General features: G+C 69.9%; 77 protein-coding genes, 5 pseudogenes and 2 riboswitches. Of the genes and pseudogenes, 38 read left to right on the top strand and 44 right to left on the bottom strand.

Annotation, left to right across the window (positions count from 1 at the left end; translation table 11 throughout):
• Positions 1–54: 54 nt before the first annotated feature.
• Positions 55–684: a cholesterol catabolism transcriptional regulator KstR gene (gene kstR, locus A4R44_RS13245; RefSeq protein WP_067579674.1), complete on the bottom strand. Its 630-nt coding sequence runs from the start codon at positions 682–684 to the stop codon at positions 55–57.
• Positions 685–848: 164 nt separating this feature from the next.
• Here kstR and A4R44_RS13250 point away from each other — a divergent pair, with 164 nt between their 5' ends.
• Positions 849–2,849, top strand: coding sequence for an acyl-CoA dehydrogenase (locus A4R44_RS13250; RefSeq protein ID WP_067579676.1), 2,001 nt, complete (start codon positions 849–851; stop codon positions 2,847–2,849).
• A gap of 59 nt (positions 2,850–2,908) precedes the next feature.
• Here the strand turns inward: A4R44_RS13250 and A4R44_RS13255 are convergent, their stop codons facing one another.
• Positions 2,909–3,745: an LLM class F420-dependent oxidoreductase gene (locus A4R44_RS13255; RefSeq protein ID WP_067579679.1), complete on the bottom strand. Its 837-nt coding sequence runs from the start codon at positions 3,743–3,745 to the stop codon at positions 2,909–2,911.
• A 107-nt stretch (positions 3,746–3,852) separates the two neighbouring features.
• Here A4R44_RS13255 and A4R44_RS13260 point away from each other — a divergent pair, with 107 nt between their 5' ends.
• Positions 3,853–4,557 carry a class I SAM-dependent methyltransferase gene (locus tag A4R44_RS13260; protein WP_067579681.1) on the top strand — a complete coding sequence of 235 codons (705 nt, stop codon included), beginning with the start codon at positions 3,853–3,855 and terminating at the stop codon, positions 4,555–4,557.
• A gap of 4 nt (positions 4,558–4,561) precedes the next feature.
• On the opposite strand, the gene icmF is transcribed toward A4R44_RS13260, so the two are convergent.
• Positions 4,562–7,801: a fused isobutyryl-CoA mutase/GTPase IcmF gene (gene icmF / locus A4R44_RS13265; RefSeq protein ID WP_067579683.1), complete on the bottom strand. Its 3,240-nt coding sequence runs from the start codon at positions 7,799–7,801 to the stop codon at positions 4,562–4,564.
• A gap of 380 nt (positions 7,802–8,181) precedes the next feature.
• Here icmF and A4R44_RS52310 point away from each other — a divergent pair.
• A pseudogene (locus A4R44_RS52310) lies at positions 8,182–8,457 on the top strand (dihydrofolate reductase); the annotation flags it as partial.
• A gap of 164 nt (positions 8,458–8,621) precedes the next feature.
• Here A4R44_RS52310 and A4R44_RS13275 read toward each other — a convergent pair.
• Genes A4R44_RS13275 through A4R44_RS52315 form a run of 4 tightly spaced genes read right to left on the bottom strand, consistent with a single transcriptional unit; the run spans position 8,622 to position 14,799 of the window.
• Entirely contained in the window at positions 8,622–9,236 is a 615-nt protein-coding gene (locus A4R44_RS13275) for an ATP/GTP-binding protein (protein ID WP_093574469.1), read from the bottom strand.
• Complete coding sequence (locus tag A4R44_RS48960) at positions 9,217–9,987, bottom strand: DUF742 domain-containing protein (RefSeq protein WP_198545266.1); 771 nt, start codon at positions 9,985–9,987, stop codon at positions 9,217–9,219. The genes A4R44_RS13275 and A4R44_RS48960 overlap by 20 nt, the downstream gene beginning before the upstream one ends.
• Positions 9,988–9,994: 7 nt before the next feature.
• Positions 9,995–10,447 (bottom strand): roadblock/LC7 domain-containing protein, encoded by a 453-nt coding sequence (locus A4R44_RS13285; RefSeq protein WP_037809909.1) that lies wholly within the window; start codon positions 10,445–10,447, stop codon positions 9,995–9,997.
• Positions 10,444–14,799 carry a nitrate- and nitrite sensing domain-containing protein gene (locus A4R44_RS52315; RefSeq protein ID WP_095213339.1) on the bottom strand — a complete coding sequence of 1,452 codons (4,356 nt, stop codon included), beginning with the start codon at positions 14,797–14,799 and terminating at the stop codon, positions 10,444–10,446. Before A4R44_RS52315 ends, A4R44_RS13285 begins: the two co-directional genes overlap by 4 nt.
• A 136-nt stretch (positions 14,800–14,935) precedes the next feature.
• Between A4R44_RS52315 and A4R44_RS13295 the strand changes: the two genes are divergently transcribed.
• The gene (locus A4R44_RS13295; protein WP_093572650.1) at positions 14,936–15,955 is read left to right on the top strand and encodes an ABC transporter substrate-binding protein; all 1,020 of its coding nucleotides are present in this window, start codon (positions 14,936–14,938) and stop codon (positions 15,953–15,955) included.
• A 42-nt stretch (positions 15,956–15,997) separates the two neighbouring features.
• Here the strand turns inward: A4R44_RS13295 and A4R44_RS13300 are convergent, their stop codons facing one another.
• Complete coding sequence (locus A4R44_RS13300) at positions 15,998–16,615, bottom strand: hypothetical protein (protein ID WP_067579691.1); 618 nt, start codon at positions 16,613–16,615, stop codon at positions 15,998–16,000.
• 78 nt (positions 16,616–16,693) lie between these two features.
• Here A4R44_RS13300 and A4R44_RS13305 point away from each other — a divergent pair, with 78 nt between their 5' ends.
• Positions 16,694–18,340 (top strand): DNA repair helicase XPB, encoded by a 1,647-nt coding sequence (locus A4R44_RS13305; protein ID WP_067579693.1) that lies wholly within the window; start codon positions 16,694–16,696, stop codon positions 18,338–18,340.
• A gap of 1 nt (position 18,341) precedes the next feature.
• Here the strand turns inward: A4R44_RS13305 and A4R44_RS52320 are convergent.
• Both A4R44_RS52320 and A4R44_RS50245 read right to left on the bottom strand, forming a co-directional pair.
• A pseudogene (locus A4R44_RS52320) lies at positions 18,342–18,812 on the bottom strand (response regulator transcription factor).
• A gap of 95 nt (positions 18,813–18,907) precedes the next feature.
• Complete coding sequence (locus A4R44_RS50245) at positions 18,908–19,105, bottom strand: hypothetical protein (protein ID WP_067579695.1); 198 nt, start codon at positions 19,103–19,105, stop codon at positions 18,908–18,910.
• A 1,218-nt stretch (positions 19,106–20,323) separates the two neighbouring features.
• Between A4R44_RS50245 and A4R44_RS52325 the strand changes: the two genes are divergently transcribed.
• The 3 genes from A4R44_RS52325 to A4R44_RS13330 all read left to right on the top strand — a co-directional run bounded on the left by A4R44_RS52325 (position 20,324) and on the right by A4R44_RS13330 (position 23,554).
• Positions 20,324–20,632: a DedA family protein gene (locus A4R44_RS52325; RefSeq protein ID WP_067579697.1), complete on the top strand. Its 309-nt coding sequence runs from the start codon at positions 20,324–20,326 to the stop codon at positions 20,630–20,632.
• Between the two features lie 82 nt (positions 20,633–20,714).
• Positions 20,715–21,476 (top strand): DUF4253 domain-containing protein, encoded by a 762-nt coding sequence (locus A4R44_RS13320; protein ID WP_037807874.1) that lies wholly within the window; start codon positions 20,715–20,717, stop codon positions 21,474–21,476.
• A 1,226-nt stretch (positions 21,477–22,702) separates the two neighbouring features.
• Entirely contained in the window at positions 22,703–23,554 is an 852-nt protein-coding gene (locus A4R44_RS13330) for a DUF72 domain-containing protein (protein WP_067579701.1), read from the top strand.
• 462 nt (positions 23,555–24,016) lie between these two features.
• On the opposite strand, the gene A4R44_RS13335 is transcribed toward A4R44_RS13330, so the two are convergent.
• Positions 24,017–26,803, bottom strand: coding sequence for a BTAD domain-containing putative transcriptional regulator (locus tag A4R44_RS13335; protein WP_067579703.1), 2,787 nt, complete (start codon positions 26,801–26,803; stop codon positions 24,017–24,019).
• Positions 26,804–26,871: 68 nt separating this feature from the next.
• On the opposite strand from A4R44_RS13335, the gene A4R44_RS13340 reads away from it, so the two are divergent.
• Both A4R44_RS13340 and A4R44_RS13345 read left to right on the top strand, forming a co-directional pair.
• Complete coding sequence (locus A4R44_RS13340; RefSeq protein ID WP_067579705.1) at positions 26,872–27,810, top strand: o-succinylbenzoate synthase; 939 nt, start codon at positions 26,872–26,874, stop codon at positions 27,808–27,810.
• Positions 27,811–27,895: 85 nt separating this feature from the next.
• Positions 27,896–28,105, top strand: coding sequence for a PspC domain-containing protein (locus A4R44_RS13345; RefSeq protein ID WP_037807882.1), 210 nt, complete (start codon positions 27,896–27,898; stop codon positions 28,103–28,105).
• A 67-nt stretch (positions 28,106–28,172) separates the two neighbouring features.
• On the opposite strand, the gene groL is transcribed toward A4R44_RS13345, so the two are convergent.
• The 4 genes from groL to A4R44_RS13365 all read right to left on the bottom strand — a co-directional run bounded on the left by groL (position 28,173) and on the right by A4R44_RS13365 (position 32,844).
• On the bottom strand, positions 28,173–29,801 hold the full coding sequence (gene groL / locus A4R44_RS13350; RefSeq protein WP_009083991.1) for a chaperonin GroEL: 1,629 nt from the start codon (positions 29,799–29,801) through the stop codon (positions 28,173–28,175).
• Positions 29,802–30,067: 266 nt separating this feature from the next.
• Positions 30,068–31,852, bottom strand: coding sequence for a serine/threonine-protein kinase (locus A4R44_RS13355; protein ID WP_198545267.1), 1,785 nt, complete (start codon positions 31,850–31,852; stop codon positions 30,068–30,070).
• A gap of 71 nt (positions 31,853–31,923) precedes the next feature.
• Complete coding sequence (locus A4R44_RS13360; RefSeq protein WP_009083993.1) at positions 31,924–32,127, bottom strand: cold-shock protein; 204 nt, start codon at positions 32,125–32,127, stop codon at positions 31,924–31,926.
• 105 nt (positions 32,128–32,232) lie between these two features.
• Positions 32,233–32,844 carry an AIM24 family protein gene (locus A4R44_RS13365; RefSeq protein ID WP_067579708.1) on the bottom strand — a complete coding sequence of 204 codons (612 nt, stop codon included), beginning with the start codon at positions 32,842–32,844 and terminating at the stop codon, positions 32,233–32,235.
• A 134-nt stretch (positions 32,845–32,978) separates the two neighbouring features.
• Here A4R44_RS13365 and glp point away from each other — a divergent pair, with 134 nt between their 5' ends.
• Positions 32,979–34,172, top strand: coding sequence for a gephyrin-like molybdotransferase Glp (gene glp / locus A4R44_RS13370; RefSeq protein WP_095213304.1), 1,194 nt, complete (start codon positions 32,979–32,981; stop codon positions 34,170–34,172).
• Here glp and A4R44_RS13375 read toward each other — a convergent pair.
• Entirely contained in the window at positions 34,169–35,407 is a 1,239-nt protein-coding gene (locus tag A4R44_RS13375; protein WP_067579713.1) for an MFS transporter, read from the bottom strand. The two genes, glp and A4R44_RS13375, sit on opposite strands and share 4 nt — an antisense overlap.
• Positions 35,404–36,021 (bottom strand): ArsR/SmtB family transcription factor, encoded by a 618-nt coding sequence (locus A4R44_RS13380; protein ID WP_369805892.1) that lies wholly within the window; start codon positions 36,019–36,021, stop codon positions 35,404–35,406. Before A4R44_RS13380 ends, A4R44_RS13375 begins: the two co-directional genes overlap by 4 nt.
• Here A4R44_RS13380 and A4R44_RS13385 point away from each other — a divergent pair.
• The 3 genes from A4R44_RS13385 (at position 36,011) to pssA (ending at position 38,427) form a co-directional block, all read left to right on the top strand.
• On the top strand, positions 36,011–36,301 hold the full coding sequence (locus tag A4R44_RS13385; RefSeq protein ID WP_037807900.1) for a GlsB/YeaQ/YmgE family stress response membrane protein: 291 nt from the start codon (positions 36,011–36,013) through the stop codon (positions 36,299–36,301). The genes A4R44_RS13380 and A4R44_RS13385 overlap by 11 nt on opposite strands.
• A 441-nt stretch (positions 36,302–36,742) precedes the next feature.
• Positions 36,743–37,456, top strand: a complete 714-nt coding sequence (locus A4R44_RS13395; protein ID WP_067579719.1) for a phosphatidylserine decarboxylase — start codon at positions 36,743–36,745, stop codon at positions 37,454–37,456.
• Positions 37,457–37,458: 2 nt separating this feature from the next.
• Positions 37,459–38,427: a CDP-diacylglycerol--serine O-phosphatidyltransferase gene (gene pssA, locus A4R44_RS13400; protein WP_067579721.1), complete on the top strand. Its 969-nt coding sequence runs from the start codon at positions 37,459–37,461 to the stop codon at positions 38,425–38,427.
• A gap of 2 nt (positions 38,428–38,429) precedes the next feature.
• Here pssA and A4R44_RS13405 read toward each other — a convergent pair whose 3' ends face one another.
• Positions 38,430–39,071, bottom strand: a complete 642-nt coding sequence (locus A4R44_RS13405) for a TetR/AcrR family transcriptional regulator (RefSeq protein ID WP_067579723.1) — start codon at positions 39,069–39,071, stop codon at positions 38,430–38,432.
• Between the two features lie 86 nt (positions 39,072–39,157).
• Here A4R44_RS13405 and A4R44_RS13410 point away from each other — a divergent pair, with 86 nt between their 5' ends.
• A complete protein-coding gene (locus A4R44_RS13410; RefSeq protein ID WP_067579725.1) occupies positions 39,158–39,769 on the top strand; it encodes a nitroreductase family protein in 612 nt (203 codons plus the stop codon).
• 1 nt (position 39,770) lies between these two features.
• Here A4R44_RS13410 and A4R44_RS13415 read toward each other — a convergent pair whose 3' ends face one another.
• On the bottom strand, positions 39,771–40,397 hold the full coding sequence (locus A4R44_RS13415) for a winged helix-turn-helix transcriptional regulator (RefSeq protein WP_067579727.1): 627 nt from the start codon (positions 40,395–40,397) through the stop codon (positions 39,771–39,773).
• A gap of 65 nt (positions 40,398–40,462) precedes the next feature.
• On the opposite strand from A4R44_RS13415, the gene A4R44_RS50250 reads away from it, so the two are divergent.
• From A4R44_RS50250 to A4R44_RS13425, 3 genes and pseudogenes are all read left to right on the top strand, one after another.
• On the top strand, positions 40,463–41,014 hold the full coding sequence (locus A4R44_RS50250) for an alpha/beta fold hydrolase (protein ID WP_232791587.1): 552 nt from the start codon (positions 40,463–40,465) through the stop codon (positions 41,012–41,014).
• Positions 41,015–41,036: 22 nt separating this feature from the next.
• Positions 41,037–41,327 (top strand): hypothetical protein, encoded by a 291-nt coding sequence (locus A4R44_RS50255; protein ID WP_232791588.1) that lies wholly within the window; start codon positions 41,037–41,039, stop codon positions 41,325–41,327.
• A gap of 54 nt (positions 41,328–41,381) precedes the next feature.
• Positions 41,382–43,734, top strand: a pseudogene (locus A4R44_RS13425) (AAA family ATPase).
• 144 nt (positions 43,735–43,878) lie between these two features.
• Here the strand turns inward: A4R44_RS13425 and A4R44_RS13430 are convergent.
• Together A4R44_RS13430 and A4R44_RS13435 are read right to left on the bottom strand one after the other, a co-directional pair.
• Positions 43,879–44,538: a LytR C-terminal domain-containing protein gene (locus A4R44_RS13430; protein ID WP_095213306.1), complete on the bottom strand. Its 660-nt coding sequence runs from the start codon at positions 44,536–44,538 to the stop codon at positions 43,879–43,881.
• Positions 44,535–44,843: a DUF3263 domain-containing protein gene (locus A4R44_RS13435; RefSeq protein ID WP_067579729.1), complete on the bottom strand. Its 309-nt coding sequence runs from the start codon at positions 44,841–44,843 to the stop codon at positions 44,535–44,537. The genes A4R44_RS13430 and A4R44_RS13435 overlap by 4 nt, the downstream gene beginning before the upstream one ends.
• Positions 44,844–44,982: 139 nt before the next feature.
• Here A4R44_RS13435 and A4R44_RS13440 point away from each other — a divergent pair, with 139 nt between their 5' ends.
• The 4 genes from A4R44_RS13440 to A4R44_RS13455 all read left to right on the top strand — a co-directional run bounded on the left by A4R44_RS13440 (position 44,983) and on the right by A4R44_RS13455 (position 48,547).
• A complete protein-coding gene (locus A4R44_RS13440; RefSeq protein ID WP_067579731.1) occupies positions 44,983–45,549 on the top strand; it encodes a peptide deformylase in 567 nt (188 codons plus the stop codon).
• Positions 45,550–45,736: 187 nt separating this feature from the next.
• Positions 45,737–45,869: riboswitch (TPP riboswitch) on the top strand.
• Positions 45,863–47,506 (top strand): phosphomethylpyrimidine synthase ThiC, encoded by a 1,644-nt coding sequence (gene thiC / locus A4R44_RS13445; protein ID WP_067579733.1) that lies wholly within the window; start codon positions 45,863–45,865, stop codon positions 47,504–47,506. (Overlaps the previous riboswitch by 7 nt.)
• Positions 47,503–48,327, top strand: coding sequence for a bifunctional hydroxymethylpyrimidine kinase/phosphomethylpyrimidine kinase (gene thiD, locus A4R44_RS13450; RefSeq protein ID WP_067579735.1), 825 nt, complete (start codon positions 47,503–47,505; stop codon positions 48,325–48,327). Before thiC ends, thiD (A4R44_RS13450) begins: the two co-directional genes overlap by 4 nt.
• A 16-nt stretch (positions 48,328–48,343) precedes the next feature.
• On the top strand, positions 48,344–48,547 hold the full coding sequence (locus tag A4R44_RS13455; protein ID WP_067579737.1) for a hypothetical protein: 204 nt from the start codon (positions 48,344–48,346) through the stop codon (positions 48,545–48,547).
• Here the strand turns inward: A4R44_RS13455 and A4R44_RS13460 are convergent.
• Positions 48,544–49,551 carry a phosphatidylinositol-specific phospholipase C domain-containing protein gene (locus A4R44_RS13460; RefSeq protein ID WP_095213307.1) on the bottom strand — a complete coding sequence of 336 codons (1,008 nt, stop codon included), beginning with the start codon at positions 49,549–49,551 and terminating at the stop codon, positions 48,544–48,546. The two genes, A4R44_RS13455 and A4R44_RS13460, sit on opposite strands and share 4 nt — an antisense overlap.
• 112 nt (positions 49,552–49,663) lie before the next feature.
• On the opposite strand from A4R44_RS13460, the gene thiD (A4R44_RS13465) reads away from it, so the two are divergent.
• The gene (thiD, locus tag A4R44_RS13465; RefSeq protein ID WP_067579742.1) at positions 49,664–50,497 is read left to right on the top strand and encodes a bifunctional hydroxymethylpyrimidine kinase/phosphomethylpyrimidine kinase; all 834 of its coding nucleotides are present in this window, start codon (positions 49,664–49,666) and stop codon (positions 50,495–50,497) included.
• On the opposite strand, the gene A4R44_RS13470 is transcribed toward thiD (A4R44_RS13465), so the two are convergent.
• Both A4R44_RS13470 and A4R44_RS13475 read right to left on the bottom strand, forming a co-directional pair.
• A complete protein-coding gene (locus A4R44_RS13470; protein ID WP_067580194.1) occupies positions 50,494–50,925 on the bottom strand; it encodes a MarR family winged helix-turn-helix transcriptional regulator in 432 nt (143 codons plus the stop codon). The two genes, thiD (A4R44_RS13465) and A4R44_RS13470, sit on opposite strands and share 4 nt — an antisense overlap.
• Positions 50,926–51,068: 143 nt before the next feature.
• Positions 51,069–51,692, bottom strand: coding sequence for a TetR/AcrR family transcriptional regulator (locus tag A4R44_RS13475; protein ID WP_067579745.1), 624 nt, complete (start codon positions 51,690–51,692; stop codon positions 51,069–51,071).
• A 57-nt stretch (positions 51,693–51,749) separates the two neighbouring features.
• On the opposite strand from A4R44_RS13475, the gene A4R44_RS13480 reads away from it, so the two are divergent.
• A complete protein-coding gene (locus A4R44_RS13480; RefSeq protein WP_067579747.1) occupies positions 51,750–52,730 on the top strand; it encodes an NAD(P)-dependent alcohol dehydrogenase in 981 nt (326 codons plus the stop codon).
• Here A4R44_RS13480 and A4R44_RS13485 read toward each other — a convergent pair.
• From A4R44_RS13485 to thiO, 3 genes are all read right to left on the bottom strand, one after another.
• A complete protein-coding gene (locus A4R44_RS13485; protein ID WP_067579749.1) occupies positions 52,727–53,479 on the bottom strand; it encodes a thiazole synthase in 753 nt (250 codons plus the stop codon). The genes A4R44_RS13480 and A4R44_RS13485 overlap by 4 nt on opposite strands.
• Positions 53,480–53,481: 2 nt before the next feature.
• Positions 53,482–53,682, bottom strand: a complete 201-nt coding sequence (gene thiS, locus A4R44_RS13490; protein ID WP_037361904.1) for a sulfur carrier protein ThiS — start codon at positions 53,680–53,682, stop codon at positions 53,482–53,484.
• Entirely contained in the window at positions 53,682–54,767 is a 1,086-nt protein-coding gene (gene thiO / locus A4R44_RS13495) for a glycine oxidase ThiO (protein ID WP_067579751.1), read from the bottom strand. The genes thiS and thiO overlap by 1 nt, the downstream gene beginning before the upstream one ends.
• Positions 54,764–54,870: riboswitch (TPP riboswitch) on the bottom strand. Its footprint overlaps the gene before it by 4 nt.
• Before the next feature lie 30 nt (positions 54,871–54,900).
• Between thiO and thiE the strand changes: the two genes are divergently transcribed.
• Positions 54,901–55,566: a thiamine phosphate synthase gene (gene thiE / locus A4R44_RS13500; RefSeq protein WP_067579753.1), complete on the top strand. Its 666-nt coding sequence runs from the start codon at positions 54,901–54,903 to the stop codon at positions 55,564–55,566.
• A gap of 64 nt (positions 55,567–55,630) precedes the next feature.
• On the opposite strand, the gene A4R44_RS13505 is transcribed toward thiE, so the two are convergent.
• Positions 55,631–56,413, bottom strand: a complete 783-nt coding sequence (locus A4R44_RS13505) for a hypothetical protein (protein WP_067579755.1) — start codon at positions 56,411–56,413, stop codon at positions 55,631–55,633.
• A 154-nt stretch (positions 56,414–56,567) separates the two neighbouring features.
• Between A4R44_RS13505 and A4R44_RS13510 the strand changes: the two genes are divergently transcribed.
• A complete protein-coding gene (locus tag A4R44_RS13510) occupies positions 56,568–57,512 on the top strand; it encodes a threonine/serine dehydratase (protein WP_067579757.1) in 945 nt (314 codons plus the stop codon).
• A gap of 399 nt (positions 57,513–57,911) precedes the next feature.
• Here the strand turns inward: A4R44_RS13510 and A4R44_RS13515 are convergent, their stop codons facing one another.
• The gene (locus A4R44_RS13515; protein ID WP_067579759.1) at positions 57,912–58,598 is read right to left on the bottom strand and encodes an SDR family NAD(P)-dependent oxidoreductase; all 687 of its coding nucleotides are present in this window, start codon (positions 58,596–58,598) and stop codon (positions 57,912–57,914) included.
• A gap of 88 nt (positions 58,599–58,686) precedes the next feature.
• Between A4R44_RS13515 and A4R44_RS13520 the strand changes: the two genes are divergently transcribed.
• Entirely contained in the window at positions 58,687–59,118 is a 432-nt protein-coding gene (locus A4R44_RS13520) for a MarR family winged helix-turn-helix transcriptional regulator (RefSeq protein WP_067580196.1), read from the top strand.
• Here the strand turns inward: A4R44_RS13520 and A4R44_RS13525 are convergent.
• The 3 genes from A4R44_RS13525 to A4R44_RS13535 are packed head-to-tail and all read right to left on the bottom strand — an operon-like array spanning position 59,086 to position 62,125.
• Positions 59,086–59,853, bottom strand: coding sequence for an NAD(P)-binding domain-containing protein (locus A4R44_RS13525; protein WP_067579761.1), 768 nt, complete (start codon positions 59,851–59,853; stop codon positions 59,086–59,088). The two genes, A4R44_RS13520 and A4R44_RS13525, sit on opposite strands and share 33 nt — an antisense overlap.
• Before the next feature lie 18 nt (positions 59,854–59,871).
• Positions 59,872–61,371: an MFS transporter gene (locus tag A4R44_RS13530; RefSeq protein ID WP_067579763.1), complete on the bottom strand. Its 1,500-nt coding sequence runs from the start codon at positions 61,369–61,371 to the stop codon at positions 59,872–59,874.
• A 4-nt stretch (positions 61,372–61,375) separates the two neighbouring features.
• Positions 61,376–62,125, bottom strand: coding sequence for a GntR family transcriptional regulator (locus A4R44_RS13535; protein ID WP_009084055.1), 750 nt, complete (start codon positions 62,123–62,125; stop codon positions 61,376–61,378).
• Positions 62,126–62,280: 155 nt separating this feature from the next.
• Between A4R44_RS13535 and A4R44_RS13540 the strand changes: the two genes are divergently transcribed.
• Together A4R44_RS13540 and A4R44_RS13545 are read left to right on the top strand one after the other, a co-directional pair.
• Complete coding sequence (locus A4R44_RS13540; protein ID WP_067579765.1) at positions 62,281–63,324, top strand: SIS domain-containing protein; 1,044 nt, start codon at positions 62,281–62,283, stop codon at positions 63,322–63,324.
• A complete protein-coding gene (locus A4R44_RS13545; protein WP_067579767.1) occupies positions 63,321–64,283 on the top strand; it encodes an N-acetylglucosamine kinase in 963 nt (320 codons plus the stop codon). Before A4R44_RS13540 ends, A4R44_RS13545 begins: the two co-directional genes overlap by 4 nt.
• A gap of 90 nt (positions 64,284–64,373) precedes the next feature.
• On the opposite strand, the gene A4R44_RS13550 is transcribed toward A4R44_RS13545, so the two are convergent.
• A complete protein-coding gene (locus tag A4R44_RS13550) occupies positions 64,374–65,057 on the bottom strand; it encodes a DUF3159 domain-containing protein (RefSeq protein WP_067579769.1) in 684 nt (227 codons plus the stop codon).
• A gap of 276 nt (positions 65,058–65,333) precedes the next feature.
• Here A4R44_RS13550 and A4R44_RS13555 point away from each other — a divergent pair, with 276 nt between their 5' ends.
• The 5 genes from A4R44_RS13555 (at position 65,334) to A4R44_RS13575 (ending at position 68,891) form a co-directional block, all read left to right on the top strand.
• The gene (locus A4R44_RS13555; protein ID WP_067579771.1) at positions 65,334–66,158 is read left to right on the top strand and encodes an SGNH/GDSL hydrolase family protein; all 825 of its coding nucleotides are present in this window, start codon (positions 65,334–65,336) and stop codon (positions 66,156–66,158) included.
• Between the two features lie 149 nt (positions 66,159–66,307).
• Positions 66,308–67,009 carry an OmpA family protein gene (locus A4R44_RS13560; RefSeq protein ID WP_232791602.1) on the top strand — a complete coding sequence of 234 codons (702 nt, stop codon included), beginning with the start codon at positions 66,308–66,310 and terminating at the stop codon, positions 67,007–67,009.
• 6 nt (positions 67,010–67,015) lie between these two features.
• Positions 67,016–67,462, top strand: a complete 447-nt coding sequence (locus A4R44_RS13565; protein ID WP_067579774.1) for a LapA family protein — start codon at positions 67,016–67,018, stop codon at positions 67,460–67,462.
• A gap of 71 nt (positions 67,463–67,533) precedes the next feature.
• The gene (locus A4R44_RS13570) at positions 67,534–68,010 is read left to right on the top strand and encodes a hypothetical protein (protein WP_037807980.1); all 477 of its coding nucleotides are present in this window, start codon (positions 67,534–67,536) and stop codon (positions 68,008–68,010) included.
• Positions 68,007–68,891: a hypothetical protein gene (locus A4R44_RS13575; RefSeq protein ID WP_067580198.1), complete on the top strand. Its 885-nt coding sequence runs from the start codon at positions 68,007–68,009 to the stop codon at positions 68,889–68,891. Before A4R44_RS13570 ends, A4R44_RS13575 begins: the two co-directional genes overlap by 4 nt.
• 1,333 nt (positions 68,892–70,224) lie before the next feature.
• On the opposite strand, the gene A4R44_RS13585 is transcribed toward A4R44_RS13575, so the two are convergent.
• The 10 genes and pseudogenes from A4R44_RS13585 to menD form a co-directional block, all read right to left on the bottom strand.
• Positions 70,225–72,978, bottom strand: a complete 2,754-nt coding sequence (locus tag A4R44_RS13585; protein ID WP_067579776.1) for a BTAD domain-containing putative transcriptional regulator — start codon at positions 72,976–72,978, stop codon at positions 70,225–70,227.
• A 361-nt stretch (positions 72,979–73,339) separates the two neighbouring features.
• Positions 73,340–74,242 carry an ectoine hydroxylase gene (gene thpD, locus A4R44_RS13590; RefSeq protein ID WP_067579778.1) on the bottom strand — a complete coding sequence of 301 codons (903 nt, stop codon included), beginning with the start codon at positions 74,240–74,242 and terminating at the stop codon, positions 73,340–73,342.
• Positions 74,243–74,305: 63 nt separating this feature from the next.
• A pseudogene (locus A4R44_RS13595) lies at positions 74,306–74,569 on the bottom strand (ectoine synthase); the annotation flags it as partial.
• Positions 74,475–74,813, bottom strand: coding sequence for an ectoine synthase (locus A4R44_RS13600; RefSeq protein WP_369805893.1), 339 nt, complete (start codon positions 74,811–74,813; stop codon positions 74,475–74,477). The pseudogene A4R44_RS13595 and the gene A4R44_RS13600, both read right to left, overlap by 95 nt.
• 297 nt (positions 74,814–75,110) lie before the next feature.
• Positions 75,111–75,641 carry a diaminobutyrate acetyltransferase gene (ectA, locus tag A4R44_RS13605; RefSeq protein ID WP_067579780.1) on the bottom strand — a complete coding sequence of 177 codons (531 nt, stop codon included), beginning with the start codon at positions 75,639–75,641 and terminating at the stop codon, positions 75,111–75,113.
• A 1-nt stretch (position 75,642) separates the two neighbouring features.
• Positions 75,643–77,058, bottom strand: coding sequence for an aspartate aminotransferase family protein (locus A4R44_RS13610; RefSeq protein WP_095213310.1), 1,416 nt, complete (start codon positions 77,056–77,058; stop codon positions 75,643–75,645).
• A 49-nt stretch (positions 77,059–77,107) separates the two neighbouring features.
• Positions 77,108–78,016 carry an ectoine hydroxylase gene (gene thpD / locus A4R44_RS13615; protein ID WP_067579782.1) on the bottom strand — a complete coding sequence of 303 codons (909 nt, stop codon included), beginning with the start codon at positions 78,014–78,016 and terminating at the stop codon, positions 77,108–77,110.
• Positions 78,013–79,416, bottom strand: a complete 1,404-nt coding sequence (locus A4R44_RS13620) for an MFS transporter (RefSeq protein ID WP_157904860.1) — start codon at positions 79,414–79,416, stop codon at positions 78,013–78,015. The genes thpD (A4R44_RS13615) and A4R44_RS13620 overlap by 4 nt, the downstream gene beginning before the upstream one ends.
• 116 nt (positions 79,417–79,532) lie before the next feature.
• The gene (locus A4R44_RS13625; protein ID WP_198545268.1) at positions 79,533–80,261 is read right to left on the bottom strand and encodes an SDR family oxidoreductase; all 729 of its coding nucleotides are present in this window, start codon (positions 80,259–80,261) and stop codon (positions 79,533–79,535) included.
• A 148-nt stretch (positions 80,262–80,409) separates the two neighbouring features.
• Positions 80,410–82,168, bottom strand: a pseudogene (gene menD / locus A4R44_RS13630) (2-succinyl-5-enolpyruvyl-6-hydroxy-3-cyclohexene-1-carboxylic-acid synthase).
• A gap of 518 nt (positions 82,169–82,686) precedes the next feature.
• Here menD and A4R44_RS13635 point away from each other — a divergent pair.
• Positions 82,687–83,442: an SDR family NAD(P)-dependent oxidoreductase gene (locus A4R44_RS13635; RefSeq protein WP_093575207.1), complete on the top strand. Its 756-nt coding sequence runs from the start codon at positions 82,687–82,689 to the stop codon at positions 83,440–83,442.
• On the opposite strand, the gene A4R44_RS13640 is transcribed toward A4R44_RS13635, so the two are convergent.
• A complete protein-coding gene (locus A4R44_RS13640; protein WP_202507106.1) occupies positions 83,436–84,344 on the bottom strand; it encodes a LysR family transcriptional regulator in 909 nt (302 codons plus the stop codon). The genes A4R44_RS13635 and A4R44_RS13640 overlap by 7 nt on opposite strands.
• Positions 84,345–84,496: 152 nt before the next feature.
• Here A4R44_RS13640 and A4R44_RS13645 point away from each other — a divergent pair, with 152 nt between their 5' ends.
• The 3 genes from A4R44_RS13645 (at position 84,497) to A4R44_RS13655 (ending at position 88,457) form a co-directional block, all read left to right on the top strand.
• Positions 84,497–85,888, top strand: a complete 1,392-nt coding sequence (locus A4R44_RS13645; protein WP_067579786.1) for an MFS transporter — start codon at positions 84,497–84,499, stop codon at positions 85,886–85,888.
• A 273-nt stretch (positions 85,889–86,161) separates the two neighbouring features.
• Positions 86,162–86,884, top strand: a complete 723-nt coding sequence (locus A4R44_RS13650; protein ID WP_143132499.1) for a maleate cis-trans isomerase — start codon at positions 86,162–86,164, stop codon at positions 86,882–86,884.
• Between the two features lie 31 nt (positions 86,885–86,915).
• A complete protein-coding gene (locus tag A4R44_RS13655) occupies positions 86,916–88,457 on the top strand; it encodes an NAD(P)/FAD-dependent oxidoreductase (protein ID WP_067579788.1) in 1,542 nt (513 codons plus the stop codon).
• Positions 88,458–88,616 lie beyond the last annotated feature (159 nt).

An 88,616-nucleotide genomic window follows, 5' to 3' on the forward strand; every position in this document is an offset into this window, starting at 1 on the left:
CGTGAGGGGAACCCTCAGGGAATCAGGGTCTGTGAGGGTGGCCCGCACCGACGGCTATTTGTCCAGGAGCAGGTGGACGGAGAGTTCCAGGCGGCTGGCCACATCGGCGGCGGAGGCGCGGCGGGTCACCCAGGCGACCAGGTTCGCCATCCACACGTCGGCGACCACGTGGAAGATGTCGCGGTCCGCCTCGGTGGGGTCGTCGATGCCCATCGCGCTCGCGAACATGTCCTCCATCAGGCGGCCGACCAGTTCGACCTCGGCGGCCGCGGACGTGTCGGCGAACATGAACGCGCGCACCATCGCCTCGGTGAGGTGCGGATCGCGCTGCATCAGGCGGGTGTTGCGGCCCAGCACGAACATCAGCCGCTCGGCGGGGGTTTCGCCGGGGATCGCGCTGCGCTGGATTTTCTCGTGCGCGGCCTCGAACTGCTGCGCCAGACCCGACACGAGCAGGTGAATCTTCGACGGGAAATACCGGTACAGCGTGCCCAGCGCGACGTCGGCCTTCTCGGCGACCGCGCGCATCTGCACCGCGTCGTAGCCGCCCTTGGAGGCCAGCGAGAGCGTCGCGTCGATGATGCGGCGGCGGCGGTCCCGCTGGGCCGCGGAGCCCAGTTCCTCGCCCATCGCGCCGAGGCCGTTCGCCCGCGTTTTCGCCGGCGTCTTCGCCTTCCCCGGCATCGTCTTCCCCTCTGTCGGCACGCAAGCAGTCTTGCGGAACTCGTTCCAGTTTCCGGCTCAGCGTACCTGCCCTGGAGAAAGGTTCAACTCTCGACCACCTGGCGGAAAAACTGTAACACGTTCTACACTCACCAGTAGCTCTGTACCCCGCGAGGAGGAGACCGATGCCGGTCGCGCTCACCGAGGAACAAACCGCGCTCGCCGCCGCCGTGCGGGATTGGGCTGCGGCGCACGATCCGGTCGCCGCTGTGCGCGCGGCCGAAACCGCTGGGGCCGGCCTGCCGGACGGGTTCGCCGCGCTCGGCCTCACCGGCGTCGCGCTGCCCGCGTCGGTGAACGGCGCGGACGGGACTGTCGCGGATCTCGCGGCCGGGCTCGCCGCCGCGGCGGAAGCGCTGGTGCCGGGGCCGCTGCTGAGCACCGCGCTGGCCGGGCTGCTGCTCGCGGAGCATTCGAAGGAACTCGCCGCCGAAATCGCCGACGGCACCGCGCAGGTCGCGGTGCAGTTGGCAGAATCGGCGACCGTGCCCGGCGCGGACGACGGGACGTGGCTGCTCGTGCCGCGCGGCAATCGGTCCGTCTTGGTTCCGCCCGGAACAGCGGTGGAACCGTTGGCTCCCTTCGACTTTTCCCGGACGCTGGGGCGGGTCGGGGCCGACGTGCCAGGCGAGGTGCTGAACCTGCCGGACGTCCGCGATCTCGCGGCGACGCTCGCGGTCGCGGAAGCGGCGGGCGTGGCGCGCTGGTGCCTGACGACGGCCGTCGAGTACGCCAAGGTCCGGGAGCAATTCGGCCAGGTGATCGGCGCTTTCCAGGCAGTGAAACACCTGTGCGCGGAGATGTTGTGCCGCACCGAAGCGGCCGAGGCGCTGGCCTGGGACGCGGCTTCGTCGGCCGGCGATCCGCTGGCCGTCGCGAGCGCTGCGGCGGTGGCGTTGGACGCCGCCGTCGAGAACGCGAAGGACTGCATTCAGGTGCTCGGCGGAATCGGGTTCACCTGGGAGCACGAGGCACATCTGTACCTGCGGCGCGCGTTGGCGTTGCGGCAGTGGCTCGGCGGTTCCCAGAAGTGGCGTCAGCGGGCCGCGGACCTGGCGTTGGCCGGGAAGCGCCGGACGCTCGGAGTAAACGTCGGCGAAGACGCCGAAGTGACCCGCCTGGTCGCGGAAATCGCTGCCCTGCCGGAAGAAAAGCGCCGCACCGCACTCGCGGACTCGGGACTGCTGGCCCCGCATTGGCCCCAGCCCTACGGCATGGGTGCGGACGCGGCGGCACAGCTGCGGATCGACGCCGCACTGACCGCGGCGGACATTCGGCGGCCGGACATGGTGATCGGCGGCTGGGCAGTGCCGACGATTCTCGCCCACGGCACCGACGACCAGCGCGAACGCTTCGCCAAGCCGACACTCCGCGGGGAAGTGACCTGGTGTCAGCTGTTCAGCGAGCCCGGCGCCGGCTCGGACCTGGCGTCGCTGCGCACCGTGGCGCGCCGGACCGGCGGCGGCTGGCTGCTGACCGGACAGAAGGTGTGGACGTCGCTGGCCCACGAAGCGGATTGGGCGATCTGTCTCGCTCGCACCGACCCGGAGATGCCGAAGCACAAGGGAATCACGTACTTCCTGGTCGACATGCGCGCCGAGGGCATCACCACGCGACCGCTGCGCGAGATCACCGGGCGGAGCGTGTTCAACGAGGTTTTCCTGGACGACGTCTTCGTTCCGGACGCCGATGTCGTCGGCGAACCCGGTGCGGGCTGGAAGCTCGCGCGCACGACGCTGGCGAACGAACGCGTCGCACTGGGCCGCGGTTCGGCGGTCGGCGAGAACGTGGAGGCGCTGCTGGAATCCGCGCCCGAGGACGTGGATCGCGACCGGCTCGGCGGGTTGATCGGACAGGGCAGCGCGTGCTCGGTGCTCGACCTGCGGGCGACGCTGCGACGGCTGGACGGCCTCGGACCGGGTGCGGAATCGTCGGTCGCGAAGCTGCTCGGGGTCCGGCATCGGCAGGAAACGGCCGAGTTCGCCCTCGACCTCGCGCCGGAGCTGGTCGCGGAAACCCCGGCGGCGCAAGAGTTCCTGCTCACCCGCTGCCTGTCCATCGCGGGCGGCACCACGCAGGTCCTGCGGTCCGCCGCCGCCGAACGCGTGCTCGGCCTCCCCCGCTGAACGTCCGTGAAGGACTCCTCGCGGGAATCTGATTCCCGTGAGGAGTCCTTCACGGCACGTCACTCGGCCCGGAAAGCGGCGGCGAGGCGGGCGTATTCGTCCAGCAGCGCCAGCGTTTCCGCCTCCGGCAGCGTCGGCAGCATGAACCCGTAGTGGTCCAGCCCGGCGTCGGCGTACTGCTTGATCGCGTCCGCGTCGGCCGGTCCGCCGAAGAGTTGCGACGGCAGGTCCCCGCGTCCCGCGTCGGCGAGCTGCCGACGCACGCGGCGCACGTCGTCCGGCGACACCGCGGGGTTCGGGATCCAGCCGTCGCCGTGCTCGATCAGCCGCTTCAGCGCCGCGTCGCTCGCGCCGCCGACCAGGATCGGCGGATGCGGCTTCCGCACCGGCTTCGGCCACGCGAAGATCGGGTCGAAGTCGATGTGCTTGCCGTGGAACTCCGCCTGCTCCTGGGTCCAGATCGCCTTCAGCGCGGCGATCTGCTCGTTCAGCAGCGCACCCCGCGTCTTCGGGTCGGTGCCGTGGTTGGCCATTTCCTCGCGGTTCCACCCGGCTCCGACGCCGAAGGCGAACCGGCCGCGCGAGACCAGGTCGAGCGACGCCGCCTCCTTCGCGGTGTGGATGATGTCGCGCTGGATCAGCAGCACGACGCCGGTGCCCAGCACCAGGTCGGAAGTGTTCACCGCGGCCGCGGTCAGCGCCACGAACGGGTCGAGCGTGCGGTAGTAGATGCGCGGCAGCTCGTCCCCGCCGGGGTACGGCGTTTCGCGGCTCGCCGGGATGTGCGAGTGCTCCGCGAGGAAGAGCGAGGCGAACCCGCGCTCCTCCGCTGCCTCGCCCAGCACGTCGGGCCGGATGCCTTCGTCGGTCACGAACGTCGAGATCCCGAAATCCATGCCTCCTTCTACTCCGCGGATCGGGCAGGTATTCCCGCGGGCTGTTGACAGATCACCGGCCCGGTCCGCTAGCGTTAAATCATCAACCGTTGAATAGGAGGCTCCGGATGGACGTGACGGACGTCGACTTCGAGGACATGTACCAGGGCAATACCCCGATCGGGGAGAAGGTCCCGTGGGACATCGCCGGCCCGCAGCCCGCGGTGGTCGCGCTTGAGGCGGACGGCGGATTCCGCGGCGAAGTGCTCGACATAGGCTGCGGCCTAGGCGAAAACGCGATGTACCTCGCGTCTCGCGGACACCGCGTGACCGGTCTCGACGGTGCGCCGACCGCGCTCGCACGGGCCCGCGAAACCGCCGCGAAGCGCGGCCTGGACGTCACCTTCGACCAGGCCGACGCAACCCGGCTCGACGGGCACGAAGGCCGCTTCGACGCGGTTCTCGACAGCGCGCTCTACCACTGTCTCGATGATGAACAGCGCCACGCGTACGTGGCGGCGCTCGTGCGAGCGACCAAGCCCGGCGCGCGGCTGAACATCTTTTGCTTCTCCGACGCAGTACCGGCGAACTTCCCGGTGCCATACCGGATCACCGAGCAGAATCTGCGCGAAACGGTCGGCAACGGCTGGACGATCAGCGTGCTCGAACCAGCCGTCTACACCACCGCGATGAGCCGCGAGGGCCTGATCGCCGCGGTCTCCGCCGTCTCGGAAGACGAAAAACCGGACCCGGCCGCGCTCGACGCGTTGGACGTCGACGAGCAGGGCCGGGTCCTCGTCCCGATGTGGCGGTTGGCCGCCGACCGGGCGTGACAGCTCAGACGTTGCGCCGGTACTGGCCGCCGACCTCGAAGAACGTCTCAGTGATCTGACCGAGCGAGCACACCCGCGCGGCATCCATCAGCACGTCGAACAGGTTGCCGCCGCGGGTGGCCGCGTCGCGCAGCGCCTTGAGCGCCTGCTGGGCCTCCTCGCGGTGCCCCTGTTGGAAATCGGCGAGCCTGCGCAGCTGGGACTGCTTCTCGTCCTCGGTCGCGCGGGCCAGCTCCACCTCGACGTCGTCCTCGCCCGCCTTCGGGTTGCGGAAGGTGTTGACGCCGATGATCGGCAGCGAGCCGTCGTGCTTCTTGCGTTCGTACAGCAGCGATTCGTCCTGGATCCGGCCGCGCTGGTAGCCGGTCTCCATCGCGCCGAGCACGCCGCCGCGTTCGGAGATCCGGTCGAACTCGGTGAGCACGGCCTCCTCGACCAGGTCGGTCAGCTCGTCGATGACGAACGAGCCCTGCAGCGGGTTCTCGTTCTTCGACAGGCCCCACTCCTTGTTGATGATCATCTGGATGGCCATCGCGCGGCGCACCGACGACTCCGAAGGCGTGGTGATCGCCTCGTCGAACGCGTTGGTGTGCAAGGAGTTCGCGTTGTCGTACAGCGCGCACAGCGCCTGCAGCGTGGTGCGGATGTCGTTGAAGCTCATCTCCTGCGCGTGCAGCGACCGGCCGGAGGTCTGCACGTGGTACTTGAGCTTCTGCGACCGGTCGTTCGCGCCGTAGCGCTCGCGCATCGCCACGGCCCAGATCCGCCGCGCGACCCGGCCGAGCACCGAGTACTCCGCGTCCATCCCGTTGGAGAAGAAGAACGACAGGTTCGGCGCGAAATCGTCGATGTCCATGCCGCGCGCCAGGTACGACTCCACGTAGGTGAACCCGTTGGCGAGCGTGAAGGCCAGCTGCGAGATCGGGTTCGCCCCGGCCTCGGCGATGTGATAGCCGGAGATCGACACCGAGTAGAAGTTGCGCACCCCGTGCTGGATGAACCACTCCTGCACGTCGGCCATCATCCGCAGGCTGAACTCGGTGGAGAAGATGCAGGTGTTCTGGCCCTGGTCTTCCTTGAGAATGTCCGCCTGCACGGTGCCGCGGACGTTCCGCAGCGCCCATTCGCGCAGTTCGGCGGCCTCGGTCCCGGACGGCTCGCGCCCGTGCTCCTCGCGGAACGCGGCGAACTTCTGGTCGATCGCGGTGTTGAGGAAGAACGCGAGGATCGTCGGCGCGGGACCGTTGATCGTCATCGACACCGAGGTGTTCGGCGCGGTCAGGTCGAAACCGTCGTAGAGCGCCTTCATGTCCTCCAGCGTCGCGATGGAGACGCCGGAGGTGCCGACCTTGCCGTAGATGTCCGGGCGGGTGTCCGGGTCGTGCCCGTAGAGGGTGACCGAGTCGAACGCCGTCGACAGCCGCTTGGCCTCGGAATCGGCCGACAGCAGCTTGAACCGGCGGTTGGTGCGGAACGCGTCGCCCTCGCCGGCGAACATCCGCGCCGGGTCCTCGCCCTCGCGCTTGAACGGGAACACGCCCGCGGTGTACGGGAAGTAACCGGGCAGGTTTTCCCGGCGCAGGAAGGAAAGCAGCTCGCCGGACTCGGTGTAGCGCGGCAGCGCGACGCGCGGGATCCGGTTGCCGGACAGGGTTTCCCGCCACAGCTGGGTGCGCAGTTCCTTGTCGCGGATCTTCACCACCAGCTCGTCCTGCCGGTATTCGGCGGCGAGCGCCTGGAACCGCTCAAGCAGGTTGGCGGTTTCGCCGGCCACATCCGACTCCGCGGCGGCGAGCAGGCCGTCCAGCGCGTCGGTGCTCGCGTCCACTTCGGACAGCGCGGCCTTGGCCTCGGCGAGGTGCTCGCGTTTGCGGACCGCGGCGACCTGCTTCTCAGTCTGTTCGTGGTATCCGCGCACCGTTTCGGAAATGTCGGCGAGATAGCGCGCCCGGTTGCCCGGGATGATCGTGCTGGCGTCCGTCGAGACCTTGCCCGAAACCTCCGGCAGCGTACCGGCGGACACCGACAGCCCACGCTCGGCGAGCAGGTCGCGCAGGTGCTGGTACAACGCGGTCACGCCGTCGTCGTTGAACTTCGCCGCACTCGTGCCGTACACCGGCATCTCTTCGGGCGCGGAGCCGAACGCCTCGCGGTTGCGCACCAGCTGACGCGCGACATCACGAAGCGCGTCCTCGGCGCCGCGGCGCTCGAACTTGTTGATCGCGACCACGTCGGCGAAGTCGAGCATGTCGATCTTTTCCAGCTGTGACGCGGCGCCGAACTCCGGCGTCATCACGTACAGCGACTCGTCCACGTAGTCGACGATGCCCGCGTCGCCCTGGCCGATGCCCGGCGTCTCCACGATCACCAGGTCGAACCCGGCCGCCTTGCAGGCGAGGATCGACTCGCTCAGCCCGGCCGGAATCTCGCCGCTGGTGGTGCGGGTGGCCAGCGAACGGAAGTACACCGGCGAGCCGTCGAGGCAGTTCATCCGGATCCGGTCGCCGAGCAGCGCGCCGCCGCCCTTGCGCCGCGACGGGTCCACCGCGAGCACGGCGATGCGCAGCTTGTCCTCCTGGTCGAGGCGGAAACGGCGGATCAGCTCGTCGGTCAGCGAGGACTTGCCCGAACCGCCGGTGCCGGTGATGCCCAGGACCGGCACGTGCTTCCGCCCGGCGGCTTCGGTGATCGCCGAGAGCCATTCCGCGGGCAGGTTTTCGCGCTGCAGCTGGGTGATCACCCGCGCGAGCGCCGGCACGTCGCCGGACAGCAGCTTGTCGACCGAGGCGGGCGGCTGCGCGGACAGGTCGCTGTCGCAGGCCTTGATCATCAGGTTGATCATGCCCGGCAGGCCCATCTCGTAGCCGTCTTCGGGCGAGAAGATCCGCGCCACGCCGCGCGAATGCAGCAGGTCGATCTCCTCGCGCACGATGACGCCACCGCCGCCGCCGAACACCTTGATGTGCCCCGCGCCGCGCTCGTTCAGCAGCTCCACGAGGTAGCTGAAGTACTCGACGTGCCCGCCCTGATAGGCGGAGATGGCGATGCCCTGGACGTCCTCGGCGATCGCGGCCGTGGCCACCTCGTCGACCGAGCGGTTGTGGCCGAGGTGCACCACCTCCGCGCCCTGGGACTGCAGGATCCGGCGCATGATGTTGATCGAGGCGTCGTGGCCGTCGAACAAGCTGGACGCCGTGACGAACCGGACCGGGTTCGCGGGACGGTACAGGTCGCTGCCGCTCATCCTCCCAATTTACTAGGACTTCCTACTATTGGAAACCCAAGCCCGAGTGACCCGGCTCTCAAAGGGCCTCGTCCCTGCTCGTGGACACCATGAGCCACCTCGCGCATCTGCACGCCTACGACCCCCGCAGCTGGTGGCATCGCCAAGAGGAGTACTGAGAACCTTCTCGCGCGACGATGTCCAGGCGGCCGCCGCGGCTCCGACCCCTGATGACCGGCACCCGCTAGGGAAGCGAGCCCGCCATGGCCGACCACGGCTGCGTCGAAGGCCCCGCCGGAGAGTTCGACTGGCCCCTCATGGGCCAGGAGCTTTCGGACTACTCGAACGAACTGTCCGAACGCGCCGCGCTGTTCGCCTACGGCCGCCGCGGCTGGGAAATGATGTCGGGCTACCGGCCCGACCCGGAGTCCATTTCGGACCACCCGCACGACCTTGCCTTCGCCCCGCGGTGGCGGAAGAAGCCGAAACCGGTCTCCCGCACCCTGACCTCGGCAGCCGGGAACACCGAGATCGCCAGCGGCGACCTGGCCGAAGAAGTCGCCGAGCACAGAGCGGCCGCGGACAGCGACCTCGTCCTGATGGGCGGGTACGCCCTCGCCGCCGAACTGGGCCGCCGCGGGCTCATCGACGAGTACCTGGTCTGCGTCCGCCCGGTAGTCCTGGGCGGAGACAACCGCCCCGTCGCCGAAGGCGCCGGCCGCGCGGAACTGCACCTGTCGAAACCCGCGCTTTCCACAACACGGGCGTCCTGCTGCGGCACCGCGTCACGCGCCGAAGGCAGGGAAAAACCGGGTCACCCAAGCGTGACCCGGGTTTTCGCTTACTGGTGCGCCTTGGCCGCGCGCAAGGCGATCCACTGCCGCATCGCGTACTCGACCAGCGTGATCAGCGTCTGCTTCGTCGATTCCCGCTCCCGGGCGTCGCACCGGACGATCGGGATGCTCGAATCGATCGACAGCGCCTCGCGCACATCATTGATGTCGTGTTCCAGCACGCCGTCGAACGTGTTCACGCCGACGATGTAGGGCAGGCCGCGGTCCTCGAAGAAGTCGATCGGCGCGAACGAGTCCGCGAGGCGGCGGGTGTCGGCGAGCACGACCGCTCCGATGGCGCCGCGCACCAGGTCGTCCCACATGAACCAGAACCGCTGCTGGCCGGGCGTGCCGAACAGGTAGAGGATCAGGTCCGCGTCGAGCGAGACGCGGCCGAAGTCCATGGCGACCGTGGTGGTCGTCTTGTACGGGGTCTGATCGAGGTTGTCGATGCCGCGGCTGGCGTCGGTCATCATCGCCTCGGTGGTGAGCGGAACGATTTCCGACACCGAGCCCACGAAGGTCGTCTTGCCCGCTCCGAAGCCGCCCGCCACCACGATCTTCGCCGATGTCATGGTCGGGGGCGCGGTTTCCCGCGGTGCCTTAAAGCCGACGGAGTCCACTCAAAACCCTTTCCATCAACATCAAGTGTGCTTCGGCGCCGTCCTGGCCCGAGATCGTCCGGTGCACGGTGACCAGGCCGGCGTCGGCCGCGTCGCTGATCAGCACCCTCGCCACCCCCAGCGGCACCGACAGCACCGCGGCGATCTCCGCCACCGAACGCGGGGTCCGGCACGCTTCCATGATCGAGATGCTCTCGATCTGCTCCGCCGCCGCCTGGGGGAAGCCCCCCGCGGCGACATGGTCCTTGGTGGAGATCAGCGTCTCCAGTTCGAGCGCGTAGTTCGCCCGGGTGCGCCCGCCGGTGAGAGCGTACGGGCGCACGATCGAAGTCTCCTCGGCCGGGTCCACCCGATCGTGGCGCTCGGGCCGGACGATCGCCGACGGCATCGAGAACTCGCCGCTCGGCGGTCCCGGGTCGAAGAGCCCGCCTGGTCTGGGGCCGTCGGAGTCCGTACTGCCCGGTGGAGAGACGAGAGAGGTCACACCATCTCCTTGGTCGGCCTGCGGCACGGGTGCCGCAGGCGGGTCCGCTGCCGCGTGCGCTCCCGCGGCGGGCGGCACTGGGGACTGGGATTCCTTCTTTTCTTTGCCGCTCTTCTTCCGTTTTCTGCGCGAGCGGCCCGAATCCAGGCTGAACCCGTTGAGGACGTCGGCGAACGTGCCGTCGTCCCCGGCGGCGGGCTCCTCCCCGCGCGGGGGTTCGCCGCCGGTACCGGGCTCATCGCCGAACAATCCGGACCCCTGGCTCATCGCGCCATCATCCCACCGGTTCGCCGATCAGCGAGCCCCCGGCACCCTGGAGCTGCGCGCGCAGCTCGGGGGTCAGGATCTGGCCGACGCGGTCGACGAGCATCGTCATCTCGTAGGCGACCTGCCCGATGTCGCAGTTGGGCGCGGCGAGGATCGCCAGGCAGGAGCCGTCGCTGATGGACATCAGCACCATGATGCCGAGTTCCATCTCGACCACGGTCTCGCGCACCGAGCCCGCCTCGAAACAACGGGCGGCGCCCTGGGTGAGGCTGACGAGCCCGGACGCCACGGCGGCGAGCTGGTCGGCGCGGTCGAGCGGCAGCCGGTTGGAGGCCGTCAGCAGGAGACCGTCGGCCGACACGACGACCGCGTGCGCGACGCCCGGGACGCGGTCGGCGAAGTCGTTCACCAGCCAGCCGAACTGGTTCTGCTGCGGCTGGGCCGCATTCGGCGAGGTCATTCACCCTCCAATGTTTCGTGGTTCTTCTCAGCGGCCTGCGCGGTGCGGTGCCTGCCGCGCTGGATCCCCTGCTGGAAACTGCTCAGGCGACCGCGCACGTCGTGCGCATCGCGGGACGGACGGGGGCTCGCCGGCCCGGCGGGCGGCGGTGCGCTGCCGGGAAGAAGCTGTTCTCCCCGGCGGCGCCGGGGCAATCCTGCCGAAGTGAAGGAAGCGGGTGCCGACTGGGACACCGACTGGACCGTCCGCCACCCTTCGTCGGAACCGAAGTTCCACTCAGCGGTAGCTTCGGCAGGATCTGGGGCGGGGCTCGCCGAACCGTCGGAGCCGGCGGGCACCGGCGGGGCCTGCGGGCCGTCCTGCCCGGCGGAGGACTGCCACGACGGAGCCTGTCCCGGCACCAGCGGCTGACCCGGCAACCCGGACTGGCCCGGTGCCGCGGACTGACCCGGCGTTCCGGACTGGCCCGGCAACCCGGACTGGCCCGGTGCCGCGGACTGGCCCGGTGCCGCGGACTGGCCCGGCGTCACGGACTGGCCCGGCACGTTCTGCCCGGGCACCCGGGTCTGGCCCAGTCCCCCGGCCAGCCCCTGCGCCGAAGCCGCCGAAGCCGTCGGAGCCGGAGCCGAGGCCGGGTCCGCCGTCGTGCCGGACTGCTCTGTGTTCTCCGCGGGCTGACCCGGCGCGGCGGCCGGAGCCTGCGCGGCACGCCACGTCGTCAACGGCGCAGCCTGGCCCGGGTTCTCGGCGGGCTTGCCCCACAAGGAGGTCTGCTCCGTGCCCTGGGACTCGGCCGGCGCGGAAGCCGGACCGTTCGCCGGAGCCGGGCTGCCGGTCTTCTCCGGCGCCGCGGTCTGGCCGTTGGCCGAAGCCTGTGCCGCCTGCGACGCGGGAGTCTGCCCGGTGCCGGAGACCGCGGCCTCGAGCCCGGCCACGGCAGCCGGGACCTGGTTCGGGTCGGCGGTCGGCGGAGCGGGCGGAAGGCTGCTCGCACCCTTGCGGCGGGTCGGCAGGCTGTCGGGCTTGTCCGGCCGGACAGTCCGGTTCGGTTGCGGCGCGGGCAGTTCCGTGCGCGCGGCGGGCTCCTGGCGCGGCCAGCCGCCGTCCGGGTCGAACGCCGGGGGCACCGCCGGGACGGGAGCCGTCTCGTCCGTCGAATCCGCGTCCGCGGGCCGTCCGCCGAACCCGGCGGGCGCGTCCGGCGCGCCAGCACCGGGCGGAGTGCTCGACCCCGGGGTGCGCTGCGGCATCCCGCCGGGGCGGTTCTGCTCCGCGGGAACGCCGAACGCACCCGCGACCGTCTGCCGCCGCCGGGTCGCCGCGTCGTGGGCGCGAGCCCGCTCCGGCGACGGCACCGCCGTCGCCGCGGCGCCCGAGGCTTCCGCGGCCGGGGAATCGGCTGTGGTGTCCGGGGTTTCCGGCGTGGTCCCGCGGACTTCCTGACGTCCGCGCGTGACGCCGCGCTGGAAGCTGTTCAGCCGTCCCCGCACGTCCGCGGGGTCGCGGACCGGCAGATCGCTGCTCGGCGTTTCGGCCGCGGGAGCCGCCGGTTCCGGCGCGGCGCTGCCCGGCATGAGCTGTTCGCCGCGACGGCGCCGGGGCAGGCCCGACTTGGTGAACGCGGTCGGCTCCACCTGGGACAGCGCCTGCACCGTCCGCCAGTTTTCGTCGCTCGCGAAATCCCAGTTGCGCTGCTGCTGCTCGGAGTCCGCCGCCGGCTCCGCGGCGGCTGTGCCGGACGCGGGCGGAACCGCCGGGGAGGCGGCCGCGGGCGGCGGCTGCGCGGGCGAACGGAACCAGGCCGACAGCATCTCGTCGAAGATCGGCGTGTTCTCGATCGTCGTCTCGGCCGCGGACGGCGGCGGGACCTCCGGCACCTGCTGCGCGGCCTGGTTCCACCAGTCGCTCAGCGTCGTCGCGTTGGCCGCGGAGAACAGGTCCTTGCCCGAGGGCAGTTCGCCGTCGCGCTCGTCGCGGGTGTCCGCGGCAGGCTCCGGCTCGGGCTCCGGACGCGGCGGCGGGACATCGACGGTCTGCGGCAGCTTCGGCGCGGGCGGCGGCGAGGCGGGCGGGTCGTCGTCGCGCGGGATCGGGCTGAACAGCGCGGTCCCGGACACCTCGAGGTCGGACGGCGGACGCGCGATCTTGTCCCCGGAGAAACCGGCGAGGTCGCCCGCCGAGGGCCACCGCTGCGTTTCCTCGGAGTTGCTGCCCTGCTGCGGAACGAGACCCGGCACGGCCGAACCGTTGGCGGCCGGACGCTGGCGCCGCGGCAGTCCGCCGGGAGCGGCGGGCGGGGCGGCGAGGCTCGCCTGGGGCCCGGGCAGCTGCCCGGGTTCGGCCCGGTCGCCCGGCACGGCGGCCAGTCCGGTCATCACCAGCTCCGGCGGCACCACCACGGTGGCCCGCACGCCGACGATGTCCTTGCCGCCGTGCAGCGAAACGCCGATGCGGTGGCGGCCGGCGAGGCGGCCGACCACGAACAGGCCCATCCGGCGCGAGGTCGCGAGGTCGACCGAGCCCGAGTCGGTGAGCCGGCCGTTGGCCTCCACCACCTCGTACTCGTTCATGCCGATGCCCTTGTCGAGGATGTCGACGTTGAGCGAACCGTCCTCGGCGAGCCGCGTCGCGACCGTCACCTGCGTTTCCGGCGCGGAGAACGCGGTCGCGTTGTCCAGCAGCTCCGCGATGAGCCGCTGGACGTCGCTCGCGGCGAACCCGACGATCTTCACCGCGGGCGGGTGCTGCACCGAAACCCGCTGGTACTGCTCGATTTCCGACACCGCGGCGCGCAGCACGTCGTGCGTGGCGACCGGCTGGCCGGAACGACGGCCGGGCTCGGCGCCGGAGAGGACCATCAGGTTCTCGTTGTTGCGCCGCATCCGGGTGGCGAGGTGGTCGAGTTCGAACAGCCCGCCGAGGGTCTCCGGATCCTGTTCGCCCGCCTCCATCCGGTCGAGCACGGACAGCTGCCGCTCCACCAGGTCCTGGCTGCGCTGCGACAGGTTGACGAACATCGCGTTCACGTTCTCGCGCAGCATCGCCTGCTCGGCGGCCAGCCGGACCGCCTCGCCGTGCACCGCGTCGAATGCCCGCGCGACCTGCCCGACCTCCTCGCGGGTGAAGATCGGCACCGGCGCGACCGCCGCTCGGTGCCGCAGGTTCTCCGGAGCCGGATCTGGCTCGGTGAGCAGCCGCTGCACCGCCTCGGGCAGCCGATGGTCGGCGACCTCCAGCGCGGTGCGGCGCAGGATCCGCAACGGCCGCAGCAGCGAGCGCGCGATCACCACCGACAGGACACCGGCGACCAACAGGACACCGATGACGATTCCGCCGTCCCAGATCGTCGACGCGCGGGCGCTGGCGGCTCGCGCGTCCGTTTTCTCCTGAAGCTGGACGAGCAGCGCCTGCTGCACCTGGTGGGCGAGATTGACCGTGTAGGTCGACGCGGTGTCCCACTGGTCCGCGTCCAGGCCGGAGAGCGGCTGGTTGTTCTCCGTACGCGTGAGCGCCGACTCGACCATGTCGTTGCCGATGTCGACGACGATGCCGATCACCGTGTCCGAGTACATCCGCTGCTCGTCCGGAGTCGCGAAGGTGCGGTAGTCGCTGCGCGCGGCGGCCAGTTCGGCCTCCGCGCCGAGCAACGCGCGCGTCCGGTCCCGGTTGAGCGTGCCCTGCGCGATCGCCGCGGACATGATCGCGCGCTTGACCGACATCTGGTCCTTGATCCGCGCGAGCGCGTTCCCGGCCAGCCGCAGCCGGGCCAGGTCGGGTTCGGTGACGTCGGCCGCGGCGGTGTCGCTGATGTCGAGCAGGCCGGAGATCAGCTCGCTGTAGGAGCGAAGCACCGCGTCAGCCGGATACGCGGAGTGCTCGGCCGAATACCGGAGGCCGCCCAGCACCCGCAGCCGGTCGTCGCTCTGCTGCAGATCGCCCGCCGCGGACTCGTCCAGCCGCGCCTTGCTGTCGGCGAGCGACCGTTCGAACGCGCCGATCGCCAAGTCGACCCGGGTGCGCTGGCCGACGAGCACGTCAGTGGCCCCCTTGCGGTCGCCCGCGACGAACCGCACCGTGACGTCGCGCTCCCGCTGCAACTGGTGCACGACCTCGGCGACCGTCGTGTCGACCCGGCAGCGGGCGGCGAACTCGGCGAGCTGGCGGGCGTCGCGCAGGTCGCTGTTGACCCGGAGCCCGACCAGCACGACCACCGCGAGCGCCGGGATCAGCAGGACGGCGAAGAGCTTGGTGCGCAGCCGCCAGTTCCGCAGCCGCCACCGGCCGCCGACCGGACGCGAGGCAGCCGGATCCGTCGCGTCACCCGAACGGGGACGGTCGTCGCGACGGGTCACCTGTGCTTCCTTTTCCACCGCGGGAACCTCTGCCCACGGACGTCATCGGACTCCGGCCGGAAACTACCGCTTGGTAGTTCCCGGCGAAAAGATCGGGAAGCCACCCTGGCGGGGGCACAGCCCTGCGGGCGATCGTATGGGCAGCGGCCCATACGATCCAGCACGAGGCAGAGATTCTCCCGGCAGGGGATGGCGAGTGAAAGCGACCGGTCTGAGGTTTGCGCTGGTGGCGACGTTGTTCGCACTCAGCGGTTGTTCCGTGTTCGGATCCAGTGACGCCGGACAAGCTCAACCGCCGGAACGCGCGACGCTGCGGGTCGGCGTCGCGAGCCCGATCGAGACCGCCCCACTGCGGATCGCCGTCGCCGCGGGAAAGTTCCGCCAAGCCGGGCTGAACGTCCAGCTGGTGGAACTCGGCGACAGCGACGGCGTGGAAAAACTGAAGTCCGGACAGGTCGATGTGACGTTCGGTAGCGACGTGTCGCTGTTTCGCGCCGCCGGGTCCGGCACCGCACTGCAATTGCAGGGCGAGGCGTACACCTTCGGCCGCACGACTATCGCGCTCGTCACATTGCCCGGTTCCGACTACTCCGAACCGACCGCGAAGAAGTCGCCGAAGATCGCCGTGGACTCGCCCGACGACATCGGCGCGCTCACCGCTCGGGCGGTCCTCGGCACGGCGGGCGTCGACAAATCGAAGATCGAGTTCGTGCCCCGGCCGTTCGGCCAGATGCCCGCCGCGCTGCAGTCCGGCGACGCGGACGCGGCGCTGATGGTCGAGCCGTACATCACCCGCGCGGAGAAAGAACTGGGCGCGCAGGTCCTCGCCGACGGATCGACCGGCGCGACCCTCGACTTCCCGGCCTCGGGCTATGCCGCGACCGGCCAGTTCGCCGCCGCCAACCCGCGCACGCTGGCGGCGTTCCGGGGCGTCCTCACCCAGGCCCAGCTAGCCGCGTCCGACTCGGCGAAGGTGCGCGACGCGCTGCCGTCCTTCTCGGATATCGACCAGACCACGGCCGCGCTGATCTCGCTCGGCAGTTACCCGACCACGTTGTCGGCGACCCGGCTGCAGCGCGTGGCCGATCTGATGCACAGTTCTGGGCAGCTGGCCAACCGGCTGGACGTGGCGGCGATGCTTCCGAATGCCTGGTGAGTGGCAATCACGGTGAGAACCGCGATTGCCACTCACGAGCCCCTAAATGCTCGCCCCCGTCGGCTGCAAGCAAACCGTCCGCACCGGCGGCCCCACGTAAACCAGCGACAAATCCTTCTCCCCGCAGCTAGCCGCCGACCGCTCCCCGTCGTGCACGACCGCCCGCGCCTCCGCCTTGGGGTCGTCGCAGGCGACCTTGCCGACCTTCGACTCGTCCGAAACGTCGCGCACGCACTCGCCGGACGCGACGTTCAACGCGAGGCACAGCGTCTGGGTCGGCCTGGTGGTGCTGCGCGCCGACAAGTACAGCTCGAACGGCACATAGTCCTCGCCGCGGCAGGATGACCGGCCCTTGGCGACGGTGTCGACGCGGTAGGTGGCGGCCTGGTCGGAGCAGTCCGCTCCGGTGTAGGTCTGCGTCTTCGAGCCCAGCGACGTGAGGTAGAGGCAACTGCCCGCGACCGGCGGTCCCGCCGAGCGCACGACCGCGGCGAACCCGAACGCGCCGAGCGTGCCGAGCCCGAGCGCCACGACGACGAGAGCGGCGAAGAACCCCTTCTGCTTGCCCGACACCCGCTTCGGACCGCCCTGGACCGGCTGCCGCGGGAGCGGCTGGTACGGGTTCGCGGCCGCCGGCACGCCGAACGGTGGTGTGGTCACTGGGTCCCCTCCCGAGGCTTCGTCCCGCCATCTTGGCATCCCCGGGCCGCGGGCCGGGAGGGAACGTATAAAGGAGAGGTGACTGATGGCCCCCTGATCGTCCAGTCCGACAAAACCGTGCTGCTCGAGGTCGACAATCCGCGTGCCGACGACGCGCGGATCGCGATCGCGCCGTTCGCCGAACTGGAACGAGCGCCCGAACACGTGCACACCTACCGGATCACGCCGCTCGCGTTGTGGAACGCGCGCGCCGCCGGGCACGACGCGGAACAGGTGGTGGACGCGCTCACCACGTATTCGCGGTTCCCGGTGCCGCAGCCGCTGCTGATCGACGTAGTCGACGTGATGGGCCGGTTCGGGCGGCTGCAGATCGCCAACCACCCGGCGCACGGCCTGGTCATGGCCACGACCGACCGCGCGGTGCTGGAAGAGGTCTCGCGCAACAAGAAGATCAGCCCGATGCTGGGCTCGCGGATCGACGAGGACACGGTGATCGTGCACCCGTCCGAGCGCGGGCGGCTCAAACAGGCGCTGCTGAAGGTCGGCTGGCCCGCCGAGGACCTCGCCGGGTACGTGGACGGCGAGGCGCATCCGATCGATCTCGCCGAGGACGACTGGCGCCTGCGCGACTACCAGCGGAAGGCGGCGGAAGCGTTCTGGGCGGGCGGTTCCGGCGTCGTCGTGCTGCCGTGCGGCGCGGGCAAGACGCTGGTCGGCGCGGCCGCGATGGCGCGCGCCAAGGCGACCACGCTGATCCTGGTCACCAACACCGTCGCCGGGCGGCAGTGGAAGCGCGAACTGGTCGCGCGCACGTCGCTCACCGAGGACGAGATCGGCGAGTACTCCGGGGAGAAGAAGGAGATCCGGCCGGTCACCATCGCGACGTACCAGGTGGTCACGCGCAAGACCAAGGGCGAGTACCGGCACCTGGAGCTGTTCGATTCGCGCGACTGGGGCCTGGTCGTCTACGACGAGGTGCACCTGCTGCCCGCGCCGGTGTTCCGGATGACCGCGGACCTGCAGTCGCGGCGACGGCTCGGCCTGACCGCCACGCTGGTGCGCGAGGACGGCCGAGAGGGCGACGTCTTCTCGCTGATCGGCCCGAAGCGGTACGACGTGCCGTGGCGCGACATCGAGGCGCAGGGCTGGATCGCGCCCGCGGAATGCACCGAAGTGCGGGTGACGCTGACCGAGTCCGAACGCCTCCAGTACGCCACCGCGGACTCCGACGAGCGGTACAAGCTCGCGGCGACGGCGATGACGAAGACCCCGGTGATCCGGTCCATTGTGGACAAGCATGCCGGCGAGCCGACCCTGGTGATCGGCGCGTACCTCGACCAGCTGGAAATGCTGGGCGCGGAACTGGAGGCCCCGGTCATCCAGGGTGCGACGAAGAACAAGGAGCGGGAGGAGCTGTTCGACAAGTTCCGTCGCGGCGAACTGCGCACGCTCGTGGTGTCGAAGGTCGCGAACTTCTCGATCGACCTGCCGGAAGCGTCGGTGGCGATCCAGGTTTCGGGCACGTTCGGTTCGCGGCAGGAGGAAGCACAACGCCTCGGCCGGCTGCTGCGTCCGAAGGGCGACGGACGGCAGGCGCACTTCTACTCGATCGTCTCGCGGGACACAGTGGATACGGAGTATGCCGCGCACCGGCAGCGTTTCCTGGCCGAACAGGGCTACGCGTACCACATTGTCGACGCGGAGGACCTGCGTCGGCCGCTGTGAATCACGAACCGACGCAACGGAGAACGGCCAGCACGCGGCGGCTGCAGCCCTTCGCTTGCCTTGTCGAAGATCGCGTGCTTCTCTATGGCGCTCTGCGAGACGAATAGCAGCGTGGCGATGCTCGCGTTCGTGCGCCCTTTTCTTCAGCACGTCGCGCTCGCGCGAGTTCGGCCGGTCCAGCGCGTCGAGAAAGTCGCCGACCCGAGCCGCCGTCACCGCCGATCAGCTTGGCCGCGTAGCGTTTCCCGACGTACTGGGACAGCACGAGCACCCCGGTGTCCGGCCAGCTTGACGCGCAACCCTCCGCTGGTGCGGGTCGGCGGCATCCGAACGTCGGTGACGACCACGTCGGGCTGGCGTTCTGCGGTCGCTTCTTTCCATCGCCGACCGCGGCGACCACGTCGTGGTCTTCCTCCGCCGGCAGCCGTACGAGACCTTCCCTGAGCAATGTCTCGTCCTCGGCCAGGATCACTCGCCCGGCAACGTCACCCGCACTGTGGTCGGTCCGTTTTCGAGGCTCTGTACGGAGAATTCGCCGCCCATCGCCGCTGCTCGCCCCGACGTACGTCAAGTCGTGACTTTGTTGGCGTTGGCATGCTTGGCCGCATTGGTGACCGACTCGGACGCCACGAAGTAGACCGCCGTAGCCAACTCCGGCGAGGGCTCGTCGATTGCGCAACGGAGGTCGACCGGGATCGCGGCGCGCTCGGATAGAGACTCCAGCGCGGCCTCAAGACCGCTTTTCGGGTAAACGCGCCAGCTCACCCCTCGCAACTCGCGCAACGCTTCCTGCGATTCTTCGTGCGCGGACCAGCTCGGCCAAGCAACGCTCCCGGCGCGAGAAGCCTTTGCCGCACCCCGTCATGCAAATCCCGCTCGATCCGACGATCGAGCGCGGCTACGCCGATCAGGCCCCGTCCACAAAGGAATACCGCGATCGCGCCGAGAACAAGCACCGGGAGCCCGCCCCGGTGACTAGTTGGACGAAGCAAAGCACCCCGCCGCAACACCCGCGCCGATGCACACCCACACTCCCGGCACGAAAAGCCCGGCCAGGCAGCGCGGGACGAGGTATTGCAGGGCGCGGCCGTCGCAATCGTCGCCGTTGCAGGCGTCGAAGAATCGCTGCAGCCGGGCGCATTCCACTTCGGCGAGCCTTCGCGCGCTGCGGAATACCCGTTGCCGCTTGGATGGCGAGGAGAGGTGCGGCGAGTAGCAGGTACGGCACTTCGATGAGCGCCGTCAGCGCGCCTAGGCCGACGCCCGCTGTTCGGCACAGCACTCGCGGTCTGTTCACCTCGACCAGCCCACCGGGCACGACTCCCTGCGGCTTTCCGCATTCCGCCGGTCCTCAGCTTCCGGCTCCCGCTTATCCGGCCACATTCGCCACCTCGACCAGCCCACCGGGCACGACGCGCTGCGGTCTCCCGCATTTCACCGAGCGAGCACACCTCGGCTTTCACCCCCGTGACGCGACACCGCCGATCCGGCCGGGCGCGACGCGCTGCGGTCTCCTCCACGCCAACCCCGCTGCGGCTTCCCGCATTTCTCCGGCTGGCCGACCGCAATGTGTTGCTTCCTAGCTTCGACGACGTTGCCTTCGTCGCGAAAGGACCCCTCGCGAACCTCTTGCTCGCCGCCCGTCGAACCTCTCCCCAGACCGGCCGCGCGGGCCGTCGGACTGATGGACTCGCTAGGCGGCATCGGCACCGCGATCGTCGTCGCTGTTCCCGCCGATCCCGAGCGAACCCGTCCTCCCGCTAGCCGGTTTCTCCGCGAGCCGCGGCACCTTCAGCCTGGCTGGCACCTGCTTCTGGACGACCCTCGGCTCACTCCCCAGCACCGTGATCGTCTACTGGCTAGGCACCCTGCTCGGCCGCGACCGATGCCGCGCACTGCTCAGCCGTCTGCCGCCGATGGACGCCGTCGACTTCGACCGCACCGAGGCGTGGTTCACCCGGTACGGCGGCGCTTCTCGGCTGGATGGTGCCGGTCTCCCGGAGCCTGATCTCGCTGCCCGCAGGCGTCGAACGGATGCCGTTCGGCCGGTTCCTCCTGCTGACGACGGCGGGCAGCTTGCTGCGGAACACCGCGTTCGTCATGGCCAGTTACCTGCTCGGCGAGAGCTGGTCGCTGGTGGACCGGTACGCGTCGGCGTTCCAGTACCTCGCACTCGCCGCGATGGCGATCACCATCGGCCTGTTCGTCGCGGCCCGGGTGCGCCGCGTCCCCCGCCGCTGCCTCTTTTTGCCACTTGACCTGGGATTTCCCGAGGTTCACTCGAACGGATGAGCGAGCGGCGCCCTGGAAATTGTCGGTGGTTCGAACTACTGTTCGATATGCAGGCACCGAACACCAGTTCGAGGGGAAGCTCATGACGATCGCACCGTTCCGCCCCGGCGTCGGGGCACCGCCGGTCCAGACCTTGCCGCCAGGGCGCTGGCACGGGCGGATCTGGGTGTCGGAGGAACCGCTCACGCGGCCGCAGCGGTACCTGAGCTGTGTCGCGGAGTTCGAGCGGTCAGGACTGTGGCCAGTGCTGATCCCGCCCGACCAGCGCTTCACCGCCCGCGGCGAAGACTGGCTGGACGACCGCGGCCGCCTCGCTCCGGCAGGCCACCGCGTCGCCAACGCCGACCCCGCCGAGGTCCTGGCCCGCTGGTGGGACGGCTCTTGCTGCGACGGAGCCTGCCTGCGCCCGTTCGGCACCCGCTTCCCCGGGTTGGCGAAACGCTCGCACCGCCGCTCGGACCCACTGGCCGAAGCAGGCAACACCGGCTCGATCCTCGCCGCCCGCACCCCGCACCGACTGGGTTTGGTCCAAGCCGACCGTCCGGCCGACGTCCCTGCCCTCATCGGCTGGACAGGAATGATCAAGTCGACAGACCAGGTCGCGGAACTCTCGGCAGTCCTGCGCAGCTGGGAAGACCGCTTCGGCGCGACCCTGGTGACGCTGGGCTTCGACTCGCTGGAACTGTCGGTTTCCGCCCCACCCCGCACCCACGCCAGGGCGTTGACGGTCGCGGCCGAGCACCGGGCCTTCAGCCTCCCCACGTACCTCACGCAGCCGGGGAACTTGCGGGAGTACGCGACGTCCCTGGTGCAGTCACGCCGGTGGAGGTTCTCGTGGGCTTGAGGAAGTGAGGGATGCGTCGGCGGCCGGATAGTCCCGACGCACGAGGCTGGCCCGCGGCGAACGGGCCGGCGGGCCTGACCGGTGCGGGGATGCGCGGGCAGCGGGCGAGTTCAGCACGTCCGATGGGGCAGGAAGGCGGCAAGGCTGGCCCACCGGACGAGCTGACTGCCTCTCGCCGGATTCCGGACACCTCGCGCGGCTCGGGCACCACCACCTGCGTCCGTGCCACCACCTCCGCGGTGCCAGTGCCCGCCTCGGTGCCAGTGCCAGTGTCAGCGTCCGTGTCAGTGCCAACGTCGGCGTCGGAGTCGGCGTCGGTACCAGCGCCAGCGCCAGCGTCGGCCTCGGCGTCAGCGTCAGCGTCTGTGCCAGCGCCCGCGCCNCGTCAGCGTCTGTGCCAGCGCCCGCGCCAGCGTCGGCGTCGGCGTCGGCCTCGGCGTCAGCGTCAGCGTCTGTGCCAGCGCCCGCGCCAGCGTCGGCGTCGGCGTCGGCGTCCGCGCCAGCGCCAGCGCCAGCATCGGCGTCGGCTCGGCGTCGGCTGTCCGCGTCCGCGTCAGCATCGGCGTCAGCGCCCGCCTCGGCACCGCCCTCGCCATTGGTGCCAGTGCCCGCGTCAGCACACCGCCCGCTCTGGTGCCACCGTCCCCTCTGTGCGGCTGTCGGTGTTGGTGCCACCGGCCCTCTGTGCGACCGTCGGCGTTGGTGCCGCCTACATCAGCCGCGCACATCCCGGCACCGCTGCCCTTCCTCGGCGCCGTCGGCGTTGGTGTCACCAGCCACTCCACCACCCCCGGCCGCTCCGGCACCGCAGCCCGCATCGGTGCTCCCGGGCTACCCCGGCGCAGCCGGGTCTCCGGTGCCACCGGTGCCACCGGTGCCGTCGGTGCCACCGGTGCCGTCGGTGCCACCGGTGCCGTCGGTGCCACCGGTGCCGTCGGTGCCACCGGTGCCGTCGTCGGCATTGGTGCCGCCATCCGCGTCGGTCTCACGGCCAACCTCGGTGCCGCCGTTCGCCGCCTCACCCCAGTCCGTGTCCCCGCTTTTCCCATTCCCCTCGCCCCCTCCGCGCCCCGGCCCGACGAGCAGGCAACGGAGTCCGCGCCATGAGACCGACGTCCCTTCGTCCAGGACAAATGTCCCAACATTTAGCCCGGCTGTCCCAAAAACAGCCGCGCGGACGCGTTTACCGCAACCGTCCCGGCGGGAATCCTCGGCGGCGAAAGGCGGTGAGCGAGATCGGCCAGATCCGAGTGGGCACGTCCGGCTGGCGATACCCGCCGTGGCGCGGCGCGTTCTATCCCTCTGGCCTGCCGCAACGGCGCGAACTCGAGTATCTCTCCCGCCGGATGAACGCTGTCGAGATCAACGGGTCCTTCTACTCGCTGCAACGCCCGGAGCGATACCTCGGCTGGCACGCCGAAACCCCGGCCGGATTCCTGTTCGCGGTCAAGGGCGGCCGGTTCATCACGCACCTCAAACAGCTGCGCGACGTCGAAACCGCGCTCGCCAACTTCTACGCGTCCGGTGTCCTCGCGCTCGCTGACAAACTGGGCCCGTTCCTCTGGCAACTCCCGCCGCGGCTGGCCTTCGACCCTGATCGGGTCTCGACGTTCCTGGGCCAGCTCCCCCGCACCACCGGCGAGGCAGCCACGCTCGGGAAGAAGCACGACGACAAACTCAAGTCCCCGCCGTTCCTGAACCCGGGACCCGACCGGCCAGTGCGGCACGCGCTCGAAGTGCGCCATCCGAGCTTCACCACGACCGAAGCGCTGGACCTGCTCAAGAAACACCGGGTGGCTCTGGTGACCTCCGACGCCGCCGCGCCGTGGCCGTACCGGGAGGACCAGACCACTGACTTCAGTTACGTCCGGTTGCACGGTTCGGAGGAGCTCTACACCAGCGATTACTCCGATTCAGCCCTGCGCGCCTTGGCCGCGAAGATCACCGAATGGCACGACGGCGGCCGCCGCGACGTGCACGTCTACTTCGACAACGACAGCAAAGTCGCGGCCCCGCACAACGCCGTCACGCTCACCCGGCTGCTCGGCCTTCCCGCCGAAACCGGCCCGGCACAGTGAGCGGACAGTGAGCGCACTTCGGTTGGGTGGTGGTACGGGCCGCCGGTGGTCTACGTGCTGCCGCTGGGGGTCGGCACGCGGACCACCGCGCCCGGCTGCCCTCCGGGCGACCAGCAGGAAGCACTCCGCCCGCCAAACGGCCGGATGGTCCTGCGCCAGCCGGTGACGCTCGCACCCATCCGCACCACGATGCTCCAGCCAGAGCACGCACAGCCAGCGATCTTGGGCTGCGGCGACAGCCCCACGTCACATCAGCCAAGGACGCCTGCGCCTGATCCGCGTCGAAGTGGTCCAACCAATCTCGCACCGCAGCGGGTACGGACGGATCTCATCCCACTGCAAGCCAGCTGACTGCGCTCGTACCCGATCCGCATCCGAGCAGTCCAGCCGTGTCAGCAAACCGAGCCGTGCCGCTGCGGTCCAACGTCGCAACGGTGCGCCGTCGCGGCGAAGCGGCACCGACTACCCCCGCACCAAACCAGCCAACTGCGCCCGCACCCGATCCGCGTCCGGGTGATCCAACCGGGTCAACAACCGGACCGCGCGCAGCCAGCAGTCGCGGGCCGCGGCGGTGCGGCCGTAGCGCAGGTGTGCGGTGCCCAGTTCCGACAGCACATCCGCGGCCTCGTACTCCTCGTCCATCGCGAAGAACATGTCGACCGCCTCGGACAGGCACTCGATTCCTTCCACGTGCCGGCCCAAGCCGAGCAGCGCGCGGGCTCTCGCGGCCAGCGAGAAGCGGCCCTGCGGCAAGTCGTCCGGCGGGACCAGAGCCAGTGCCTCGTCCGCGAGCGACAGGGCCTGCGGGTAGTCGCCCATCATCGCGCACAGGTCGCCCAGAGCACGCAGAACGTTCGCCTCCACCGAGGTGAATCCCAGCTCCCGCGTGATTTCCAGCGACCGCAAGCCATGCCGGTAAGCCTCCGGGAAGTCCTCAATGCCCTGCGCGGTCATCGCCAGGTTGTAGCGCGCCCGCGCTTCCCCCGGCAGCGAGCCCAGTTCCAGCTGCACGGCCAGCGCTTGCTCCAGGTATTCGCGCGCCAGCACGTAATTCCGGGCTACTCCTTCGATCACGCCGAGTCCATTGAGGATCGCCGCTTCGCCGTGCCGCTCGCCGGAATTGCGCGCCGCTCGCAAACCGATCTCGAAGACGTACCGCCATTCGCCAACCCGGGCGCGACCGGCGAAGTAGGTGAACAGCGACCACGCCAAGCGCCAGCATTGCGCGTATCGCCCGATCCGGAACGACCATTGGATCACCGAGAGCAGGTTTCCGTGTTCTTCGATGAACCACGCCAGCGCACGGTGGTAGTCCGCGAACTCGAGCTCGCCAGCAGGCGGGATCGGGCCGATTTCGTCCATCAGCTGGTGCGGACGCATCGCCAAACCCGCGTTCCTCGCCGACGCGATGCACCAGTCGAGCAGGCGCGCGCTGGCCGCGGTGCGCTCGGCGGCGTCGTCCTCCTGCTCCGACAGCTCAGTCGCGTAGGCGCGAATCAGGTCGTGGAACTGGTACCGGCCCGGTTTCGGCTGGGTGAGCAAGTGCGTCGAAACGAGGGTGTCGAGAGCGCCGCGAGTCTCCTTTTCGGACCGTCCGTTGAGCGCTACTGCCATGCCCAGCGAAAAATCCGGGCCGACCGACAGCGCCAGCAACCGCAGCAGGCGCGCCGCCGCCGGACACAAAACCCGGTAGGAATAGGAGAAAACTGTGCGGATATTGGTTTCGTCGCCGTCGCCGAGATCGAAGGTGCTCAACCGGCCGGCGTCCGAGGGCAGTGCCGCCACGAACTCCTCCAGCGGCAGCCGCGGGAACTGGGCGGCGCGTACGGCAAGAATCCGGATCGCCAGCGGGAGTCCGCCGCAATACCGCACAAACCTGCCAGCCGCGATCGGATCCTCGTGCACTCGTTCGACGCCGATGGCCGACGCCAGCAGTTCCACCGCCTCTTCACTGTCCAATTCGGACAGCGCGATCCGCCGGGCGCCATGTGTCGCGACCAGTCCGCGCAGCTGCCAGCGGCTCGTCACCACGACCAGACATCCAGGACCAGGCAGCAAGTAGCGCACTTGTTCGGTGCTGTTCGCGTTGTCCAGCACGATCAATAGCCGCCGACCGGTGGTGTAAGTACGCCAGGTCGCCGCGCGTTCGTCCAAACCGGACGGGATTCGGTCGGCAGGCACGCCCAGCGCGAGGAGCATTGTCTCCAGTGCGGCGATCGGCGACACCGGCGCACCTGGGCCGTAACCACGGAGATCCAGAAACACCTGCCCGCCGGTGAAACGATCGGCGATCTGGTGTGCGAAGTGGACGGACAAGGTGGTTTTCCCCTGCCCGCCCATGCCTTCCACCGAGGCGATCGGCGTGGAGGTGCCGTCGTCGAGAGCCTCCGGCAGCAAGGCCCGCAACGCTTTCAGATCCGCGGTCCGACCGGCGAAAGCACCTAGGTCAGCCGGAAGCTGGTGCGGTATATGGGGTTCCAGCGGGGTGCGGAATCGCGTGCCTTCGTCGCCGCCCAGTACGAGCCGGTGCGCGCGCTGCAGTCCGGCGCCGGGGTCAAGGCCCAGCTCCTCGGCGAGCAATCCGCTGATCCGCCGGTGCACGTCCAGCGCCTCGGCCTGCCGCCCAGAGCGGAGCAGCGCGTACATCAGCTGCTCATGCGGCCGTTCCCGCAGCGGATGTTCGCGCGTCAGCCGTTCCAGTTCGGGCACGACGGTGTCGTATTCGCCGACCGTCAGCAGCGTCTCGGCCCACAGCTCGCGGACCCGCGTGCGCTCCTCGGCCAGCTGCCCGACCTCGTCCCGGTGCAGCGAGTCCGACTCCACGTTCTGCAACGCCGAACCTCGCCACTGTCCGAGCGCGTCCTCGAAATAGCCCGCCGCCCGCCGGTGTTCGCCTCGTTCCGCCGCGCTGCGGCCCCGCGCCGCGAACTGGCGGAACCGACCCAGGTCCACCGCGTTCTCGTCGACTTCCAACAGATAGCCGCCGCGTTCGGTGCGGATCGCCGCACCGTCGCCGAGCGCCCGGCGCAGCCGCAGCACATACGTCTGCAGCGCGCCCTTCGACCGGCGCTGGTCGTCGCCCCACAGCCAGTGGCTGAGCACGTCGACCGAAACGAGCCGGTTGGCCCGCAGCAGCAGCCCGGCGAGCACGATCAGCGGGCGGCTGCCGCCCAGCGGCACCACCTGGTCCCCGGCCAGCACCTCGGCCGGGCCGAGCACCCGGAAGTCGAGGCCGTCCACACGTTCCATTGTGGCGTTGAGACGGCCCCCACGGCACCTCGGTTCCCGTCGCCGCGGCGATGGCATGATCGGCAGTCATGCAGGTTTACGCGCTCCCGCTGCACACCCGGTTCCGGGACATCACCGTCCGTGAAGGACTGTTGCTCCGCGGCACCGCCGGCTGGGGCGAGTTCTGCCCGTTCGCGGATTATTCGGACACCGAGAGCGTGCCGTGGCTCGCCGCCGCGCTCGAAGCGAGCGAAGAAGGCTGGCCCGAGCCGGTCCGCGACCGTATTGAGGTGAACACGACAGTCCCCATCGTGTCGCCCGAACGCGCACACGAACTGGTCCGCGCGTCCGGCTGCCGCACGGCGAAGGTCAAGGTCGCCGACAAACGCGCGACGCTGGCCGAGGACTGCGCGCGCATCGAAGCGGTCCGCGACGCCCTGGGTCCCTCCGGTGCGATCCGGGTCGACGCCAACACGGCGTGGGACGTCGACACCGCCGTACAGGCGCTGGGCGAGCTGGACCGCGCGGCCGGTGGACTGGAGTACGCGGAGCAACCGTGTCCCACAATCGACGGCCTGGCTGCCGTTCGCCGTCGGGTGTCGGTGCGGATCGCGGCCGACGAATCGATCCGCCGCGCGGAAGATCCGCTGAAGGTCGCCGTCGCCGGAGCCGCCGACATCGCCGTGCTCAAGGTCGCCCCGCTCGGCGGAGTGCGGCGTGCGCTGGAGGTCGCGGAGGCGTGCGGGCTGCCGTGCGTGGTCTCGTCAGCCGTGGAGACGAGCGTCGGGCTGGCTGCCGGGCTCGCGCTCGCCGGAGCGTTGCCGGAGCTGGACTTCGCCTGCGGGCTCGGCACGATGTCGTTGCTGCGCGGGGATGTCTGCACCGAAACGCTGTCCCCCGCGGACGGTTACCTGCCGGTGCCGCGCCACGCCCCGGAGCCCGACGCCTATGCCGAGTTCGCCGCGTCGCCCGAGGTAGCCCAAGCGTGGCTGGACCGGTTCGGACGGGTCCGGAAGATCATCGGGTAAGGGATACTTCAGGGTCGCGGCCCCGGGGCTTTATCCGGGGCGATCCCGGATGTGCGGCACGTCCCGGTCGCGGAGTATTGCTGGCATGACGGACAACGTGCAGGCCGCACCGGCCAAGAAGATCTTCCGCAGCCGCTCCGACCGCATGCTCACCGGCGTGTGCGGCGGATGGGCCAACTACCTCAACGTCGACCCCTCGATGGTGCGCATCGCCGCGGTCGCCGGGGCCGTGCTCTCGGCCGGGGTGATCCTCCCGGTCTACGCCGCCGCTGCCGTCCTGACTCCCGAAGACTGAGCCGGGAACGGGCGAAGCCCGGCCCACCGCGAGGGTGAACCGGGCTTCGCCGGAAAAGCAGCCGAACTCAGAAGTCCATGCCACCCATGCCGCCGGACGGGTCGGCCGGAGCGGCAGCAGCCTTCTCCGGCTTGTCCGCGACGACAGCCTCGGTGGTCAGGAACAGCGCCGCGATGGAAGCGGCGTTCTGCAGCGCGGAGCGGGTGACCTTCGTCGGGTCCGGCACGCCGGCCGCGAGCAGGTCCTCGTACTCGCCGGTGGCGGCGTTCAGGCCGTGGCCCTGCGGGAGGGACTTGACCTTCTCCGCCACGACGCCGCCTTCGAGACCGGCGTTGATCGCGATCTGCTTGAGCGGAGCCTCGACGGCGACCTTGACGATGTTCGCGCCAGTGGCCTCGTCACCGGTCAGCTTCAGGCCCGCGAAAGCGGCCTCGGCAGCCTGGATCAGGGCCACGCCACCGCCGGCGACGATGCCCTCTTCCACGGCGGCCTTGGCGTTGCGCACCGCGTCCTCGATGCGGTGCTTGCGCTCCTTCAGCTCGACCTCGGTCGCGGCACCGGCCTTGATGACGGCCACGCCGCCGGCCAGCTTCGCGAGCCGCTCCTGCAGCTTCTCGCGGTCGTAGTCCGAGTCGGAGTTCTCGATCTCCGCGCGGATCTGGTTGACGCGACCCTGGATCTGGTCGGCGTCGCCAGCACCCTCGACGATGGTGGTCTCGTCCCGGGTGATGACGGCCTTGCGGGCGCGGCCCAGCAGCGACAGGTCCGCGTTCTCCAGCTTGAGGCCGACGTCCTCGGAGATGACCTGGCCGCCGGTCAGGATCGCGATGTCCTGCAGGATCGCCTTGCGGCGGTCGCCGAAGCCCGGGGCCTTGACGGCGACGGACTTGAAGGTGCCGCGGATCTTGTTGACGACCAGGGTCGCCAGGGCTTCGCCCTCGACGTCCTCGGCGATGATCAGCAGCGGCTTGCCGGACTGGATGACCTTCTCCAGCAGCGGCAGGACGTCCTTGACGTTGGAGATCTTGGAACCGAAGAGCAGGACGTAGGGGTCCTCCAGCTCGGCTTCCTGGCGCTCCGGGTCGGTCACGAAGTAACCGGACACGTAGCCCTTGTCGAAGCGCATGCCCTCGGTGAGCTCCAGCTCAAGCCCGAAGGTGTTGCTCTCCTCGACGGTGACGACGCCTTCCTTGCCGACCTTGTCCAGCGCCTCGGCGATCAGCTCGCCGATGGTGCGGTCAGCGGCCGAGATCGAGGCGGTAGCAGCGATCTGCTCCTTGGTCTCGATCTGGACGGCGGCCTTGTGCAGCTGCTCGGTGATGGCCTCGACGGCCGCCTCGATGCCCCGCTTGAGCGAGATCGGGTCGGCACCGGCCGCGACGTTGCGCAGGCCCTCGCGCACGAGCGCCTGGGCGAGCACGGTGGCGGTGGTGGTGCCGTCACCCGCGACGTCGTCGGTCTTCTTGGCAACTTCCTTGACGAGCTCGGCCCCGATCTTCTCCCACGGGTCCTCGAGCTCGATCTCCTTGGCGATGGAGACACCGTCGTTGGTGATCGTCGGCGCGCCCCACTTCTTTTCGAGCACGACGTTCCGGCCCCGCGGGCCGAGGGTCACCTTGACGGCTTCGGCGAGGGTGTTCAAGCCGCGCTCAAGACCGCGGCGGGCGTCCTCGTCGAACGCGATCAGTTTGGCCATTGCGGTGTGGTCCTCCGGTATTGGGCGCCACCGCCGCGCTGTCTCCAGCGGCGGCAGCAGGACACGTCCTCGGCCAGGCTCGGTGCCCGCGACGGACGACTGACCGGTGGGTCAGCCTCACCGTCCCGACCTTCAGGCAGGCGGTCGGTGACCGCTCGCCTAGCACTCGACGGCGTCGAGTGCCAATGCCGTGTTTAGCACTCTCCGGGGTCGAGTGCAAGGAGCGCAGGTCAGCGTCGGTGCACTTCCGCGGCAGGTCGGCCGGGTCAGCGGCTCGGCTGGATGTGGATCGACGACGGCGGCGGGCGCAGCGACGACGGGCCGACCGGCTTCGAGCCGCCGGGACCGACCGGGATATTGGGAGCCGAGGACGCCGGAGCGGTCCCGCCGTTGCCGTTGTCGTCCCCGCTGAAAAGGAAGATCGCGCCGACGACGAGTCCGGCCACGACGAGTACGCCCAGCGCGATCCACAGCCACTTCAGGCCGCCGCTCTTGGGTTGTTTTTCGAACGCGCCCGCATTGCCTGCCGGGGACGGCGGCCGCAGCCGCATCGGGTCGCCGAAGGCCTGGTTCGGATGGCCCTGCTGGTGAGGCTGGGCGGGGTAGCCGGGCTGGTTGGGGTAACCGCCGTAGCCGGGCGGGGGGCCTTGCTGTGCTTGCTGGCCCGGGTAGCCGTAGCCGGGCGGGGGGCCTGCCGGGGCCTGGCCGGGATAGCCCTGCTGACCGGGCTGACCGAATTGCGGCTGGGCGAGTTGGCCGGGTTGGCCGGGCTGGCCGGGCTGGCCGGGCTGGCCGGGTTGTGCTGGATAACCGGGCGGCTGCTGGTTGCCGTAACCGGCGGGACCGCTGTAACCGCCCTGGGCGGGGTATCCCGCTTGGCCGGGTTGCTGCGGAGCACCCCAGGCACCGGGGACGCCCGCGCCCTGCCCCGCGGCACCGGGAGCGCCCTGCCCCGCGGCACCGGGACCGCCCGGCGACGCGCCCGGTCCGCCAGGGCCGCCCGGCCCGGCAGGGCCGCTGGCGCCGGGTCCGCCAGTACCACCGGCACCTGGGCCACCAGGACCGCCAGCTCCAGGTCCACCAGGTCCGGCGGGACCACCGGCAGGGCCGCCCGGCCCGCCAGGTCCCGGTCCGCCAGGTCCTTGCTGCATGCCCGCCTCCGGAAGTCCGTTCGGCCGGGCGGGGCCCGGCGGGGTGTCCGAGGTCGCGAGCGGCCCGAGCGCGACCCTGGCCGCGGCGATCATCGCGACGCAGTTCGGGTAGCGGTCGCTGGGGTTTTTCGCCATGCCCTTGCGGATCACGTCGTCCACGGCGGCCGGGAGCGCGACCACGCTCGCCACCGACGGCGGTTCTCCGCCGAGGTGACCCTTGATGACGGTGGGGACGTCGCCGCGGAACGGCGGGTTGCCGGTCAGGCAGGCGAACAGGACGCAGGTGAGGGCGTACTGGTCGGTGCGGCCGTCGAGCGGTTCGCCGCGCAGGTGTTCCGGGGCGGCGTAGGTGGGCGAGCCGAGGAAGTCGCCGCCGCGGGTGCGGTGGCCGGTGGCTCCGCGGCGGGTGAGGCCGAAGTCGGCGACGTAGACGTGCTCGCGGGAGGTCTCGCGGCTGGTGACGAGGACGTTGGCCGGTTTGACGTCGAGGTGCACGAGGCCGTGGTTGTGCAGCGTGTCGAGGGCGTCGGCGACCTGGTCGAGCAGGCTGAGCGCGCGGGCCGGGCTGATCGGGCCCGCGGACATGAGGCCGGCGAGGTCGCCGCCGTCGACCATCCGCATGGCGATGTAGAGCATGCCGTCGAGTTCGCCGAAGTCGTACAGCGGGACGACGTTGGCGTGGTCGATCGCGGAGGTGTTGCGGGCCTCGTCGACGAACCGTTCGCGGAACTCGGCGTCCGCGCCGAGGTGGTCGCCGATGACCTTCAGCGCCACCTTGCGGCCGAGCCGCGTGTCCGTGGCCTGGTAGGTCACGGACATGCCGCCCTTTCCGAGCACCGAGTCGATGCGGTAGTGGCCCAGCTGGCGACCGGTGAGGTCCCCCGACACATCGCCTGTCACGCAGCGCAGCTTAACGCGCCGGTATCCGCTGCCACTGCCGGTTCGCCCAACCGGTCAGCGGACCTGCCTCGCTAGACCTTGCGGACGTCCGCGGCCTGGCTTCGGCCGTCGCGGCCGGACTGGACTTCGAACTCCACGCGGTCGCCCTCGTCGAGGGTGCGGAATCCGTCGGCTTGGATGGCCGAATAGTGGACGAAGACGTCCGGACCTTCGGGGGATTCGATGAACCCGTAGCCCTTTTCCGAGTTGAACCACTTGACGGTGCCGACTGCCACGGCGCCCTCCCTCGGGACAAGAATCCGCTGTCCATCAGCGTGCGAAGTGGAGTTCACGCTACCGGAATCGGCGCTCCCGGCAATGGGGTAATCGGCAGATTCCCCTTACGCCTGCGACACTCGCCGGTTGCGCGATTGGACGAGCACGGTTCCCGGTCCGGCGAAATCGAGGACGAGTCCTTCGCCGGTTCGCAGCGATTGCGGACCGCTTGGATCGAGTGCGCGCAACCGGCATTGCACGGTGTCGGGATAGGCGAGGAGATAGTCCGGGCGCACGGTGACGATCTCGCCGCGGCCGAGGTCGAACGAGTCCACCGGGCCGGGCGCGGTGAGCAGGAGCGGGCCGCGGCCGCTGTAGTGCTCAAGAAACCCGGAATCGGCGCCGAACAACTGCTGCAGCGGGGCCCAGTTCTGGTCGACGCGGACCGTGCTCGGCCGGGCGAGGACGCCCTCGCGGTGCACCGACCAGCCGGTGGATCCGGTCAGTTCGAGCGGGTAGACGTCGCCAGGGCCGAGCGGGGCCAGGTCGACCCAGCCGCCGTCGGCCGGCGCGGTGAACACCGAGCGGCCGCCCTTGCGGCCGCGGTTCTGGCTCGTCTCGGCCACGTTGAAGCTGCTGGCCAGCAACGATTCCGCGGCGGCCTGCACGGCTTCGCCGGGGGCGAGCAGCACGCGGGCGACGCCGAACCCCGGCGTGTGCCTGGTGTGGACGCGCATGTCAGCGGGGCGTCGCGAGCGCGGCGCGCCCGGGCTGGTTGCGGACCCGAAACTGCATCAGAATTCTCCCCGTACTCCCCGGCTTGTGCCGGGAGAGTGTTGCACGACGGGCAGCAAGAGGGAGGATGGTCCGCGTGATCTCCGTCGACGTCTACCGCGAGACCGTGACCGAACTGCTCGGCCACGCGCCCGTTCGTACTGTTCCAGTCGCCGAAGCGGCCGGGCTCGTCCTGGCCCGCGACGTGCGCGCCGGGGTGGCACTGCCGCCGTTCGACAACTCCGCGATGGACGGGTACGCCGTGCGCGCCGCGGACGTCGCCGAGGTGCCGGTGACGCTCCCCGTCGCCGACGACATCCCGGCGGGCCGGGTCGACGTCGAACCGCTCGAACCGGGTACCGCTCAGCGGATCATGACCGGCGCGCCGCTGCCGCCGGGCGCGGACGCGATCGTGATGGTCGAGGACACCGACCGCGGCACCTCGGAAGTCCGGATCTCCCGCGCGGCCTCTGTCGGCAACCACATCCGCCGGAGTGGCGAGGATGTCACCAAGGGGACCATGGCGCTGCACGCGGGCACGGTGCTGAGCCATGCGCACCTCGGCCTCGCCGCGGCGGTCGGCTTGGCGGAGTTGGCGGTGTACCGGCCGCTGTCGGTGCTGGTGGTGTCGACCGGAACGGAGCTGGTGGAAGCCCCGAACCCGTTGCAGCACGGGCAAATCTACGAGTCGAACAGCGTGATGCTGGCGGCGGCGCTGCGGGAGCTCGGCTGCCGGGTCGAGGTCGTGCGCAGCGTGGTCGACGACGTGGCGGAATTCCGCGAGATCATCGAACCGCGGCTGGAGTCGGCGGACCTGCTGATCACGTCGGGCGGGGTGTCGGCGGGCGCGTACGAAGTGGTGAAGGACGCGCTGACCGGGCAAGGCGTGGAATTCCGGAAAGTCGCGATGCAACCGGGAGGGCCGCAGGGATGCGGCCGGTGGAACGGCGTGCCGGTGGTGACGCTGCCGGGGAATCCGGTGAGTGTGCTGGTGTCGTTCGAAGCGTTCCTGCGCCCGGCGGTGCTGTCGGCGATGGGCCATTCGGACGTGGACCGCCGGCGGGTGCGGGCCCGGTTGACCGAGGACATGACTTCCCCGGCTGGGCGGCGGCAGTTTCGGCGGGGGTTCTTCACGCCGGTGCTCGGCGAGGTGACCGGGGTGGTCGGGCCGCGCGGCGGGCCGGGGTCGCATTTGCTGGCGGCGTTTACGCAGGCGAATTGCTTGATCGTGCTGCCGGAGGAGGTTTCGGCCGCTTCGGAGGGGGATGAGGTCGAGGTGCTGCTGCTTTAGTTCTGCGTCAGCGGGTTGTCCACCGCAAGCACGACTTGGGGAAAGTCCCGCTCCCGTCGCAACGGCCCCATCAGCAGCACCCCCAGCGACGCCAGCTGAACGCCCACCATCGCGAACATCGCCACCCGCACCCCGGCCGCTTGCCCGAGTGCTCCGCCCACCAGGGCGCCCAGCGGGATCGTGCCGTAGTTGACCATCGACGAGCTCGCGCTGATCCGGCCGTAGAGATGACGCGGGCAGTACCGCTGCCGAAAGGTCGCGCCCAGCACGTTCGACCCCACCACGCCCGCCGCGATGCCCGCTCCGGCGAGGACGAACAGTGTCAAACCCCACCCGGGCCGGGCCAGCGGGCCGAGCAGCATCGCGGGTGCCACCAGCGCCTCGCACCACAGGAAACCCCAAGCCGTGCCGGTCCGTCGGGCGACCCGGCTCACCAGCGTCGCACCCAGCACCCCGCCTACCTCGGCCAGCGCGAGCACAAGTCCGACGACACCCGGGCCCTGGCCCACATCGTCGACCAGGAAGACCACTGCCACCGCGTAAAAGCCGTTCAGGGCCAGGTTCGCGACCCCGCCGGAGAGGACCAAGACTCGCAGGTAAGGGTCCCGCGCCACGATTCGCATTCCTTCGGCGATTTCGGTGCGCAAACGTGTTCGCGGGCGCGGAGGCGGCTCGTCGGCGCGCAGGAAACCCAGGCACAGTGCGGAAAAACCGAAGCTCAACGCATCCACGACTACACCGCTGACCGGCCCGAACGCCGAAGCCAGCAGTCCGGCCAGACCCGGTCCGCCCACTTGTGCCGCCGATTCCGCGCCTTGGAGCCGGACGTTGGCCCCCAACAAGTCAGCATCGTCCACAACAGACGGAAGGAAAGCCCGATAGGCAAGGGAAAAGAACACCTTGGCGAAGCCGCCGAGCAAAGCCGCGGCCAACAGCATCGCAAAAGAAAGAAAACCCAAAGCCCACGAAAAAGGCACCGCGAGGAAGGCTGCCATCTGGATGACGTCGCAGACCAGCATCACCCGCCGCTTAGGCCACCGGTCGACCCAGGCACCAGCAGGCAAACCCACCGCGAGCCAGGGAATCCAAGCCGCCGCAGTCAGCGAAGCAACCTCGAACGTTGAGGCATGCAGCACCAGCAAAGCCACCAACGGAACCGACGCACTGGCGACCGCGCCGCCGACCGTGCTGACCGTCTGTCCAGTCCACAAGAGACGGAACGCGGCGCCCCTCACGGCTGCGCTCTGAAACCGCGCCCAAACACGAAGACCGGCTCCCGTTCCGGCGCAGGATCCGCTGCCGCCTTAGCACCGAATTCCGCAAACAGCGCGGAGACCCGATCGTTCAGCTCTGCCAGCTCCGCAGGCGTCAACCGCATCCACGCATCGGAAGAGAACCACGCGTCGCGCCATTCCTGCGGAGCCGTCTCCATTTCCGAAAGCCAGCCCCGCGACAACGTCATCTGCCGATCGAGGCTCACCGTCTCCGCGACCTCCGCCACCGGATCTCCGGCAAAGTCCGAAGTGGCCCACGACAACGTGCCCGAAGGACGCCGCCACCACCGTTCCCGCCGGTCCCGTGCCAGCTCCGGCGCTTCGACCACCAAGCCTGCCCCGGAAAGCACCTTGAGGTGGTGGCTCACGTTGCCCACCGCCTGCCCGGTTTTCTCCGCCAGCACCGACGCGGTGGCCGGGCCGTCGAGTTTCAGCATGTCCAGCAGGCGGCGGCGCAGCGGATGCGACATCGCGGCCAGCACCTGGGAATCACGGACCTCCATGATGCACAAGAGTAGTTGTACAAGAACTCTTGTGCAATAGCCCGCAGGTATCCTCGCGGGCATGGGCATCATCCTGTGGATCGTCTTCGGCGCGCTGGTCGGCTGGATCGCGAACCTCGTGGTCGGCGGCCGGGAACGGCAGCGGCAGGGCTGCCTGGTCAGCGTGCTGGTCGGCGTGGTCGGAGCGGCCCTCGGCGGCTTCATCTACCGGCTCGCGACCGGTGAGCAGCAACACTTCGAGTTCGATTTCCCGAGCTTCGGCGTCGCCATCCTCGGCGCGATCGTGCTGCTGCTCGTGTTGCGGCTGGTCAGCGCCGCGACCGCGAGCCGGCGCGATCGTGACCGTTGGTAACAGTTTCCCGACGATCTGTCAGAACACCTGGGCCGCGGGCTAAACTGATCCGTTCCGCGCCCGGGTGCGTGCATCGTCGGGGGACGCATGCACCCGGGTCGCGTCTCGCACGAGCCGAACAGCGTGCACCGGGTCGACGAGCTGGGGAACGGGCACCGAAAGGACATCCCGGCGCCAGTCGCGCAACAGCCGCGCGAGCAGATCGGGTACCGCCATCGTCAGCCTCGCCAGGTCGGCCCGGGCACCGGTCCCGAGCGGCGTCAACTACCCGGTGTTATCGGATTGTTCGACGCGTCGTTACCGCTTTGTGGTCGCGCCCACCTGCGGCGGGGCAACCCTTACGACCAGGGGCCGCCGGGTCCGCCGCAGGCGGGCGGTAGCGTGGGGAAGCCCAAATCGGACCCTTACACCGACCGAGACGAACAGCGGGGAACTCGACCCATGAGCGGCCAGCCCACCGGTAACCCCCTCGCGCACGCTGTCCAGCTGGCCCGCGAGACGTTCCCGCCGATGCACCCGGCAGGACGGCCGTTCCTCCTTGGCGGCCTCGCCGCGACATTCGTGCTGCGCCGGTTCTCCAAGCGCCTCGGCGTGGTCGGCGCGCTCGCCACCGCGGGCATGACGGCGTTCTTCCGCGAGCCCAAGCGCGTGCCCCCAGTCCGGGACAACGTCGCGATCTCGGCCGCCGACGGCACCGTCTCGCTCATCGAGGAAGCGGTCCCGCCCGCCGAGCTCGGCCTTCCCGCCGAACCGCGGATGCGGGTGAGCGTGTTCCTTTCGGTCTACGACGTGCACGTCCAGCGCACGCCGGCGGCGGGCGTGATCTCGAAGGTGACGTACAAGCCGGGCAAGTTCCTTTCCGCGGACCTCGACAAGGCGAGCGAGGTCAACGAGCGCAATTCGCTGGTGCTGCACACTGCCGACGGTCACGAGCTCGTCGTCGTGCAGATCGCCGGGCTGGTCGCGCGCCGCATCCGGTGCGACGTCCGCGAGGGCGAGAAGGTGTCCGCTGGCGAGACCTACGGCATCATCCGCTTCGGCTCGCGCGTCGACACTTACCTGCCGCCGGGCAGCCGGGTCGTGGTGGCCAAGGGCCAGCGGACCGTCGGCGGCGAAACCGTGCTCGCCGAACTTCCCGCGCAGGGAGAAAGCTGACCATGGTCCGCGTGACCACCCCGGGCGTCCGGCTGCTGCCGAACGCGATCACCGTGCTCGCGCTCTGCGCCGGACTCTCTTCGGTGCAGTTCGCCCTCACCGGCAACTACGCCATGGCGATCGGCTCGATCGGCATCGCCGCCGTCCTCGACAGCCTCGACGGCCGCATCGCCCGGCTGCTCGACGCGACGTCCAAAATGGGAGCCGAGCTCGACTCGCTGTCCGACGGCATCTCGTTCGGCGTCGCGCCCGCGCTGGTGCTCTACGTCTGGCAGGCGCACGGCGACCGCATCGGCTGGGTCGCGTCGCTGATCTTCGCGGTCTGCATGATCCTGCGGCTCGCCCGCTTCAACACGCTGCTCGACGACACCGACCAGCCCCCCTACGCCGCCGAGTTCTTCGTCGGCGTGCCCGCGCCGGCCGGCGGGCTGGTCGCGTTGCTGCCGCTGATCGCCACGTTGCAGTGGGGCGAGGGCTGGTGGTCCGAGCAGTACGTGGTCCTCGTCTGGACGATCGCCGTCGCCGCGCTGCTGATCAGCCGCATCCCGACGCTGTCGCTGAAGACGGTCAAGGCCCCGGCGAAGGCGATCGCGCCGCTGCTGGTGGGCGTCGGCCTGCTGGCCGCCGCGATCATCGTGTTCCCGCTGGCGGCGCTGGCGGTCGCGCTGGTGCTGTACCTGCTGCACATCCCGTACTCGGTTTACCGGCACCGCTGGCTCGCCGCGCACCCGGAGGCCTGGGAAGTTCCGCCGCGCGAACGCCGCGCGATCCGCCGGGCTCGCAGCCACCGACGACTGCGGTTGCGTCCCGCCTCGGGCCGAGTCGCCGGTGCGGCGATGCGCGCGGTGCGGCGGACGAACTCGGACCTGGTGCGAAGCCGGAATCTGCGCGAACGGGACCACAGCTCGGCCACGTCCGGGCCTACTCAGCGGCGACGGAGCTGGCGCCGGATCGGCATTCGGCGCCGGTAGCTTCAGCTCTTCCGCGTTCCCAGCGCGGACACCAGCAAGTCCAGCTGCGTCTCGAAATCCTGCCGGCAATCCGCGTCGGTCAGCACCGGCAACAGGCGGTGCAGACTCGGTGTTGTGCTGGGCGTCGCCATGCGGCGGAACCAATCGTCGACCGGCTCAGCACGGTCGAGCGGAGCCCCGGCGAGACCGGTTTCTTCGGTGAGCGCGGCACCGAACGCGAGGCCGGTCAGAGACCGGTACGCGCGCACGGTTTCGACGTCGTCCAGTCCGGCGTCCAGCAGGGCACCGAGCATGCTGTCGATCACCTTCAACGCCCCCGGCGAACGCGGGTTCGCCTGCTGCGCGACCAGGGTCCGCAGCACCGCCGGATGCTGCCGGAACTGCACGTAAAGCCCCTCGACCAGGCCGCGGATCCGGACGTCCCACGGCGCGACCGGCTCGGGAACCGGGACCGCCTCGAACATCCGGGCCACGAGACCGTCCAGCAGATCGCCCTTGTTCCGCACGTGGTTGTAGAGCGACATCGCCTCCACGCCCAGCTCCGCGGCGAGCTTGCGCATCGACAGAGCGGCCATGCCGTGCTGGTCGACGAAAGCGAGCGCCGCGTCGAGCACCTTCGCGCGCGTCAAGGTTTCCCGGACCATCGCGCCAGCTTACGGCGTAAGTCCTCGACAGCTGTGTACTTACACCGTACGCTTACGCTGTAAGCACACAGACTGGGAGGCCCACCGTGGATGCCGTCACCTTGCTCACCACAACCCGCTCCGTCCGGCGAAAGCTCGACTTCGAACGGCCGGTTCCGAAGGCCGTGCTCGAGGACTGCCTGCGGATCGCGCAGCAAGCCCCGGCCGCTGGTTCCCTGCTCACCGCCCAGCGCTGGGTCGTCGTGCTCGATCCGGCGATACGCAAGGAAATCGCGGCAGTCACACGGGAGGCCGCAGAGGAAGCGTGGCGGAAGTACGCGCATCTCGTCGGCAACCGGATGGCGGCCTCGGCTCGGCACCTGGTGGAGCACCTCGACCAGGTACCCGCGCTGGTGCTGCCGTGCATGCCGGGACCGGTGCCGACGGGCGCGGCCGAGCTTTCCGCGTACTACGGCTCGATCTACCCGGCGATCTGGAGCTTCCAGCTAGCCCTGCGCGCGCACGGGCTGGCCAGTTCGCTGTGCAGCTACCACCTCGGGGGACGAGAGGCGGATGTCGCGCGGATCCTCGGCCTGCCGGAGGATGTCGCACAGATCGGCCTGCTCGCGGTGGCCTATTCGGCTCAGCAGGAGTTCTCCCCCGCCGCCCGCCCGGAGGTGGCCGACATCCTTTCTTTCGACGGCTGGGCGAAGCAGTAGCTCAAGCGCCAAACACAGCCCGAACCACCGACTCGGCACCGTCGATTTCGATCATCCCGAGGGTCCGGGCGTCGTTGAGCGTGAGAGCACCCGCAGCAAGCCCGAGGACGCGAGCCGGATCCGCGCGGACGGTGGCGTCGGCATCGCGGCCGTCATTCGGGCCGATCTCGAAGCCGGACCGTGTCGCGCGGAGCTGGAAGGGCGGGCCGCCGACGGCAAGGCAGACGGTCGCCGCGACTCGGACCTTGACCCGGGCGTCGAGCAGCGCGGGAAGGGCGAGCGCGAGCCATTCGGGACGGAAGGAATCGCCCTCCTGGCCGCGGACCATCACTGGCGCGGACCAGCGGATCAGGCTCTCGATCGGCTCGCGCAGCTGAGCGCCCCACGACGTGAGTGCGTACTCGACCGCACTGCCCTTGCCCGCCAGCCGCCGTTCGAGCACGCCCGCCGCTTCAAGATCGCGAAGCCGGTCGGCGAGCAGGTTGGTCGCGATGCCGGGGAGTCCGTCGATCAGGTCCCGGTAGCGCGCGGGGCCGATCAGGAGCTGGCGGACGACGAGCAGATTCCACCGGTCGCCGACGATTTCGAGGGACCGGGCGAGCCCGCAGTACTGGCCGTAGCTGCGCATCTTGTCCTCTGCTTGATAATCTCAAGTACGCTTGTCTTCCTCAAGCATAACGGCAAGGGGCAGACATGGCTGAGTGCGCACTGCCCGCCTGGGCCGACGACGACCTGTTCCCGTTCACGAGCCGCTTCGTCGACATCGACGAGCACACCGTGCATTACGTCGACGAGGGATCCGGTCCGACCCTCCTGCTCCTGCACGGCAATCCGACCTGGTCATTCCTCTGGCGCGACGTGATCCGCGCACTGCGCGACAACTTCCGGTGCGTCGCTCCCGACTACCCGGGCTTCGGGCTGTCGACGGCAAAGCCCGGTTACCGTTACCTGCCCGAGGAGCACGCCGACGTGGTCACCGGGTTCGTGGACGCGCTCGGACTCAGCGAGGTCACCCTGGTCGGGCAAGACTGGGGCGGTCCGATCGGCCTCGCCGCCGCGCAGCGCGCGCGGGCGTCTTCGAGCGGCTGGTTCTCGTCAACGCCTGGGCCTGCTCGGTCAACGGCGACCCGTACTTCGAGGCGTTCGGCCGCATCGCCGTCGGCCCTCCGATCCGCTTCCTGGCCCGGCAGCTCAACCTTGTCGTCAAGGCGTTCCTCCCGATGGGCCACCGAAAACGGAAACTGAGACAGCCCACTACCGCCGCGCGATGGACACGCCCGAGCGACGCCAGGCGTCCGGCGTGCTCCCCGGCCGGATTCTCGCCAGCCGGTCCTTCTTCGCCGAGGTGGAGGCGGGCCTTCCCGACCTCGCCCGACTGCCGGTCCTGATCGTGTGGGGCAACGCGCACATCGGCTTCCGGCCCCGGGAACGCGAACGGCTGGAGGCGTCCTTCCCTAACCACAAGACCGTGGCTCTCGACGACGTAGGGCTTTACGTGGAGTCCGACGCGCCCGAGGCATTCGTCGCCGCGATCCGCGACTGGTCCGCGACGCAGTAACTGCGATCCGCTCGTTCGCGCATAACCGCCCATCGGTTCATTAGGGTGAGCAACGTGAGCGACCCGCAGATCACCCTGACCGTCCGGCACACGCCGTCCGCGCTTGACGCGCGGCGGGGGGTTGTCCGGCTGCACCCGGAAGTGCTCGACGCGCTCGGCCTGCGGGCCTGGGACGCCGTGCACCTCACCGGAGCGCGGCGCAGTGCCGCCTTGGCCGCGCCTGCCGCGGAGGAGGCGACGCCGGGGGTCGTGTTGACCGATGACGTCACCATGTCGAACCTCGGCGTCGCGGAGGGCGGCGAGGTCGTGGTCTCGCCGGCAGAGGTGACCGCTGCCCGGACAGTCACCGTGTCCGGGTCTCGGCTGGCGTCGGTTTCGGTGTCGCCGCAGACATTGCGGCTCCCGCTCACCGGNCGGCTGGCGTCGGTTTCGGTGTCGCCGCAGACATTGCGGCTCGCGCTCACCGGAAAGGTTCTGACCCGTGGGGACGCGGTTTCCCTGTTGCCGCAAGACCTCGCGCCGGTGCCGGGCTCGGACGTCGCCGCTGTGCGCGGGCAGTTGTCCCGGGTGATCGGGGCGACTTGGACTAACGAACTGCTGACCGTCACGGCGACGGAACCGGCTGGCGTGGTCGTGGTTGGACCGTCCACTGTGGTCAGCTGGCGGGACGGCGCCCGCACTGGCACCCCGACCAGCGAACCGCCGGCGCGCTCCGCGACCGCGCTCGTCCGCACCACTGCCGTCACCGCCGCCGAGGATTACCTCGAAGCGGAGATAGTCGAAGAGGTCGTCACCGAGGCCCGTGCGGAAGAGCTGGACGAGCCGGTGCCGGTCGCCGATCTGGTCGGCGCCGGGGGCGCGGCACGGAAGCTGGCCGAGTGGTTCGATCTGGCGTTCCACCGGCCGGAGCTGCTGGCGAAGCTGGGCACTTCCGCGCATCTGGGCGTGCTGCTGTCGGGACCGGAAGGCGTCGGCAAGGCGACNCAAGGCGACGCTGGTGCGGTCGGTCGCCGCTGCGGAGAAGGTGCGCGTGGTGTCGGTGACCGCGCCGAATATCGCGGTGCTGGAACCGAACGCGGCACACCGTTCACTGCGTGCGGCCATCGATCGCGCCGCGGACGGCGACGGTCCCGGCGTGCTGCTGATCAACGACATCGACGCACTGCTCCCGGCCACCCAGCCGCCGCCAGTAGCCACGGTGGTCCTGGAAGAACTGCGCGCCGCGCTGCGCCGGGACGGGCTGGCTGTGGTGGCTACGACCGCGCGGGCCGAGTCGGTGGATCCGCGGCTGCGCGGGGCCGACCTGCTCGACCGAGAGCTGGGCTTGCCGCTTCCGGAGGCCAAAACCCGCGTCGAGCTGCTGCGGATCCTGCTCCGCGACGTACCGGTCGAATCCGGTGCCGACCTGGGCGTGCTCGCCGAACGAACGCCCGGTTTCGCCGCCGCCGACCTGCTCGCCCTGCGCCGGGACGCGGCATTGCGGGCCGCGCTGCGGCAGCGGGACGTGGACGAACCCAAGATCTCCCAGCAGGACCTGCTCGAAGCGCTGGCCACCGTCCGGCCGATCTCGCTGTCCACTTCGGACAACCTCGCCACCGGCGGCCTGACGCTCGACGACGTCGGCAACATGACGTCGGTCAAGGAAGCGCTCACCGAAACCGTGCTGTGGCCGCTGCGCTATCCGGACTCGTTCGCCCGGCTCGGCGTCGAACCGCCGCGCGGCGTGCTGCTCTACGGCCCGCCCGGCGGCGGCAAGACCTTCCTGGTCCGGGCGCTCGCCGGCACCGGCGCGCTCAACGTGTTCGCGATCAAGGGCGCGGAACTGCTGGACAAGTGGGTCGGCGAATCGGAACGCGCGGTCCGCGACCTTTTCCGCCGGGCCGCCGACGCCGCCCCCTCGCTGATCTTCCTCGACGAGATCGACGCGCTCGCCCCGCGCCGCGGCCAGTCGTCCGACTCCGGCGTGGCCGACCGCGTGGTCGCCGCGCTGCTCACCGAACTGGACGGCGTCGAGCCGATGCGCGAGGTCGTCGTACTGGGCGCGACCAACCGGCCCGAACTGGTCGACCCGGCCCTGCTGCGTCCCGGACGGCTGGAGCGGCGGATCTACGTCCCGCCGCCGGACGCCGAATCCCGCGCCGCGATCCTCGCCGCGACGGCCAAGCACACCCCGCTGGCGTCCGATGTGGACCTCGCGGCCACCGCGGAGGCGCTGGAGGGCTACTCGGCCGCCGACTGCGCCGCGCTGATCCGGGAGGCGGCGCTGACCGCGATGCGCGAGTCGCTGGAGGCACGCGAGGTGACCGCGGCGCATCTGGGCAAGGCACGCGAGGCGGTGCGGCCTTCGCTGGACGCCGCGCAGCTGGCGACGCTGGAGGCTTACGCGCAGGCGCAGCAGGAGCGTTGAGGTCGTGCGTGTTGATCGCGGTTAGAACCGTGATCAACACGCACGAGATCTCGCTACCGCCGCGGTGCCCACCCGCCGGACAACGCCCGCCGCGCCCCGCACACGACAAAGCCCGCGCCGTAGCGCGGGCTGTCGCGAACCGGGTCAGCTGCCCTGGTGACCGCCGGGCTGGTAGTCCTTCGTGATGATCACTATCACGCCAGGGCTCGAGTTCTGGATCCCGTCGAACCGGGGCTGGGCCTGGAAGCCGAACTCCTTGGCCAGCTGCTTCGCGGCGGCCTCCTCGTCGGTGCCCGGCCGGAAGTAGGCCGTGGTCGCCGGGATGGTGCCCTGCGCGTAGTTGCCGACCTCGGCGACGTTCCAACCCGAACCGCGGAAATCGGCGGCGGCCTGTTCGGCGAGGTGCTTGACCAGCGAGTTGTTGTAGACCCGCAGGGTGACCCACTTGTTCGAGGCCTGCTGGTCCGGGCCCGCCTGGCCCGGCTGTCCTGGCTGCTGGCCCGGCTGGCCGCCGGGCTGCCCTGGCTGGCTCGACGCCGGGGCCGAGGAAGCGGCGGACGACGAGGGCGGCGCCGACGAAGCGGGCGACGACGGCGCGGAGCTGGGTGCCGAGGAGGAGGACGACGGCGCGGAAGACGAGCTGCCGGGCGCGGCGGGCTCGCCGGACGTGCTCGGCCCGGCGTTCTGGTCCCCGCCCGTGTTGAGCACGGTGACCCCGCCGATGACGGCGGCGACGACCGCGACCCCGATCAGCGCGACGCCCGCGGCCTTCAACGGCCGGGACAGTCCTGAGAAGACGCTCATGACAGCTCGATCCCCAACCGCCGGGCCCCGCGTTTGCGCTGACGGGCGGCGCGCGTTTTGCGCAGCCGCTTGACCAGCATCGGATCGGCCGCGACCGCCTCCGGCTTGGCCAGCAGCGTGTTCAGCAACTGGTAGTAACGGGTGGAGGACAGTCCGAAGCGCTCCCGGATGGCGTTCTCCTTCGCCCCGGCGTGGCGCCACCACTGCCGCTCGAACGCGAGAATGTCCAGTTCGCGTTCGGTCAGGCCACCGACATTCTCCGGCGGCGACGGCTGGTCTCCAGCCATCGACTCCGCGGCGTCCATGCGGTCCTCGCAATCGGTGTCGGCAGTCCTTCCGCGGGCGTCATTGAACCACGGAACCCATGCTCGACATGGGCATCCGACCCGGCGCGTCACGGTCCGATCCAGGTGTAGCAGAAGGGTCCGACTAAACTCGGCGTCCGTGACCGTCCACCCCATCTGCATCGCCGGCGAACCCGTGCTGCACCAGCCCACGCGCGAGATCACCGAGTTCGACGACAAACTCGCCACTCTCGTCGAGGACATGTTCGAGACCATGTACGCGGCCGAGGGCGTGGGCCTCGCGGCCAACCAGATCGGGCTCGACCTGCGGGTGTTCGTATACGACTGCCCGGACGACGAGGGCGTCGAGCACAAGGGCGTGGTGGTCAACCCGAAGCTGGAGACCTCCGCGATCCCGGAGACCATGCCGGACCCGGACGACGACTGGGAGGGCTGCCTGTCCGCCCCCGGCGAGTCGTACCCGACCGGGCGCGCCACGTGGGCGAAGGTGACCGGTTTCGACGTCGAGGGGAATCCGATCGAGGTCGAGGGCACCGGCTACTTCGCGCGGTGCCTTCAGCATGAGACCGATCACCTCGACGGGTTCATTTACCTCGACCGGCTCGTCGGCCGCCACGCGCGCGCGGCGAAGAAGATGCTGAAGAAGAACAAGTGGGGCGTGCCCGGCCTGACCTGGCTGCCGCCGAAGGAACCGGCAGACGCCTGACCCGCTTGACCACAACCCCGAGATCGCGCTGGTTTCTGGACTGAGCGAGGGAAGAAATCAGCTCCCCGGCGATCTCGGGCGCCCCGGCGGAGCCGGGGCAATCAAACACGGCGCCGCACTGGGCAATCAAACACAACCCTTGTGCCCGACCAAGGCGCCATGGCATCGTCGGACGGGCAACCTCAACCGAATGCAACGCGGGAGCTCGCGCCTTGGCGGGCTGAGAGGGTGGCTGGTGTCCATCTCGCGGACACCCGGCGTCACCGACCGCATGAACCTGACCGGGTAATGCCGGCGTAGGGAGTGAACGTCGTTGACGACGCTGGAAAACCAGGGTGCCATCGCCCCGTCCGTCACCACCGGGCCGATCACCGGCTCGCACAAGGTCTATCACCGCACCGAATCCGGACTGCGGGTTCCGGCGCGGCGGATCGACCTGTCGAACGGGGAGCATTTCGACGTGTACGACACGTCCGGGCCCTACACCGATCCGGACGCGAACATCGATGTCCACAATGGACTGCACCCGCTCCGCTCCGGCTGGGCTGACGGGCGGGAGCCGGGCACCCAGCTGGGCTGGGCCAAAGCCGGGGTGGTCACCCGGGAAATGGAGTTCATCGCCGCGCGCGAACGCTGCACGCCGGAGTTCGTGCGGGACGAGGTCGCCCGCGGTCGTGCGGTGATTCCGGTCAACCGCAAGCATCCGGAGACCGAGCCGATGATCATCGGCAAGAACTTCCTGGTGAAGATCAACGCCAACATGGGAAACTCGGCCGTCTGGTCCTCTGTGGAGGAAGAGGTCGACAAGATGGTGTGGGCCACCCGCTGGGGTGCGGACACCATCATGGACCTCTCCACCGGCAAGCGGATTCACGAGACGCGCGAGTGGATCATCCGCAACTCGCCGGTACCGGTCGGCACCGTGCCGATCTACCAGGCGCTGGAAAAGGTCAACGGGGAGCCGGAAAAGCTCACCTGGGAGATCTACCGCGACACCATCGTCGAGCAGTGCGAGCAGGGCGTCGACTACGTGACGGTGCACGCGGGCGTGCTGCTGCGCTACATCCCGCTCACCGCGCGCCGGGTCACCGGCATCGTCAGCCGCGGCGGGTCGATCATGGCCGCCTGGTGCCTCGCGCACCACCAGGAATCCTTCCTGTACACGCATTTCTCCGAGCTGTGCGAGATCCTGCGCGAGTACGACGTCACGTTCTCCCTCGGCGACGGCCTCCGTCCCGGCTCGATCGCGGACGCCAACGACCGCGCCCAGTTCGCCGAACTGGAAACCCTCGGCGAGCTGACGCACATCGCACGCGAGCACGACGTGCAGGTGATGATCGAAGGCCCCGGCCACGTGCCGATGCACAAGATCAAGGAAAACGTGGAGCTGGAGGAAAAGCTCACCGGCGAGGCCCCGTTCTACACGCTCGGCCCGCTCGCCACGGACATCGCCCCGGCGTACGACCACATCACCTCGGCGATCGGTGCGGCGCAGATCGGCTGGTACGGCACGGCGATGCTGTGCTACGTCACGCCGAAGGAGCATCTCGGCCTGCCCAACCGCGACGACGTGAAGACCGGCGTGATCACCTACAAGATCGCCGCACACGCCGCCGACCTCGCCAAGGGCCACCAGTACGCGCAGGACTGGGACGACGAATTGTCCAAGGCCCGCTTCGAATTCCGGTGGAACGACCAGTTCAACCTGTCGCTCGACCCGGACACCGCGCGGTCCTTCCACGACGAGACGCTCCCCGCGGAGCCGGCGAAGACCGCGCACTTCTGCTCGATGTGCGGGCCGAAGTTCTGCTCGATGCGGATCACCCAGGACGTGCGCAAGTACGCCGAGGAGCACGGTCTGTCCTCTGTGGAGGCGATCGAGGCGGGCATGGCCGAGAAGTCCGTGGAGTTTTCCGAGCAAGGCAACAAGGTCTACCTGCCCGTGGTCAACCAGTGACTGTCACCCCGCGTACCGCCCTCACCATCGCCGGCTCCGATTCCGGCGGTGGTGCGGGCGTGCAGGCGGACCTGCGCACGTTCTTCGCCAATGGAGTGCACGGACTGGTCGCACTCACCGCCGTTACCGTGCAGAATTCGCTTGGCGTGCAAGGGTTCTCCGAGATCCCGGTCGACGTCGTCACCGCGCAGATCAAAGCGGTCGCCGAGGACATGGGGGTCGACGCGGCGAAGACCGGCATGCTCGCCACCGCGGAAATCATTCAGTCGGTGGCGAAAACGCTGGATGAAGTCCACATTGGACGCACAACGGACACGCCGTTCGTGGTCGACCCGGTGGCCGCGTCGATGACCGGCCACGCGCTGCTGCGCGAAGAAGCACTGGAAGCGATCCGGACGGAACTGTTCCCGCGCGCCACGCTCATCACGCCGAATCTCGACGAGGTCCGGCTGCTGACCGGCGTCAGCGTTACCGACGCGGCGAGTCAGCGCACGGCCGCGGAAGCGTTGCTGGAGTTCGGTTCCCAGTGGGTTCTGGTCAAGGGCGGACACCTCTGCGACACCGCCGACTGCGTCGACCTGCTCACCGACGGTTCGGCGATAATCGAGCTGAGCGGACCGCGCATCGACACGGAAAACACCCACGGCGGCGGCGACACCATGGCGTCCGCGATCACCTCGTCGCTCGCGAAGGGCGCGGACGTGCCCACCGCGGTCGCGGAGGCGAAGCGGTTCATCGAACGCTGCGTTATGGAGGCGTATCCGCTCGGTGCCGGCGTCGGCCCGGTTTCCCCGTTCTGGCGGCTCGCGAATCCGCGGTGAATGCGACACTGGCCGGATGAGCGAAACACCGGAAGCGTTGTGGGCGAGGCTGCCGCTTGAGGTCCAGCACGCGGTCGACGGCCTGGTCACCGAGCACCGCACCGCTTCGGCGGTCAAAACGATTCGCAAATCGGGCGTCACGCCCCGGCCGGGGATCGCCGAAGCGCAAGCGGTGTACCAATACCGGATGTCGGTGCTGAAACCGCCGCCGCGCTTTTAGCCGCGTGCGTCCACGGTCGGCAACACGGTCGTGAGGCCGGTCCAGTCGGACGTCACCACGGACGCGTGCTGCTTGGCCAATTCGGCGACGCGCTGTGTCGCCTGGTCGACGGTCGGGTTGTGGTCGTCGATGGCCGGCGCGACGTTCTGGGCGTCCGTCAGCACCACGTAGTAGTGGTTTTCGTCGCACCAGGACATTCCGGCCTTCGCGAGCCATTCGCTCGCGTCTCCGTCGAAAACGACAAACCACGGTTTCTGCTCCGCGGCGTATTTGTCGCGCGGATCGCCGCCCGCGGCACCGTGCACAGTCGGGAAGATCTGCACCGAGTTCAGCTTCCCGGCTGCCTTCTGGTCCAGCAGATAACGGGCGTACTCGACATCCGTGTGCAGCGTGTCGGTCGGGTTTCCCTCTTCGACGGTGCCGGGGATGATCTCGGTGAGCACCTTGCCCCGCAACGCGTCCAGCGCCGGCCAATTGTCCGCTTTGGACGCTTCATCCAGCGTGGCGTGACTGCCGAGAAGATCCGCGGGCGTGAACACCGCATCGCCGAGGTGATCGCGGAACGCGGCGTCCAGCTGGGCCGGGCCGAGGCCGGTATTCGCCGAGAAGCCAGTCTTCATTTCGATCTTCAGCGTGAGCGGCCCGCGGCCAGGATGGGCGCCAAGCCAGATCCGGACGTCGTCCAGGCACGATTCGAGGTCCTTGTTGGTCCCGCCGGAGTAAAGGTCGGCGCCCGTGTGCGCGTCGACGCAGTTGTTGCCGTTGCCCAACGGGTTGGAGTGGCTGACCTTCCACTCGTGGGTGAACAAGTCCGGCCAGACGTCGAGTTCGAGCAAGGACGAGCCGTTGTCCAGCGCCTGCGCCAGGTACGGGTACGCGGCCGGATCATAGGTGTTGTGCACGCCGACCGTGGTCACGTGCGAGAGCTTGGGACTGTCCGCGCTGGCGACCCCCGGTACCGCCAACGTGGACAAGAGCAGGAGACCGGCCGCGGCGAGCTTCACTGATGTCTCCTTCGTCACGGGGACCAGTACGAACGCTTACTGTGCCATCGTGGTGGACTGTGCATGAAGCACAGTTGCCTCAATGGACCAGACCAGAAGTCGGAACGCGCACATGACTGAGAACCCGAGCCCGCCCTCCGCGCTCACCATCGCCGGATCGGATTCCGGCGGAGCCGCCGGACTGCAGGCGGACCTGCGGACCTTCCTCACCTGCGGAGTACACGGCCTGGTCGCGGTCACCGCGGTCACCGTCCAGAACACGCTCGGCGTGCACGACCGCGCCGACCTCCCGCCGCACATCGTCGCCGGGCAGATCGAGGCGGTCGCGGCGGACATGGGTGTCGGCGCGGCGAAAACCGGCATGCTCGCGTCCGCGGAGATCATCCACGCGGTCGCGGCGGCCTGTGACAAGGCCGGGATCGGACGCGACGGCGCGATCCCGTTCGTGGTCGACCCGGTGGCCGCGGCGATGACCGGCCAGTCGCTGTTCGACGACAACGGCCTTGCCGCACTGCGCGACGATCTCCTGCCGCGCGCCACCGTGCTCACGCCGAACCTGGACGAGGTGCGGCTGCTCACCGGCATGACCGTGACCGACCGCGAAGGCATGCACGCCGCGGCCGTCGTACTGCACCAACTCGGCCCGAAGTACGTGCTCGTGAAGAGCGGGCACCTGCAGTCCGACCCGGAATGCGTCGACCTGCTCTTCGACGGTTCGACCTTCGTGGAGCTGCCCGGCCCGCGCTGGCGAACGCCGCACACGCACGGGGCTGGCGACACCATGGCATCCGCGCTCACCGCCGGGCTGGCCAAAGGCATGCCAGTGGTCGAAGCGGCGCGCTACGGCAAGTGGTTCGTCTCCCAGGCCGTCGAACACTCCTACCCGATGGGCGCGAAAGTCGGCCCCGTATCGGCGTTCTGGCGACTCGCCCCGGAAGAGCGCTAGCCCTCGTCGGAGATCAGGGCTTCCAGCGCCGGCAGCGCGGCGATGATCGACTCGCGGGCCTCGGACGTGAGCCGGTCGAGACGGCGGTTGAGTTCCTGCACGCGGGTGGACCGCACGCCGGAGACGAGGCGTTCGCCTTCCTCGGTGGCGCGGGCGAGCCAGGCGCGCCGGTCGACCGGGTCGGATTCGCGCGTGACGTAACCGGCCTCCACCAGGGTGGCCACGATCCGCGACATCGTGGCCGCCGCGACGCCTTCCTTCGCCGCGAGGTCGCCGAGGCGCATCTCGCCGAAGTGGACGAGCGTGGCCAGCGCGGAGATCGAGCCGTGCCCAGGTCCGGGCACGCCCGCCTGCCGAAGCGACCGCGAAAGCCGCCCCACCGCTAGGTACAACCGGCCCGATACGTCCTGGACCGAGGAAAGAGTCACGATCGGCTCCTTCTGACGCTGGTGCCCGCCGCTGGGTGCGCCGGAAAGGGTGCCGTCAACCATACGGCGTACCCGTGCTCAATCCGTGTCAAGCGCGGGCGAAATCACCACAACCCGTCTATTTGCACAGCTTGGCCGCCCGATTAGAGCACCGACACGTCGAGCGGAAGCTCCGCGGGCGGCGGCAGCGGCGCGGCGGCCTCCGTCCGGAACGACTGCAGCAGGTAGCCGGCGAGCCGACGCGACGCCGCGGGTGCCGCGGCTCCCGCGCCCGATCGCAGCCCGGCGTTCGCCAGCAAGATCAACGACAGGTCGGAAACCGCGAAGTCGGCCCGCAGCGCGCCCGCTTCCCGCGCCCGGCGGATCAACTCGGTGAACGCCTGCACCGCCTGGTCCCGCAGCTGTCCGAAGGCGGCTTGATCCGGCAGCGCGGTCACGATCGCGGCGGAGAAACCGTGGTTGCGCGCCTGCATCGAGCACATTTCCTCGATCACCCGGCAGAACCCGCGCCACGGATCGGGATCGGCGAGCGCCTCGTCGAGCATGCCCGCGCATTCGGCCATCGGCTCCGCGAAGGCTTCCGCGACCAGGTCGGCCTTGGTCGGGAAATGGCGATACACGGTGGCGACGCCGAGGCCGGCGCGGCGCGCCAGCTCGCTCATCGACACGCCCAGGCCTTCGGCCTCGAACGTGCGCTCGGCGACCTCCAGCAGGTGCGCGCGATTGTGGGCGGCGTCGGTGCGCAACCGAGTCGATCTTTCCGGCACTCTCTCACTTTAGGTGAATCGGAAGACCCTTTCCACTTTCCGTGCTAGAAGTGGAACATGCCTTCCACTTCGATGCGAGCGATCGTCTACGACCGTTACGGACCACCGGAAGTCCTGCGCGAGACCGCTGTTCCGACGCCAGTGCCCGGTCCCGGCGAAGTCCTCGTCCGGGTGCGCGCGCTGACAGTCAACGGCGGCGAACTCGCCATGCGGTCCGGGAAGCTGCTTCCATTCAGCGGCAAGCGTTTTCCCAAGCGGATCGGCGTCGACCTGGTCGGCGAGGTCGTCGAACCCGGGACAAGCCGGTTCGCCGCAGGCGATCTCGTCTGGGGCGGCGGGCGGCGGATGGGCACCGCCGCCGAGTACTACGCGCTGGCCGCCGACCGGCTGGACCACGTGCCCGCCGGGCTCGATCCCGCGCAGGCCGCGACGCTGCTGGCGGGCATCACCGCGATCACCGCGCTGCGCGACAAAGCCCATCTCAAGCCGGGCGAACGCCTGCTGGTCCGCGGCGCGACCGGCGGGGTCGGCTTTGTGGCCACCCAGCTCGGCAAGGCGATGGGCGCGCACGTGACCGGCCTGACCAGCGCCAAGAACCTACAACTGGCAAGAGAACTCGGCGCGGAGGTCGCTCTTGACTACCGGGATCCGGGCGACCTCGGGAAGTTCGACGTCATCCTCGACACGGTCGGCCGGGACCTCGACCCGTTCCGGCGGCTGCTGACCCCGCGCGGGCGAATGGTCGTGATCACGTTCGACCTCGACCATCCCGTTCGCGCACTCGGCTATGTCGTGGCGAACTCCCTGCGCCCCGCCCGCTGGGTGCGCGGGTTCAGCGGAAACCCCAAGGCGGATCTGCTCGCCGACCTGAGCCGGTGGGTCACCGCCGGGCTGGTGCGACCGCTGGTGGACCGGGTGTTTCCGTTCGCGGAGATCGCGGAGGCGCATCGGGCGCTTGAGGGAGGCGGGGTGCGCGGCAAGGTGGTCGTGAGTGTTCATCCCGGTGAGAACCGGGATGAACACTCACGAGGCCGCTAGCGAGGCGGACTGGACGCCTGCGCCCAAAACCGCTGCGGCACCCTCCCCGCGCCCCGTGCCAAGTACCCCGCCTCGACCGCGCTCCGCATCGCCAGCGCCATCCGTTCCGGATCCGCCGCCCGGGTCACCGCGGTCGACAGCAGCACCGCCGAGCAGCCGAGTTCCATCGCCAGCGTGGCGTCCGACGCCGTACCGATCCCCGCGTCCAGCACGATCGGCACCGACGCGCGCGAGACGATCAGCTCGATGTTGTGCGGGTTCCGGATCCCCAGCCCGGTACCGATCGGGGCACCGAGCGGCATCACCGCCGCGCAGCCCGCTTCCTCAAGGCGGAGGGCGAGCACCGGGTCGTCGTTGGTGTAGGCGAATACCGTGAAGCCGTCCGCCACCAGGCGTTCGGCTGCTTCGAGAGTTTCCAGCGGATCGGGCAGCAGGGTGCGGTCGTCGGCGTGCACCTCAAGTTTGACCAGGTTCGTTTCCAGCGCCTCGCGGGCCAGCTGAGCGGTGAGCACGGCCTCGGCCGCCGTCCGGCAGCCCGCGGTGTTGGGCAGCAGCTCGATGTCCAAACGCCGCAACAACTCCAGTACCCCGGAGCCGCCCTCGGCGTCAGCGCGGCGCATCGCCACGGTGGTGAGCTGGGTGCCCGCCGCCACCAGCGCTCGTTCCAGCACTTCGAGATTCGCCGCGCCACCGGTGCCGATGATCAATCGCGACGACAGCTTGTGTTCGCCGATGATCAGGTCGTCCATGCTCAACCTCCTTGAACCGCGGTCAGCACTTCGAGCTGCGCGCCCTTGGGCACGACCGCTTCTTCCCATTCGCCACGCCGCACGACCTCGCCGTTGACCGCGACGGCCACGCCGCGGCGTTCCGCTCCCAGCGCGTCGAGGACCGCGGAAACGGTGCTGTCGTCGGGGAATTCCCGCCATTCGCCGTTGACCTTGATCTCCATCAGACTCGCTCCTTCTCGACCAGACGGGAGGGCGTTGCCGCGGCGACCTCCGGCGGCGGGGCTTCGCCGGCCAGCCACGCGACCACAGCGTCCGCAGTCGCGGGTGCCATCAGCAAACCGTTGCGGTGATGCCCTGTCGCCGCGTACACGCCTTCGCTCACTTCGCCGATGTACGGCAGAGCGTCGCGGCTCGCAGCACGCAGTCCGGCGGCGACTTCCACCAGCGCGTACTCCGTGATGCCGGGCAGAATACGTTCCGCGCCTTCCAGCAGCTCACGTACGCCGCGCGCGGTGACAGCCTGATCGAAACCGGCTTCGTACTGCGTCGCGCCAAGGACCAGTTCGCCGTCTTCTCGCGGTACCAGATAGATCGGCCGTCCCTCGACCATCGCGCGCACTGTGTACGGCGGAGGCGGCAGACAGCCACGACGCGGACGCAGCCGCAGAATCTCGCCCTTCAGCGGGCGTACAGCGTGCTCCAGCAACGGATGCAGCTGACCGGTCCACGCCCCCGCGGCGAGAACCACCGGACCGGACACTTCGGAAAGACTCTGGAGCCGCTCGCGCCGGAACTCGACCCCACGCTTCGCAGCCGCGTCGCTCAGCGCCATGAGCAGTTTCCGGTTGTCCACGGCTAAATCACCCGGCACGTGCAGGCCGCTGCGCACCGCACCGACGCCCGGCGCGAGCCGCTTCGCCTCGCGACCGGTGAGCGTCTCGACGTCGCGACCGAGCGAACGCAGGTACCCGGCGAGAATGTCGAGGTGCCCGGCATCGGCGCTGTCGAACCCGACGACGATCGTGCCGTGCTCGGCCAGCCCGGGATCGGTGCCTTCGCCGGCGAGGTCGCGCGCGAAGCCAGGCCAGCGTCGCAGCGACGCTTCCCCCAGGCTGAGCACGGCTTCCTCACCCGGCCACGCCTCGGTGACCGGCGCGAGCATCCCGCCGGCCAGCCAGGACGCCCCGCCGTGCACGGGATCCGGGTCGACAACGGTGACACGCCATCCGCGAGCGGCCGCGCGCCAGGCAACGGACAGCCCGATGACGCCGCCGCCGACGACAGTGACGGTTGTGGTGGTGTTCACAGTGGAATCACGCTCCCTGCGCCGGCATGACCCGGATCAGGTTCCACGGTCGGAGCGGCAGCTCCCTCTCAGCCCGTTGTCTCGGGCTCCCGTGCGGACTCCCACACCGTAGCGCGCGGGTAACGTCACCGCCATGCCTGCCTTGACCGGAGACCAAATTCGCACCCGGCTAGCCGACGCCCGGCTGTACCTGTGCACCGACGCCCGCGCCGCGCGAGGCGACCTCGCCGAGTTCGCCGACGCCGCGCTGGCCGGCGGCGTGGACATCGTGCAACTAAGGGACAAGACCGGCGGCGCGCCGCTGGAGGCCAAGCAGGAAATCGCGGCGCTGGAGGTCCTGGCGGAGGCCTGCGTCCGGCATGGAGCGCTGCTCTCGGTAAACGACCGGGCGGATGTGGCGTTGGCCGTGGGCGCTGATGTCCTGCACCTGGGCCAGGACGACATCCCGGTCTCGCTCGCGCGGCGAGTCCTGGGCGACGACGTAGTGATCGGCCGATCCACCCATTCGGAGGAGCAAGCCGCGGCAGCCGCCGCCGAGGACGGCGTGAACTACTTCTGCACCGGCCCCTGCTGGCCCACCCCCACCAAGCCCGGCAGGTTCGCGCCCGGCCTGGATCTGGTCCGCTCGACCGCGGCGAGCAGCACCGAACGCCCCTGGTTCGCCATCGGCGGCATCGACGAAACCCGCCTGCCCGAGGTACTGGACGCAGGCGCGACCCGCATCGTCGTCGTCCGAGCGATCACCGAGGCCGAGGACCCCAAAGCCGCCGCGCAGACCCTGCGAGCCCACCTCCGGTAACAGCCCACCCAACCATCGAGGGCGCCCGGCCCCTGTCTCGAACCGTCAGCGCACTCGGGCTTCACTACTCATTCGCGTTGGACGGAACCGCGGGCGCAGTAGGCGTCTGACTCGCACTAGGCTCCCGCGAACCAGTCGACGGCTTCGTCGACGAAGACGGCGGCTGAGTCTGCTGAGTCGCCTGCGAAGACGGCGGAGCACTAGGCTCCGTAGTCGGCGAAGACGTCGGATCGTTCGATCGAGACTCCCCAGTCGGCGGCACCTGCGGCTGGCTGCTCGGCGTGTTGTCCGGATGATCGTCCTGGTGCTGGCTCGTATCCGGCTGCCGGGGAATCAACCCGGTGGAGACATTCCCCTTAGTCGTCCAGTCAAGCCCCAGCAGAACAACCAGCGCCACGACAAACGCGACCGCACTCGACGCGATGATCAACGGCCACCGCATCTTCCGAAGCTTCTCGCCCAGCCCCTCGGCCTTCTCCGGCTCAGTTGGACGCAACCGAACCGTAGGCATGTTCGCCAAGTCAGCAGCGGCCACCTGCATCGTCGCCGCATCCCCGGAAGCGGACTCCCGCACCGCCTCCACCGGCACCATTCCACCCCGGCTGCGCCGAGCGGCCGTCTCCATCGCCTTCCGCGCAGCGTCGCGAGTGCGCTGCAAGGACCGCAGGTACAACTCGCCGCCGACAGTGCTGACCACACTGGCCACCCCGGCGCCGATGACTGTTCCCGCGACCCCCAGCGTCGAACCCAGCAACGCGGCGGTGACCGCCGCGAGCGCCGCGGCGAGCACCGAGGACATGCGGAGTCTCTTCTTGTCCTCCGCGGTTTCCTTCTGCTCCTCGCTCATGATTCCGATCTGATCGTTTCCCAGCCGTCTTCCCTGCTTCTTCAACGGTTAAGTCGCCTGAGGTGCTCCCTTCGTTGCCCCGGCGTGAGGGACGCCACGTTGACTGTCCACAATGGATAGACTAAAGCTCACACTCTCCTGACATACTCATCCCATGCACCTCGTGACGATCTCCGACATCGAAACCGCGGCCGGACGGCTGAAGGGCACCGCGGTGCACACCCCGTTGCTGCGCCAGCTCTGGGTTCCCGGCGAATTCTGGGTGAAACCCGAGAGCCTGCAACCGATCGGCGCGTTCAAGATCCGCGGCGCGTACAACGCGATCGCCGCACTCACCGACGCCGAACGGGAACGCGGCGTGGTCGCGTATTCGAGCGGCAACCACGCGCAAGCGGTCGCTTACGCCGCGCGCGACTTCGGGATCACCGCGGTGATCGTGGTGCCGGACGTCACTCCGCGGCTGAAAGTCGAAGCCACCCTCCGCTGGGGCGCGGAAGTCCGCGAAGTGCCGATCGCGGAACGGGAATCGGCGGCGCTCGCCCTCGCCGAGGAACGCGGCCTCACGCTGATCCCGCCGTTCGACCACCCGGACATCATCGCCGGGCAGGGCACCGTCGGACTGGAGATCGCCCAGGACCTCCCCGACGTCGAGACCGTGCTGGTCCCGGTCAGCGGCGGCGGGTTCGCCTCCGGGGTCGGCGTCGCGATCAAGGCGAGGTGCCCGAACGCGAAGGTCTACGGCGTCGAACCGGAACTGGCCGCCGACACCGCCGCCAGCCTCGCCGCGGGCGAAATCGTGGACTGGCCCATCACCGACCGCGCCCGCACCATCGCCGACGGCCTGCGCGCGCAACCGTCCGAGCTCACGTTCGCACACCTGCGGCAGGTCCTGGACGGCGTGATCACCGTGACCGAGGACGAAATCCGCGACACCGTCCGCGCGCTCGCCCGGCAGGGCCGCCTGGTGACGGAACCCAGCGGGGCCACCGCACCGGCCGCCTACCTGCACCACGCCGACGAACTCCCCGGCGGACGCACCGTCGCGGTCGTTTCCGGCGGCAACATCGATCCGGCGACGCTGGCCGAACTGCTCGCCTGACCGAGCGCCCCGATGCCCAGGTCAAGCACCGCCGCGCGGAACGCCTCCGCGGACGGCGGCGACGGGCAAGGCGGAGCACCCAATGCGGCGTTCGGTGCGTCCCACGCACCCAATGAGGTTTTCCCGGTGGCGCGGTGAGCGGCGGTTTCGCGGCAGCAGTGCTGGTCGGGGCCGCTGCGGCGTACCGCGACGAGACGCGCCGGGCGGCTTTTCTCCCGCTGAGGTCCCCGGAGCCGCGGTGCGCGAAGCTGCCGCTGCCCCTGGTCGAGCTGGCGCGAACGTCTGCGAGACCACGCGACCCGGCCGGACGCCGCGCATCGCCACAGCTACCGAAAAACCCGAATGCGACATTCGGTGCATCCCACGCACCCAAAGCGACGCTGGGGCGCTTGAGGCCGGTCACCAGTTAACGGTCTGCCCCTGCCGGTCGGTGTAGTGCAGCCCGCCCTTGCCCGTCCAAGCCTCGATCGTGTCGGCGACTCCGGGGATGCTCTCGTCGATGGTCAGCCGCGCACCGGGCCCGCCCAGGTCCGTCTTCACCCAGCCTGGCGCCATGAGCAGGAGGGTGCGCGGGTCGGCGGCGTGCCGTGCGGCAAAGCTGCGCATGAGCTGGTTCAGCGCGGATTTGCTCGCCCGGTAGACCTCGAAGCCGCCGTTCGTGTTGTCGGTGACGCTGCCCTGGCCGGACGACATCACACCGATGGTGCCCGTCGCCGGGACCAGGTCTTGCAGGGTTTCGACGACACGCATCGGACTCAGCGCGTTAGTCACCATGACCTGGGCGAAGTCTTCGGTGGACACGTCGGCGAAGGTCGCCGAGGGGTCGGTCGTGTAGTTGGTTCCGGCGTTGACGAACAGCAGGTCGAACGCCGACCCGGCCAGCCGCTCGCGCAGCGCCGCGACCTGCTCGGGCACCGCGATGTCGACGGTCTCCACCACCAGGCCGCGCCCGGTCAGCTCGTGCAGCGCCGACGGCGTGCGCTCGGTCGCGGTGACCTGCCAGCCCCGGCTGAGGAACTCGGCGGCGAGTGCGTAGCCCAGCCCTCGCGACGCCCCGATGATCAACGCGCTCTTGCCTGCGGTCATGACTGCTCCCTTAGCTATCAATTGATAGCTAAGCTACGTCGCCGAGGAGATACCTGTCAAACGATAGGCATTGGGCTACGCTGGCCGGGTGAAAGACGAACGGCTCTTCGAGCTGGCCGACCTGATCCTCGCGGTGGCCCGGCACATCAATGCCGCCAAGGAAGCCAACGCCGAGTCGGGAACGCCGCTGGAAGGCGCGGTGATGCGGTTCGTCGACCGGCACCCCGGAACGACGGTCAACGCCGCGGCCGAGGCCACCCAGATGATCTCCAGCAACGTCAGCCGAGCCGTCCGGGGCCTGGAGCACAAGGGCCTGCTGCGCCGCGAAGCCGATCCCGACGACGCCCGCCGAGTGCGGCTCTACCCCACCGAAAAGGCGGCGGAAAACCTGCAACGGCTGCGCGCCACCTGGTCCAGCCTGCTCGACGGAACCTCACCGGCAGAGACCAGCGCCTTGATCGCCGCCCTGCGAAGCATCGAGACCCGGCTAGTCGCCCGATCCCGCGACGGCACCCCGTAGGCGAGCCAGCACCGCGTCCAACCCCTGCCGCACCGTCTCCGGCATCCCCTCAGCCCGCAGATGAGTCAGCAACTGCTCGTTGATCCCGCCCGGAGTCAGGTGCCGGGAGGTCAGCTCCGCCAGCGGCCCGCCCTCGGCCAGCGACTTCCCGACCTGCGCGAACACGTGCGTCACGTACGCCGAAGCCACCTCGGCCTCAACCCCCTGCGCGACCATCCACCCGACGATGGTCGCCAGATAGTCCAGGTGCGCGGCGAACGTCGACGTGGCCGCGCTGAACGCTTCCAAGCTCGGCTCGTCGCGAGGGACCACCACCCGGCCGACGCGCTCGAACAGCTCCCGCGCGACGGCGTCCTCCGGGTACATCGCGGTCAGGCTCTGCCGCCGCGCCGCCTGCGGCAACGGAATCGACCGCACCACCCGCGAAGCCGGCGCGACCCACTCCCGCAGCTGGTCCACTCGCACCCCGGCCACCGCGCTGAGCACCACGTGCTCCGGCCGGAACGTCAGCTCGTCCACCACTTCGCGCAGCACCGGCGGGCGCACCGCCAGCACCACGGTGCCCGCCTGATCCAGCACTTCCTGGTTGCTCGAACACACCCGCACGTCCGGATACCGCGCGGCCAGTCCCGCGCTGATCTCCCGCGAGCGCGGCGACAACACCACCGGCAGACTCCCGTCGAGCCCGGTCACGATGGCAGCGGTCAGCTCCCCGGCACCGACAAACCCCAGCACACTTCCCCCACCGAAAGATCAGCGATGCCCACCCGGATGGACGTGCGTGGGCGGCCCTTCCACCCCGCAATGCAAACAGTCCCCGGGATGCGGCGAATCGTCCGCTTCCCCGCCGCCGAGCACCCCGTTGTGAATTCCCAACGCGATCAGCCCGCCGACAATCGCCAGCACCGCGCAGATCACCAACGCCGTCTGCCACCCGGCCGTCAGCGCGGTCGGATCGCGATAAGCCGAACCAGTCAAACCCGCCACGGCGGGCAGCACCGCCACCGCCAGAAGTCCACCCGATCGGGCGATCGCGTTGTTGACCCCGGACGCGACCCCGGCGTACCGGTCCGGCGCGGCGGCCAGCACCGTCGCGGTCACCGGAGCGACCACAGTGGCCAGTCCCAGCCCGAACACCACCACCGCGGGCAGCACCGACCCGAGGTACGACGACCCCGGCCCGACCCGCGTCAGCAGCAGCATCCCGACGCCGACCACGATCGGTCCGACCACCAGCTGCGGCCGCGGCCCGATCCGCTGCGCGAGCGCCCCGGACCGGCCGGACAACAACAGCATGAGCACCGTGATCGGCAGTCCGGCCAGCCCGGCCAGCGTCGGCGAATAACCCAGCGACACCTGAAGCTGCAGAACCAGCAACATCATCACGCCGCCGAGCGCCGCGTACACCACGAAGGTCAGCGCGTTCGAGAGCGTGAATGTCCGGTCGCGGAACAGCGAAGGCGGCACCAGCGGTTCGGCAGCCCGGTGCTGGAGCCAAAGAAACAAGCCGAGCCCGGCGACACCGACCGCCAACGCGACCAGCACGACCGGATCGCCGATCCCGCGCACCGGAGCCTCGACCAGCGCACCGGTCACCCCGGCCAGGCCGAGCGCGCCGACCGCGGCGGCGACGTAGTCCGGATGCCCGGTCGCCGCGGTATCGCGCGACTCGGGCACGAACCGCCGCGCCATCAGCACGACGATCACCGCGAGCGGCAGATTGATCAGGAACGCCAGCCGCCACGACCACGCCTGCACCAGCAGCCCGCCGAGCAGCGGCCCGACCGCCGCGGCGATCCCGCCGAGCCCGGACCACGAGCCGATCGCCCTTGCCCGGTCCTCGTGCGAGAACGACGACTGCAAGATCGCCAGCGAACCCGGCGTCAGCAACGCCCCGCCGATTCCCTGCAGCACGCGGAACAGCACGAGCAGTTCGGTCGACGTCGCCGCCGCGCACAGCCCGGACGCGAGCCCGAACCACACGACGCCGATCAGGTACACCCGCCGCCTGCCGTAGCGGTCGCCGAGCGACCCGGCGACCAGGATCAGCGCCGCCAGCGCCAGCAGGTAGCCGTCGAGAATCCACTGCAGACCGGCGACCGACGCGCCCAGCTCCTCGCCGATCCGGGGCAGCGCGACGTTCACGATCGTGCCGTCGAGCATCGCCATCCCCGAACCGAGGATGGTTGTCCAGAGCACGCCGCGAGCAGCGGGCGTGCCCCAGCGGATGCCGGTGTCCCCCGCGGTGGTCACGCGGTCAGGGCAGCAGCGTGGTGACGAACTTGTACCGGTCGCCGCGGTAGACCGCGCGGGCGAACTCGACCGGCTTGCCGTCGGTGGCGAACGAATGCCGGGTCAGCATCATCACCGGCATGCCGACGTCGGCACCGAGGATCTCCGCTTCCTGCGGACCGGCCAGCGACGTCTCGATCGTCTCCTCCGCGCGCTCCAGCTCGACGCCGTAATGCTCGCGCAGCACCGCGTACAGCGAACCGCCCGCGGTGATGTGCTTGCGCAGCCCGCGGAAGCGGCCCAGCGGCAGGTGCGTGGTCTCGAGCGCCATCGGCTGGCCGTCGGCGAGCCGGAGCCGGCGCAGCCGGAGGATCTTCGCGCCGTTACGCAGCTGCAGCAGCTTGGTCATCTCGCCCTCGACCGGAAGCTCTTCGAGTTCCAGCAACTGGGACGACGGCTTCAGGCCCTGCTTGCGCATGTCCTCGGTATAGGAGGACAGCTGCAACCGCTGTGCGAGCTTCGGCTCGGCGGCGAAGGTGCCCTTGCCCTGGACGCGGTGCAGCCTGCCCTCGGCAGTGAGATCCGCCAGCGCCTGGCGCACGGTGGTGCGCGAAACGGTGAATTCTCCCGCCAGCGCCCGCTCGGTCGGGATCGGCGATCCCGGCGGCAGTGCGTCAAGCAGGTCCAGCAGATGCTGCTTCAGCGCCCAGTACTTGGGTTCGCGCTGCCCTCGCGCAGCAGTCCCCGCCTCGCTCGCGGGGGGTGTCTCCAGCATGCCCGGCTCCCTCAGTCTTCCCACATTAAACGCGCCACTGCCCCGTGAGGAAACGTACCCTTCTCCCGACCCGCTCCGCCCGGCTAGCATTGGTCTAGACCTGACCGGACGCCGCTCAGCACACCGGGACACCCGTCCCGGCGGAGAGGAAAGTGATGACCCAACTACGTCCCGGCGAGCACATGGCCGCGGAAATCTCGGCGCAGCCCAGCGTTCTCGCCGGACTGGTCGAGCGGCGGTCCGGCATCGCAGCAGTCGCGGAAAAGATCTCACAGAACCCGCCGCGGTTCGCCCTGCTCGCCGCTCGCGGTTCGAGCGACCACGGCGCGCTGTACGCGAAATACCTGATCGAGGTACTCCTCGGCCTGCCCGCCGGGCTCGTGTCGCCGTCCACCGCGACGCTCTACGGTGCCCGTCCGGACCTGCGCGACGTGCTCTTCATCACCGTCAGCCAGAGCGGCGGATCGCCCGACTTGATCGAGGCCACCGAGGCCGCCCGCCGTCAAGGCGCGCTGACCGTGTCGGTCACCAACACCCCGGAGTCGCCGCTGCGCGCGGCTTCGGAGCTGGGCGTGGACATCGGCGCCGGGGTCGAGAAGGCGGTCGCGGCGACCAAGACGTACTCGGCCACGCTGATGGCGCTGTACCTCTTCATCGACGCGATCCGCGGCGGCAAGGGAGAGGACGCCGCGAAGATCGGCGAACTGGCCCAGCAGACGCTCGACGGTTCCGTCGAAGGCGTGCAGCGTGCGGTGGACCGTTATCGCTTTGTCGACCGCGTACTCACCACCGGCCGCGGCTACTCCTACGCCAGCGCGCTCGAAGCGTCGCTGAAGCTGGCCGAGACGAGCTACCTCGCGGCCCGCGCGTACAGCGGCGCGGACCTGCTGCACGGCCCGGTCGCGGCGGTCGACGGCGAGACCGCCGTGCTCGCTGCCACCAGCCTCGGCCGCGGCGGCGAAGCCATGCGCGAGGTCCTCGAAGCGGTCGGCGAGCGCGGCGCGGACGTGCTCGCGGTCGGCTCGGCGGCGAACGACGTGCCCGCCGCGCTGCGCATCCCGGTCGCCCCGACTGTCGAGGAATTGGCTCCGGTGCTGGAAATCCTGCCGATCCAGCGGATCGCGCTCGGGCTGTCGCTCGCGCGCGGCGGCAACCCGGACAACCCGCGCGGGCTGCTGAAGGTGACCAAGACCCGGTGAGCCTCGTCGTAGGCGTGGACGCCGGCGGCACGTCGACGCGAGCGATCGCGGTCGACGCCGCCGGCGTCGTGCACGGCACCGGAGCCGCGGAAGGCGCGAACCCGAACTCGCATCCGCCCGCGTTGGCGGCGGCCCGGATCGCCGGGGCCATCGAGTCCGCAGTGGACGGACACACCGACGTGCTCGGCGTCGTGGTCGGCATGGCGGGCGAGAGCAAGCTTTCCGACCCGGCGGTCGCCGCGGAGTTCACCGCGGCGTGGGAGCGGATCGGTCTCGGCGGCCTGGTCCGGGTAACCGGCGACGCCGAAGTGGCCTACGCGTCCGCGACGGCCGAACCGGACGGCACCGTGCTCGTCGCGGGCACCGGCTCGATCGCCGGGCGCATCCGCGGCCGCCGGATGGTCGCGACCGCGGGCGGGCACGGCTGGCTGCTCGGCGACGAGGGCTCGGGCTTCTGGCTCGGCCGCGAAGCCGTACGCGCCACGCTCGCCGCGCTCGAAGGCGACGGCCCGCTCGACGGACTGGCCGAGGCGGTCCTCGGCGAAGCGTTCGGACCGTCCGCAGTGGACCTGTCCGATCGCTTCAAGGTCAGGTGGGCGCTGGTGACTCATGCCAACGCGGAACCCCCGGTCCGGCTGGCCCGGTACGCGCCGTTGGTGAGTGCCGCCGCTGCGGCCGGAGAGCCCGGCGCGGAGGAGATCGTCGCGCGGGGTGCCCGGCATCTCGTGCGCGTGGCTCACGCCACGCGCGAACCGGGAGAAAAAACTCCGATCGTGCTCGTGGGCAGCGTACTGGCCGAAACCGGCCCGGTCGGGGCTCGCGTGCGCGCCGAATTCGCCGGTCTTAACGTTCTGACCAGCTCCGATGGGGTGCTCGGCGCGGCATGGCTCGCGGCGGTGGAAGCGTGGGGCGAGGACACCCCGCGACCATCCCGACGGGTGAATGCCACCAAAACTTGAGCGGAAGAGTCGAAACCGTCGACTCAACCCCTCCGGTCCGGGTACCGTAGGAACCGGCCCCCGGACCCTCCCCCCTCGCCGGGGGCCGCCTTAACTTCCGGGTCCGGTTTCGGACCCGCCCGCACCCGGGTCTTTCGCCAGGCGAAGGCCCGGGTGTTCTGCTGGAAGGCTCCGGTAGAGGACCCAGCCGCTCACCGCCACGGTCGCGGCCACCAGCGGCCAGGAGAGCACCGTGCGCGCCACTCCGAGTGCCACTACCTGTCCGGTCCACCACAACAGGCCGTAAACGACCACTCGCAGCAAGTACTGCAGCACCCACACGCCGCTCGCCCACGAATACGCGCGCAGCAGAGCCGGGTCGCGCCGCCAACGGGTCTTCTGCCCCAGGAGCAGTCCCACGATCACGCCGAGCAGCGGCCAGCGGACCGCGATGCTCGCCGCGAACAGCAGCGCGCTCGCCGCGTTCGAGAATAACTGCAGCAGGAAGAAGTCCTCGGCGCGGCCGGTGTGCATCGCGATCAGCGCGGCGATCACCACCGCGGCGAGGCTCACCACCACCGCGCGCGCCTTGTCGCCGCGAACCAGCCGGTACGCGCCGAGCAGCACGGCGACGCCGATCGCGACCCCCGCTCCCCAGGCGATCGACTGGCCGGAAACGAGCCAGCCGACGACGAACGCGGCGGGCGGGATGCTGGCGTCGATCGCGCCGCGCCGCCCGCCGAGGATCTGCGTGAGCGACTCCCGTGCCGGCCCTTTCGCAGTCTCGTCTGTCACATCTTCCAGCCTGCCGCAAGTCGCGGCGGAGCCCCAGGTCGGGAGACCTACCCCACATGGCGCCCGGTACGCGCGCTGTCGCGAGGTTCGTCCCGGTGAAATTGCCGTAATAGGGAGGCGGAAACCCCCGACAAAGTAAGAGACTGTGACATCCCGCTGAACCCGTCGTGTCCGGCGGGAAGGATATGGGGACGTCCGAATGTTAGTTGGGGTGTACAACTAGATCCGGGACTTCACGGGGAACAGGCGCGCACCAGCGGGAAAGGGGAACCCAGCGTGTACGGGATCAACAGCTACGTAGCCATCGGGGACAGCTTCACCGAGGGCCTCAACGACCATCGGGGCGACGGGACGTTCCGGGGCTGGGCCGACCGGCTCGCCGAGATGCTGGCGGGCGACGAGCCCGGCTTCCAGTACGCGAACCTGTCGCTGCGCGGCAAGATGCTCGACGAGATCATGGACGAGCAGCTCCCGCTCGCTCTGGAACTGAAGCCCGACCTGGTCACGCTGTGCGCAGGCGGCAACGACGTGATCGTGCCGGGGGCGGACGTCGACGCCATCGCGGAGCGCTTCGAGGCAGGGGTGGCGAAGCTGCGCGCGGCCGGGATCCCGGTGGTGATCTTCAACGGGCCGGACACCAAGACGCTGTCGGTGATGAGCGTGTTGCGCGGCAAGGTCGCGATCTACAACACCCATCTGTGGGCGATCGCGGCCCGGCACGGCGCGAAGATGGTCGACCTGTGGACGATGGAGCCGCTGCACGACCGGCGCGCCTGGAGCGACGACCGGCTGCACTTCACGCCGGACGCGCACCGCCGGATCGCGCTGCTCACCGCCGAGGTGCTCGGCGTCCCGGTCACCAAGGACTGGCGCGAGCCGTACCCGGCGAGCACCGAGCCCGCCACCTGGATCACGTCGCGGCGGTCGGACCTCGCGTGGACCAAGGTGCACCTGCTGCCGTGGATCCGCCGTCAGCTGCGCGGCGAGTCCATGGGCGACGGGCTGTCGCCGAAGCGCCCCGAACTGGCTCCGCTCGTTCCGCTCGTGCCGGACGACCCGGCGAGCATCAGCATCGACGTGCGGGGCAACGCGACCGCCTGAACGCTGGTGAGCGGCGATCCCGGTGAGAACCGGGATCGGCACGCACGAGGGTCCACCCGAACGGCGGCCGACACCAGGTCGCCATCCGGACGGCCCCGGCATAGGGTCCTGTTATGTCCGGTGCACGAGGGTGGCTTCGCTTGATCCCCGTGGCAGTGGTGGTCACGGCCCTGCTCGCGGGCCTCGTGACTTGGCTGCAGGGCAGCGGAATCCAAGACGACCTCGCCGCGCGATCACGCTCCGCGCTCGACGCGGCGGGCCTGTCCGGCGGCGAGGTGAAGTTCTCCGGACGGCAGGCGACCCTCGAAGGGTTCCCGGCCGAGGAAGCCGGCCGCGCGCTGGGCATCGTGCAGGGGGTCGACGGGGTCGAGTCCGCACAAGCCTCCGGCGGCGCCGGGCCGGCGCCGTCCGCGCCGTCGCCCGAACCGTCGACGACTCCGCCATCCAGTCCGCCGCCTTCGAGCCCGCCGCCGAGTTCGTCCGCGCCGCCGACCGACCGCGACGGAATCCAGGCCGAGCTGGACCGCAAGCTCGCGGCCGCGCCGATCACCTTCGAACCGGACACCGCGAAGCTCACCGACCAGGGCGAGCAGGCCGCGCGCGATCTCGCACCGCTGCTGCGCGACGCCCCGGACAACTTCCGCTACCGCCTTGTCGGCCGGGTCGCCGACGGTCCGGGCGGGCGCAGCGCGGCGCTGAAGCTTTCCCGCAACCGGGCGCTGACTGTGATCCGGTTGCTGATCCGCGAGGACGTGCCGCCCGACCGCTTGCTCGCGGTGGCCAGCGCGAGCGGCGCGGGCAACGGGGGCGACAGCGACCGGCGGGTCGAGATCACAGTGGAACAGAGGTGATGGCGGATGCTCTGGCTCTTCGGGCAGATCTGGCTGTGGCTGCTCGTCTCGTTCCTGCTCGGGGCGGCAGTCATGTGGCTGTTCACACGGGCCGCCCGGCCGAAGGCCGAAGCCGAGCCGTACCGGCCCGCGGCGGCGCCGGCGGAGGAACCGGCCGAGGAGACCCGGCACATCCCGCAGGCGAACCCGTACGAGGACTACGAGGACTACGAGGAACCGGCGTACCCGCACTACGAGGACCAGCCGGAGCGCGTCTACAACGACTACCCGGACGTCGACCCGGACGAGCCGTACCACGGGCAGCACGCGACGCACGATTCCGCCGGGCATCCGCTGCCCGATCCCGAGCCGCGGCTGTCGGGCGAACTGAGCTGGCCCGAGGACGACCAGCGGAGTCCGCACTGGCCGCACGGCGACGAACCCGCGCCCCGGCGACCTGGACGCAGTGGCTGACACCCACCTGGTAGATTCGGCTACACACGGTAAGCGGGCGCCGAGGGCCCCGGACGACGTCAGGAGGTCCGATGGCGCTTCCGCACTGGACGCCACAGAACCTGCTGCCGCCGGGCCGCCACCACGCCGACCTCGCCGACGTCTACGAGCGGCTGGTCTACGACGCGCCGCACCAGAACGAGCGCGAGATCCTCTTCAGCGCGCTCAACAGCTACCTCGGGGTCGCCCAGCGGGTGATCACGTCCGGGCGGGCCTGGCTCGGCGGCGCGTTCGTCACCCGCACGGCGCATCCTCCGCGCGGGCTCGACGTGGTGCTGCTGCCGGACGAATGGGGCGCGCTGAAGCGGCTTGACGACAGCGGCCGCACCGCGCTGTACGGCCTGCTGACCCTGCGCGGCATCATCGTCGGCCAGCCCGCGATGTACCTCGACCAGATCCAGCCGGTCGGCGGCATGCTCGACGGCTTCCTGTGCCGTCCCGGCGACGAGGACGTGTGGGAAGCGGTGTGGGCCGACGGCGGCAGAGGCATTCCGGAGATGGTGTGGTGAGGAACGAGTTCCGGCGGATCGCCGACGAGATCCCCGGCGGCACGTGGCTGGACGACCTCGCGCGTGCCTCGGCGATGGCGGCGAACGCGAAGTTCGAGCGCACCTGCCGCGCGCCCCTGCTGCACGTGTCGGTGATCGGCGAAACGCACATCGACGCGTACACCTTTTCCGACATCAGCCGCGCGCTGCAGGACGCGACGGCGAAAATCGGGCACATCATCCGCAATCCGTCGAACGAGGTCACCTTCGTCCAGCAGGCGGACCGGGACAAGGCCCCGCTGATCCAAAAGGGACAGGCGGGCAACGCGATCTTCTTCGGTTTCCCGGAACCGGCGGTCGACGACGCGCTGATCCACGACGGCATCGAAACGCTGTCCGAGCGAGCGGTGAAGGAACTCTGCGATTTCCTGCCCGCCAACGGTTCCGACGACGGTGCCCTCGACGCGGTGCTGCTGCAGCGCGACACGGTGCGCAACGCGGTCAGCGACGTCGTCAACGCGGTCAGCAAGCACGCTGGCATCGGGATGGCGCTCACGCCCACCGCGGGCGAGCAGGTGACCCGGAGCATGACCACCGAACAGGCGCGGGTGCTGCAGGGCAGCCTGCGCGAGTCCCGCGAAGCGGTCGGCTACGAGACGGTGACCGGGCGCCTCGACGGCGTGCGCACCCGGCGGCGGATTTTCTACCTGGAGCGGGAATCGGGCGGAACCATTCAGGGTGCGGTCGCCCCGGATCTGCTCGACCAGATCAAGGAAAACCTCGATCGCCCGGTGACCGCGCGGTTGCGCGTGGTGCGCACGACGACCATCGACGGACGGCGCGGCAGGCCGGTGCACGAACTTCTCGAAATCACTCCGGAAGTCAGTCTTTTCGATCAGTGAATGGCGCGCGGAGTGCCACGTCGCCAGACCCGACCGCCGGGTAAGCGCGCGGTCGCTCTTCGGAATCATTCTGCCTTTTTCGGGCAGTAAACGGTGCCGCTTCGCGCAATCCGGCGGGAAATGACCCCGACCGCCTGGACGCGGTAAATGGATGACATTGTCAGTAGATAACGATTATTCCAACTTCGCGGGCATCTGCGTTAGCGTCTTCGCCAACACAGGCGGAAGAGGCACGCATGACGACCGAGCAGCCGTATCCGGCCGCACCCGCACGACACAGCAGGACCACTACTCGTCCTGGTCCGCACCGTCCGCCCCGGCAGGAGCCGCCCCGGAGACAGGCCAACTGGCCCGGCGGGCTCGCGGTCACGCTCGGACTGGCCGCGGCCGGCGTCGCCTTCCTCCCGGATTGGGGCTTCCTCGCCTGGCCGCTCGCCGGCATCGGCCTCGCCGGGGGAATTGCGGGAATCGTACTTTCCTCCCGGGGAACAATGCGCGGACTGGGCGTCGCACTCACCGGAACCACGCTTTCCGCACTGGCCGCCGTGCTCTGCGGCGCGATGCTGCTGTACCCGTCGATGTTCGGCACCGCACGGGCGGGCGAACTGCACATCCCGCCGCAGCCGGGCGAGAAGCATTCGGTCGACTTCGTGGTGACCTCGGCGAACGGCGCGACGGTCCGCTTCGGCACGCTGAACGACCAGCGCACCGCGACCACCCCGCCGAGCACCGNAGCACCGACGACTGGCACGGACACGCCTCCTACGACGGCGGCAGGCCGGTCCTTTCGCTCACCGCGGACACCGCCAACGCGGGCGTGACCAACCAGATCAGCTGCCAGATCCTCGTCGACGGCAAGAAGGTCGCCGAAAGCAGCGGCAGTTCGATCGCGCTCTGCACTTCGAATGTCGAATAGAGCCTGGCGGCCGGCCGGCCTACCCCCATCTCGGCCGGCCAACCGCCACCGAACCGCTCCAGGCGGCTCTTCCAGGTCCGCGCGGTACTTGCCGCGGTCCCGTCGCCGGCTTCACAGCCTGCCCCTCCCCTAGGGCTCCGCCAGCGTCGCGGCCGACCCTACGCGCGCTGACCGCCCGATGGCTAAGAATCCGCTAAGCGGACGCGATTATTACCACGTCGACCTGCGAAAACACAGCTGAACGTTGTACAAGAGCCGGGCCGGGCGACTGTCCGCTCACTCCGGGCCGACGGGTTCTTGCCCGCTCGGCGTCCGTTCCGGGGGTTGCCGCCGCCACGCCAACGCAGGGCGAAATATCCGATTGATGCTCGGGTGAGCTTGTCTTCAGGTCCGGAGGCGAGAACGGGCCGCCGACCGCTACCGATCCCCCACCTCGGCCGCTTCCTTCCGCAAGTCCTCGACCTGCCGAGGGTTCATCCGCTCATACAGCGCCACCGCCCGCCGGTACTGCTCCCGCGCTGGCTCCATCCGTTCCTGGCCGCGCAGGATCCGCGCCAAGGTCACCCGCAAGATGCCCTCCTGCAGGTCGAACTGCCGCGCAACAGCCAGCGTCACGGCCTCCCTCGCGTACCGTTCGGCGGCTTCCAGGTCGCCGATACCCAAATGCAGTTCCGCGAGGTTGTTCAGCGAAACCACGGCGTAGCTGTCATCGCCGAGTTCGCGGTCTATCTCCAGCGACGCCAGCTGATGCGTGATCGCCTCGGCCGGACGACCCGCGCGCTTCTCCGTCTCCGCGCAGTTGTTGAGCGCTTGGCCGCGCAGTTCGAGATCACCGGTGCGTTCGGTCTCCGCGACCGCTTCCAGCAGCCGTTCGATCGCCTCCGAATAGCGGCCGAGCAGGGTCAGCACGCTGCCGAGGTGGATTTTCGCGACGATGAGCGAGCGACCGTCGAGCTGGGCGGCCAGTCCGAGCGCGCGTTCGGCGTCGGCGATGCTGGCCTGGGAAAGCTCGAAGGTGAGCGCGATGGCGCAGCGGGAGATCAGCATCCAGCACTGCCCAAGCGGTTCGTCCGCGGCTTCGGCGGCGGCGAGGCCCAGCTCGACCAGCCGGATCCATTCCTCGTACAGCGGGCAGACGACCCGGTAGGTGTGCGCGACGCGGGCGAGCCGCCAGACATCGGCGTAGCGGCCGTCGGCGTGGGCGGCGTCGAGTACGGCCAGCAGGTTCGGCCATTCGGCGGCGAACCAGTCCTGGGCTTGGGCGAAGGTTCCCAGCGGCGGCAGCGCGTCCGGCGGCACGAGGCCGGCGAGGTCGAGCGGGTCGACGATGCGCAGCATCTTCCGCCGCGCGGTGTCCGAGGCGGCTTGGTGGTAGCGGACCGCCCGGTCGAGCACCGCCGCGCGTTCGGCTGGGTCCAGTTCGGTTTCCGCCAGCTCCCGCAGGTACAGCCGGACCAGGTCGTGCGGGGCGAAAGCGTCGCGCGAAGTCTCGGCGATCAGGTTGTGCGCGGCCAGCGTGCGGAGTTCGCGGCGGGCCTGCTCCACCGGGATCTCCGCGATGGCCGCCGTCAGGTGCGGACCGGTGTGCCGGGCGGGCACCGCGCCCAGCCGCAGCAGCGTCCGGGCCAGTCCGTCCGGCAGGCCGCGGAACGAGACGTCGAATGCGGCCCGGACGCCGTCGTCGGCTCCGGTGACGTCCAGTCCGGCCAGGCGGGTACGTTCGTTTCCCAGCTCCCCGACGAGATCCATGAGTGTCCATTGTGGACTCGCGGCGAGCCGGGCCCCGGCGATCCGCAGTGCGAGCGGCAGGTAGCCGCACAGCCGGGCCAGCGCGTGGTTGAGGTCGAAGTCCGCGGGCCCGGCCAGTTCCTCGATCACGCTCACCGCGGCTGCCGGCGCGAGCGTGCCGAGCACGCGCAGCTTCGCCGCGTGCGACACCGCCAGCGCCTCCAGCCGCGACCGGCTGGTCACCACCGTCATCGACCGTGCGCCCGGAGGCAGCAGCGGACGCACCTGTTCGGCCGAACGCGCGTCGTCGAGCAGCACCAGCATCCGCCGCCCGGCGATCAGCGAGCGGTACAGCGCGACGCGTTCGTGCACCTGCTCCGGCACCTCGTCCGCGGGCACGCCCAGCCCGAGCAGGAACTGCGACAGCAGATCGCCCGGCTCCAGCGGCGGCTGATGCGGATCGAACCCTTGCAGCGCCGCGTACAGCACCCCGTCCGGGAACAGCCGGGCCGCGCGGTGCGCCCACCAGATGACCAGCGCGCTCTTGCCGACCCCGGCGGTGCCCGACACGATCACCGTGCTGTCGCCGCGTTCCGCGAGCCCGTCGAGCCATTCCACCTCCGCCTCGCGCCCGGCCAGCGTCGGCAGCGCAGGCGGCAGCTGAGACGGCGCGACGGCCTGCTCCGGAACCGCGCTCTCGTGCGCGGCGAGGTCGTCGTTGAGCACCCGCTCGTGCAGCGAGCGCAGATCCGCGCCGGGTTCGACGCCGAGCGAGCCGAGCGTGGCCCGCGAGACGGTGCGATACAGCTTGAGCGCTTCCCCGCGCCGCCCGGCGTGGTAGAGCGCGCGCATCAGCTGTCCGGCGATGCGTTCGGCGAGCGGGTCGGCGCGGACGATCGGGCTCAGTTCCACGATCAGCTCGTCGTACCGGCCGAGGTCGAGATCCGCGTTGACCCGGGCGTAGCGGATCGCGCGCCGCAACTCGTCCAATTCGGGCGCCCGTACCGAATCGGGCACACCGGACAGGGTCGGTCCCTGCCACAGCGCGAGAGCTTCGGCGAGCAGCTTCGAGGCGCTCTCCGGCGATTCCAGCGCGGCCTGGTCCAGCAACGCCCGTGCCCGATGCGCGTCGATCCGGTCCGGCGCGAGGGAAAGCTGGTAACCCGGCGGACGGGTGCTGATCTCGGCGACCGGATCGGCCATCTCCCGCAGCAGCCTGCGCAGCTGCGACACGTTGCCTTGCACGATGGTGCGGGCGGTGGCGGGCGGATCGTGGCCCCACAGCGCGTCGATGATCTCTTCGAGCGGCACCACCTTGCCCACGCGCAGCGCGAGCAGCGCCAGCAGTCCCCGCACCCCGGGACCGCCGACGGGAACCGCGCGGCTGCCGTCGAGCAGCCGCACCGGGCCGAGCAGTTCGACCCGTGCGCCGCCATCGGCCATGCTCGCGCGCACCTCCCAGGCTCACCCCCAGCCAGACAGGTCAACTTACCGTCAGCGGCAGCCCGCAGAAACCGCTCTTTCGTGAATTTCTCCCCTGAACAGACGAGTCCGGCCCCGCACCATCAGTCCCGATCTGATGGTGCGGGGCCGGACTCAATGATCGTCGGCCGGGCCGCCAGGGGGCGCGGTCCACCCGTGCATCGCGGCCGTCCGCCCGCGGTTCGGGGGGCTCACCCCGAGCAAGAACCCGGACCGCCGCGGACAACCATGCCTCCGCAGACGAGCTGCGAGGTGGCGACAACGTAACAGGGCGCACATTCTTCGTTACGAGCGACCCGCCGGTTGGCGAAGGTAACGCTGGTCACCGCGTGATCGGCGCGGAGTTGCGGCCCGCGATGAACGACGGCCGCGGCGCGCTCGCGGCGAACGGCTCCTGCAACGCGTTCTCCACGCTGTTGAACACCAGGAAGATGTTCGAACGCGGATACGGCGTGATGTTGTTCGACGATCCGTGCATGATGTTCGAGTCGAACCACAGCGCCGAACCCGCCGAACCGGTGAACTGCTCGATGCCGCAGTCCGCGGCGAGCTTGGTGATGTCGTCGTTGGTCGGCACACCCACCCGCTGGTCCTTGAGCGAGCTCTTGTAGTTGGCGTCCGGGGTCTCGCCGACGCACTGCACGAACGTCCGCTGCGAACCCGGCATGACCATGAGCCCGCCGTTGTACGGGTAGTTGTCGGTGAGCGCGATCGAGCAGCTCACCGCACGCGGCGACGGCATGCCGTCCTCCGCGTGCCAGGTCTCGAAATCGGAATGCCAGTAGAAACCAGTGCCCTTGAAGCCCGGCATGTAGTTGATCCGGCTCTGGTGGATGTAGACCTCGGAGCCGAGGATCTGCCGCGCCCGGTCGAGCACCCGGGGATCGCGCACCAGTTCGGCGATCAGGCCGGAGATCTCGTGCACGTCGAAGATCGACCGGACCTCGCCGGTCCGCGCCTCGGTGATCACGCGTTCGTCGTCGCGCAGCGTCTCGTCCGACGACAGCCGGACGACCTCCTGCCAGTACGTCTGGACCTCACCGGGCGAGAGCAGTCCGTCCACGACCGTGTAGCCCCTGGCGTCGTGGTTCGCCAGGGTCGCGGCGTCGATCGGGCCGTCAGCCTCGGTACCCCACACCGTGGGGTGCACGCGCGGAAGGTGTTCCGGCGTACCGGTGATCCGGGTCGGGTAACCATCGTTGACCCGGGTGTCCATGATCGTCACAGTGGCTCGCCTCCTGTTCTTCTGGCGTTTCTTCTTTCTTGTGGTGGTGGGAGCGGCGCAGGCTCAGGAGTCTTCGGTGACGAGCGGGTAGACCCCGTTCTCGTCGTGCACCTCGCGGCCGGTGACCGGCGGGTTGAACACGCACACGCACTTGATCTCGGTCTTCGGGCGGACCTGGTGCTTGTCGTGGTCGTTCAGCAGGTACAGCGTGCCCGGCTTGAGCTGGTGCACCTCACCGGTGGCGAGGTCTTCGATCTCGCCCCCGCCCGAGGTGATGAAGACCGCCTCGATGTGGTTTGCGTACCAGAAGTCGTTCACCGTGCCCGCNCGGCTTGAGCTGGTGCACCTCACCGGTGGCGAGGTCTTCGATCTCGCCCTCGCCCGAGGTGATGAAGACCGCCTCGATGTGGTTTGCGTACCAGAAGTCGTTCACCGTGCCCGCATACAGCGTCGTCTCGTGCACCGAGAAGCCGACGCCCTCCTTCGCGAGGATGATGCGCTTGCTTCGCCAGTTCTCGGTCTTGATGTCAGCGTCGGTGTCGGTGATCTCGTCGAGCGTGCGGACCAGCAAGTGACGGGCTCCTTCTTGTGCTTCGGGTGGTTACTTGAGAACGGCGGCGACGGACTCGGTGATGATCGCGAGACCCTCGCTCAGTTCCTCGTCGGTGAGGGTGAGCGGGGGCAGCAGTTTCATCANTGATGCGCTTGCTTCGCCAGTTCTCGGTCTTGATGTCAGCGTCGGTGCCGGTGATCTCGTCGAGCGTGCGGACCAGCACAGAAACCTGCCTTTCAGCGCGGGAGAAGAACCTCGGCACGCCCGGCCAAGGGCCGGGCCGCCGGTCCGCGCGCGCCCGGGCCAGCACGGGGGTCATGCCCTCATCCGCACGGTGGCGTGAACGTTGTCGTGTGCCAGTGGCCCGATCCGGTACAGCTCCTCGGGTTCGTGCGCGCCGACTTCGGACGGGAAGTCTGAGGGCGCGAGAAACCCGGTGCGGCCCACGGGTGCGTTCCAGCGCGTGGCGAACGAGGCGAACAGGCGGATCGAGGCGTCGTTGCCCGGAGCGATCGTCGTTTCCAGGTAGCGCACGCCGTCGCGCACGAGCCGAGCGACCAGATCGTCGAGCATCGCGGCCGCGAGGTTCTTGCGACGCTGGGAGGGATCGACCGCGACCAGCCACACCATCGCGACGTCCGGCGAGGACGGCCTGCGATAGCCGGTGACGAATCCGATGATCCGTCCCTCCGCTTTCGCGACGACCGAGGTCCCGGCGAAGTCCCGACACCACAATGCGTACGCGTACGGGGAGTTGAGGTCCAGAGTGCGAGAATCCCGCGCGAGCCGCCACAGCGCGGCCGCGTCGGCGAGGACCGGCGGCGCGATGGTGTGTTGTCCCGGCATGTCACTCCTTCCGGCGAGAGACGAGGACGGAGCTGACCGAGGCAGCGAGGACGGCGAGCCCGTCGCTCAGTTCCTCGTCGGTGAGGGTGAGCGGGGGCAGCAGTTTCATCACTTCGCCGTCCGGACCGGAGGTCTCCATCAACAGGCCGCGCTCGAAGGCCGCCTTGCAAACCGCGCCTGCCAGCTCGCCGCTGCCGAATTCGAGACCGCGCGCCAGGCCGCGGCCCTTCGCGACGAGATTCGCCTCCGGGTAGGTCTCCACCAGGTCCTTGAAGGTGCTCGCGATGCGCTCCCCCTTGGCCTTGGTCGACTTCTCCAGCTCGTCGTCGCTCCAGTAGACGCGCAGCGCCTCGGTCGCGGTGACGAACGCCGGGCTGATACCGCGGAAAGTGCCGTTGTGCTCGCCCGGCTCCCAGACGTCCAGCTCCGGCTTGATCAGCGTGAGCGCCATCGGGAGGCCGTAACCGCCGATCGACTTCGACAGGCACACGATGTCCGGCGAGATGCCGGCGTCCTCGAAACTGAAGAACGGGCCGGTGCGGCCGCAGCCCATCTGCACGTCGTCGAGGATGAGCAGGATGCCGTGCCGCTTGCACAGGCCGTCGAGGCCCTTGAGCCATTCCAGCCGCGCGGCGTTGATGCCGCCCTCGCCCTGCACGCCCTCCACGATCACCGCGGCGGGCTCGTTCAGGCCGCTGCCGGAGTCTTCGAGCAGCTTCTCGAAGTACATGAAGTCCGGCATCGCACCGTCGAAATACTGGTCATACGGCATCGGCGTCGCGTGCACCAGCGGGATGCCCGCGGCCCCGCGCTTCATCGAGTTGCCGGTGACCGACAACGCGCCGAGCGTCATGCCGTGGAACGCGTTGGTGAAATTGATGACCGATTCCTTCCCGGTCACCTTGCGCGCCAGCTTCAGCGCGGCCTCCACCGCGTTCGCACCGCCGGGACCGGGGAAGACGACCTTGTAGTCCAGCTCGCGCGGCGCGAGGATCTTCCCCTTGAACGTCTCCAGGAAATCCCGCTTCGCGACGGTGTACATGTCCAGNTTGCGCGCCAGCTTCAGCGCGGCCTCCACCGCGTTCGCACCGCCGGAACCGGGGAAGACGACCTTGTAGTCCAGCTCGCGCGGCGCGAGGATCTTCTCCTTGAACGTCTCCAGGAAATCCCGCTTCGCGACGGTGTACATGTCCAGCGCGTGCGTCACGCCGTCACGCTGGATGTAGTCGACAAGCGCCTTCTTCAGATGCGGGTTGTTGTGCCCGTAGTTCAGCGCACCGGCACCGGCGAAGAAGTCGAGGTAGGCCTTGCCGTCCTCGCTGTAGAGCCTGCTGCCCTGCGCCCGGTCGAAGACGACCGGCCAACCCCGGCTGTAACTGCGGACTTCTGATTCGAGCTCTTCGAAAACGGCGGTCACAGGTCCTTCTCCCAATGAACAGAGACCAGGCGCGCGTGAGCGCGTCACGTCAGCGGGTGATCGGGACGACGTCGCGGCTGGCGATGAACGACGGCCGTGCCGCGGTCGCTGCGAACGGCTCGACCAGTGCGTTCTCCACGCTGTTGAACACCAAGAAGATGTTCGAGCGCGGGAAAGGCGTGATGTTGCTGCCCGAGCCGTGCATCAGATTCGCGTCGAACCACAGCGCCGAACCGGCCGGTCCGGTGAACTGCTTGATGCCGTGCACGCCGCAGAGGCGGGCGATGTCCCGTTCGGCAGGTACGCCGATCTCCTGTTCCTGCAGCGAGTTCTTGTAGTTGTCCGCCGGCGTCTCTCCCACGCACGGCACGAAGGTGCGATGCGAGCCCGGCATCACCATCAGCCCGCCGTTGAAGGCGTAATTGTCGGCTAGCGCGATCGAACAGCTCACCGCACGCGGCAGGGGCATCCCGTCCTCGGCGTGCCAGGTCTCGAAATCCGAGTGCCAGTAGAACCCGGTGCCCTTGAACCCCGGCATGTAGTTGACCCGGCTCTGGTGGATGTACACGTCTGAGCCGAGGATTTGCCGCGCCCGGTCGAGAACGCGCGGGTCGCGGACCAACTCGGCGATCAGCGGGCTGATCCTGTGGACTTCGAAGATGGAGCGGACTTCACCGGTTTTCTTTTCCGCGATCACCCGCTCGTCGGCAGCGAGGTTCTCGTCGTTCGAGAGCCGGACCAGCTCGTTCCAGTAGGTCTGGACCTCTGCCGGGGACAGCAGTTCGTCGACGACGTGGTATCCGTCCGCGCTGTGGGCAGTCAAGGCAGCGGCGTCTGCCGGCCGGACCGGGGCGCCCGGGCCTGTCCACACCGCCGGGTCGCGACGGTGAACGGGGCTGGACGGGCAGAGAATGCGGGTTCTGTACGGGTCGGCGAGCGCAGAGGCAGCGCGGGTCATGAGTTGTCCTCCTTCGTGGTTGGCGACGAACGCTGGCGGACCGGACGGCCGGCCACGGCGAGATGAAGCAAGGTTGCGGCCGCGAACATCGTCGCTATCACTGCGAATGCCGCGCCGGTGCCGCGCCCGGCGGCAGCCGGATCGGCGACGAGGCCGCCGAGGAGGGCGACGCCCAGCACCGAGCCGGTCTGCCGCGTGGCAGCGAGCACGCCGCTGCCCGTGCCGGTTCGGGTTCTTCCCGCGGCCCGCAGTGCCGCGGCGGTGAGGGCGGGCTGCAGCAGCGCGTGGCCTATGCCCAACAGTGCTTCGGCCGTGGCGACCGGCCACCACTGAGGGCACGACGCGCAAGCAGCGACGAGACCCGCGCCCGCGGCGAGAGAAATCAGCCCGGCGGCGAGCACCTGCCGCGCGTCGCAGCGGCCGGCGAGCCGGGCCGCGAGCGGTGCGGCCAGCGCGGCGGCGGCAGCGAACGGAAGGATCGCCAGGCCGGCGGCCGCGACCGGCAGCCCCCGGCTCAGCTGGAAATACGCCGACAGCACGAACAGGCCGCCGTACACGCCGAAACTGAGGAGCCCTCCGAGCAGGATCGGCGCCAGGAATGCGCGAGCGCCCAGCAGTTGCGGCGGCAGCATCGGTGCTCGTGCACGGCGCTCGGTCACGACGAGCGCGGCCAGGCCTAGTCCGGCTGCGCCGACCGCAACGACGAAATCCGCGCTCCAGTCCCGGTTTCCGGCGGCGGTGGCCGCGAACGCGGTGGCGGTCAATACCGCGGCGGCCGCGACCTGTCCGGCCGGATCAAGCGGCCGTGCCCGTCCGGGGACGGGCGGAACGCGGATCGCCAGCACCGCGAGGGCCACTGCGGCGAACGGGATGTTGAGCCAGAACACCGCTCTCCATCCGAGGCTCTCCAGCAGCAGGCCGCCGCCGCACGGGCCCAGCACGGTGCCGGCTCCGACGACCGCGGCCCACCACGCCAACGCCCGCGTCCGCGCCGCGTCTGCTGGGTGCAGAGCCGCGACGAGCGCGAGGCCCGAGGCCATCACCGCGGCACCGCCCAGCCCCTGCAGCACGCGCGCCCCTATCAGCGCCGCCGCGGTGGGAGACAGCGCGCAGGCCGCGGACGCCAGGGCGAATACGGCCAGGCCTGCGGCGAATACGCGGCGCGGGCCCAGCCGGTCGGCGAGTGCGCCTGCGCTGAGCAGGACAGCCGCGATGGCGACGTTGTAGGCGTTGACCGTCCACTGCCCGCCCGCTCCGGTCGTGCGCAGGTCCCGCCGGATGTCGGGCACTGCCAGGTTCACCACCGTGGTGTCCAGCATGATCACGAATACCGCGAGCAGGACCGCGAGGGTGCCGGCCGCTCCGACCCGCGCCGCGCGGGCGGGGCCGGTCGAGTTCACTGTGTGATCGTGGGTCTTCGGTTTCTCCGGTCTCGTCCACATCGCACGTGCACAGTCCTCTGGGTCTTTGCCGGGCGAGGGGATGCCGCCGTCCCCGGCCAGGTTCGGGAGCGCGATCACCGGCCCGCCGCGGCGGTGGTCAGGCCGCCGTCGACGTGCAGCGTCTGACCGGTCATGAAACCGGCGCTCGGGTGGAGCAGGAAGCTGACCGCGTGCGCGATCTCCTCGGGGCGGCCCATTCGCTGCAACGGGATCGCTCGCATCAAGTCCTGCGTTCCGGAGGACTCGGGCGGGCTCGCGTCCCGGAACGAGGCCGTGTCGACCGGGCCGGGCGCGATCACGTTCACCGTGATGCCCGCCGCCGCCAGCTCCAGCGCCCACGTACGGCTCATCCCGATCACGCCGGCCTTCGACGCGGCGTAGGCGGTGCGATGCGGTTTGCCCAGCGCGGCGCGAGACGAGAGGTTGACGATCCGGCCGCGCCCGCATTCCCTCATCCCGGGCACCAGTTCCTGAGTGCAGACCAGCGCGGTCACCAGATGCAGCTCGACCGCGGCGCGAACCTCCTCGGCGCGCGTTTCCTCCAGCGCGGCCGCCGGATAGACCGCCGCATTGTTCACCAATCCGTAGAACGGGCCCTCGGCCAGCAGGTCTTGCAACAACGTCCGCGTCGCGACCAGGTCGGTCAGGTCGCAGATCCGGAACTCTTCGCCGGCCCCGAGATCGGGCGGCGCCGTACGGGCCACTCCGACCGCTCGGTAACCCTCGTTGCCGAGCCGGCGCAGCACTTCCCGTCCGATGCCTTTGCTGGCGCCCGTGACCAAAACCCGCATCGAACCGTTCACCGTTGCCCCCTTTGCCGACGTCGTTGCCAAGGCGCCCGACACGCTCGGTCGTGCTCCGCGAGCCCCGGTGCGGATCCGCCCGCTCGATCTCGCGCCGACGGAAGCCCGCAGCCGGACACGTACGGCGGCACGGGCGCTGCGGGGCGGCCTAGTAGGCCAGCGCCGCGTTGAGAATCCCGGCGAGAGCGGAGTTGAGCGCCTTGTGCAAGCGCATGTGCTGCCCGCGCAGCGCAGCCCGGTTCGTGCGCACCTCCGCGACTCGCAGCCCGACCGGGGCAGGCCCTCGCAGCACCGCGTGCAACTGCTCTGCGGACTCGATCGCGGTGTGAGCGACGTGGTGTGCCGCGCACAGGCCGACCAAGTCGGTGTCGTGCGCCGCGGCGAACACCCGCTCGAAACCCTGCTTGTATTCGGGAGCCCCTTCCGGCAGCAGGGAGAAGTTCCCGCCGCCGCGGTCGTTGAGCACGACCAGGGTCAAATTGGGGCGGCGTTCGTCCGGGCCGAGGAAAAGCCCGTTGGAGTCGTGCACGAACGTCAGATCACCGATCAGGGCGTAGCACGGGAAACGCGCGCCCTCGGGCGTGTTGAGTGCGAGCGCAAGCCCCATCGCCGTGGAGACGTTGCCGTCGATCCCCGCCGTGCCGCGGTTGGCGTACACCGCGATGTCCTCGCGCGCCGCCGCGGCCATGTACACGTCGCGGATGCTGTTGGAGGCGCCCAAGAACAGCACCGCTTGCGGCGGCAATGCCGCCACGAGGTCACGAGCCGCGCGGAGCCCGGTCAGCGCCGTCTCGGCGTCGAGCTCCTTGTCCAGCACCGCCGCGGCCGCGGCGTCCGCGCGTTGCCAGACCGCGAGCCATTTCGGGTCTGGTTCCTCGGCGCACGGCACGTCTTCCACGTCCAGCCACTCTTCGACCCGGCTCACCGTGTGCGCCGGATCCGACCACTCGGGAACGGCGTCCACGCTGAACACCGGCACGTCCCCGCCCACCACAGCCCCCACGTCCGGCGACACCGTCGGGCGGCCCACCAGCAGCACCGCGTCCGGGCGCAGCGGCGTCGGGACATAGCGGACTCCTGCCGGCAGTTCACCGCCGGCCAGCAGCAACACCCCGCACCGCAGCACGCCGGCCCCGGTCTGCGCCGCGGCCGCCATCGCGGTCGGTTCGGCAATCACCGGCCATCCGGCCTTCGCCGCCACCTCGGCGACCGCACGCGCCCGCTGCGGGTCGCCCGAACCCATCACCACGAGGGTGCGCGCGGGCAGGTCCACCTCCGCACGGCTGCGGGTCACGATCTCCTGCTCGGGCAGCGTCGTCCACGGCCGGCCGTCGGGACGACCCCACAGGTCGTCGGACCACGAGCGGTCCGGCAGCGGCGTCAACGGCTCCCGGAAGGGGATGTTGACTTGCACCGGGACACCCGAGCCCGCCCACGCCACCGCGCGGCACACCAGATCCCGCCAGACGGGATTCTGCCCGTCCCGGCGCTCGGCGACCGGGAACCCGATGGCTCGCGCGGCGGCCCCGAACAGCCCGAACTGTTCGATCGTCTGGCTGGCCCCGGTGTGGTGCAGTTCGGGGGGGACGGTCGGCGGTCAGCACCACCAACCCGACGCGCGCGTGATGGGCCTCCAGCACAGCCGGATGCAGATTCGCCACCGCGGTCCCGGACGTGCACACCATCCCGGCCGACCTTCCCGAGCCCTGGGCCAGCCCCAGCGCCAGGAACCCGGCCGAGCGTTCGTCCACTCGCACGTGCAGTTCCAACCGCCCCGCCGCGTCCGCGCGGTGCAAGGCCCGTGCCAACGGTGCGCTGCGCCCGCCCGGGCACAGGACCATCTGCCGGACCCCGCATCGGACGAGCTCGTCGACGATCACGTCGGCCTGAGCAATTGCAGGATTCACCCGAAAACTCCCACGTCGTAATCCCGGAGACACTTCGACCCGATATCCATTGCCTAAATCGAGATAAGTGCAGTCTGCCCGCGAAACCCGCGCTCTCCCACCTCCATCCGGGTGAAACTTGCGATCTGCAATTTGCATTTCCTGGGTTCAGGCATCCAGCTCGCCGGGAATCCGCCTTTCACCTGCGCTTTCGGCAAGCGAGCAGGACCGTGCCACGTCTGCGCAAGGTGGACGAGACAGCTCCGCTCGCGCCACGGGATCGACGGCAGAACCGCGAAAAGGCATCGCATTCCGCAAAACCCGGCGAGGGCCCGGCTAGGTTTTCGCACCATTTCGAAAATGGTGGGTCTTGCACTTTTCGGATAGCGGGGTCCCGGTCACGATAAGCGCTTCCTATGGCATCAGCGGATATCGCTCTGGCCGAGCGCCCGCGAGGGCATGGCGTGCCGCGGCCGCGTCGCGCACGATGCGTGTAGTCGCCGCCTGCCCGATCAGGCGGCCGTGCGGAAGGCAACAACATGAGCGGGAAAATGTCCGGCACCGGACCGCGCGGCACTGCCGCGGTAGTGACCGGCGGGGCGAGCGGGCTCGGCTTCGCCGTCGCCGCGCGGCTTTTGGCCGGCGGCGCGCGCGTCGAGATCTGGGACCGATCCGAGGAACTGCTCAAGGACGCGCTCGATCGCCTTCTGCCGCGCGGGAACGTGACCATCGCCGTCGTCGACGTCACCGACTGGGCCGCGGTCCGCGACGCCGCCGATCGGGCAGGCGAGATCGACGTGCTGGTCAACAGCGCCGGCATCACGTGCCCGCCGATGGCGATCGCCGACTACGACCTCCGGGTCTGGCACGACGTCGTCCAGGTCGACCTCTGCGGGACGTTCCACTGCTGCCGCGCGGTCCTGCCGGGGATGATTTCCCGCGGCCGCGGCCGCGTGGTCAACATCGCCTCGATGGCCGGCAAGGAAGGCAACCCCGGGGAGACGGCCTATTCGGCGGCCAAAGCCGGCGTCATCGGGCTGACCAAGGCGCTGGGCAAGGAAGCCGCGGCCAGCGGCGTGCTGGTCAACGCGGTCGCGCCCGGCATCATGGCCACGCCCATGCGGACGAGCGCCGCCGACCCCGCTCTGGTCGAGGCCCTGCTGGCCCGCACCCCCGCGGGCCGGCCCGGAGAGCTGGCGGAACTGGCGGAACTGGTCGCGTTCGTCGCCTCCGACGCCTGCTCCTACACCGCCGGGTTCGTTTTCGACTTCTCCGGCGGCCGCGCGACCTACTGACCCGGCGGCACGGCCGGCTCGCGACGGGCCAGCGCGACGAAGTTGGCCACCAGCGGGTTGTGCTCGCCGCGTCGATAGGCCAGCGCCAGATGGGTGCGCGGCACCGGATCGGCCAGCCGCAGCAAGGCCACCCCGGCCACGTTCAAGCCCCGGGCGCGGTGTTCGGGCACCGCCGCGATTCCGGCCGCCGCGGCGACGGAATGCAGCAACTGCTCGTCATCCGGTTCCTCCCACACGACCGTAGGCTGATGCCCGGGCCAAACCTGCTCGCGGATCTGGTCGTACCAACCGGGGCCGTTGTCACGCGACCAGAACACCACCGGCTCGCCCGCGAGCTGCCGCCGCTCCAGCCGCTCGAACTCCGCGAGCGGGTGGGCGGCGGGCAGCGCGATGAGGATTTCCTCCTCGTCGACGATCACCTCCTCCAGCAGCGCGCTGTCGATCGGGGGGCGCACGAACGCCACGTCGATCTCACCGGACTCCAGCTGTTCGACGTTGCGGCTGGTCCAGCCGGTCTCCGCCTCGATCGCGACCTCGGGATGGCACCGCCGGAACGCCGCCACCAGCGCACTCGCCCGCGGCCCCGGCGCCGAGCGGGTGTGGGCCACCCGCAACCGGCCGGTCTCGCCCCGCCCGGCGGCGCGGACCTTCGCCTGCGCACGGTCAACCTTCTCCAGCAGGCGCCGTGCCTCCTCCGCGGCCACCCGCCCGGCCTCCGTCAGCCGGAACCGCGGGCCGTCGCGGTCCAGCAGCGCGGTGTCGAACTCCCGCTCCAGCACCCGTATCTGCTGGCTCAGCGACGGCTGCGAAATGAACAGCCGCTGCGCTGCCCGGGTGAAGTTCATTTCCTCGGCCAGAACCGCGAAATACCACCATCGCCTGAGATCCACGGCTGGACGCATACAGGGACTATAGGACAAACCAATGCTGCGATGCAGCCGCTGTCTTGGACCTGTGACCCGCCCGCCTGTTGTGCTTAGCCATCACCGTTGGTCACCACCGGCACAAGCCTACGTCGCTCACTCACGTGACACCGTCGTCACAGGAGGTTCCCATGGACAACGCCACCGGCCCCCGCTCCGGTCCGCATCCCGACGCCGTCGACCGGAAAGCCCTGCGGCGCGCGGTCGCCGCCGCAGCGATCGGCAACGCCACCGAATGGTACGACTACGCCGTCTACGGCTACGTCGCCGTGGAAATCGGCAAGAACTTCTTCCCCGGGCCCTACGCCACCGCGGCGACGCTGCTGGTCTTCGCGGTGTCGTTCGTGCTGCGTCCCCTCGGGGGCATGATCTGGGGGCCGCTGGGCGACCGGATCGGCCGCAATCGCGTGCTGTCGACGACGATCGTGCTGATGAGCGTTGCGACATTCCTGATCGGGGTGCTGCCCACTCACGCCACCGCCGGCGTCTGGGCGCCGATCGCGCTGGTCGCGCTGCGCGTGGTCCAAGGCTTCTCGACCGGCGGAGAATACGGCGGCGCGGCCACCTTCATGGCCGAGTACGCCCCCGACAAAAAGCGCGGATTCTGGGGCAGCTTCCTCGAATTCGGCACCCTGTCCGGGATCACCGTCGGCGTGCTGTTCACGCTGATCCTGAACGAGACGCTCGGGTCCGCAGCGATGCTGGCCTGGGGCTGGCGGATCCCGTTCTTCCTCGCCCTGCCCCTCGGCCTGGTCGGGCTGTATCTGCGCCGCCGCGTCGAAGACACCCCGGTCTTCCGGGAACTGGCCGAGGCGGGCGAGCGCGAGGAGAACGCACGGCAGGTCCTGCCCGGACTGCTGCGCCACCACTGGAAAACCATGCTGCGCATGGCCGGCATCGTGATCGCGCTCAACATCACCGCCTACACCTACATCTCCTACATGCCCACCTACCTGCGCAAGACCATCGGCCTGACCAGCGGGCAGACCTCGACCCTCATGACCATCGGCCAGGCCTGCATGCTGGTCGTCATCCCCTTCGCCGGCGCGTTGTCCGACCGCATCGGCCGCAAACCCAGCTGGTGGATCTCCCTCGGCGGGATGTTCGTGCTCGCCACGCCGATGTTCTGGCTCATGGGCAAAGGATTCGGCCTCGCCGTCGTCGGATTCACCGTGCTGGGACTGGTCTACGTACTGCAGCTGGGCACCATCTCGGCGACCTTCCCCGCCATGTTCCCCACGCACGTCCGCTACGCCGGAATGGCCACCTCCTACAACGTGGCCACTGCGGCTTTCGGCGGCACCGCCCCGTTCGTCGCTTCCGCGCTCGTACAGGCCACCGGGAACAGCCTCATGCCCGCGTTCTATCTGATGGCCGCCTGCGTCGTCGGCGGCATCGCGCTGTTCCGCGTCCCCGAAACGGTCGGATCCTCCCTCCGCGGCCGCTCCGTGCCCGGCGTCCCCGCCCAGCCCCAACCCAACGCTCGGAGCGGGCACGCCCACGTCGAGTCCGGAATCGTCTGAACCTCCCGTCCTGCGGCCGGTTCCTCGTCTCCGCCTCGGGGCGGGGAACCGGCGCCGAGACCTGCTCCGAACCGGGCCGGGTCCGCGACGAGCGGCCATAGGCCTCGCCAATCACATGATGGAGACTGTGTTTTGGACACCGACGCAGAGCCGCGCTGTGCTGAGAGCATGAACTCCCACCACCCGAGACGCGCAGCTGCCATGCCGTCCGACGCCGGCGCGCAGGCCCCCGAACCAGACGGTCGCCGGCGCCCTGCACCGCGGCGGATCGGCGTGATCTACCCCGAAAACGGCGTCTACGACGCAGAATTCGCCCGCTTCGCCCCTCCCGACGTGTCCGTGCACCTCACCCGGCTCCCCTGGCCCGATCCGGACTGGTTCCGGCCCGACCGAGCCGAGCGGACGGCCGGCCTCGCGAACGATCCCGCCATCACGAGCGCGGCACGGCTGTTCGTGCAGATCGCCCCGGCCGCGGTGGCCTACGCCTGCACCGCGGTGAGCTTCGCCGGCGGCCCCGGCGGCGACCAGCCTGTGCTCGCCGCCCTCCGCCGCGGCACCGCGGCCCCGGTGTCCACCGCCGCCACCGCCTTCGTCGCCGCCTGCCATGCGCTCGGCGTCGACCGGGTCTCGATCGCGTCGGTCTACCGGGCCGAGCTCACCGACAGGTTCGTCGCCTTCCTCGACGCGGCAGGCATCGGCACTGCCGCCCACACCAGCGAAGGGTGGGACCGCCAGCCCGACGACGACCACCGTCTCACCGGGGCCGACCTGCACCGAATGGCCCTCGCCTGCGATCGGCGCGCCGCACAGGCCGTCCTGATCCCCGAAACCAACATCCACACCAGCACCGCGATCCCGCACCTGGAAGCCACGCTGGGCAAACCGGTGATCAGTGCGATCCACGCCACCGTCTGGCACGCCGCACACCTGGCCGGATCCCGCGCCTCCACCGGTATCGGCTGCCTCGGGCAGACCGCCGCCCCGCTCGCGTCCTGACCGTCCGCGCACGAAAGGTTCCTTGCCGCCCGTGACCCCGCACGCTGCCCACAACCGCACCGAACCCGCCCGCACCGAGACACCGTCCCCCCGCGTCGTCGTCATCGGCGCCGGGATCGCCGGCATTCTCGCCGCCATCAAGCTCCGCGAACGCGGCATCGCGTTCACCGTCCTGGAGAAAGCCGCTTCCCTGGGCGGAACCTGGCGCGACAACACCTATCCCGGCGTCGCCTGCGACGACCCCGCCCACCTGTACTCCTACAGTTTCGAGCCCAACCCCGGCTGGACGCATCGCTTCGCCAGCGGAGCCGACATCCTCGCCTACTACCGCGGCGTCGCCGAGAAGCACGGCATCACGCACCACATCCGCTACCACGCGCATGTCACCGGCCTGCGCTGGCTCGGGGACCGCTGGCGGATCGATCTCGACGACGGCGCGAGCATCGACACCGACGCCGTGATCTCCGCCGTCGGACGTCTCCACCACCCCCGCACACCCGACATCCCAGGCCTCGCCAGCTTCGCCGGTCCCGCGTTCCACAGCGCCGAATGGCGCCACGACACCCCGACCGCCGACAGGCGCATCGGCATCGTCGGCACCGGCTCCAGCGCCACCCAGATCACCGCCGCCCTCGCCCCGGCCGCGCGCCAGCTCGTCCTGTTCCAGCGCACCCCGCAATGGGTTCTCACCGTGCCCAACCAACCCGTGCCGACCTGGCTTCGCTGGGCGCTGGCGCACGTCCCCTGCGCCGGGCGCGCCTACTACCGCCACCTGTCCCGCGCCACCGCCAAAGCCACCCGGGTCCTCACCAGCGGCGACCGCACCGCCTACAACCGGCGCGCACAGGCCAGCCTCGACGCCGTCGCCGACCCTGCCCTCAAACGACAGCTCACCCCCGACTACGCACCCGGGTGCAAACGCATGGTCAACTCGCCCGCCTTCTACCGGACCGTGCAACGCCGGAACGTCACCGTCGTCACCAGCCCCCTCGACCGCGTCAGCTCCACCGGAATCACCACGACCGACGGCCGGCACCATCCCCTCGACGTGCTCGTGCTCGCCACCGGCTTCCAAGCACACGCGTTCCTGCGCCCCCTCTCCCTCACCGGCGCGGACGGGGTCACCCTCGACGAGCTCTGGCGCGAGGGCTACACCACCTACCGCACCGTCGCCCTGCCGTGCATGCCGAACTTCTTCATGCTCAACGGCCCCTACACCCCGGCCTCCAGCGGCTCCGTCGTCCCCATCCTCGAAATCGACGTCGGCTACGTCATGCAGTGCCTCGACCGCATCCGCGCAGACCGCATCGCTCTCGCCCCGCGGCTCGACGTCAGCATCGACTGGGTCGAGCGGGTCCGCGACCGCGCGCGCCGCACCGTCTGGGGCACCGGCGGCTGCCACAGCTGGTACCTCGACCGGCACGGCGTGCCCGTGAACAACCCCTCCACCCGCGCCGAATTCGCCCAGGAACTCGCCACCCCCCGATGGCAGGACTACGACATCACTCCGCTCGAAAGCCCGAACCAAACCCGGAAACCGCCCGCCGCTCCCCACGTTCCGGCCGAGACCTAGGCACGGCGAAACCGTGATCCCGCCAACCGGCTACCCGGCCTTCGACGACCTGCCCCGAAAGCACGGAGTCCCCACCGCCTGGGACTACGCGCCGGGTGCCTCCGTCCTCGGGCGAGCGCTCCACCAGACACCCCCGGGTGTCGCCGACGCCGCCCGCCT

It is taken from the genome of Amycolatopsis sp. M39 (assembly GCF_001651785.1).
GTDB classification, from domain to species: Bacteria; Actinomycetota; Actinomycetes; order Mycobacteriales; family Pseudonocardiaceae; genus Amycolatopsis; species Amycolatopsis rubida.

What these genes read in the sequence shown, in the direction of transcription:
- kstR (WP_067579674.1), bottom strand. Translation starts at nt 684, where the DNA reads ATGCCGGGGAAGGCGAAGACGCCGGCGAAAACGCGGGCGAACGGCCTC.
- A4R44_RS13250 (WP_067579676.1), top strand. Translation starts at nt 849, where the DNA reads ATGCCGGTCGCGCTCACCGAGGAACAAACCGCGCTCGCCGCCGCCGTG.
- A4R44_RS13255 (WP_067579679.1), bottom strand. Translation starts at nt 3,745, where the DNA reads ATGGATTTCGGGATCTCGACGTTCGTGACCGACGAAGGCATCCGGCCC.
- A4R44_RS13260 (WP_067579681.1), top strand. Translation starts at nt 3,853, where the DNA reads ATGGACGTGACGGACGTCGACTTCGAGGACATGTACCAGGGCAATACC.
- icmF (WP_067579683.1), bottom strand. Translation starts at nt 7,801, where the DNA reads ATGAGCGGCAGCGACCTGTACCGTCCCGCGAACCCGGTCCGGTTCGTC.
- A4R44_RS48960 (WP_198545266.1), bottom strand. Translation starts at nt 9,987, where the DNA reads ATGAGCCAGGGGTCCGGATTGTTCGGCGATGAGCCCGGTACCGGCGGC.
- A4R44_RS13285 (WP_037809909.1), bottom strand. Translation starts at nt 10,447, where the DNA reads ATGACCTCGCCGAATGCGGCCCAGCCGCAGCAGAACCAGTTCGGCTGG.
- A4R44_RS13295 (WP_093572650.1), top strand. Translation starts at nt 14,936, where the DNA reads ATGGGCAGCGGCCCATACGATCCAGCACGAGGCAGAGATTCTCCCGGC.
- A4R44_RS52325 (WP_067579697.1), top strand. Translation starts at nt 20,324, where the DNA reads ATGGTGCCGGTCTCCCGGAGCCTGATCTCGCTGCCCGCAGGCGTCGAA.
- A4R44_RS13320 (WP_037807874.1), top strand. Translation starts at nt 20,715, where the DNA reads ATGACGATCGCACCGTTCCGCCCCGGCGTCGGGGCACCGCCGGTCCAG.
- A4R44_RS13335 (WP_067579703.1), bottom strand. Translation starts at nt 26,803, where the DNA reads ATGGAACGTGTGGACGGCCTCGACTTCCGGGTGCTCGGCCCGGCCGAG.
- A4R44_RS13340 (WP_067579705.1), top strand. Translation starts at nt 26,872, where the DNA reads ATGCAGGTTTACGCGCTCCCGCTGCACACCCGGTTCCGGGACATCACC.
- A4R44_RS13345 (WP_037807882.1), top strand. Translation starts at nt 27,896, where the DNA reads ATGACGGACAACGTGCAGGCCGCACCGGCCAAGAAGATCTTCCGCAGC.
- groL (WP_009083991.1), bottom strand. Translation starts at nt 29,801, where the DNA reads ATGGCCAAACTGATCGCGTTCGACGAGGACGCCCGCCGCGGTCTTGAG.
- A4R44_RS13365 (WP_067579708.1), bottom strand. Translation starts at nt 32,844, where the DNA reads ATGCGCGTCCACACCAGGCACACGCCGGGGTTCGGCGTCGCCCGCGTG.
- A4R44_RS13385 (WP_037807900.1), top strand. Translation starts at nt 36,011, where the DNA reads ATGGGCATCATCCTGTGGATCGTCTTCGGCGCGCTGGTCGGCTGGATC.
- A4R44_RS13380 (WP_369805892.1), bottom strand. Translation starts at nt 36,021, where the DNA reads ATGATGCCCATGCCCGCGAGGATACCTGCGGGCTATTGCACAAGAGTT.
- A4R44_RS13395 (WP_067579719.1), top strand. Translation starts at nt 36,743, where the DNA reads ATGAGCGGCCAGCCCACCGGTAACCCCCTCGCGCACGCTGTCCAGCTG.
- pssA (WP_067579721.1), top strand. Translation starts at nt 37,459, where the DNA reads ATGGTCCGCGTGACCACCCCGGGCGTCCGGCTGCTGCCGAACGCGATC.
- A4R44_RS13405 (WP_067579723.1), bottom strand. Translation starts at nt 39,071, where the DNA reads ATGGTCCGGGAAACCTTGACGCGCGCGAAGGTGCTCGACGCGGCGCTC.
- A4R44_RS13415 (WP_067579727.1), bottom strand. Translation starts at nt 40,397, where the DNA reads ATGCGCAGCTACGGCCAGTACTGCGGGCTCGCCCGGTCCCTCGAAATC.
- A4R44_RS50250 (WP_232791587.1), top strand. Translation starts at nt 40,463, where the DNA reads ATGGCTGAGTGCGCACTGCCCGCCTGGGCCGACGACGACCTGTTCCCG.
- A4R44_RS50255 (WP_232791588.1), top strand. Translation starts at nt 41,037, where the DNA reads ATGGACACGCCCGAGCGACGCCAGGCGTCCGGCGTGCTCCCCGGCCGG.
- A4R44_RS13430 (WP_095213306.1), bottom strand. Translation starts at nt 44,538, where the DNA reads ATGAGCGTCTTCTCAGGACTGTCCCGGCCGTTGAAGGCCGCGGGCGTC.
- A4R44_RS13435 (WP_067579729.1), bottom strand. Translation starts at nt 44,843, where the DNA reads ATGGACGCCGCGGAGTCGATGGCTGGAGACCAGCCGTCGCCGCCGGAG.
- A4R44_RS13455 (WP_067579737.1), top strand. Translation starts at nt 48,344, where the DNA reads ATGAGCGAAACACCGGAAGCGTTGTGGGCGAGGCTGCCGCTTGAGGTC.
- thiD (WP_067579742.1), top strand. Translation starts at nt 49,664, where the DNA reads ATGACTGAGAACCCGAGCCCGCCCTCCGCGCTCACCATCGCCGGATCG.
- A4R44_RS13480 (WP_067579747.1), top strand. Translation starts at nt 51,750, where the DNA reads ATGCCTTCCACTTCGATGCGAGCGATCGTCTACGACCGTTACGGACCA.
- A4R44_RS13485 (WP_067579749.1), bottom strand. Translation starts at nt 53,479, where the DNA reads ATGGACGACCTGATCATCGGCGAACACAAGCTGTCGTCGCGATTGATC.
- thiS (WP_037361904.1), bottom strand. Translation starts at nt 53,682, where the DNA reads ATGGAGATCAAGGTCAACGGCGAATGGCGGGAATTCCCCGACGACAGC.
- thiE (WP_067579753.1), top strand. Translation starts at nt 54,901, where the DNA reads ATGCCTGCCTTGACCGGAGACCAAATTCGCACCCGGCTAGCCGACGCC.
- A4R44_RS13505 (WP_067579755.1), bottom strand. Translation starts at nt 56,413, where the DNA reads ATGAGCGAGGAGCAGAAGGAAACCGCGGAGGACAAGAAGAGACTCCGC.
- A4R44_RS13510 (WP_067579757.1), top strand. Translation starts at nt 56,568, where the DNA reads ATGCACCTCGTGACGATCTCCGACATCGAAACCGCGGCCGGACGGCTG.
- A4R44_RS13515 (WP_067579759.1), bottom strand. Translation starts at nt 58,598, where the DNA reads ATGACCGCAGGCAAGAGCGCGTTGATCATCGGGGCGTCGCGAGGGCTG.
- A4R44_RS13535 (WP_009084055.1), bottom strand. Translation starts at nt 62,125, where the DNA reads ATGCTGGAGACACCCCCCGCGAGCGAGGCGGGGACTGCTGCGCGAGGG.
- A4R44_RS13540 (WP_067579765.1), top strand. Translation starts at nt 62,281, where the DNA reads ATGACCCAACTACGTCCCGGCGAGCACATGGCCGCGGAAATCTCGGCG.
- A4R44_RS13565 (WP_067579774.1), top strand. Translation starts at nt 67,016, where the DNA reads ATGCTCTGGCTCTTCGGGCAGATCTGGCTGTGGCTGCTCGTCTCGTTC.
- A4R44_RS13570 (WP_037807980.1), top strand. Translation starts at nt 67,534, where the DNA reads ATGGCGCTTCCGCACTGGACGCCACAGAACCTGCTGCCGCCGGGCCGC.
- A4R44_RS13585 (WP_067579776.1), bottom strand. Translation starts at nt 72,978, where the DNA reads ATGGCCGATGGCGGCGCACGGGTCGAACTGCTCGGCCCGGTGCGGCTG.
- ectA (WP_067579780.1), bottom strand. Translation starts at nt 75,641, where the DNA reads ATGCCGGGACAACACACCATCGCGCCGCCGGTCCTCGCCGACGCGGCC.
- thpD (WP_067579782.1), bottom strand. Translation starts at nt 78,016, where the DNA reads ATGACCCGCGCTGCCTCTGCGCTCGCCGACCCGTACAGAACCCGCATT.
- A4R44_RS13635 (WP_093575207.1), top strand. Translation starts at nt 82,687, where the DNA reads ATGAGCGGGAAAATGTCCGGCACCGGACCGCGCGGCACTGCCGCGGTA.
- A4R44_RS13640 (WP_202507106.1), bottom strand. Translation starts at nt 84,344, where the DNA reads ATGCGTCCAGCCGTGGATCTCAGGCGATGGTGGTATTTCGCGGTTCTG.
- A4R44_RS13645 (WP_067579786.1), top strand. Translation starts at nt 84,497, where the DNA reads ATGGACAACGCCACCGGCCCCCGCTCCGGTCCGCATCCCGACGCCGTC.